The 115343-nt window shown below is 60.4% G+C and carries 92 protein-coding genes, 2 tRNA genes, 1 rRNA gene, 1 other RNA gene and 3 pseudogenes (1 of these 99 running past the window's edge); 38 read left to right on the top strand and 61 right to left on the bottom strand.

Features of this window, described 5'->3' with window-relative positions:
- The 11 genes from infB to rlmE all read right to left on the bottom strand — a co-directional run.
- A protein-coding gene (infB, locus tag BLL38_RS11835) for a translation initiation factor IF-2 (RefSeq protein ID WP_076962745.1) crosses the window boundary here: on the bottom strand, positions 1-1787 show its 5' portion. 739 nt of this gene lie to the left of the window's left edge; only the first 1787 of its 2526 coding nucleotides appear in the window; it begins with the start codon at positions 1785-1787; the stop codon falls past the left edge of the window.
- 27 nt (positions 1788-1814) lie between these two features.
- Complete coding sequence (nusA, locus tag BLL38_RS11830) at positions 1815-3296, bottom strand: transcription termination factor NusA (protein ID WP_038445977.1); 1482 nt, start codon at positions 3294-3296, stop codon at positions 1815-1817.
- A 59-nt stretch (positions 3297-3355) separates the two neighbouring features.
- A complete protein-coding gene (rimP, locus tag BLL38_RS11825) occupies positions 3356-3814 on the bottom strand; it encodes a ribosome maturation factor RimP (protein WP_159439769.1) in 459 nt (152 codons plus the stop codon).
- A gap of 140 nt (positions 3815-3954) precedes the next feature.
- Positions 3955-4031: transfer RNA gene (locus tag BLL38_RS11820), tRNA-Met, on the bottom strand.
- Between the two features lie 96 nt (positions 4032-4127).
- A tRNA-Leu gene (locus BLL38_RS11815) sits at positions 4128-4213 on the bottom strand.
- Positions 4214-4235: 22 nt separating this feature from the next.
- The gene (gene secG / locus BLL38_RS11810; protein ID WP_003194191.1) at positions 4236-4619 is read right to left on the bottom strand and encodes a preprotein translocase subunit SecG; all 384 of its coding nucleotides are present in this window, start codon (positions 4617-4619) and stop codon (positions 4236-4238) included.
- A gap of 4 nt (positions 4620-4623) precedes the next feature.
- Positions 4624-5379 (bottom strand): triose-phosphate isomerase, encoded by a 756-nt coding sequence (tpiA, locus tag BLL38_RS11805; protein WP_003194193.1) that lies wholly within the window; start codon positions 5377-5379, stop codon positions 4624-4626.
- A gap of 66 nt (positions 5380-5445) precedes the next feature.
- The gene (gene glmM / locus BLL38_RS11800; RefSeq protein WP_076962743.1) at positions 5446-6783 is read right to left on the bottom strand and encodes a phosphoglucosamine mutase; all 1338 of its coding nucleotides are present in this window, start codon (positions 6781-6783) and stop codon (positions 5446-5448) included.
- Positions 6784-6799: 16 nt separating this feature from the next.
- Positions 6800-7651 carry a dihydropteroate synthase gene (gene folP, locus BLL38_RS11795; protein WP_076962742.1) on the bottom strand — a complete coding sequence of 284 codons (852 nt, stop codon included), beginning with the start codon at positions 7649-7651 and terminating at the stop codon, positions 6800-6802.
- Positions 7652-7659: 8 nt separating this feature from the next.
- On the bottom strand, positions 7660-9570 hold the full coding sequence (ftsH, locus tag BLL38_RS11790; RefSeq protein WP_076962741.1) for an ATP-dependent zinc metalloprotease FtsH: 1911 nt from the start codon (positions 9568-9570) through the stop codon (positions 7660-7662).
- 200 nt (positions 9571-9770) lie between these two features.
- Positions 9771-10421 (bottom strand): 23S rRNA (uridine(2552)-2'-O)-methyltransferase RlmE, encoded by a 651-nt coding sequence (rlmE, locus tag BLL38_RS11785; RefSeq protein ID WP_032862906.1) that lies wholly within the window; start codon positions 10419-10421, stop codon positions 9771-9773.
- Positions 10422-10526: 105 nt separating this feature from the next.
- Between rlmE and BLL38_RS11780 the strand changes: the two genes are divergently transcribed.
- Positions 10527-10835, top strand: a complete 309-nt coding sequence (locus BLL38_RS11780; protein WP_029298992.1) for a YhbY family RNA-binding protein — start codon at positions 10527-10529, stop codon at positions 10833-10835.
- 8 nt (positions 10836-10843) lie between these two features.
- Here the strand turns inward: BLL38_RS11780 and BLL38_RS11775 are convergent, their stop codons facing one another.
- The 8 genes from BLL38_RS11775 to grpE all read right to left on the bottom strand — a co-directional run bounded on the left by BLL38_RS11775 (position 10844) and on the right by grpE (position 21320).
- The gene (locus BLL38_RS11775) at positions 10844-11248 is read right to left on the bottom strand and encodes an MFS transporter (protein WP_076962754.1); all 405 of its coding nucleotides are present in this window, start codon (positions 11246-11248) and stop codon (positions 10844-10846) included.
- A gap of 28 nt (positions 11249-11276) precedes the next feature.
- Positions 11277-11753 carry a transcription elongation factor GreA gene (gene greA / locus BLL38_RS11770; protein ID WP_032862903.1) on the bottom strand — a complete coding sequence of 159 codons (477 nt, stop codon included), beginning with the start codon at positions 11751-11753 and terminating at the stop codon, positions 11277-11279.
- Positions 11750-14971 carry a carbamoyl-phosphate synthase large subunit gene (gene carB / locus BLL38_RS11765; protein WP_076962740.1) on the bottom strand — a complete coding sequence of 1074 codons (3222 nt, stop codon included), beginning with the start codon at positions 14969-14971 and terminating at the stop codon, positions 11750-11752. The genes greA and carB overlap by 4 nt, the downstream gene beginning before the upstream one ends.
- Positions 14972-15076: 105 nt before the next feature.
- Complete coding sequence (gene carA, locus BLL38_RS11760; RefSeq protein WP_076962739.1) at positions 15077-16213, bottom strand: glutamine-hydrolyzing carbamoyl-phosphate synthase small subunit; 1137 nt, start codon at positions 16211-16213, stop codon at positions 15077-15079.
- A 259-nt stretch (positions 16214-16472) separates the two neighbouring features.
- Positions 16473-17279 carry a 4-hydroxy-tetrahydrodipicolinate reductase gene (dapB, locus tag BLL38_RS11755; protein WP_076962738.1) on the bottom strand — a complete coding sequence of 269 codons (807 nt, stop codon included), beginning with the start codon at positions 17277-17279 and terminating at the stop codon, positions 16473-16475.
- 10 nt (positions 17280-17289) lie between these two features.
- Positions 17290-18414, bottom strand: a complete 1125-nt coding sequence (dnaJ, locus tag BLL38_RS11750; RefSeq protein WP_076962737.1) for a molecular chaperone DnaJ — start codon at positions 18412-18414, stop codon at positions 17290-17292.
- A gap of 316 nt (positions 18415-18730) precedes the next feature.
- A complete protein-coding gene (gene dnaK / locus BLL38_RS11745; RefSeq protein WP_076962736.1) occupies positions 18731-20647 on the bottom strand; it encodes a molecular chaperone DnaK in 1917 nt (638 codons plus the stop codon).
- 103 nt (positions 20648-20750) lie between these two features.
- Positions 20751-21320: a nucleotide exchange factor GrpE gene (gene grpE / locus BLL38_RS11740; RefSeq protein WP_038445951.1), complete on the bottom strand. Its 570-nt coding sequence runs from the start codon at positions 21318-21320 to the stop codon at positions 20751-20753.
- 232 nt (positions 21321-21552) lie between these two features.
- Between grpE and recN the strand changes: the two genes are divergently transcribed.
- Entirely contained in the window at positions 21553-23226 is a 1674-nt protein-coding gene (recN, locus tag BLL38_RS11735) for a DNA repair protein RecN (RefSeq protein ID WP_076962735.1), read from the top strand.
- A gap of 95 nt (positions 23227-23321) precedes the next feature.
- Here recN and fur read toward each other — a convergent pair whose 3' ends face one another.
- A complete protein-coding gene (gene fur / locus BLL38_RS11730; protein WP_010562662.1) occupies positions 23322-23726 on the bottom strand; it encodes a ferric iron uptake transcriptional regulator in 405 nt (134 codons plus the stop codon).
- 98 nt (positions 23727-23824) lie between these two features.
- Here fur and BLL38_RS11725 point away from each other — a divergent pair, with 98 nt between their 5' ends.
- Entirely contained in the window at positions 23825-24352 is a 528-nt protein-coding gene (locus BLL38_RS11725; RefSeq protein ID WP_076962734.1) for an outer membrane protein assembly factor BamE, read from the top strand.
- A 61-nt stretch (positions 24353-24413) separates the two neighbouring features.
- Here BLL38_RS11725 and BLL38_RS11720 read toward each other — a convergent pair whose 3' ends face one another.
- Both BLL38_RS11720 and BLL38_RS11715 read right to left on the bottom strand, forming a co-directional pair.
- A complete protein-coding gene (locus BLL38_RS11720) occupies positions 24414-24728 on the bottom strand; it encodes an RnfH family protein (protein WP_169866376.1) in 315 nt (104 codons plus the stop codon).
- Complete coding sequence (locus BLL38_RS11715) at positions 24721-25155, bottom strand: type II toxin-antitoxin system RatA family toxin (protein WP_032862891.1); 435 nt, start codon at positions 25153-25155, stop codon at positions 24721-24723. The genes BLL38_RS11720 and BLL38_RS11715 overlap by 8 nt, the downstream gene beginning before the upstream one ends.
- 168 nt (positions 25156-25323) lie before the next feature.
- Here BLL38_RS11715 and smpB point away from each other — a divergent pair, with 168 nt between their 5' ends.
- Positions 25324-25806: an SsrA-binding protein SmpB gene (smpB, locus tag BLL38_RS11710; RefSeq protein ID WP_029299012.1), complete on the top strand. Its 483-nt coding sequence runs from the start codon at positions 25324-25326 to the stop codon at positions 25804-25806.
- A 66-nt stretch (positions 25807-25872) separates the two neighbouring features.
- Here the strand turns inward: smpB and BLL38_RS11705 are convergent, their stop codons facing one another.
- Entirely contained in the window at positions 25873-26640 is a 768-nt protein-coding gene (locus BLL38_RS11705; RefSeq protein WP_076962733.1) for an FCD domain-containing protein, read from the bottom strand.
- A gap of 260 nt (positions 26641-26900) precedes the next feature.
- Here BLL38_RS11705 and BLL38_RS11700 point away from each other — a divergent pair, with 260 nt between their 5' ends.
- From BLL38_RS11700 to BLL38_RS11665, 9 genes and pseudogenes are all read left to right on the top strand, one after another.
- Positions 26901-28595, top strand: coding sequence for a lactate permease LctP family transporter (locus BLL38_RS11700; protein ID WP_076962732.1), 1695 nt, complete (start codon positions 26901-26903; stop codon positions 28593-28595).
- A gap of 126 nt (positions 28596-28721) precedes the next feature.
- Positions 28722-31556 carry an FAD-binding and (Fe-S)-binding domain-containing protein gene (locus BLL38_RS11695; protein WP_076962731.1) on the top strand — a complete coding sequence of 945 codons (2835 nt, stop codon included), beginning with the start codon at positions 28722-28724 and terminating at the stop codon, positions 31554-31556.
- A gap of 101 nt (positions 31557-31657) precedes the next feature.
- Entirely contained in the window at positions 31658-31942 is a 285-nt protein-coding gene (locus BLL38_RS11690; RefSeq protein WP_076962730.1) for a hypothetical protein, read from the top strand.
- Between the two features lie 102 nt (positions 31943-32044).
- Positions 32045-32438, top strand: a transfer-messenger RNA (tmRNA) gene (gene ssrA, locus BLL38_RS11685).
- 161 nt (positions 32439-32599) lie between these two features.
- Positions 32600-32914, top strand: coding sequence for a hypothetical protein (locus BLL38_RS11680; RefSeq protein WP_076962729.1), 315 nt, complete (start codon positions 32600-32602; stop codon positions 32912-32914).
- A 10-nt stretch (positions 32915-32924) separates the two neighbouring features.
- Positions 32925-33500 (top strand): pyocin activator PrtN family protein, encoded by a 576-nt coding sequence (locus tag BLL38_RS31735; RefSeq protein ID WP_346243166.1) that lies wholly within the window; start codon positions 32925-32927, stop codon positions 33498-33500.
- Between the two features lie 44 nt (positions 33501-33544).
- A pseudogene (locus tag BLL38_RS31400) lies at positions 33545-33783 on the top strand (hypothetical protein).
- A 65-nt stretch (positions 33784-33848) separates the two neighbouring features.
- A complete protein-coding gene (locus BLL38_RS11670) occupies positions 33849-34097 on the top strand; it encodes a helix-turn-helix transcriptional regulator (protein WP_076962727.1) in 249 nt (82 codons plus the stop codon).
- Positions 34094-35599 carry a YfjI family protein gene (locus BLL38_RS11665; protein WP_076962726.1) on the top strand — a complete coding sequence of 502 codons (1506 nt, stop codon included), beginning with the start codon at positions 34094-34096 and terminating at the stop codon, positions 35597-35599. The genes BLL38_RS11670 and BLL38_RS11665 overlap by 4 nt, the downstream gene beginning before the upstream one ends.
- A 171-nt stretch (positions 35600-35770) precedes the next feature.
- On the opposite strand, the gene BLL38_RS11660 is transcribed toward BLL38_RS11665, so the two are convergent.
- Genes BLL38_RS11660 through BLL38_RS11645 form a run of 4 tightly spaced genes read right to left on the bottom strand, consistent with a single transcriptional unit; the run spans position 35771 to position 43262 of the window.
- Positions 35771-36682 carry a restriction endonuclease gene (locus BLL38_RS11660; protein ID WP_076962725.1) on the bottom strand — a complete coding sequence of 304 codons (912 nt, stop codon included), beginning with the start codon at positions 36680-36682 and terminating at the stop codon, positions 35771-35773.
- Positions 36683-36691: 9 nt separating this feature from the next.
- Entirely contained in the window at positions 36692-39901 is a 3210-nt protein-coding gene (locus tag BLL38_RS11655) for a type I restriction endonuclease subunit R (RefSeq protein WP_076962724.1), read from the bottom strand.
- Positions 39901-41289 carry a restriction endonuclease subunit S gene (locus tag BLL38_RS11650; RefSeq protein ID WP_076962723.1) on the bottom strand — a complete coding sequence of 463 codons (1389 nt, stop codon included), beginning with the start codon at positions 41287-41289 and terminating at the stop codon, positions 39901-39903. Before BLL38_RS11650 ends, BLL38_RS11655 begins: the two co-directional genes overlap by 1 nt.
- On the bottom strand, positions 41286-43262 hold the full coding sequence (locus BLL38_RS11645) for a type I restriction-modification system subunit M (protein WP_076962722.1): 1977 nt from the start codon (positions 43260-43262) through the stop codon (positions 41286-41288). Before BLL38_RS11645 ends, BLL38_RS11650 begins: the two co-directional genes overlap by 4 nt.
- A gap of 1223 nt (positions 43263-44485) precedes the next feature.
- Between BLL38_RS11645 and BLL38_RS11635 the strand changes: the two genes are divergently transcribed.
- Complete coding sequence (locus BLL38_RS11635) at positions 44486-44830, top strand: hypothetical protein (RefSeq protein ID WP_076962720.1); 345 nt, start codon at positions 44486-44488, stop codon at positions 44828-44830.
- Between the two features lie 109 nt (positions 44831-44939).
- On the opposite strand, the pseudogene BLL38_RS31890 reads toward BLL38_RS11635, so the two are convergent.
- The 4 genes and pseudogenes from BLL38_RS31890 to BLL38_RS11615 form a co-directional block, all read right to left on the bottom strand.
- Positions 44940-45053: pseudogene (locus BLL38_RS31890) on the bottom strand (recombinase family protein); the annotation flags it as partial.
- Positions 45054-45235: 182 nt separating this feature from the next.
- The gene (locus BLL38_RS11625) at positions 45236-46009 is read right to left on the bottom strand and encodes a DUF6861 domain-containing protein (RefSeq protein ID WP_076962718.1); all 774 of its coding nucleotides are present in this window, start codon (positions 46007-46009) and stop codon (positions 45236-45238) included.
- A gap of 25 nt (positions 46010-46034) precedes the next feature.
- Positions 46035-46652 carry a recombinase family protein gene (locus BLL38_RS11620; RefSeq protein ID WP_076962717.1) on the bottom strand — a complete coding sequence of 206 codons (618 nt, stop codon included), beginning with the start codon at positions 46650-46652 and terminating at the stop codon, positions 46035-46037.
- Positions 46653-46818: 166 nt separating this feature from the next.
- A complete protein-coding gene (locus BLL38_RS11615) occupies positions 46819-47655 on the bottom strand; it encodes a hypothetical protein (protein WP_076962716.1) in 837 nt (278 codons plus the stop codon).
- 141 nt (positions 47656-47796) lie between these two features.
- On the opposite strand from BLL38_RS11615, the gene BLL38_RS11610 reads away from it, so the two are divergent.
- The 8 genes from BLL38_RS11610 (at position 47797) to dsdC (ending at position 57974) form a co-directional block, all read left to right on the top strand.
- Positions 47797-48162, top strand: coding sequence for a hypothetical protein (locus BLL38_RS11610; protein WP_076962715.1), 366 nt, complete (start codon positions 47797-47799; stop codon positions 48160-48162).
- A 482-nt stretch (positions 48163-48644) separates the two neighbouring features.
- The gene (locus BLL38_RS11605) at positions 48645-49871 is read left to right on the top strand and encodes a site-specific integrase (RefSeq protein WP_063033239.1); all 1227 of its coding nucleotides are present in this window, start codon (positions 48645-48647) and stop codon (positions 49869-49871) included.
- Between the two features lie 233 nt (positions 49872-50104).
- On the top strand, positions 50105-50623 hold the full coding sequence (locus tag BLL38_RS11600; RefSeq protein WP_076962714.1) for an RNA polymerase sigma factor: 519 nt from the start codon (positions 50105-50107) through the stop codon (positions 50621-50623).
- Positions 50620-51591 (top strand): FecR family protein, encoded by a 972-nt coding sequence (locus tag BLL38_RS11595; protein WP_076962713.1) that lies wholly within the window; start codon positions 50620-50622, stop codon positions 51589-51591. The genes BLL38_RS11600 and BLL38_RS11595 overlap by 4 nt, the downstream gene beginning before the upstream one ends.
- Positions 51592-51695: 104 nt before the next feature.
- Positions 51696-54128 (top strand): TonB-dependent siderophore receptor, encoded by a 2433-nt coding sequence (locus BLL38_RS11590; RefSeq protein ID WP_076962712.1) that lies wholly within the window; start codon positions 51696-51698, stop codon positions 54126-54128.
- A gap of 136 nt (positions 54129-54264) precedes the next feature.
- Positions 54265-55608 (top strand): GntT/GntP/DsdX family permease, encoded by a 1344-nt coding sequence (locus BLL38_RS11585; RefSeq protein WP_076962711.1) that lies wholly within the window; start codon positions 54265-54267, stop codon positions 55606-55608.
- Between the two features lie 26 nt (positions 55609-55634).
- On the top strand, positions 55635-56990 hold the full coding sequence (dsdA, locus tag BLL38_RS11580; RefSeq protein WP_076962710.1) for a D-serine ammonia-lyase: 1356 nt from the start codon (positions 55635-55637) through the stop codon (positions 56988-56990).
- Positions 56991-57023: 33 nt separating this feature from the next.
- Positions 57024-57974: a DNA-binding transcriptional regulator DsdC gene (gene dsdC, locus BLL38_RS11575; protein WP_076962709.1), complete on the top strand. Its 951-nt coding sequence runs from the start codon at positions 57024-57026 to the stop codon at positions 57972-57974.
- A gap of 5 nt (positions 57975-57979) precedes the next feature.
- Here the strand turns inward: dsdC and BLL38_RS11570 are convergent, their stop codons facing one another.
- The 3 genes from BLL38_RS11570 to BLL38_RS11560 form a co-directional block, all read right to left on the bottom strand.
- The gene (locus BLL38_RS11570) at positions 57980-59179 is read right to left on the bottom strand and encodes a benzoate/H(+) symporter BenE family transporter (RefSeq protein WP_076962708.1); all 1200 of its coding nucleotides are present in this window, start codon (positions 59177-59179) and stop codon (positions 57980-57982) included.
- Between the two features lie 53 nt (positions 59180-59232).
- On the bottom strand, positions 59233-60735 hold the full coding sequence (pdxR, locus tag BLL38_RS11565) for a MocR-like pyridoxine biosynthesis transcription factor PdxR (RefSeq protein WP_076962707.1): 1503 nt from the start codon (positions 60733-60735) through the stop codon (positions 59233-59235).
- A 90-nt stretch (positions 60736-60825) separates the two neighbouring features.
- Positions 60826-61284, bottom strand: a complete 459-nt coding sequence (locus tag BLL38_RS11560) for a GNAT family N-acetyltransferase (RefSeq protein ID WP_076962706.1) — start codon at positions 61282-61284, stop codon at positions 60826-60828.
- A 192-nt stretch (positions 61285-61476) separates the two neighbouring features.
- Here BLL38_RS11560 and BLL38_RS11555 point away from each other — a divergent pair, with 192 nt between their 5' ends.
- Entirely contained in the window at positions 61477-62895 is a 1419-nt protein-coding gene (locus BLL38_RS11555) for an ArnT family glycosyltransferase (RefSeq protein ID WP_076962705.1), read from the top strand.
- A 3-nt stretch (positions 62896-62898) separates the two neighbouring features.
- Here BLL38_RS11555 and BLL38_RS11550 read toward each other — a convergent pair whose 3' ends face one another.
- The gene (locus BLL38_RS11550; RefSeq protein ID WP_076962704.1) at positions 62899-64122 is read right to left on the bottom strand and encodes an OprD family porin; all 1224 of its coding nucleotides are present in this window, start codon (positions 64120-64122) and stop codon (positions 62899-62901) included.
- Between the two features lie 172 nt (positions 64123-64294).
- Between BLL38_RS11550 and BLL38_RS11545 the strand changes: the two genes are divergently transcribed.
- The 5 genes and pseudogenes from BLL38_RS11545 (at position 64295) to BLL38_RS31880 (ending at position 70756) form a co-directional block, all read left to right on the top strand.
- Complete coding sequence (locus BLL38_RS11545; RefSeq protein WP_076962703.1) at positions 64295-65197, top strand: LysR family transcriptional regulator; 903 nt, start codon at positions 64295-64297, stop codon at positions 65195-65197.
- Between the two features lie 160 nt (positions 65198-65357).
- Positions 65358-66797, top strand: a complete 1440-nt coding sequence (locus tag BLL38_RS11540) for a YfcC family protein (protein WP_076962702.1) — start codon at positions 65358-65360, stop codon at positions 66795-66797.
- Positions 66798-66816: 19 nt separating this feature from the next.
- Positions 66817-68634, top strand: a complete 1818-nt coding sequence (locus BLL38_RS11535; protein ID WP_076962701.1) for a CocE/NonD family hydrolase — start codon at positions 66817-66819, stop codon at positions 68632-68634.
- Positions 68635-68836: 202 nt separating this feature from the next.
- A pseudogene (locus tag BLL38_RS31885) lies at positions 68837-69901 on the top strand (methyl-accepting chemotaxis protein); the annotation flags it as partial.
- Positions 69893-70756 (top strand): methyl-accepting chemotaxis protein, encoded by an 864-nt coding sequence (locus BLL38_RS31880; RefSeq protein ID WP_415640223.1) that lies wholly within the window; start codon positions 69893-69895, stop codon positions 70754-70756. The pseudogene BLL38_RS31885 and the gene BLL38_RS31880, both read left to right, overlap by 9 nt.
- Before the next feature lie 1295 nt (positions 70757-72051).
- Here the strand turns inward: BLL38_RS31880 and BLL38_RS11525 are convergent.
- From BLL38_RS11525 to BLL38_RS11505, 5 genes are all read right to left on the bottom strand, one after another.
- Entirely contained in the window at positions 72052-72420 is a 369-nt protein-coding gene (locus BLL38_RS11525; RefSeq protein WP_076962699.1) for a glyoxalase superfamily protein, read from the bottom strand.
- A 70-nt stretch (positions 72421-72490) separates the two neighbouring features.
- Complete coding sequence (locus tag BLL38_RS11520; protein ID WP_139201311.1) at positions 72491-75025, bottom strand: dermonecrotic toxin domain-containing protein; 2535 nt, start codon at positions 75023-75025, stop codon at positions 72491-72493.
- A gap of 43 nt (positions 75026-75068) precedes the next feature.
- Positions 75069-76532 carry an N-acyl-D-amino-acid deacylase family protein gene (locus BLL38_RS11515; protein WP_076962697.1) on the bottom strand — a complete coding sequence of 488 codons (1464 nt, stop codon included), beginning with the start codon at positions 76530-76532 and terminating at the stop codon, positions 75069-75071.
- A gap of 1 nt (position 76533) precedes the next feature.
- Complete coding sequence (locus BLL38_RS11510; protein WP_076962696.1) at positions 76534-77394, bottom strand: MurR/RpiR family transcriptional regulator; 861 nt, start codon at positions 77392-77394, stop codon at positions 76534-76536.
- A 12-nt stretch (positions 77395-77406) separates the two neighbouring features.
- Positions 77407-78810, bottom strand: a complete 1404-nt coding sequence (locus BLL38_RS11505) for a GntT/GntP/DsdX family permease (RefSeq protein WP_076962695.1) — start codon at positions 78808-78810, stop codon at positions 77407-77409.
- 195 nt (positions 78811-79005) lie between these two features.
- Between BLL38_RS11505 and BLL38_RS11500 the strand changes: the two genes are divergently transcribed.
- Entirely contained in the window at positions 79006-79389 is a 384-nt protein-coding gene (locus BLL38_RS11500) for a lysozyme inhibitor LprI family protein (protein WP_076962694.1), read from the top strand.
- 22 nt (positions 79390-79411) lie between these two features.
- Here the strand turns inward: BLL38_RS11500 and BLL38_RS11495 are convergent, their stop codons facing one another.
- The 4 genes from BLL38_RS11495 to BLL38_RS11480 all read right to left on the bottom strand — a co-directional run bounded on the left by BLL38_RS11495 (position 79412) and on the right by BLL38_RS11480 (position 83350).
- Positions 79412-80857 carry a SulP family inorganic anion transporter gene (locus tag BLL38_RS11495; protein WP_076962693.1) on the bottom strand — a complete coding sequence of 482 codons (1446 nt, stop codon included), beginning with the start codon at positions 80855-80857 and terminating at the stop codon, positions 79412-79414.
- A gap of 76 nt (positions 80858-80933) precedes the next feature.
- A complete protein-coding gene (locus BLL38_RS11490) occupies positions 80934-81830 on the bottom strand; it encodes a LysR family transcriptional regulator (RefSeq protein WP_076962692.1) in 897 nt (298 codons plus the stop codon).
- 41 nt (positions 81831-81871) lie between these two features.
- On the bottom strand, positions 81872-82462 hold the full coding sequence (gene mdaB, locus BLL38_RS11485) for an NADPH:quinone oxidoreductase MdaB (protein WP_076962691.1): 591 nt from the start codon (positions 82460-82462) through the stop codon (positions 81872-81874).
- 123 nt (positions 82463-82585) lie between these two features.
- The gene (locus tag BLL38_RS11480) at positions 82586-83350 is read right to left on the bottom strand and encodes a sulfite exporter TauE/SafE family protein (protein ID WP_076962690.1); all 765 of its coding nucleotides are present in this window, start codon (positions 83348-83350) and stop codon (positions 82586-82588) included.
- Between the two features lie 191 nt (positions 83351-83541).
- Between BLL38_RS11480 and BLL38_RS11475 the strand changes: the two genes are divergently transcribed.
- Complete coding sequence (locus tag BLL38_RS11475) at positions 83542-84438, top strand: LysR substrate-binding domain-containing protein (RefSeq protein WP_076962689.1); 897 nt, start codon at positions 83542-83544, stop codon at positions 84436-84438.
- Here the strand turns inward: BLL38_RS11475 and BLL38_RS11470 are convergent.
- The gene (locus BLL38_RS11470; protein WP_076962688.1) at positions 84384-85790 is read right to left on the bottom strand and encodes an amino acid permease; all 1407 of its coding nucleotides are present in this window, start codon (positions 85788-85790) and stop codon (positions 84384-84386) included. The genes BLL38_RS11475 and BLL38_RS11470 overlap by 55 nt on opposite strands.
- A gap of 150 nt (positions 85791-85940) precedes the next feature.
- Entirely contained in the window at positions 85941-87191 is a 1251-nt protein-coding gene (gene kynU / locus BLL38_RS11465) for a kynureninase (protein ID WP_076962687.1), read from the bottom strand.
- Positions 87192-87334: 143 nt separating this feature from the next.
- Here kynU and BLL38_RS11460 point away from each other — a divergent pair, with 143 nt between their 5' ends.
- Positions 87335-87808 (top strand): Lrp/AsnC family transcriptional regulator, encoded by a 474-nt coding sequence (locus BLL38_RS11460; RefSeq protein WP_076962686.1) that lies wholly within the window; start codon positions 87335-87337, stop codon positions 87806-87808.
- A 153-nt stretch (positions 87809-87961) separates the two neighbouring features.
- On the opposite strand, the gene catA is transcribed toward BLL38_RS11460, so the two are convergent.
- Genes catA through BLL38_RS11445 form a run of 3 tightly spaced genes read right to left on the bottom strand, consistent with a single transcriptional unit; the run spans position 87962 to position 90365 of the window.
- Entirely contained in the window at positions 87962-88891 is a 930-nt protein-coding gene (gene catA, locus BLL38_RS11455; RefSeq protein ID WP_076962685.1) for a catechol 1,2-dioxygenase, read from the bottom strand.
- A 42-nt stretch (positions 88892-88933) separates the two neighbouring features.
- Positions 88934-89224 carry a muconolactone Delta-isomerase gene (gene catC / locus BLL38_RS11450; protein WP_076962684.1) on the bottom strand — a complete coding sequence of 97 codons (291 nt, stop codon included), beginning with the start codon at positions 89222-89224 and terminating at the stop codon, positions 88934-88936.
- A gap of 13 nt (positions 89225-89237) precedes the next feature.
- Positions 89238-90365: a muconate cycloisomerase family protein gene (locus BLL38_RS11445; protein WP_076962683.1), complete on the bottom strand. Its 1128-nt coding sequence runs from the start codon at positions 90363-90365 to the stop codon at positions 89238-89240.
- 114 nt (positions 90366-90479) lie between these two features.
- Between BLL38_RS11445 and BLL38_RS11440 the strand changes: the two genes are divergently transcribed.
- Entirely contained in the window at positions 90480-91355 is an 876-nt protein-coding gene (locus BLL38_RS11440) for a LysR family transcriptional regulator (protein ID WP_076962682.1), read from the top strand.
- A 133-nt stretch (positions 91356-91488) separates the two neighbouring features.
- On the opposite strand, the gene BLL38_RS11435 is transcribed toward BLL38_RS11440, so the two are convergent.
- A complete protein-coding gene (locus BLL38_RS11435; RefSeq protein WP_076962681.1) occupies positions 91489-92490 on the bottom strand; it encodes an AraC family transcriptional regulator in 1002 nt (333 codons plus the stop codon).
- 309 nt (positions 92491-92799) lie between these two features.
- Between BLL38_RS11435 and antA the strand changes: the two genes are divergently transcribed.
- From antA to BLL38_RS11415, 4 genes are all read left to right on the top strand, one after another.
- Positions 92800-94191: an anthranilate 1,2-dioxygenase large subunit gene (gene antA, locus BLL38_RS11430; RefSeq protein WP_076962680.1), complete on the top strand. Its 1392-nt coding sequence runs from the start codon at positions 92800-92802 to the stop codon at positions 94189-94191.
- A complete protein-coding gene (gene antB, locus BLL38_RS11425; protein WP_076962679.1) occupies positions 94191-94682 on the top strand; it encodes an anthranilate 1,2-dioxygenase small subunit in 492 nt (163 codons plus the stop codon). The genes antA and antB overlap by 1 nt, the downstream gene beginning before the upstream one ends.
- A 48-nt stretch (positions 94683-94730) precedes the next feature.
- Positions 94731-95738 (top strand): anthranilate 1,2-dioxygenase electron transfer component AntC, encoded by a 1008-nt coding sequence (antC, locus tag BLL38_RS11420; RefSeq protein WP_076962678.1) that lies wholly within the window; start codon positions 94731-94733, stop codon positions 95736-95738.
- A gap of 71 nt (positions 95739-95809) precedes the next feature.
- Entirely contained in the window at positions 95810-97213 is a 1404-nt protein-coding gene (locus BLL38_RS11415) for an amino acid permease (protein ID WP_076962677.1), read from the top strand.
- A gap of 190 nt (positions 97214-97403) precedes the next feature.
- Here the strand turns inward: BLL38_RS11415 and kynA are convergent, their stop codons facing one another.
- Together kynA and kynB are read right to left on the bottom strand one after the other, a co-directional pair.
- The gene (gene kynA, locus BLL38_RS11410; RefSeq protein WP_076962676.1) at positions 97404-98261 is read right to left on the bottom strand and encodes a tryptophan 2,3-dioxygenase; all 858 of its coding nucleotides are present in this window, start codon (positions 98259-98261) and stop codon (positions 97404-97406) included.
- On the bottom strand, positions 98258-98908 hold the full coding sequence (gene kynB, locus BLL38_RS11405; protein WP_076962675.1) for an arylformamidase: 651 nt from the start codon (positions 98906-98908) through the stop codon (positions 98258-98260). Before kynB ends, kynA begins: the two co-directional genes overlap by 4 nt.
- Positions 98909-99284: 376 nt before the next feature.
- Between kynB and BLL38_RS11395 the strand changes: the two genes are divergently transcribed.
- On the top strand, positions 99285-99629 hold the full coding sequence (locus BLL38_RS11395; RefSeq protein WP_076962673.1) for a cupin domain-containing protein: 345 nt from the start codon (positions 99285-99287) through the stop codon (positions 99627-99629).
- A gap of 48 nt (positions 99630-99677) precedes the next feature.
- Here the strand turns inward: BLL38_RS11395 and mmsB are convergent, their stop codons facing one another.
- Together mmsB and BLL38_RS11385 are read right to left on the bottom strand one after the other, a co-directional pair.
- A complete protein-coding gene (gene mmsB / locus BLL38_RS11390; RefSeq protein ID WP_076962672.1) occupies positions 99678-100565 on the bottom strand; it encodes a 3-hydroxyisobutyrate dehydrogenase in 888 nt (295 codons plus the stop codon).
- Between the two features lie 14 nt (positions 100566-100579).
- Complete coding sequence (locus tag BLL38_RS11385) at positions 100580-102106, bottom strand: CoA-acylating methylmalonate-semialdehyde dehydrogenase (protein ID WP_076962671.1); 1527 nt, start codon at positions 102104-102106, stop codon at positions 100580-100582.
- Between the two features lie 131 nt (positions 102107-102237).
- Between BLL38_RS11385 and BLL38_RS11380 the strand changes: the two genes are divergently transcribed.
- The gene (locus BLL38_RS11380; protein ID WP_076962670.1) at positions 102238-103185 is read left to right on the top strand and encodes a LysR family transcriptional regulator; all 948 of its coding nucleotides are present in this window, start codon (positions 102238-102240) and stop codon (positions 103183-103185) included.
- A gap of 89 nt (positions 103186-103274) precedes the next feature.
- Here the strand turns inward: BLL38_RS11380 and yfiB are convergent, their stop codons facing one another.
- The 7 genes from yfiB to rrf all read right to left on the bottom strand — a co-directional run bounded on the left by yfiB (position 103275) and on the right by rrf (position 115189).
- Positions 103275-103790: an outer membrane lipoprotein YfiB gene (yfiB, locus tag BLL38_RS11375; protein WP_413469171.1), complete on the bottom strand. Its 516-nt coding sequence runs from the start codon at positions 103788-103790 to the stop codon at positions 103275-103277.
- Complete coding sequence (dgcN, locus tag BLL38_RS11370; protein ID WP_076962668.1) at positions 103771-105039, bottom strand: diguanylate cyclase DgcN/YfiN; 1269 nt, start codon at positions 105037-105039, stop codon at positions 103771-103773. Before dgcN ends, yfiB begins: the two co-directional genes overlap by 20 nt.
- Positions 105036-105608 carry a regulatory sequestration protein YfiR gene (yfiR, locus tag BLL38_RS11365; RefSeq protein ID WP_076962667.1) on the bottom strand — a complete coding sequence of 191 codons (573 nt, stop codon included), beginning with the start codon at positions 105606-105608 and terminating at the stop codon, positions 105036-105038. Before yfiR ends, dgcN begins: the two co-directional genes overlap by 4 nt.
- Positions 105609-105746: 138 nt before the next feature.
- Positions 105747-107795, bottom strand: a complete 2049-nt coding sequence (recD, locus tag BLL38_RS11360) for an exodeoxyribonuclease V subunit alpha (protein ID WP_076962666.1) — start codon at positions 107793-107795, stop codon at positions 105747-105749.
- The gene (gene recB, locus BLL38_RS11355) at positions 107792-111472 is read right to left on the bottom strand and encodes an exodeoxyribonuclease V subunit beta (protein ID WP_076962665.1); all 3681 of its coding nucleotides are present in this window, start codon (positions 111470-111472) and stop codon (positions 107792-107794) included. The genes recD and recB overlap by 4 nt, the downstream gene beginning before the upstream one ends.
- Positions 111469-114918: an exodeoxyribonuclease V subunit gamma gene (gene recC, locus BLL38_RS11350; protein ID WP_076962664.1), complete on the bottom strand. Its 3450-nt coding sequence runs from the start codon at positions 114916-114918 to the stop codon at positions 111469-111471. The genes recB and recC overlap by 4 nt, the downstream gene beginning before the upstream one ends.
- Positions 114919-115073: 155 nt before the next feature.
- A 5S ribosomal RNA gene (gene rrf / locus BLL38_RS11345) occupies positions 115074-115189 on the bottom strand.
- Positions 115190-115343: the final 154 nt, after the last annotated feature.

Raw genomic sequence — 115343 nt, 5'->3', positions numbered from 1 at the left:
ACCACGCTCATCTCGTCGCCAGCGTCCGGGGTACCGTCCAGGCCGAGAATCTCGACCGGGATAGCAGGACCTGCTTCCTTGATGGACTTGCCGTTCTCGTCGAGCATGGCACGTACACGGCCGTAGTTGGAACCGACCAGCACCATGTCGCCTTGGCGCAGGGTACCGTCTTGAACCAGCACGGTCGCAACCGGGCCACGGCCCTTGTCGAGGCGGGATTCAACGACCACACCACGGCCAGGAGCCGATGGCGTAGCGGTCAGTTCCAGGACTTCGGCTTGCAACAGGACGGCTTCAAGCAGTTCGTCAACGCCGGTACCCATCTTCGCCGAGACCGGTACGAATGGAGTGTCGCCACCCCACTCTTCGGAAGTCACACCGTGAACCGACAGTTCGCTACGGATGCGATCGAGATCGGCGCCCGGCTTGTCGATTTTGTTCACGGCAACCACCAGCGGCACGCCAGCAGCCTTGGCATGCTGAACGGCTTCGATGGTCTGCGGCATCACGCCGTCGTCCGCTGCAACCACCAGGATCACGATGTCAGTCGCCTTGGCACCACGGGCACGCATGGCGGTAAACGCGGCGTGACCAGGGGTATCGAGGAACGTCACCATGCCACGGTCGGTTTCAACGTGGTAGGCACCAATGTGCTGGGTAATACCGCCGGCTTCGCCCGCGGCAACCTTGGCACGACGGATATAGTCGAGCAGGGAGGTCTTGCCGTGGTCAACGTGGCCCATGACGGTCACGACTGGAGCACGGGAAACTGCTTCACCTTCAAACTTCAGGGACTCGGCCAGGGAATCTTCCAGGGCGGTGTCGCTGACCAGGGTCACTTTGTGGCCCAGCTCTTCAGCAACCAGTTGGGCAGTTTCCTGGTCCAGTACCTGGTTGATGGTGGCCGGGGTACCCAGCTTGAACATGAACTTGATGATTTCAGCAGCCTTGACCGACATCTGCTGGGCGAGATCGCCAACAGTGATGGTCTCGCCGATCTTCACTTCACGCACGACAGGGCCGGTTGGGCTCTGGAAACCGTGGGCGTTGCGTTTCTTCAGCTTGGCCTTGCCGCGACCACCACGACGGAAGCCATCGCTTTCTTCGTCGGTAGTACGTGGGGCAACGCGCGGAGCAGGCGCTTTCTCTTTGACCGAAGCACGATGTGGAGCGTTTTTACGCTCGCCATCGCCACCGCCGCTACGACGATTGTTATCGTCGGCACGTGGTTTGTCCGGACGACGAGGTTCGTCGCGCTTGCGAGCGTCAGCAGCAGGCGCTGGTGCAGCGGCAACCGGAGCGGCCTCACGCACAGCTTCTACAGGCGCGCTAGGCGCAGCGACTGCGTCAGTACCAGCAGGTTGCGCAGCAGCAGGCTGGCGACGCGCTTCTTCTTCGGCGCGACGCTTGGCTTCTTCTTCAGCCTTCTGACGTGCAGCATTTTCTACTGCGCGACGTTCGTCCATCTCGCGTTTGCGCTCGGCTTCGATTTCTTCCGGGCTGCGCTGTACGAAGACTTTCTTCTTACGCACTTCAACGCTGATGCTCTTGCTACCAGCCACCCGCAGGGTGCTGGTTGTTTTGCGCTGCAATGTAATCTTGCGCGGTTCTTCCACTTTCGCCTTGTGGCTGCTTTTCAAGTGAGTCAGCAACGATTGCTTCTCACTGTCGCTCACATGTTCCTCGGCGGCGGTGTGCGGCAGACCTGCCTCACGCATCTGCTGCAACAGGCGCTCTACCGGTGTTTTGACCTCATCGGCCAGTTGTTTCACCGTGACTTGCGTCATGCACTTCTCTCCTCAGGCCGCGCCTAATTACTCGAACCAATGGGCTCGGGCGGCCATGATCAACTTGCCGGCACGATCATCGTCAATGCCGTCGATGTCGAGCAGGTCGTCAATAGACTGCTCGGCCAGGTCTTCGCGGGTAATTACGCCGCGCACCGCCAGTTCCATCGCCAAATCCTTGTCCATACCCTCAAGCGAGAGCAGGTCTTCGGCCGGATGGGCGTCTGCCAGCTTTTCCTCAGTAGCGATGGCTTTAGTCAACAAGCGATCCTTGGCCCGAGCGCGAAGCTCGTTGACGGTGTCTTCGTCAAAGCCGTCGATGTTGAGCATTTCCTCCACCGGTACGTAGGCAATCTCTTCCAGGCTGGTAAAGCCTTCATCTACCAGCACCTGTGCCAGGTCTTCGTCGACTTCCAGCTCGTCGATGAAGTTGCGCAGGATGTCGCCGGTTTCTGCTTGCTGCTTAGCCTGGATGTCCGATTCGGTCATGACGTTCAGGGTCCAACCAGTCAACTGGCTGGCCAGACGCACGTTCTGACCACCGCGACCGATGGCCTGGGCCAGATTGTCTGCGCCAACGGCGATGTCCATTGCATGGGCATCTTCGTCAACAATAATTGCCGCGACTTCGGCCGGGGACATGGCGTTGATCACGAACTGCGCCGGGTTATCGTCCCACAGCACGATATCCACACGCTCACCGCCCAATTCGCCCGACACTGCCTGGACGCGCGAACCGCGCATGCCAATGCAAGCACCTTGCGGGTCGATGCGCTTGTCCTTGGAGCGGACCGCGATCTTGGCGCGCGAACCCGGGTCGCGGGACGCGGCCATGACTTCGATCAGGCCTTCGGCAATTTCCGGCACTTCAATACGGAACAGCTCGATCAACATTTCCGGCGCGGTACGCGACAGGATCAGTTGAGGGCCACGGTTCTCAGTGCGGATTTCCTTGAGCAGCGCACGCAAACGCACGCCAACACGGAAGGTTTCGCGGGAAATGATGTCTTCACGGGCCAGCAACGCTTCAGCGTTGTTACCCAGGTCGACGATCACGTTGTCGCGAGTCACTTTCTTCACGGTGCCGGAGATGATTTCCCCCAGGCGCTCGCGATAGGCGTCAACGACTTGAGCGCGCTCGGCTTCGCGGACCTTTTGCACGATGACTTGCTTGGCAGTCTGTGCAGCGATGCGGCCGAACTCGATGGACTCGATCTTTTCCTCGACGACGTCACCCACCTGGGCGCCCGGATGCGTTTGCGCAACCTTGCTTGGCCAGGTTTCGATGGCCGGATCATCAAGATCGGCTTCTTCGACGACCGTCCAGCGACGGAAAGTCTCATAGGCTCCGGTGTGGCGGTTGATTTCCACACGCAGATCAACTTCGTCTTCAAAACGCTTTTTGGTAGCAGTGGCCAGGGCCAGCTCCAGCGCTTCAAAAATCACGTTAGCCGGTACGCCCTTTTCATTGGATACCGACTCAACAACCAGCAGTACTTCTTTGCTCATCGTACGCCTCGCCTTTCGCAAGCCATTGGATCCGCGGGATCCGCAGTTTCTGGCACGTCTCAGTCAAAACTGGGAATAATGTTGGCCTTGTCGATCATATCGATCGGCAACAGGAACTCGTGGTCGTCTACCTGCACCACTACATCCTGTTCTTCTACACCGCGCAGAAGGCCCTGAAAGTTGCGTCGCCCTTCAAAGGGAGATCGCAGCTTGATCTTCACTTGTTCACCGACATATTTAGCAAACTGCTCAATAGTGAACAGTGGGCGTTCCATGCCTGGCGAGGAAACTTCGAGGGTGTATTCAACGGCAATTGGATCTTCAACATCCAGCACACCGCTGATCTGACGGCTGACGATGGCACAATCGTCCACCAGCACACCGCCCTCTTTATCGATATAAACGCGCAACATTGAGTGGCGACCTTGAGCCGAAAACTCAATACCCCAGCATTCATAGCCTAGGGCCACGACCACCGGGGCCAGCAAGGCCTGCAACTCTTCTAGCTTGCTCGACACCTGAACCCCCTCGTGCATGTATGTGCATGCTGTGCAAAATAAAAAAATGGGCGAAACGCCCATCCTTGAAACGCCGTCGAACAGCGGCGTTGAAAGTGTCCAGCTAACAAAAAGCCCCTTAAAAGGGGCTCCGCTAAAACTGGTTGCGGGGGCCGGATTTGAACCGACGACCTTCGGGTTATGAGCCCGACGAGCTACCAGACTGCTCCACCCCGCGACAAAGCTGGGGCGGAAGTATACGACCGATCCCTTACAGGGTCAATGTAACCTTCCACCTACAAGAAAGCCCGCAACAGCGGGCTCTCCTGATAATTGGTACCGAGAAGGGGACTCGAACCCCTACACCCTATGGGCACAACCACCTCAAGGTTGCGTGTCTACCAATTCCACCACCTCGGCAATACAGCGTTTACAACCCTTCTTACTTCTGCTCTTGAGCTGGAGGCACGTCAGTCGCTGGAGTAGCCGACTTTTGCTCTTGAAGCACCGGGACATCATCAGAAGCCGGTTTTGCTTTTGGCACTTCCAACACTGCTGGATTTGGGAGACCTACTTGAGTAAGCACATGAGCTTTCTCTTTAGCAAAGTAACCTAACCCCAAGCTGGTTATGAAGAAACCGGCGGCAAGTATAGCAGTAAACTTACTAAGAAAGGTAGAGGAACCTTGGCTTCCGAACACAGTATTTGAAGCACCTGCACCGAAAGACGCACCAGCATCCGCACCTTTACCCTGTTGCAGCAAAACCAGAGCGACGACGCTCAGAGCAGCCAACAGATGAAAAACGACTACGACTGTTTCCAGCATTTTTTCAGTTTCCCGCGGCGCGACAGATCGCACCGAACTCATCTGCATTCAGGGAAGCTCCACCAATGAGCCCCCCATCGATATCCGGCATGCCGAACAGTTCGACCGCATTGGCCGCCTTCACGCTGCCGCCGTATAGAAGACGCACACCTTGTGCGACTTCAGAATTCTCTGCCGCCAACTGCGCGCGGATGGCTGCGTGCACATCCTGCGCCTGTTGCGGTGTAGCAGTCAGCCCGGTGCCAATGGCCCAGACCGGCTCGTAAGCAATGACTGCCTTTGCAAACGCACCAACACCCAACTCTTCAATGATACTGCCTAGCTGACGCGAGACAACTTCAAGAGTCTTGCCCGATTCCCGCTGCTCCAGGGTCTCCCCTATGCACAACACCGGAATCAAGCCACAAGCCTGTGCCGCTGCGAACTTGCGATTGAGTGTCCCATCACGCTCGCCCATCATCTGACGGCGCTCGGAGTGCCCGACAAGCACATAGGAACAACCCGCATCGACCAACTGACTCGGCGAAATCTCACCGGTCAACGCACCTTGCATTGGCTCCACTGCGGAGTTCTGCGCGCCGACCTGAATCGACTTGCCTTTCAAGCCATCAACCACTTGGTTGATATGCAAGCAAGGCGGGAACACCGCAACATCAACACCGCTCGGCAAGGCCAAGTGACGAAGGCCATTGATCAGCTCAGCGACACTGGCGCGGGTACCGTGCATCTTCCAGTTACCAGCTACCATAGTGCGACGCATGCTGTACCTCGTCGGTCAAAGTGGGCGCAGATGTTACCCAACCACATCATCACTGGCAAGCCGAATTCAGGCGCAAACTTCAGTTACCAGTTTTGCCAGCTCTTCGGCATAGCCGCGAACCTGTGTTTCGTCGTCGCCTTCGACCATCACGCGCACCAAAGGCTCGGTTCCCGACTTGCGCAGCAAGACCCGGCCACGCCCCGCCATGGCGACGGTCACGCGCTCACAGGCTTCCTTGATCGCCGGGTGCTCGATAGGGTTTTCACCCCCCGAGAAACGTACATTGAGCAACACCTGCGGGCACTTGCGCAGTGCCTGACGTGCCTGGGCCAGGCTTTCTTCACGGCGGCGCAGGGCCAACAGCACCTGCAGCGCCGCGATGATCGCATCACCGGTAGTCGTATGCTGGAAGCACACGACATGCCCCGAATTCTCACCGCCTATCTGCCAGTTACGCTCCAGCAGCTCGGCAATCACGTAGCGGTCGCCCACATTGGCGCGCACGAACGGAATGCCCAGGTCGGCCAGGGCCAGCTCCAGCCCCAGGTTGCTCATCAGGGTGCCGACGACACCGCCTTGCAGTTTGTTGCGCTCATGCAGGTCGCGGGCAATGATGAACAACAGGTCGTCACCGTCGACGATGGCGCCGGTATGATCGACCATCAGCACCCGGTCACCGTCGCCATCGAAGGCAATACCCAGGTCCGCGTGCTCGGCCAATACCGCAGCCTGCAATTGCCCCATATGGGTCGAACCGCAGTTATCGTTGATGTTCAAGCCGTTGGGCTGGGCCGACAGCACGGTCACCTCGGCGCCCAGCTCCTTGAACACGCTGGGGGCAACCTTGTAGGTCGCGCCATGGGCACAGTCGATGACCACCTTGAGCCCGGCAAAATTGGTGCTGGTAGGCACGCTGCTTTTGCAAAACTCGATATAACGCCCCGAAGCGTCGTTGATCCGCGAAACCTTGCCCAGCTTGCTCGACTCGACGACCGTCATCGGCGCATCCAGCAGCTCTTCGATCATGTGTTCGATCGCGTCCGGCAGCTTGGTGCCCTGGCCCGAGAAGAACTTGATGCCATTGTCATCATGGGGATTGTGCGAAGCGCTGATCACAATACCGGCTTCAGCGTGAAAGGTACGCGTCAGGTAAGCGATCGCCGGCGTCGGCATCGGCCCCAGCAACATCACATCCGCCCCGGCAGCGGAAAGGCCCGCCTCCAGCGCAGACTCGAACATATAGCCTGAAATCCGCGTGTCCTTGCCGACCAGGATGCGGCATGCACCCATGCTGCGGAAGGCCATGCCGGCCGCCCAGCCCAGCTTGAGCATAAAATCCGGAGTGATCGGGAACTCGCCGACCCGACCACGAATACCGTCGGTGCCAAAATATTTTTTAGTCATAAGTGCTCCATCATTCTTATTCGGCTGATTCTACCGCTTCGATCATCCGTACGACGTCAACCGTCTCGGCCACATCATGCACCCGCAGAATGCGCGCGCCCTTGGCAACGGCCAGCGCCGCCAGGGCCAGGCCGCCATGCAGGCGCTCACCCACGGGACGATTCAGGGCCATGCCTATCATGCTCTTGCGCGACACCCCAACCAACAGGGGGCGACCAAGGGCATGCAGCGATTCCATATGTTTGAACAGGCTCAGGTTGTGCTGCAGGGTCTTGGCAAAACCAAACCCCGGATCCAGGATGATCCGCTCAGGCGCGATTCCCGCCGCGGCGCATTGGGCCATGCGCCCTGCAAGAAATTCCGTCACGTCTTCAACCAGGTTGTCGTAGTGCGGAGCGTCCTGCATCGTCCCCGGCTCGCCGAGCATATGCATCAGGCACACAGGCAACCCGGTGGCCGCGGCAGCATCCAGCGCACCGTCGCGCTGCAGTGAGCGCACGTCGTTGATCAACCCGGCCCCAAGCCGCGCTGTTTCGCGCATGACGGCCGGCGTCGAGGTGTCTACCGAAATGATGACATCCAGCTCACGGTGGATCCGCTCGACAATCGGTGCAACACGCTCCATCTCCTCCAACGGGGAAACAGCACGCGCGCCAGGCCGGGTCGATTCGCCACCGACATCGATGATGGTCGCACCCGCAGCCACCATCGCCTGGGCATGACGCATGGCCGCATCCAGCTGACTGAAGCGACCACCGTCAGAAAAGGAGTCAGGGGTGATATTAAGAATGCCCATAACGTGAGTACGGGCCAAATCAAGAACCCGGTTGCCGCAAGGCAACCGGGTAGAGGGCAACACAGAAGTCATTTCAAGCCTTAAAGGTCGGCAGCCGGGCCGCCGATTGGGGTTTCCGGGCGTTCGTTCTGTACCACAGGCGGCGTGCCTGAAGTACCCGAACCGCCTTCCCAATCACGAGGCTCGCGAGGCGTACGGCCAGCCATGATGTCGTCGATCTGCTCGGCATCGATGGTCTCGTACTTCATCAAGGCATCAGCCATGGCGTCGAGCTTGTCACGGTTATCGGTAAGGATCTGTTTGGCCGTGCCGTAGCACTGGTCAATGATGCTGCGCACTTCAGAGTCGATCAGCTTGGCCGTCTCGCCAGAGAAGCTGGCACCTTGACCGCCACCGCCACGCCCCAGGAACACTTCGCCTTCTTCCTCGGCATACATCAGCGGCCCGAGCTTTTCCGACAGGCCCCACTTGGTGACCATATTCCGGGCAATCTGGCTGGCGCGCATGATGTCGTTGGAAGCACCGGTGGTCACACCGTCAAAGCCCAGGGTCATCTCTTCAGCGATACGGCCGCCGTACAGCGAGCAGATCTGGCTGATCAGGGCGCGCTTGGAGAGGCTGTAGCGATCCTCTTCCGGCAGGAACATGGTGACACCCAGCGCCCGGCCACGCGGAATGATCGACACCTTGTAGACCGGGTCATGCTCAGGCACGACGCGACCGACAATGGCATGACCGGCTTCGTGATAAGCGGTGTTCTGCTTCTCTTTCTCGGACATAACCATGGATTTGCGCTCGGCGCCCATCATGATCTTGTCCTTGGCCAGCTCGAATTCCTTCATCTCGACAATACGCTTACCGGTACGGGCCGCGAACAGCGAGGCCTCGTTCACCAGGTTGGCCAGGTCGGCACCGGAGAACCCAGGGGTCCCACGGGCAATCACGCCTGGAGCCACGTCATCGCCCATTGGCACTTTGCGCATATGGACCTTGAGAATCTGCTCACGGCCACGAATATCTGGCAAGCCCACCACCACCTGGCGGTCGAAACGACCCGGACGCAGCAGTGCCGGGTCAAGTACGTCAGGACGGTTGGTGGCGGCAATCACGATGATGCCGTCGTTCATTTCAAAGCCGTCCATCTCCACCAGCAACTGGTTGAGGGTCTGCTCACGCTCGTCGTGACCACCGCCCATACCAGCACCACGATGGCGACCAACGGCGTCGATTTCGTCGATAAAGATGATGCACGGCGCGTGCTTCTTGGCCTGCTCGAACATGTCACGCACACGGCTGGCACCCACGCCGACGAACATCTCGACGAAGTCGGAACCGGAAATGGTGAAGAACGGCACCTTGGCTTCGCCGGCAATCGCCTTGGCCAGCAAGGTTTTACCAGTACCCGGAGGACCAACCATCAGTACACCGCGAGGAATACGACCACCCAGGCGCTGGAACTTGCCCGGATCACGCAGGAACTCGACCAACTCGCCGACTTCTTCCTTGGCTTCGTCGCAACCGGCAACGTCAGCCAGGGTGGTCTTGACCTGATCTTCGGAAAGCAGGCGTGCCTTGCTCTTGCCGAAGCTCATCGGCCCGCCCTTGCCCCCCGCACCGCCTTGCATCTGGCGCATGAAGAACATGAACACGGCAATAATCACCAGGATCGGGAAACTGGCCACCAGGAGCTGGGTCCAGATGCTCTGTTGCTCAGGCTGCTTGCCCTCGACGACCACCTTGTTGTCCACCAGGTCGCCGATCAGACCGTTGTCCTGGATCGCCGGACGAATGGTCTTGAAGCTGTCGCCATCAGTGCGCTTGCCGGTGATCACGTAGCCATCAACCGCCACGCGCTCGACCTTGCCATCCTTAACTTGCTGGATGAAGTCGGAATAGTTGAGGGTCTGCGGCTCGTTAGGGCTGGAGAAGTTGTTCATCACCGTCACCAGGACAGCCGCGATGATCAACCACAGGATCAGATTCTTTGCCATATCGTTCAATTAACTACCCTCTGAAGCAAGCTCCGCTACTGGCGCGCGCTTCGCATGATATTCACCGGCCTAACTTACTACATTACCTACAACTCTGGCAGGCGCCGTCTGTAACCCTTTGTGAAACTTTGACTACACAATATTCGTAAAGCTTCGTGACGAAAGCGATTTAAAAAAACCTATCGCCTACCTCGAATTTCTCAAAAACGCTCTTCGCTCGCAGCGCCCTCGACACCGCGGAAGCCGCGGCACAACAAATACTGCTCCCTGGATCTGTCCCGGGAAGAGTCAGGCTTGCGCGTCTGTACCTTGTCGAACAACTTGCGAATGTTCTTGTGGTACTCGTCAAAACCTTCGCCCTGGAAGACCTTCACAAGGAAATCCCCACCCGGACGTAAAACCCGACCCGCCAAATCCAGCGCCAATTCACAGAGGAACATCGCGCGCGGCATATCGACGGCCGGTAATCCACTCATATTGGGGGCCATGTCGGAAATCACAAGGTCTACCTGCGAATTTCCTACCGCCTCAAGGATCTGCGCAAGTACGGCGTCCTGGGTGAAGTCACCATGAACAAAGGTCACATCCGGGATACTGTCCATTTCCAGGATGTCGGACGCGATCAGACGCCCCTGCCCACCAATCAGACGACTGGTCACCTGGGACCAACCACCCGGGGCGGCACCCAGGTCAATAACGCTCATGCCCGGGCGGATCAACTTGTCCTTGTCCTGGATCTCCAGCAGCTTATAACTGGCCCGTGAACGATAGCCGTCCTTCTGCGCCTTTTTGACGTAAGGATCGTTGAAATGCTCTTGCAGCCACTTAAGGCTAGTTTTGGAACGGGCCACAGGCCACCTCGAAAATAAAACGGGTCGTGATTAACTGGGCGGTCCCGGACTCGCTCGGGTAAACTGGCCGCCGCTTTTTACAAGATCAGACGCAGGGGTCAGATTATGCCGCTCACTCAAGAGCAGAAGAAACAGTACAAATCCATTGGCCACCATCTGAAACCAGTTCTGATTGTGGCAGACAACGGTTTGACTGAAGGTGTGTTAGCCGAACTTGAACGCGCATTAGGCGATCACGAGCTGATCAAGATCAAGGTCAACATCCTTGATCGCGAAGCACGCCTGGCCGCCATTGCGGAACTGTGCAAGGTGGGCAAGGCGGACCTGGTTCAGGTCATCGGCAAGATGGCGCTGCTGTATCGCAAGAATTTCAGCGCCAACAAGCAACTGTCGAACGTTCATCGCTTCAAATGATTCAAGGGTCACGGGCGTGCTTCGCGCGCCCCGCCACTCCATCCCGGCGCCGGCTGTACCACCAGCACCAAGCCAGAAAACCCTAGCACAAGATAGCTGAACAGCTGCCAGCGCAACGCTTCCGGCAGCAGCATGCGCACCACGCAATACATTGCGCACGCATACAGCGCCATCAACAGCAGTTGCCCACGCATATCCCGCCACAAACTTCCCAAGCCTTCGGCCTTGACCAGCACCAATGCCTGGAGCGTCACGCACGCAGCCGCAAATCCCACCAGCAGCGCACTCAATAATCCGCCGATCTCATCGATCAGCAACGGGGCCAGGCCAATCATGCCCAGCACCGGCAATACACCCAGATGCAACAGCCACAGCCCGCCGACCCAGAGCATCTGGGCCAGCTGCCAAAGCACGGCGCCCACGCGAAGCGGGCGCCGCCGTTCAGATGTGACGAACTTCGACAATCTCGTACTCGATCACGCCACCCGGCGTCTTGACGGCCACCACATCCCCTTCTTCCTTGGCGATCAAGGCGCGGGCCAGCGGCGAACCGACGGAGATCTTGCCGAGCTTGAAGTCAGCCTCGTCCTCACCCACGATGTGGTAAGTCACGCTTTCATCCGTCTCGACGTTGGCGATTTCCACCGTCGTGCCGAAAATCACCTTGCCGGTCTTGGGGATGGTCGTGACATCGATGATCACCGCATTCTGCATGCGCCCCTCGATATCACGGATCCGCGCCTCGACCATACCCTGCTGCTCACGGGCAGCGTGGTATTCGGCGTTTTCCTTCAAGTCACCCAACTCACGGGCCGTACCGATGTCCTGGCTCAGCTTTGGACGTACGACCTTGGTCAGGTGAGCGTGCTCCTCTTCCAGGGCCTTGGCGCCCTGGACAGTCATAGGGTATTTGATCATGCCTTCAATCCTGCGTGTAGATCCTGCAAGCGACGCACGGTCTTTTCCGGACCGAACTTGAGCGCTTCACAGATGGCTTCGCCAGCAGCAATGGTGGTGGTGCAGTAGATCTTGTGCTGCAAAGCGTTACGACGAATGGAGTAGGAGTCCGCGATCGACTGACGACCTTCAGTGGTGTTGATGATCAGGGTGACTTCGTCATTCTTGATCATATCGACCACGTGTGGACGGCCTTCCGTTACCTTGTTCACGCGACGCACTTTCAGGCCAGCCGCTTCAATCAGCTTGGCGGTCCCGGCAGTGGCCACGACTTCAAAGCCCAAGTTGATCAGATCACGGGCCACACCTGCAACCAGCGGCTTGTCATCATCACGCACGCTGATAAACGCAGTACCGCCGGTCGGCAGCACTTCGCTGGCGCCCATCTGGGCCTTGGCGAATGCTTCGCCGAAGGTATCGCCCACACCCATCACTTCACCGGTGGACTTCATCTCCGGGCCCAGGATCGGGTCCACGCCAGGGAATTTGGCGAATGGGAACACCGCCTCTTTCACACTGTAGAAGTTCGGAATGATTTCCTTGGTGAAGCCGATTTCCTTCAAGGTCTTACCGGCCATCACACGGGCGGCAATCATCGCCAGGGACACGCCGATGCACTTGGAAACAAACGGTACGGTACGCGAAGCACGTGGGTTAACTTCGATGACGTAGATGTCTTCGCCTTGCAGCGCCAACTGTACGTTCATCAGGCCGACCACACCCAGTTCCAGGGCCATTTTCTTGACCTGCTCGCGCATCTCGTCCTGGATGTGCAGCGGCAGCGAGTACGGCGGCAGGGAGCACGCGGAGTCGCCGGAGTGAACACCCGCCTGCTCGATGTGCTGCATGATCGCGCCGATCACCACGTCGGTGCCGTCGCAGACCGCATCCACGTCCATCTCGATGGCGCAGTTGAGGAAGTGATCCAGCAGCACCGGGCTGTCGTTGGACACTTTCACCGCATCACGCAGGTAGCGCTTGAGTTCGTCTTCTTCGTAGACGATCTCCATCGCCCGGCCGCCCAGCACGTAGGACGGACGCACCACCAGCGGGTAGCCGATCTTGCTGGCGGCGCGGATGGCTTCATCTTCGCTGCGCACAGTAGCGTTTGGCGGCTGACGCAGGTTCAGGCGCTCGACCATTTGCTGGAAGCGCTCACGGTCTTCGGCACGGTCGATGGCGTCTGGGCTGGTACCGATGATCGGCACGCCGGCCGCTTCCAGGGCACGCGCCAGTTTCAGCGGGGTTTGCCCGCCGTACTGCACGATCACGCCTTTTGGCTTCTCGACGCGACAGATTTCCAGCACGTCTTCCAGGGTTACCGGCTCGAAGTACAGGCGGTCGGAAGTGTCGTAGTCAGTGGAAACAGTTTCCGGGTTGCAGTTGACCATGATGGTCTCGTACCCGTCTTCGCGCAGGGCGAGGGCGGCGTGTACGCAGCAGTAGTCGAACTCGATACCCTGGCCGATACGGTTTGGACCACCGCCGAGGATGATGATCTTGTCGCGGCCCGACGGCGCGGCTTCGCACTCTTGCTCGTAGGTGGAGTACAGGTACGCGGTGTCGGTGGCGAACTCTGCGGCACACGTGTCAACGCGCTTGTAGACCGGGAAGATATCCAGCTTGTGGCGGTGGGTGCGCAGGTTCTTCTCGGTCACGCCCAGCAGCTTGGCCAGACGCTGGTCGGAGAAGCCTTTGCGCTTGAGGCGGAACATCAGGTCGCGGTCGATCGAGGAAAGACCCAGGGTCTTGACCTTCTCTTCTTCCTTGATCAGATCTTCGATCTGCACCAGGAACCACGGGTCGATCATGTTCATGCCGAAGATGTCTTCGACGGTCATGCCCGCGCGGAAGGCATCAGCCACGTACCAGATACGCTCGGCGCCCGGCACCGTCAGCTCGCGCTTGAGGATGCTCATGCTTTCCGGGTTGCTCAGGTCGAGTTTCTCGTCCAGGCCGCAAACGCCCACTTCCAGGCCGCGCAGGGCTTTCTGCAGGGACTCCTGGAAGGTCCGGCCGATGGCCATGACTTCACCGACCGACTTCATCTGAGTGGTCAGGCGGGCGTCGGCTTTCGGGAACTTCTCGAAAGCGAAGCGTGGCAGCTTAGTGACGACGTAGTCGATCGACGGCTCGAAGGACGCCGGCGTAGCACCGCCAGTGATTTCGTTTTGCAGCTCGTCCAAGGTGTAACCGATCGCCAGCTTGGCAGCGATGCGTGCAATCGGGAAGCCGGTAGCTTTTGATGCCAGCGCCGAAGAACGCGATACACGCGGATTCATCTCGATCACGACCATGCGGCCGGTGTCCGGGCAGATACCGAACTGAACGTTGGAACCGCCGGTTTCAACGCCGATCTCACGCAGTACCGCCAACGAGGCGTTACGCATGATCTGGTATTCCTTGTCCGTCAGGGTTTGCGCAGGAGCCACGGTGATCGAGTCACCGGTGTGCACGCCCATCGGGTCGAAGTTTTCGATCGAGCAGACGATGATGCAGTTGTCCTTTTTATCGCGGACAACTTCCATCTCGTACTCTTTCCAGCCGATCAGGGATTCGTCGATCAGCAGCTCTTTGGTCGGCGACAGATCCAGACCGCGCGCGCAGATTTCCTCGAACTCTTCACGGTTGTAAGCGATACCACCGCCGGTGCCGCCCATGGTGAAGGACGGACGGATAATGCACGGGAAGCCCAGCTTTTCGAGAACCGCGCTGGCCTCTTCCATACTGTGGGCGATACCCGAGCGCGGGCAATCGAGGCCGATCGACTTCATGGCCTTGTCGAAACGCGAACGGTCTTCAGCCTTGTCGATGGTGTCGGCATTGGCGCCGATCATTTCTACGCCAAACTTTTCCAGGACGCCTTCGCGCTCCAGGTCCAGGGCGCAGTTCAATGCAGTCTGGCCACCCATGGTCGGCAGCAGTGCGTCTGGACGCTCTTTCTCGATGATCTTGGCAACGGTCTGCCATTTGATCGGTTCGATGTAGGTGGCGTCGGCCATGTCCGGGTCGGTCATGATGGTGGCCGGGTTGGAGTTCACCAGGATGACGCGGTAACCCTCTTCGCGCAGGGCCTTGCAGGCCTGGGCGCCGGAGTAGTCGAATTCGCAGGCCTGGCCGATAACGATCGGGCCAGCGCCGAGAATCAGGATGCTTTTTATGTCTGTACGTTTTGGCATGGGTTTGTCACTCAAATCCGCAGGTCAGTCGGCAAGCCGTCTTGAACAATCCTTGAAGAGCCTGCGGGGGCCACCGAGATTCGGGGCCGCCCGCAAGCCACTCAGTCAGCGTCGCTTGGCCATCTCATTGATGAAGCGGTCGAACAGCGGCGCTACGTCGTTCGGGCCCGGGCTCGCTTCAGGGTGGCCCTGGAAGCTGAACGCGCTCTTGTCGGTGCGCTCGATACCCTGCAGGGAACCGTCGAACAGCGATTTGTGAATGGCGCGCACGTTGGCCGGCAAGGTGGCTTCATCCACCGCAAAACCGTGGTTCTGGCTGGTGATCATCACCACGCCCGTGTCCAGGTCTTGTACCGGGTGGTTGGCACCGTGATGGCCATGACCCATTTTCAGGGTCTTGGCGCCGGAGGCCAGGGCCAGCAGTTGGTGACCGAGGCAGATACCGAACACCGGGATCTCGGTGTCCAGCACGTCCTTGATGGCTTTGATCGCGTAGTCGCATGGCTCAGGGTCACCCGGGCCGTTGGACAGGAACACACCATCCGGTTGCAGGGCAAGTACGTCGGCGGCCGGAGTTTGCGCCGGCACCACGGTCACGCGGCAACCGCGCTCGACCAGCATACGCAGGATGTTGTACTTCACGCCGTAGTCATAAGCGACCACATGGTAAGGCAGCTCACTGGCTTCAATAGTCGCGTGGCTGTCGGTCTTCAAGTCCCAGACAGTGGAGCGCCATTCGTACTGCTCTTTGGTGCTGACGACTTTAGCCAGGTCCATGCCTTTCAGGCCAGGGAAGCCCTGCGCTGCAGCAATCGCCGCGTCTTCGCTAATATTGTCACCCACCATGATGCAGCCGTTCTGCGAGCCTTTTTCCCGCAGGATGCGCGTGAGGCGGCGCGTATCGATACCGGCGATCGCCACCACATTGTTGGCTTTCAGGTAATCGGACAGCGACATCGTGTTACGCCAGTTGCTCGCAACCAGTGGCAGATCACGAATCACCAGACCGGCCGACCAGACACGATCAGACTCGACGTCTTCCGGCGTAGTACCGGTGTTGCCGATGTGCGGATAGGTCAGGGTAACGATCTGCTGGGCGTAGGAAGGATCGGTAAGGATTTCCTGATAGCCGGTCATGGCGGTGTTGAACACCACCTCTCCAACGGTCTGACCGTCGGCTCCAATGGCTTCGCCGCGAAAAATGCTGCCATCAGCAAGGGCGAGTATGGCTGGCTTAGTCAAGAAGACCTCCCGTAAATAAAGCCTGAAAGGGCGATCGCAGGTTGTAAAAAAGCGGAGTGACGTATGGACACGTCACCCCGCTTCTTCACTGAATTATTCTGCGCGCTTTTAGTGGACACACTAAAGCTGTAGCTTACAGAAAAAGGCTATTTTGGTCCACCGCTAAAGAGCCTAAAAGGCAGGAGAATGCGACAGGACGTCGCTTAGCGGGTAAAAACGGGGCCCTAGAGTAATACCCAGGGCCCGTTTTTGCTACTGATTAACGCAGATCCAGCACGTCTTGCATGTCATAGAGGCCCGCTTTGCGGCCCTCCAGCCACAATGCGGCGCGCACCGCGCCCTTGGCGAAGGTCATGCGGCTGGAGGCCTTGTGGGTAATCTCCAGGCGCTCACCTTCGGCAGCAAACAGCACCGTGTGGTCGCCCACCACGTCACCGCCGCGCACGGTGGCAAAGCCAATGGTTTCACGCTCGCGCGCGCCGGTATGACCTTCGCGGCCATACACCGCGACTTTCGACAGGTCGCGCCCCAAGGCATCGGCAATCACTTCCCCCATACGCATGGCCGTCCCCGATGGCGCATCGACCTTGTGCCGGTGATGGGCCTCGATGATCTCGATATCCGCCTCATCACCCAGCACCCGCGCCGCCATGTCGAGCAACTTCAGCGACAGGTTGACGCCCACACTGAAGTTGGCGGCAAACACGATAGGAATATCCTGGCCCGCCGCGACGAGCAATTGCTTCTGCTCGACACTCAGGCCGGTGGTGCCGATCACCATGGCCTTGCCCGCCTTGCGGCAGAACGCCAGGTTTTTCAGCATCACGTCTGGCAGGGTGAAGTCGATCAACACATCGAACTCTTCAACCACTTGCTCCAGGCTGCCGGACAACGCCACACCGATGCGCCCCAACGAGGCCAACTCACCCACATCGGCGCCGATCAGCGTACTGCCCGGGCGTACGATCGCCGCCGTCAGGCCCGACAGAGGCGAGCGCTGCTGCACCGCCTCCACCAGGTTCTTGCCCATGCGCCCGGCGGCGCCCATCACTGCTATACGTCGCATATCCAGGTCCTTACAGGTCGCCGAAGAAGCGCTTCACGCCTTCAAACCAACCAGCGGTCTTGGGTGAATGGGAGCCATCACCGTCCAGCGAACTGCGCAACTCTTCGAGCAACTCACGCTGGCGACGATCCAGGTTGACCGGGGTCTCGACGGCCACACGGCACATCAAGTCGCCCGCACCGCCGCCACGCACCGGTGCAACACCTTTGCCACGGATCCGGAACTGCTTGCCGGTCTGCGTCCCCTCAGGGATCTTCAGCTTGACCCGACCATCGAGAGTCGGAATCTCCAACTCGCCGCCCAGGGCCGCATCGACAAAGCTGATCGGCACTTCGCAGAACAGGTGCTTGCCGTCGCGCTGGAAGATCGAGTGCTCGCGCACATTGATCACCACGTACAGGTCGCCCGTCGGGCCACCCTGCGTACCCGCCTCGCCCTCGCCCGACAACCGGATGCGGTCGCCGGTATCGACACCCGCCGGCACTTTCACCGACAAGGTCTTGTACTCTTCGACACGCCCCTCGCCATGGCAGGAATCGCACGGATCGGAAATGATCTTGCCCTGGCCATGGCAACGCGGGCAGGTCTGCTGCACCGAGAAGAAGCCCTGCTGCATGCGCACCTGGCCGATACCGCCACAGGTCGGGCAAGTGATCGGCGAAGAGCCCTTCTTGGCACCCGAACCGTCGCAAGGCTTGCAGTTGACCAGCGTCGGCACGCGGATATTGACGCTGGTGCCGCGCACGGCTTCTTCCAGGTTCAGCTCCAGGGTGTAGCGCAAGTCGCTGCCACGCTGGGCACCGCCGCGCTGACCGCCGCGACCGCCACCAAAGAAGTCGCTGAATACATCGCCGAAGATATCGGAGAAATTCTGCCCGCCAAAGCCGGCACCGCCACCCCCCATGCTCGGATCGACACCGGCATGGCCATACTGGTCGTAGGCTGCACGCTTGTTCGGGTCACACAAGCATTCGTAGGCCTCATTGGCCTCTTTGAACATTTCCTCGGATTCTTTGTTATCCGGGTTACGGTCCGGGTGGTGCTTCATCGCCAGGCGACGGTAGGCCTTCTTCAGGTCCGCCTCGCTGGAGCCGCGCTCCACACCCAACACTTCGTAATAGTCACGCTTTGCCATAAGTCTTTGCACTCTTAAGGACGTCCGGCAAAACCCTCCTGAGCCTGCCAAACTCGTTGAGCCCCAATACAGGCCCGGACCCAACTCACGTCAAATTCAACGATCCTGGTCTTTACTGCTTTCAGCCGAGACCCAGCTAAAAACGCGGTGACTGTCGATCGCAAAGCAGGAGCATTCCCGATCACACCGCCAGCATCCGAACCTTGTCGCATGCTGTAAAAATTCCCGTACCCCAGACACGCCAACGCGGGAGCAAGCTCCCGCGCGGCGACATCCTACCAGTCACCGCTTGATAGCGGTCAACCGGGCGACCAACTTACTTCTTGTCTGTAACGTCTTCAAACTCGGCATCGACAACGTCGTCGTGCTTGGCTTCAGGTTCTGCCTGTTGCGCAGCACCGTCAGTTTGCTGGCCTTGCTCGGCGTACATTTTCTGAGCCACTGGCGCGGAGACTTTCGACAGTTCCTCAACCTTGGCTTCGATGGTGGCCTTGTCATCGCCTTTAACGGCGGCTTCCAGGGCAACCACGGCGGCTTCGATTGCGGCCTTCTCTTCAGCCGTCACTTTATCGCCAGCATCCGCGATCATTTTGCGTGTCGAGTGAACCAGTGCATCACCCTGGTTGCGGGCAGCGGCCAGTTCTTCAAACTTGCGATCTTCCTCGGCGTTCTTTTCAGCATCGTTGATCATCTGCTGAATTTCTTCCTCGGACAGGCCGGAGTTGGCCTTGATCACGATCGACTGGGTCTTGCCGGTGGCCTTGTCCTTGGCGCCTACGTGCAGAATGCCGTTGGCGTCGATGTCGAAGGTCACTTCAATCTGTGGCACGCCACGTGGTGCTGGTGGAATCTCGGCCAGGTCGAACTTGCCCAAAGACTTGTTCTGCGCAGCCTGCTTACGCTCACCCTGCAGCACGTGAATGGTCACTGCGCCCTGGTTGTCATCGGCAGTCGAGAACACTTGCGATTTCTTGGTAGGAATCGTGGTGTTTTTCTCGATCAGCGCAGTCATCACGCCGCCCATGGTTTCGATACCCAGGGTCAGCGGGCTGACGTCCAGCAGCAGCACGTCTTTCACGTCGCCGGCCAATACCGCACCCTGGATGGCAGCACCCATGGCAACCGCTTCGTCCGGGTTCACATCTTTACGCGCTTCTTTACCGAAGAACTCGGTGACCTTCTGCTGCACCAGCGGCATACGGGTCTGACCGCCCACCAGGATCACGTCGTTGATCGCGCTAACGTCGATACCCGAATCTTTCAGGGCAATGCGGCAAGGCTCGATAGTGCGTTGAACCAGGTCTTCAACCAGCGATTCCAGCTTGGCGCGCGAAATCTTCACGTTCAAGTGCTTGGGACCGGTAGCATCTGCGGTGATGTACGGCAGGTTCACGTCGGTCGAATTGCTCGAAGACAGTTCGATCTTGGCTTTTTCAGCGGCTTCTTTCAGGCGCTGCATCGCCAGCGGGTCACCCTTGAGGTTCATGCCGCTTTCTTTCTTGAATTCGTCAACGAGGTAGTCGATCAGACGAATGTCAAAGTCTTCACCGCCCAGGAACGTGTCGCCGTTGGTCGCCAACACTTCAAACTGGTGCTCGCCATCGACTTCAGCGATTTCGATCACAGAAACGTCGAAAGTACCGCCGCCCAGGTCATAAACGATCACGGTGTGGTCGCCCTTGGCCTTGTCCATGCCGTAGGCCAGAGCGGCCGCGGTAGGTTCGTTGATGATGCGTTTTACGTCCAGGCCCGCAATGCGGCCGGCGTCTTTGGTCGCCTGGCGCTGGCTGTCGTTGAAGTAGGCCGGAACGGTGATCACCGCTTCAGTCACAGCTTCACCGAGGTAGTCTTCGGCAGTCTTTTTCATCTTTTTCAAGATTTCAGCCGAGATTTGCGGCGGCGACATTTTCTGGCCATTCACTTCAACCCAGGCGTCACCGTTGTCGGCCTTGGCGATTTTGTACGGCACCATCTTGATGTCTTTCTGTACGACTTCTTCGTCGAACTTACGACCGATCAAACGCTTCACCGCGTACAGGGTGTTGTGCGGATTGGTCACAGCCTGACGCTTGGCGGACTGGCCTACCAGGATTTCGCCATCGTTGGCGTAAGCCACGATGGAAGGGGTAGTACGTGCGCCTTCGGCGTTCTCAATCACCTTGGAAACGCCGTTTTCCAGCACGGAGACGCAGGAGTTGGTAGTCCCCAGGTCGATACCGATAATTTTGCCCATGATTCACTCTCCCGAAACTTTGGATTTGGTTGCCGCAGCAGTGGTGGCTAACTGCGGTAGCACTTAAACGCTTGACTTATAAATGGGGTCGTTACGAACGATTTCAAGCCTGCTCGTCAATCGACGGCGAAACCGGTGCGGGAGCCTTGCTCACCACCACCATCGCCGGGCGCAACAGGCGACCGTTGAGCTGGTAGCCCTTCTGGAACACTTTCAACACGCTATTGGGCTCAAGGTCAGCATTTTCCTGCATGGCCATGGCCTGGTGATGCTCCGCGTTGAACGGCTCGCCGCCTTGTGGATCGATGGCTTCCAACTGATAACGCTTGAGGGTGTCCTGGAACATTTTCAGGGTCAGCTCGATCCCTTCGCGCATGGCACGGATGTTTTCGTCGTCCGGGCTGGACAGCTCCAGGCCGCGTTCCAGGCTGTCGATGATCGGCAACAGATCACCGGCAAACTTCTCCAGCGCAAACTTGTGGGCCTTTTCTACATCCTGCTCGGCGCGGCGGCGGACGTTCTGCAGATCGGCAGCAACACGCAAAGCCTGATCCTGAGCGCCTGCCAGTTGCTCTTCGAGCACCTGCACACGAGCCGCCAGGTCTTCACCCGCTGCCTGCGAGGCCTGGTTGGCGTCTGGGTTTTGCGTATCCAGCGTCTGTTCGTCAGCCATAATTTTCTCCTTTCGAAATCCTGCGCGAACTCAACTCGCGCTTCTGTTCCGGTATATGGGGCCACAATTTCCAGGTTCAAGGGCCGACATACCTCGACTCACACTTTCCCGCACATTCCCCATCGCACTAAAAAAAGCCGTTATCCAAGCAAATTGAGCTAAGTCACAGGATTGTCAGCGCCAAACAAAACACTGTATAAATAACCAGACCTAAAGCCTGGGAGCAGCCGTCATGCTGGTTCACCTGTCCGTACATAACTACGCCATTGTCGAGCACCTGGATCTTGAACTGGATCGCGGGATGAGCGTAATCACAGGCGAAACCGGCGCCGGCAAGTCGATCATGCTCGACGCCCTGGGCCTGACCCTGGGTGATCGCGCCGACAGCGGCGTGGTTCGCCCCGGTGCAGACAAGGCCGATATCCTGGCGACCTTTGACCTGGCAGATATCCCGGAAGCCAGCGCCTGGCTCGCCGAGCGCGACCTGGATAACGACGGCCCGTGCATCCTGCGCCGCGTAATCACTGCCGAAGGTCGCTCCCGGGGCTATATCAATGGCACGCCCTGCCCCCTCGGCGACCTGAAAGCCCTTGGCGAGCTGCTGATCGACATCCACAGCCAGCACGAACATCAATCCCTGCTGAAAACCGACACCCACCGTCGCCTCCTGGATGAATATGCCGGTGCCACCGACCTGGCGCGCCAGGTGCAATTGGCTGCACAGCGCTGGCGCCAGACCCGCCAGGAGCTGGAGCGCCTGTCCAATTCCGGCGACGAACAGCGCGCTCGCCACCAACTCCTCAGCTATCAGTTGGAAGAACTGGAAAGCCTGGGCCTGGGCGAAACCGAGCTGGAACAGCTGGAGCAGGAGCACAAGAACCTGACCAATGCCGAAACCCTGCTGGGCATCTGTCGCCAGGTGGTCGAGCAATGCAGCGAAAGTGACTCCGGCAATGTGCTGAATGCGCTGACGGCCAGCCTTAACCGCCTGTCGAGCGTGAACAGCGGCTCGGGGTCACTGAGTGAAGCCACCACCCTGCTGACCAGTGCGCAAATCCAGGTAGAAGAGGCCGTGGGCGAACTGAACCGCTTCCTTGACCACTTCGATGCCGACCCGGCACGCCTGCAAGAGATCGAAGAACGTCTCGACACTATTTATACCCTGGCGCGCAAACATCGGATCCAGCCAACCGAAGTGGCGGCCATGCAGCAAAAGCTGCTGGACGAGATCGAAACCCTGAATGCCAATGATGAATCCATCGAACGCCTGGGCGACGAACTCGCCTCTTTTGCCCGGCATTACCAGGAAAAGGCCCGGGAACTGAGCGACCTGCGGCACCAAGCTGCAACCGGGCTGGCTTGCGCCGTGGAGCAGGAAATCCAACGCCTGGGCATGCCGGGCGGGCGCTTCACCATCGAGTTGCACACCAATAGCGGCAATGAACTGCAGCCCAACGGCCTGGAGCAGGTCGAACTGCTAGTGAGCGCCAACCCCGGCCAACCTCTCAAGGCACTGGCCAAAGTGGCGTCTGGTGGCGAACTGTCACGGATCAGCCTGGCAATCCAGGTCATTACCGCCCAGACCTCCCGCGTACCGACCCTGGTATTCGACGAAGTGGATGTGGGGATCGGCGGGCCGACCGCAGAAATTGTCGGCCAATTGTTGCGCCGCCTGGGTGAGCGCGGGCAAGTACTGACCGTTACCCACTTGCCACAGGTGGCAGCCCAGGGGCATCAACATCTGTTTGTACATAAGGTACGGGGCAGCGACGCGACGCATACAGCCGTGTCCAAGCTGAACAAGACCGAGCGGGTGGAAGAAGTCGCACGCATGCTCGGCGGCATCGACCTGACCAAAGAGTCCCTGGCCCACGCGAAAAAAATGGTGGTGACGGCGAAGGCCTGAGCCCTTTCCACCCCGTTTTTTCCATCGGCAGAAAGCACGAAGGCGACCCTAGGGTCGCCTTCGATCGTTTCGCAGAACGAATCTGCGTAGCTTTCTTACTTTTTCTTACGTATGTACAGAACCAGATTGTGGTCCACCAAATCGAATCCATGCTCCTCAGCGATCTCATGCTGGAGCTTCTCGATTGCAGGACTGGTGAACTCGATAACCTCATTGGTATCCAGATCAACCATGTGGTCGTGATGACCACCGTCAGCCAGCTCGAAAACCGCATGACCGCCGTCGAAATTATGACGAACCACCAGCCCTGCGGCTTCAAACTGGGTCAGTACACGGTAAACCGTGGCCAGGCCGACGTCCTCGTTAGACTCCATCAGCGCCTTGTAGACATCCTCGGCACTCATGTGGCGCTGCTCGGCGGAATCGAGCATTTGTAGAATCTTGACTCGTGGCAGAGTCACTTTAAGACCGGCTTTGCGTAGTTCGCTATTTTCAACCATGGTTAGCTTTCTCGCGGATGCTGCTTCGCAGCTTCTCTTAATACGGGTATGATCGGCGTTTACGTTGTCCCAGCCAAGATAGTGGAAGTCGCCCACCGATGCAAAACACCAAGCTCTTGCTAACCAGTTTCACCCTTGTGGGACTGCTCGCACTCGCCGGTTGTTCATTCCCCGGGGTTTACAAAATCGACATCCAGCAGGGCAATGTCGTCACGCAGGACATGATAGACCAGTTACGCCCGGGAATGACCCGACGGCAAGTACGGTTTATCATGGGCAATCCCCTGCTGACCGACACATTCCATGCCGATCGCTGGGATTATCTCTATAGCCTGCAGCCTGGAGGCGGGGAACGCCAACAGGAGCGCGTCAGTGTCATCTTCAATGGCAACGACCAGCTCGTCAGCCTTTCCGGTGACTTCATGCCTGGCGTAAGCCGCGATGAAGCCCTGCTGGGCAAGGACAGCGGGACCAGCGTCACTGCGCCAGCGCAGAATGCTGAAAAGCCCAAGTCCGAGGTGCCGGCCAAGCCAGGTTCCTTGCTGGACACGATCCAGAAAGACATCGACAGTGTGGAAACCGTTCCGGTGCCGACGCCAGAACCCCTGGATACAAGCCCGCAATAATTTTCATCGTTCAACAAAAAGCCCGGCATGCCGGGCTTTTTGTTGCCTGCTATTTCACAGGCTAGGGGAGTTGCCGCCGAGCTTCGGCTGCTTTTGCCGCTCGCAGGCGCCTCACCTCTTTGGGATCCGCCAACAAGGGCCGATAAATTTCGATGCGATCGCCGACCTGCACGCTACGGGTTTCAGCATCCGCCACGACGCTGCCGAAAATCCCCAATGGGCAACGGGCGATATCCACATCGGGAAACTGCGCCGCAATGCCTGAAGCCAGCACCGCAGCCCTCAGGCTCGTACCCGGCGCAACCGCCAGGCTCAACAACCGTTGACGGTCTACCGCGGCGTAAACCACCTCAATCTCGATCAGTGACTCAGCCATGCAGTTGCTTGGCCCGCTGGCAAAACGCATCCACCAGGGTATTCGCGGCCTGATTGAACAGCGGCCCCAAGGTCGCCCGCACAATGGAACCTGCATAATCAAACGTCAGGTCCAGGCTGATCTTGCACGCCTTCTCCCCCAACGGCTTAAAGACCCAGACACCGTGCAGTTGAGTGAACGGCCCTTCTTCCAGATTCATCTCGATCGACCGCCCAGGGACCAGGACATTGCTCGTCACAAACTTCTGGCCAAGCCCCCCCTTGGACACCTCAAGACTCGCACGCATATGCTCATCGCTGCTCTCCAGCACCGTGGATGAAGAGCACCAGGGCAGGAAATCCGGGTAGCTCGCCACGTCGTTGACCAGGTCATAGAGCGCTTGCGCCGGGTAAGGCAGCAGGGCCGAGCGTTGAATATGCGTCGTCATGGGAGCGTTATTTCCGAAGCTGAGCGGCAAACATCGCGAAAAGACAGGCCGATTCGCGAGAGAAAAAAACCAGAAAACTGGCGGTATTGTCCGGGATTCATCCAACACGCTCAAGCACGCAGGTTGACCGTAGCCGACACGCTCGCAACTGCCTATAATGCCGCCCCTATGGCTAAACAAAAGAAACACCCAACAGGGACCATCGCGCAGAACAAAAAAGCGCGACACGATTACTTCATCGAACATCGGTTCGAGGCTGGTCTGGTCCTGGCCGGCTGGGAAGTAAAAAGTCTGCGTGCCAGCAAGTTGCAACTGGTCGACAGTTACGTGCTGCTCAAGGATGGCGAGGCCTGGCTGCTCGGCAGTCATATCACGCCGTTGATGACCGCCAGCACCCACGTGATTGCCGATCCGGTGCGTACGCGCAAGCTGCTGCTCAATGCCCGCGAACTGGAAAAGCTCGCCGCTGCCGTACAGCAGAAGGGCTACGCCTGCGTCTGCCTGTCGTGGTACTGGAGCAAGCACCTGGTCAAATGCGAGATCGCACTGGGCAAGGGCAAGAAGGAATACGACAAGCGTGATACCGAGCGCGAGCGCGACTCCAATCGGGAATTGCAGCGTGCCGTGCGCAACAAGGGCAAGGAAGACTGATCTTCCCCGCCCCTTGATGCGAGCCCGTGAGGCCAGGGAGCCTGCTCCCTGCGCCGCAATGCCCGGCTACATCCCCTTGCGGCGCTCCGCCCGGGCCATGCGCTGCACTTCCTGACGCACCTCTTCCAACACTTCCTGCACATACAGCAGGTGACGTGTTGAAACCTCGCGCGCCTGCTCTGCCCGCCCTTCGATAATCGCCAGGTACAGATCCCGATGCTGGCTGATCAGCATGTCCCGGGTTTCGGTACGCTGCTGGTACATGCCGCCGATATTGGTCACCACGTTACGCTTGAGCAAATCAAACAAGCCGCGAATGGTGTGCAGCAATACCGCGTTATGGCTGGCCTCGGCGATAGCCAAGTGAAACCGGGCATCGGCCGCACCTTCTTCAATACGGCTCACCTCATCATCACGCGTGTAGCAATCCTGCAGCGCATCAAAGGCAGCAGTCAGCCGTTCGCGGTCCACCTCCGTGGCGCGCAACGCAGCGTAATAAGCACAAGACGCTTCCAGCGTCTGGCGAAACTCCAGCAGATCACGCTGGGCTTCAGGGTTGTTTTCCAGCAGATGCAGCAACGGATCACTGAAGGTTGAACCCAGCGTCTCCACCACATAATTGCCGCCGCCCTGACGACTGACCAGCAAGCCCTTGGCCGCCAGTTTCTGGATCGCCTCACGCAAAGATGGGCGCGATACACCGAACTGTTCAGCCAGTGCGCGCTCGGCTGGCAATCGCTCGCCCGACTTCAACGTGCCCTCAAGGATCATCCCCTCAAGCTGCTCGACAATATCGTCGGACAAACGGCGCTGACGCACCTGATCAAACGCCATAACTGACTCTCCACGATCCCGGCCACTCGCCGGGCCCTCTATTCTGGCCTATTGGCGCGCCATCGGCACCTATCAGAACCCCTTTGATTACGCCGATCAGACCCCACACCCACCGATATGCGACCAAAGTTTCTCAGGCGGCAAATTGACACACCACCCCGAAGGCTCTTAACCTAGCCAACAGCGATTGTAAATTGGTCTTACCAATTATCCAAATCAGCTAACTATGCATGACCAACAACAATTAGGGGCCACCCCATATGCAAACCTGGCAACAGCTTTACAGCCCACTCGGCAGCCTTGGCCTGTCCGCACTGGCCGCCGTTATTCCCATCGTCTTTTTCTTCCTGGCCCTGGCGGTGTTTCGCCTTAAAGGTCATGTTGCCGGGAGCATCACCCTGGCGCTGTCGATCCTGGTGGCGATCTTTGCCTTCCAGATGCCGGTCGATATGGCATTCGCCGCTGCCGGCTACGGCTTTGCCTACGGCTTGTGGCCAATCGCCTGGATCATCGTCGCCGCGGTATTCCTATACAAACTGACAGTCAAGAGTGGCCAGTTTGAAGTGATCCGCAGCTCGGTGCTGTCGATTACCGATGACCAGCGCCTGCAAGTGCTGCTGATCGGCTTCTGCTTCGGCGCATTCCTGGAAGGTGCTGCCGGTTTCGGTGCACCCGTGGCGATTACTGCCGCGCTGCTGGTCGGCCTGGGCTTCAACCCACTGTACGCCGCCGGCCTGTGCCTGATTGCCAATACCGCGCCAGTGGCGTTCGGCGCCCTGGGGATCCCGATCATCGTGGCCGGCCAGGTCACCGGCATCGATGCATTCAAGATCGGCGCCATGACTGGCCGCCAGTTGCCGCTGCTGTCGCTGTTCGTGCCGTTCTGGCTGGTGTTCATGATGGACGGTATACGCGGCGTCAAGGAAACCTGGCCCGCCGCACTGGTGGCCGGTTTGAGCTTTGCCATCACCCAGTACTTCACCTCCAACTTTATTGGCCCGGAACTGCCAGACATCACCTCGGCCCTGGCCAGCCTGATCTCCCTGACCCTGTTCCTGAAAGTCTGGCAGCCCAAGCGCACTGCGGGCGCACAGATTGCTGGCGCCACCTCCAGCGTTTCGGTCACTGGCAGCGTCGGCGGTTTCGGCCAGCCGCGCACATCTGTGGCTTCGCCTTACAGCCTGATGGAAATTTTCAAAGCCTGGTCGCCGTTCCTGATCCTCACCGTACTGGTCACCATCTGGACCCTCAAGCCGTTCAAGGCGATGTTCGCCGCCGGCGGGTCGATGTACAGCTGGGTGTTCAACTTTGCGATTCCGCACCTGGACCAGATGGTGGTCAAAGTTGCCCCCATCGTCACCAACCCGACGGCCATTCCAGCCGTATTCAAGTTGGACCCGATTTCCGCCACCGGCACGGCGATTTTCTTCTCGGCACTGATCTCCATGTTGGTGCTGAAAATCAATTTCAAAACTGGTCTTACCACTTTGAAAGAGACTTTCTACGAGCTGCGCTGGCCGATCCTGTCCATCGGCATGGTGCTGGCATTCGCATTCGTGACCAACTACTCCGGCATGTCTTCGACCATGGCTCTGGTCTTGGCCGGCACCGGCGCGGCATTCCCGTTCTTCTCGCCGTTCCTTGGCTGGCTGGGCGTGTTCCTCACCGGTTCCGATACCTCGTCCAACGCCTTGTTCAGCTCCCTGCAAGCCACCACCGCACACCAGATCGGCGTCAGCGACACCTTGCTGGTAGCGGCGAACACCAGTGGCGGCGTAACCGGCAAGATGATCTCTCCACAATCGATCGCCGTGGCCTGCGCCGCGACCGGCCTGGTGGGCAAGGAATCCGACCTGTTCCGCTTTACCCTCAAGCACAGCCTGTTTTTCGCCACGATTGTCGGCCTGATCACCTACGCCCAGGCGTACTGGTTCACCGGCATGCTGGTGCACTAAGACCACAGGCAATACCGTAAGAACCGACGCCGCAGCCACCGTGCGGCGTCAGCTATTCACAACCCAGTCTGCTGGTCCCTGGCGCCAAGGCTCCCCAGACTGGGTGCTGCTGACCCTGGAGGCCCCATGAGTCTGCCCGTCGCGTTCCTTGATGCTGTCGCACGACTGATCCCGAAAGATCGGCGCTTTGACGACCCTCTTTCCACCCTGGCTTTCGGCACCGACGCCAGTTTTTACCGACTGATCCCACAACTGGTGGTCCGCGTCGAGTCGGAAGATGAAGTGGTCGAACTGCTGCAACTGGCACAACGCGACCGCGTGCCAGTGACCTTTCGTGCCGCCGGCACCAGCCTTTCCGGCCAGGCCATCAGCGATTCGGTACTGATCGTGCTCGGCGATAACTGGAACGGGCGCGAGATTCGTGGCCAAGGTACGCAAATCCGCCTGCAACCCGGGGTGATCGGGGCCCAGGCCAACGCCTGGCTTGCGCCGTTCGGGCGTAAGATCGGCCCGGATCCGGCGTCGATCAATGCCTGCAAGATCGGCGGAATCGTCGCCAACAATGCCAGCGGCATGTGCTGCGGCACCGCCCAGAACACCTACCACACCCTGGCCGGGATTCGCCTGGTGCTGGCCGACGGCAGCCGTCTCGACACCGAGGATGCCGCCAGCGTCGCCGCGTTCCGCGAGCAACATAGCCAGTTACTTGAGCGCTTGGCCACCCTGGGCCGCGAGACTCGGGCCAATTCTGAATTGGCTGCAAAAATTCGCCATAAATACCGTCTGAAAAACACCACCGGCCTGTCACTCAACGCCCTGGTGGACTTCGACGAGCCACTGGACATCCTCAGCCATTTGCTCGTGGGTTCCGAAGGCACCCTGGGCTTTATCAGCGCCGTGACCTACGACACGGTGATCGATCACCCGAACAAGGCATCGGCCCTGATCGTATTCCCCGATGTAGAAACCTGCTGCAACGCCGTGACCGTGCTGAAAACCCAGCCCGTGTCGGCGGTCGAGTTACTGGACCGGCGCAGCATGCGCTCGGTGCAAGACAAACCCGGGATGCCCGCGTTCGTACAACAGCTATCGGAAGGTGCCTGCGCACTCTTGATCGAATCCCGCGCAGCCTCGTCCACACTGCTGCATGAGCAACTGGCGCTGATCATGGCCTCGCTGGCCGAGTTCCCGGTCGAGAAGCAAGTCGACTTCACCGAAAACCCGCTGGAAAACGCGCGCCTGTGGGCCATCCGCAAGGACACCTTCCCTGCCGTCGGCGCCGTACGCAAGACGGGCACCACGGTGATCATCGAAGACGTGACCTTCCCGGTAGAGCAACTGGCCATTGGCGTGAATCGCTTGATCGAGTTGTTCGACAAGCATCACTACGATGAAGCCATCCTTTTCGGACACGCCCTGGAAGGCAATCTGCACTTTGTGTTCACCCAAGGCTTCAACAGTGCGGAAGAAGTCACACGCTACCAGGCGTTCATGGATGACGTGGCGCAACTGGTGGCCGTGGAGTTCGGCGGTTCGCTGAAAGCCGAGCACGGCACCGGGCGTAATATGGCGCCCTTCGTCGAACTGGAATGGGGCAGCGATGCCTATCAATTGATGTGGCAACTCAAGCGCCTGCTCGACCCCAACGGCATTCTCAACCCGGACGTGGTGCTCAGCGAAGACCCGCAAATCCACCTCAAAAACCTCAAGCCCCTGCCGGCCGCCGATGAGATTGTGGATAAGTGCATCGAGTGCGGTTTCTGCGAGCCGGTGTGCCCCTCCAAGGGCCTGACCCTGAGCCCGCGCCAGCGCATTGTGATCTGGCGCGATATCCAGGCACGCAAACGCGCCGGCGTCGACACCACCGAACTGGAAGCGGCGTATCACTATCAAGGCATCGACACCTGTGCCGCCACCGGCTTGTGCGCCCAGCGCTGCCCGGTAGGCATCAATACCGGCGACCTGGTGAAAAAACTGCGCAGCCGTGAAGCAGGCAGTACGAAAACCGCCGAGTGGCTGGCCAGCCATTTCTCCACTGCGCTGCAAGGTGCCCGTTTCACCCTGCATGTGGCCAACGGCGCACGCATGCTGCTCGGCGCACCCCGCCTGGCGAAACTCTCAGCCTCCGTGACCAAGCTGTCCAAGGGACAAATCCCGCAGTGGACCAGCGCTATGCCGCAGCCAGAAAAAGCCATCCGCTTCAGCCCTGCCGTCACCGATGAACGCCCACGCGTGGTCTACCTCGCGGCCTGTGTCTCGCGGGCAATGGGCCCGGCGGCCGGGGATAAAGAGCAAATGTCGCTGTACGAAAAAACCCGTGGCCTGCTGGAAAAAGCCGGCTATCAGGTGGTCATCCCGGACAACCCGGACAGCCTGTGCTGCGGCCAGCCCTTTGCCTCCAAAGGCTACGCCGAACAGGCCGAGCACAAACGCCAGGAACTGATCGGCGCCCTGCTCCACGCCAGCCGTGGCGGCCTCGACCCGATCTACTGCGACACCAGCCCCTGCACCCTGCGCCTGGTCCAGGACCTGAGGCAAACACGCCTGGACCTCTACGACCCGGTCCGTTTTATCCGCACCCACCTGATGGACCGCCTGGACTTCACACCCCAGGACGCGCCGATTGCCGTACACGTCACCTGCAGCACCCAGCACCTGGGCGAAAGCCAGGCCCTGATCGACTTGGCCCGGCGTTGCAGCAACAATGTGGTCATCCCCGAAGGCATCCACTGCTGCGGGTTTGCCGGCGACAAAGGCTTCACCACCCCGGAACTCAACGCCCATTCCCTGCGCTCCCTCAAGGACGCCGTGCAGTACTGCAGCGAAGGCATCTCCACCAGCCGCACCTGTGAGATCGGCCTGACCCAGCACGGAGGGATCGATTACCACGGCCTGGTCTACCTGGTCGACCGGGTGACCCAGGCCCGCGCAATAAAAACGAACCCCAACGCACTGGCGTAGTCACTTGCTTAAGCCCCGGGCAACCGGGGCCGATCAATGACCTCGCCGGCTGCCCGCACATACCGCGCAGCATCGAGACCTCTTTGCACAAGGAGATACCTATGAAGCGTTCCGTACTGGCGGGTGTATTCGTTACCGCTGCGATGCTGGCTTCCCCCGTGTTCGCTGCAGGCAATGAAGCAGACTTATGTCAGATCAATCTGAATAGGATCAACGACAACAAGGTGCTGCTCGCCACCGACACCAGTGGCAAACGCGGCGAAATCGACACTGCCGTCTCCCAAGCCAAGGCCGCCCACGCATCCGGCGATGAAAAGAAGTGTATCGAAATCACCACCAAGGCCCTGCAAGACCTGAAGAACCTGGACAAAGGCGGCAACCCATAACCCGCCAACCGCTCAAGCCCCACCTTTCGGGTTGGCCTTCTGTGACCGTTTGACGTACACTGCACAGGCTTGTCACTCACGATTACACCGAGTAACAAGCACGGGGCCGTTTAGGATTCGACGCCGGTTGCGAACCTTTAGGTGCATGCCGAGTTGGTAACAGAACTCGTAAATCCACTGTTGCAACTTTCTATAGTTGCCAATGACGAAACCTACGGGGAATACGCTCTCGCTGCGTAAGCAGCCTTAGCCCTTCCCTCCTGGTACCTTCGGGTCCAGCAATCATCAGGGGATGTCTGTAAACCCAAAGTGATTGTCATATAGAACAGAATCGCCGTGCAGTACGTTGTGGACGAAGCGGCTAAAACTTACACAACTCGCCCAAAGCACCCTGCCCTTCGGGTCGCTGAGGGTTAACTTAATAGAAACGGCTACGCATGTAGTACCGACAGCAGAGTACTGGCGGACGGGGGTTCAAATCCCCCCGGCTCCACCAAATAAGCTATACAAATCAGGCACTTAGCGTTTATCGCAAGTGCCTTTTTTGTGCCTGAATGTGTGGTTTTGGCTCGGTTATGCCAGCTTAATGACAGCATCTGCGATGATCATCTGCTGCATTCGCGCTAAGCTCAGGCGATAACCAGGAGCGGTGCAAAGATGAATGAAAACGCAGAAGGACCTGACAGCTGTCATTCGCGCGCGAAGGAAGACGAGGCTTTCGTGACTTCGACCAAAGGCCCAAGACCCGTAGCGAACGAAGTCAAAGACTGCGTACTGGCTTCTACGGCTGCTGGGCTAGCCGCGATGACCGCGCTGGCGATTGCAGGCGTATACGGTGAACGCTTCGAATATATAACTACCATCGTCGCAATGAGTGCCAGCGCTTTAAGGTTTTTCGTGAGTCGACTTGAGCAGAGAGAGTGGCAAAATGCTTGGACCCGAAAGATGGAACAAACCGCACCGGTAGATTAATACCGCCGTTATGCGAAGGAGTCGAGCGATGAACACTCTTTTTCTCTTAATGGCTCAATATCATGGCCAGACGATTGTGTCCTTGAGTCGGGTATGCGCCGACTATTTCACTCATCTGACACCAGCAAATCTACGAACAAAGGTCTCCTCAGGCGAGATTGACCTACCGATTGTCTCCATGGAGCTGAACGAAAAAACTGCACGAGGCGTTCATCTGTCGGATCTTGCTGATTACATTGATCGACAGCGAGATAGAGCCAAGCTTGAGCTTGATCGGACGAGAAAGCAGGCTACCAAATCCTTGAGCCAAGAGCCGCGCGAAGTCGAAAAACCTGAGGCTGATACATTTTCTCGACCTAGAGAGTCAAATGATCTTAGTCGACAACCGATCCTTTTCATTAGGCTGGCTGAAGTAAAGCGAATTACAGGTATGTCGACTAGTACGATCTACAAAATGGTAAGTCAGAGCACATTTCCACGACAAGTTAAACTAGGTGGTCGAGCTGTGGCCTGGGTTAGGGTAGAGGTAATCGAGTGGTGCGATCTTCGAATCAAAAAGTCTAGAATGCTAAAGAGTGAGAACTAGGGATGTAGCAGAACAGCCAAAAAATCGCATCTCTCATCTCAAAAATCGGACCTCCCACGCCCAACTCAGCCCTGCTCCCCACTTTGCTTTACAAGATCAACGAAAATCAGCTCGCGCTCGAGGCAGCCATTATGGATTGTCCAAATGGGTGGAGCAGCAAGGATCGTCAGAAGTCTCCGACAATGTGCGCGGCGCCCTGGACTGTCTAACCGCAAAGCCATCCGCGGCTGTCGCCTTTACTTCAACAATCGACAGAACGTTTTCCGGCGCTTTTTTGGTTTGAAATCGCCCCCCAACTGACCGGACAGGATATTTAATAGGAGTCGACTTACACACAGAGCCCCACACATGTCGACACATGCCCCCAAGAAATACCTGATCAGTCACACCTCTCTTCAGCACTGCTTTGACAAGAGCCGCTCCGGACTAGAAAAGCTACGCGAAACCGATGCCAGCTTCCCTCGCCCCATCAAATTTGGCCCGAGCAAACAGGCTGGGGTTTACTTCGTTGTCGCAGAGGTGGAAGCCTGGCTGGAGAGCAAGATCAGCGAGCGTGATGGTATCGCTCTGGATCTCGCCTGGCGAGAAGACCAATGACTACACACGAGCAGATACCGTCGTTCTTAGCAGAGATGCCCGCGCCGGCACTTGCCGCATACATGAACCCTAACATTGCGCCAAAGCCACTACCGAGCGGGTTGGCCAGGGTCGTGCCCTGGCTTGATGCACTATTGCCTACTGCTCTTCAGGAGTACGTGCGGGATGTTTCTGAGCGTACCCAGTGCCCACCTGATTTTGTTGGGGTCGCGCTTATCGTGGCAGTCAGCACCGTAGTCGGGCGCAAATTCACCGTCTATCCGAAACAACACGATGACTGGATGGTCATTCCCAACCAGTGGGGCGTCATCATCGGGCGACCGTCTGCGATGAAAACGCCGGCACTCAAACAGGCCCTGCTTCCATTGCGCGCATTAGATGCCAGAGAGCGAGAACGCTATAGCCAGGCTCAAGCCGAGCACGAGGCCGCTAGCGAGCTGTACGACATGAAGCGCAATGCAGCCAGGGTAAAAGCCAGAAAGCTATACAGTGGTGGTGACGAGAATGCAGCTCAGGCAGAACTGAAACGTCACTCAAGCGAGAACCCACCCCCAATCCAGCGGCGCTACATCGTCAACGACGCAACGGTGGAAAAACTCGGCGAGCTGCTCAACGAGAATCCAAACGGCCTAGTAGTTGAGCGTGACGAGCTGGGGGGCTGGCTGGCAACGATGCAGAGCGAAGACGGCTCGGTTGCGCGAGCATTTTATTTGGAATGTTTCGACGGCAACGGCTCATTCACCTATGACCGTATCGGCCGAGGAACCATTTATATCAAATCATGTTGTTTATCGTTGATCGGCGGGATTCAACCCTCACGAATTGCGTCCCTTGTAAACGCTGCCGTCAGCGGCGAACTGGATGACGGCCTGATTCAGCGCCTGCAGCTGGCGGTATATCCCGACGATGTTCGAGAGTGGCGCTATATCGACCGTTGGCCGAACAAAATCGCCGCTGAGCGCGTCTCGGAGGTTATCGAACAGCTCGACCAGATACCTGAGGAGCCTCGCTCTGCCCTCAGATTTACCCCTGAAGCCCAGGAGAAGTTTATCGCCTGGTATACCTCCCACATGCAAGCAAGCCGGAGCGATCATCTTCACCCCGCATTGCAATCCCATTACCTGAAAATGCCGAAAACCATTGCAGGCTTGGCCCTCCTATTTGAGCTGATTGAAGGCGGACGGGAAGCCGTGGGCGCTGAGTCCACTGACCGCGCCATAAACTGGGCGAACTACCTGATGAGCCACGCCCAGCGGCTGTACGGGGCGGCAATCAACGCACCACTAATCGCTGCGCGACTGATTCTGGAGCGCCAGCAGAAATTGCCCGAGCCATTTACTGCCCGAGAGGTGCGCCAGAAGGATTGGACAGGATTAGGCACGCAGGACGCGGTAAATAATGCGCTCACCGTTCTAGCTGAACATAACTTCATCGTTGGCTACGAGGTGGCCGGAGAAAAAGGTGGACGCCCATCGATTCGCTATGTGTGGCGAAAAACGTAGCTCAACCCAACCTGTTCACTAAAAAGACCGGTAGGACGACCTACAAAACCTACGAAACCTAGTTCTGTAGGTTTCGTAGGTAGCCCTTACCCCTGGCAGGGATAAAAACTGCCACAACAACAGTGATCTCCGAGTTCATACTTTGGGTGAGCCGGCTACCTGGGTTGTGACTCACGCCTCTGCGAAGTAGTCGCTGTCGAGCTGCTTCACCTCGTACACCTGCTTAACGCTCACCCCCAGGTTGTTCTCCACCATCAGACGCGCCAGCCCAACACCGTCGATCAGCACCACCTTGATATCCAGCCCCAGCGCTGCAGTACGGGCACCATCGGAAAAGTCCGAAGTGGTGATAAACACGCCCTTTCGCGCTCGTTGGCGGGTTAAGGCTCCGATGAACTTGTCGATCTCCGGGCGATGCACCGTGTTGGTCCAGCGCTTGGCTTGCAGGTAGATCACGTCAAGACCGAGCTTGTCTTCTTTGATGATGCCGTCGATACCGCCATCATTGGTCGCTTGAGTCGCCTTGCCGGCTTCCTTGCGCGAACCGCCGTAGCCCATGGCGATCATCAGATCGACCACCAGCTGTTCAAAGAAGCTAGGTGTCGCTGCCCGCACTTGCGCCAGCAGCTCGTCTGCCAGTGACTGCACTAATGCCTGATGCGCTTCGGCCAGTTGCTCATCCGGCGTGGTCTCGGAAATCTCAATGTCCAGCGCAGCAGGTAAATCAGCTACTTGAGGCTTGGTGGTATGGAAGTCCGCGAACTCGGGAAACTGCTTCAGCCAGCTCACAGTGATGCGCTCGGGGCCACTGACCAAAGCGTCCCGGCCACGCGCAGTGATCTGCACCATGCCCTTGGCGGGAATGCACAGCAGTCCGGCCTTGTTCAGGTAGGTACGCGCCCAGCCCACACGGTTGTTGATCACCGTCTGATGGCCGGAGGGCAGGCGCTCCTTGCGCTCATCCTCGGTCAGCTGGAACTGATCGGCCATCCGCTCGCGCAACTCATTGAGCGGCAGCGGCGCACCGTTCTGTACGGTGGCAAGCACCGGCCGCATCACACTTTGAAAATCCGGAATTGCCATCGTCACTCCCTAACCTTGTAGGCCGCCGCGCAAGCCATTCTCATCGAGCCCCGCAGCCGTCTTCAGCATCTTCAAAATCACCAGCGCAAACGCCCGGCTCTTGGTCTCGTTATCCAGCACTTCCAGCGACAGCTTCTCGTGGTCGGTCATAGCGTCCAACACGGTATCCAGCACGCGCTTGGGGAACAGGCCGTGCATTACTTGCTCCACCGAGTGGTTGTTCACCTGAGCCATCACATCTTCCTGACGGCTGATGCGCTGGGCGATACCGGTGAGGAACTGCAGTTGGTCGTCATCGCTCACCTCGGCACCGAAGATATCGTTCAGCGCGTCGATGATTTCAGACAGGCGCTTCTTCTCCGGGTCATGCGGCTTACCGCTGCCCACATCGCTACCCGGCTTTAGCTTGTATTCGCCTTCCCCCTCACTCAGCCGCAGCTGGTGCTCGGCTCGCTTGCTCAGGCGGTAGTGGCTCAGTTGCAGCTCGCCCACGTCCACGTCGTCTTGTTGCAGGCGATCCACGCGCAGCAGCGGGTGCAGGTGCTTGGCATACACGCACAGCTGCTCCAGCTCGCGGTCCTCATAAGGCACGATTTGAGAGAGGAACTCATACAGGCGCACAAAGCTCTGCAGGTTCTTGCGGAACAGGTCGAGCTGGTCCACCTGCTCGCCGGCCTCTTTCAGTGCGTGCTCGGCCTTTTTCAGGCCGGCGCTGTCGCCATTGGCCTCGGCAGTGCGTTTGAAGTCCAGCGCCTGCTGGCGCGACTCAACGGAGAAGGCATAACGCTTAGCAAAGCGCTCCTTGGCCGGCGTGCAGTAGTAGCTGAGCTTGCTGGCGGCCGCCTTGGGGTCGAAGAAGGCCATAGCGAACGTCTCGACCTCCTGCCAGTGATAGATGCCCTCGGCATCCAGCTTCTTCTGCAGGTCATAGATGATCTGCGGGTCGGTCACGTCGGTCAGCTCGGCCTTGGTGTAGTACGGCAAGAAGGCGTCGAGAATGTCCTGCGGCTCGTTGAAGAAGTCGAGGATAAAGGTTTCCTTGCTGTCACCGAAGGTGCGGTTCAGCCGCGACAGGGTCTGCACGCAGTCCACGCCTTGCAGCTTCTTGTCCACGTACATGGCGCACAGCTTGGGCTGATCGAAGCCGGTCTGGTATTTGTTGGCCGCGATCATTACGTTGAAGTCCTGGGTGTGGAACGCTTGCGCCAGGTCACGGCCATTCAGGCCGGCGTTGAGCAGGCTGCTGCTTTCCGTCACCTCCTCGGAGATCACCTCATCCGGCAACACGCTGCCGGAGAACGCCACCAGCGGGTGTACATCGCTGTAACCCATCTGCTGCACATACGCCTTCACCGCCAACTGGTAGCGCACCGCTTCCTGGCGGCTGCTGGTCACCACCATGGCCTTGGCCTGGCCATTCAGCAGGCCACGGATATTGGCGCGGAAGTGCTCGACGATTACCTCAACCTTCTGGCTGATGTTGTACGGATGCAAACGCACCCAGCGCGCCAGCTTGATGCGCGCCTTCTTGCTGTCCACCTCGTCGTCTTCGCCATCCGGGTGGGCGATCTTCCAGGCGGTGCTGTAGGTGGTGTAGTTGCGCAGCACATCGAGGATAAAACCCTCCTCGATGGCCTGGCGCATGGAGTACAGGTGAAACGGCTCCGGATTGTTGTCGGCACTGCGCGGTAACGTCGGATCAGGCTCACGGCCGAACAGCTCCAGGGTCTTGGCCTTGGGGGTGGCGGTAAAGGCGTAGTAGCTGATGCGCTCATTCGGTTGGCGAGCCTGCACGGCGGCGTCCAACAGCTCTTCGGCACTGACTTCTTCAGCATCCAGCGCGTCACTGCCAAGAATCTGTTTCAGCTTGCTGGCGGATGAGCCGGTTTGCGAGGAGTGCGCCTCGTCAGCGATCACCGCATAGCGCCCGCTGGCCAGCTTGGGGTACTTGTCCAGAGCATCGAACAGCGCCGGAAAGGTCTGGATGGTGACGATGATGATGCGCGTCTGCTCGGCTAGCGCCTCGGCCAGTTGCTCGGACTTGCTCTGGTTGCCAACATCACGGCTGATCGGCTTGACCACACCTTGGGCGTGCTCGAATTGGTAGATGGTGTTCTGCAGTTGGCTGTCCAGCACCGTACGGTCGGTGACCACGATCACCGAGTTGAACAACCGCTGACCGGCTTCGTCGTACAGCGAGGCCAGTTGATGGGCGGTCCAGGCGATGGAGTTGGACTTGCCTGAGCCTGCGCTGTGCTGGATCAAATAACGCTTACCCGGCCCTTCGGCGCGGGTGGTGTTGATCAGCGTGTTGACCACTTCCCACTGGTGGTAACGCGGGAAGATCATGGTTTCCTTGGTCACGGGCGTGCCGTCGAAGCCTTCACTGGTTTTCTTCTCCAGGTGCAGAAAGCGCCCCAGCACCTTGAGCCAGGCGTCCGGCGGCAGCAGGCGTTGCCATAGGTAGCTGGTGGCGTATTGGCTGTCATCCGCAGGCATCGGGTTGCCCGCGCCGCCTTCGGCGCTGCCGAGGTTGAACGGCAAAAAGAACGTGTCTTTACCCGCCAGCTTGGTGGTCATCGCCACCTCGGTCTGGCCCACGGCAAAGTGCACCAGCGCGCCGCGTTTGAAGGTCAGCAGCGGCTCGGGTTTGCGGGTGAGCGGGTCTTTTACCGGGCGGTCTTGGCGGTATTGGCGCTTCGCGTTTTCCACCGATTGCTTGAACTCGCTTTTCAGCTCCAGCGTGGCGGTGGGGATGCCGTTGACGAACAGCACCAGATCCAGCCGTGGGTTGTAGCTCTGCTCGCCGCTAGCGGCATCACGCGCATGCGGCGAGTAGGACACCTCCGGCACCACGCGCAGGCGGTTGCACTGGTAGCGTTTGAGGGTGTCCGGGTTCATCCCGTGGTCGGGCTGGAAGCTGCACAGCTCGACCTTTACCGCCGGCAGCTTAAAGCCGTGGCGCAGCACATCCAGGGTGCCGCTCTGCTCCAGCTCGCGCACCAGTTTTTGCACCAGCACACCGTCTGGATCATTCGGGTTGGCCTTGGCGAACTTGTCCCAACGCTCCGGCCAGGCGTCCTTGAAGTAGCCCAGCACATCTTCGGTGTACAACGCCGTGCGACGGTCATAGCCACTGGCCGTGCCGACTAGCCAGCCTTGGGCGGATAGGGCCTCGATAATGTCCTGCTGAAACTGAGCTTCCTTGCTGTCCGCCATTACACGGCCTCTTGTGCTAATTCAGGGGATGTTGCACTGGCTGGTAGCTGCCAGCTGCGTACGTCGATTTTGCCGGTGACGGCGGCGGAGATTAGGGCGGAGCGGCGTTCTTGGAGAAGAGCTATCGTGTTTTGCGCTTCACCAAGCAACGAGTCGAACATTTCGGTTTTTTGGATCAAATACTCGGCGATGATCTTCTGTTCGCCCTGCGGCGGCATGGGCACAGTAATGCCCCGAATATCTTCCACGTTTACTCGTTTGAAGGTCGAACCGATCATCAGGTTATCAAGCTGAACCATAACGACTGGTGAGCGTAAAACGGCCTGCAAGTAATCACTCGAAAGCCATTCATATTGTTTTTTCAGTACACACACATCTTGCCCCATGGCAAAAGGAGGATGCCAATTAGCGACTTGTGCTACCTCACCAACCGTTGCGTTACGACTGAATATTAAATCGCCTGCAACAAGCTCTCGACCTCCCTCAATTAGCTGCCGATAAAATACTTCCGTGGTCTGCTTTGCGTTATCGAGAGCGACATAACGACTCTGCACTTCGCGAATACTCGCGAGAGGGATGCCTTCGTCCACAAACTCAGCGGTGATGTGCTTGCAGTCTGTTACTGACCAAAACCATTTCAGGCCGGCCACCACCCAATGTGCTGGCACCTCGCCTAGCCACTCCACGCCGGAGTCTTTCAGCGGCGCCGTGGGGTCGAGGCCTTTTGTGACTGCATGGGAGATGACCGCCTGGCGCTTTTCCTTGAGCAGTTCGATCAGGCGCTGTTGCTCTTCGATCAACGCGTCGATGCGGGCGGTTTCGTGGTCGAGGAAACGGGCGATTTGAGATTGTTCGACTCGCGAAGGAAAGCAAAACCGCTCCTGCAAGTAGGACTCAGCATCAAGATTTTGGATACCAGTAACCTGCTTCACCGAAGGGTAGTTAACCCGGCCGTGGTAAAGATTTCCGAAGGCATAACAAAGAAACTGGCTATCGAACTCCGATAGCGGTCGCATTCTCGCCACGAAATTTGAAGTAATTGCGTCAAACTCATGCGTGAACAAAACAACACAGCCGACCAGCGTTTTTTCTCCGCCCCCAGATTTCTCGATCAGCAAATCACCTGATTTGATAAGTCGCGATTGTCTTTCTTTATGCGTGATACTTCTGTAGGTCAGCTTATCGAGCCCAACAGTCGAAAAAGATCGCTCGAAGTCGGCAACTCTGATGACTGCAATATCATTTTCGCCATCGGGCTCATCACCCCACAAGCCGTTTACGCACCCATCCACCGTGCGTTTAAGTGAGTGAACCGACCAATTCTGCGGCACCTCGCCCAGCCACTCTACGCCAGAATCCTTGTATGCCGGGTAACTAGGAAAGCTCATGCCGACAGCCCCTCAATCATCTGCTTGATACGGTCGGTGCAGGCTTTCAAATCTTTGTCAATTTCAGCCAGCGCACGCGGCGGATTGAAGACATAAAAGTGGCGGTTAAAGGGAATTTCGAAGCCGACGATACCGACCTCGCCGTCCTGCGCATCGGTCTTGCTCTCGTCGATCCAGGCATCCGGCACATGGGGGATGACTTCACGCTGGAAGTAGTAGTAAACCGACTCGCCCAGCGGCACGTTCTCGTTATCGCGCAGGCCGGCATCGACTTCCGGCTGGCCCTTGGTCATGCAGATATCCGCCTCGGAATCGCGCTCGCTCAGGGCGCTCATCAGGGCTTTTAGCTCCAGCGTGCTGAGGCTGACGCTATGAGCGGTGAGGGCTTTTTTCAGCAGCGTGCTGAACTGCTCGCGGTTGCGGTGCAGCACGCTGGCGTCCATCGTTTGCAGGGCGGCCAGCAGGTGCTGCTGGACGGCGCTGTCGAGTTTTTGCAGGGCTTTCTCTTCCAGCACCTTAGCGATGCGCTCGGCACTGGTGTGGAAGTTCAGGCGCAGCGGGCGCTCGACGGTGATACGGCGGTAGCCGAAGGCGTCGATGGGGAAGATCTTGCTCTGTGCGGTTTCCTCAAAGCTGCCATACAGGCGCACCAGCTCGCTGATCTGATCCTCGGTAATGTACTGCCGCTTGCTGCCCAGCGACTTGCGCATTTTGGCGTAGTGCTGGCTGCCGTCGATCAACTGCACCTTGCCCTGGCGCGCAGCGGCCTTGTGGTTGCTGAGTATCCACACATAGGTGGCGATGCCGGTGTTGTAGAACATGTCGGTGGGCAGCGCGACGATGGCTTCGACCAGATCGTTCTGCAGCAAGTAGCGGCGAATCTCCGACTCACCCGAACCCGCGCCGCCGGTAAACAGCGGCGAGCCGTTGAGGATGATGCCGATGCGCGAGCCACCGTCGCGCGGGTCACGCATCTTGCTGACCAGGTGCAGGAGGAACAGCAACGAACCGTCGGACACCCGTGGCAGGCCAGGGCCGAAGCGGCCGTCGAAGCCCTTCACCGTGTGCTCGTCGGTGATCTGCTTTTGCACCTTCTTCCATTCCACGCCGAAGGGCGGGTTGCTGAGCATAAAGTCGAAGCGCTTATCGGCAAGCTGGTCGTTGGATAGGGTGTTGCCGAGCTTGATGCTGGCCACGTCCTGGCCCTTGATCAGCATGTCCGCCTTGCAGATGGCGTAGGACTCGGGGTTGAGCTCCTGGCCGTGCAGCGACACGCTGACCTTCTCGCTGATGGACTGGATGTACTCATCACCCTCAGACAGAAAACCGCCGGTGCCGGCGGTTGGGTCATAGATGGTGACGATGCTGTTGGGCGCGAGCTTGTGGTCCTGATCGGTGATCACCAGCGAGGTGGTGAGGTGCACGATATCGCGCGGGGTGAAGTGCTCCCCGGCGGTTTCGTTGGAGCTTTCCGCGAACTTGCGGATCAGCTCTTCGAAGATGATACCCATGCCGAAGTTGCTGATGAACTCGGGGCTAAGATCCGTGGCGGCGAAGCGCTGCACCACCTGGTACAGCAGGTTGGCGGTTTCCAGTTGCTGGACGAAGTCTTCAAAGTGGAAGTGTTCGAAGATCTCGCGGGCGTCTTTGCTGAAGGCCTGCACGTAGCTCATCAGGTCGGCGGCGGTTTGGGTGTCTGACAGCGTGCCAAGGGTCAGCGGCGAACCGTTGAAGAACTGCTGGCCGGCAGCGCGCAGCAGAATCATCTCACGCACTTGGTCCGGACGGCCTTCCTGAGCGAAGGTTTGTTTGATCACCTCACCCTTGGTCGGTGCGAGCACGCACTCCATGCGCCGTAACAGGGTGAATGGCAGGATGATGCGACCGTATTGCGATTGTTTGAAGTCACCGCGCAGCAGATCGGCAATGGACCATAGAAACGCGGCCGTCTGGGAATGATTTTCCGTGTTCACGCAATAACTCCTTGGAGTACGGGCAAAACCGCAAGTTTACCCCTTAGAGCTGGCGCCCTGTCACAGAACCGACGGCCTATTTTCACTCCGCTCCGAATACTCAAAGGTGCTAAGGCCGCACTCGAACGTTAGCCAGCCACGATATGTCTGCTGCAATGTGTTCTCGAAACGGGGTTTTAGCAGTCTATGCAGTGGTCCCCCGGCAAAAAACCGATCAGCCAGCCTAACCATTTGAGTAGCGGGATTTCTAAAGCAACTCGTCGTCGTCATCTGTTGCACATTCATTGCTCGCGCCCTCTCGCTGGCCCGGAGAGTCGTCATTTGCCCACCATGTGTTGTCACTGTGCGCGCCTGGCGGATACCTTCTGATGCTCAGTTGTCATCTACTGTCGTTCTCCCGCTGCCGCCATGGACATTGCGAACTGTGGAGACCCTGTATTCATAGAGCGGCAGCGACGACACCTACTCACGACACCCCTTCACAACGCCAACTATCTTGTACAAAGCTCGTGAGAGACCTGAAATCCAGTATTCATGGGGGTTACAGAGACAACCCCCCTTCACGACACCCCTTCACAACGCCAATTATCTTGTACAACGCTCGTAAAAGACCTGAAACCCAGTATTCATGCGGGTTACAGAGACAACACCCCTTCACGACACCCCTTCACAACGCCAATTATCTTGTACAAAGCTCGTGAAAGACCTGAAACCCAGTATTCATGCGGGTTACAGAGACGACACCCCTTCACGACACCCCTTCGCTCAGATCGGCAGATCACTCTATGGGAGGTGAACCGTCAGACTCCCATAAGTAATAGATGGGAAGTGAGCATGTTTTTTTGAAACGTGTCGCGGAGCGGATATGAGCGGCGCTCTGGTCGCTTTGGAATTTAGTCACCCAAGAGCCGACGGAACGCATTTCAGGAGGATAAAGTCCTTGGGATTGGCACGGCAGATGAGAAGCTATATTCAGTGCAGATTTTCAGCCCAGAAGGAGCAAGACATGGACTCGATTGAGCTACTGGTTTATGCGGTCATCGGCGTGGTCGGCACGCTGGGAGTGGCTGCGGTGATTGGCTACAAGGTCGCAGATCATCTCGATAAGAAGCATCACACCGACTGATTTTGCAGCACATCGGCAGATGCGCATGGTGGTGGCTTGGGACTCCCCAGTGCTCGGGTAACGTTCAGGCATGTGCCAAGTCCAGCAGGTTCACGTCATGAGCAAAGTTAAGTGCCAGTGCTGCAAGAAGATGATGGTTCCAAAGGTGGTCACTAGCGCGCCGTTCTACATCAATGGAATACCCGTGGGCGGCCGTGACCCGGAGTCGTCCGTATGCCCCTTCTGTCTGTCGCAGAAGTGGATGCTCACCGAACATCAGGCTCTGGCTGCCGGTAGGGCCAATGCCGAGTTCTACGGCATCATGGTTCTCGCCATGGTGAACATCGTTGCGTTCGCCCGTTTCGGCGAACTGGCGGGCGGTATGACGCTTGCGGTGTCAGTCGCAAGCTTTCTCCTGCGCGCCAGAATTATCAGGGTATTGCTACGGCATCTGGGCCGTTAGACGAGCCAGCACATTCCAGGCGACCGGAATGCTATCAGGCGGCGAATACAGCCTGGTTAGAATTCGGAAAGGATGTCACTGCTGCTCGACAGTGCGCAAAACTGCGTCGCTACTTGGTCACTTCATCGGGTTTAAGCGCTGTGGTGGTACTGAACCCTGCATGGCGAGCGGTTGCCCGAATGCCCTGGCCAGCACCAAGCAGTTCACCAACGCGCTGATGTAACCCCGTTTCAGGCGGACCTTTTTAAACACCGGAAATTTTGCCCCTCCTAAGGGGAAGGTTGGCCGTTCGAACCGGCCCTGGGACACCATATTATTCAAGGCTTTCAGAGATTTTACGGTTTCAGTCTTTCGCTTCATGGGTGCACTATGGGTGCAACCGTGTGGAACTTATCTGACTAATCGTCATAAAAGTGAAGCTAGCTCTGAGAGTTCTGCCGCTGGAATATTCTTTAGCCCCAGCAGATCTACGAGCCGTTTGCCCGTACCGGATACAATCGCCTCAGACGGAAGTACGAGGTTGATTTCGTACACAAAGCCTCCCCGGCCGTGCTCCTTGCTGAAGCTGATAAGTAACTGTCGTTGATACAGGTACAGAGCTTGCTGAGCCGCGTCCATGGAGTCTGCGTTAACGGCCCCACCTTCCGCCCAGAGCGTATCTCTGACTTTAAATTTGTCCGTTTGGCTGATTAGGCTCATCAGGCAGAACTGCCTGTAAGTCAGTGCTTCAGCGATGCTCAGGAGATAGTTCGCCTCCGCGCGTTGCACGTAGGGAGCAAAAACGAGGTTCGTATAGAAGTTGGCAAGGTAAGGGAGTTTGAGCTCTTCATGCTCCTGCTTAGCGTTTAGTAGCACTCCTTCAAAGAGCTCTTCTGCTGGGGACGGTGACTCACCATCCCCTTCAAAAAAGTTGTCGTCTCTTTTTTGCTCCCAAAGTAGTCGTTCGCGAATTCCGTCAATGGCGAGGGCTGCCACACCGGCGACACGCTGTTCTTCTTTTGGTGAAAGGTACCTTTGGGCTAAGTCGTCTAGGACGACCACGCAAGCCTCCCCAAGCGCCGCGCCGACGGCCGCCCCTGCTACTGTTCCGGCCGGCCCAGCCAGTGATCCAGCGGCCGCACCAACTGCCGCCCCACCAATTTTGCTGCCGCGCTTCAAAAGCGTTAGATAATTTTTCACTGTGGCCCCTGATCGTTGATCTGATTCATGCAGAAATTTGGTCTCGGATGCGTAGGACTGTAGTTGTCGAACAGTTCGCGTGCCGTGCGGTTGCACGAATGCCTAGACCAGCACCGAGCAGTTCGGACACGCGCTTGTGCAGATCGGCGTCCACCGGGCGCCCCTGGTACTTGCCGGCGGCCTTGGCCTTCTCGATGCCCTGGGCCTGGCGGTCGCGGCGCTGCTCGTAATCCTTGCGCGCGATCGCCGCCATCATTTCCACCAGCATTGAGTTGATGGCCCCCAGCATCCGCCCGGTGAACTCGTCGCCCTTCGTGTCCTGCATTCCCTGGTGGCTGGTCGGCAGGTCGAGCGCGACGATGCGCAGCCCCTTGGAGTCGATAGCGGCCTTAAGCTTTTGCCAGTCGTCTACCGGGAGGCGGGAGAGGCGGTCTATCGACTCCACCAGCAGCACGTCACCCTTGCGGGCATCCTTCAGCAGGCGCAGCAGCTCAGGCCGGTCTGCGGTGGCGCCGCTGGCGTTCTCCAGATACACGCTTGCAATGACCTTGTTGTGATCGCTGGCGAATTGCTCAAGCGAGGCGCGGGCGCGGCCAGCGTCTTGTTCTTCGGTGGAAGCTCGGAGGTATGCGCGGATGAACATGATGGGTGCCTGTATCAGTTAGGGCGTTCTACTAATACTGTTGCACTTTGGGTGTTCCTTATCAAGCAGAAAGCCCGAAAAAGGCAAAATAAGCCTGTATCTGGATAGGCATACTCAAAAAAATCGTCGCAGACTTGCGAAAGCCAGCGACGAAAGACCAGCAGGATTATTTTCCTACGAAGTAAAGCGCTCGGCCTTGGTTGAAGATGGCAGTAGGGATTGAATCTTTCCTCAGTCGCTGACCAGGATGGTAGATATAGATCCATTCGGGTAGGTACTTCGATGCCTTTAACATGGCTTCCGAAGTCGTCATGTCGTTCTTGTAGGCATCAAGCGTGAACTGGTTGTGCCGGATAAATATCGGCCCGTAGCTGCGAGGCGACGCCAAGAAGCTTGGTGACGCAGCGGGTGTATCCGCGAATGGGATAGGACGTTCCGCAAAGATATCTGCTGGCGTTGCGTACGAGCGCGAATGACCATCAGGGTATTGGCCGGTCTGCATACCCAGCTTTGACAAACCACCTGAAAAAATCTTTCTGCGGACCTCCTCCACCTTCTGCAGAGCCAGGGCCGATGCATCCTCTGGTGAGCCGGCCTGATCGGAAGGCACCCAGGCAACAACCTGAGTTGCCCGAGCCGGATCACTTGATCCACCCAGTAGCATCAAACCCAAGCCAATACCTGCGGCTGCACCACCGCTCATGCCTGAAGGTGGTGACACATATCCAATCGCACTTAATCCAGCATCCCCCAGCCCTGCCCCTGAGCTGTTGGTGGGGCTCACTCTATCAACTCCCCCTACCATCTCGATTGGAACGTCACGCTGCCCGGAGATCCCCATGGCAGTCAGAACGTGCATCGCATCCGACCATTTTTCTTTCGGTACATCCTTTGGCTCAGGAAGCTGAACAGTCTTCGGCGATTGATTGGCAGAGCACCCAACCAGAAAAGCTACTGCCGCAGCCAGCACGCTGACTCGAATCACTGTTGATGTACTACCCATGGCGCTACTCCCTGTTGTGATCACCACAACTTACGGCGACTTGCAGAAAACCCAACGGCATACCCCCGCGACGGAGCCGGCTTGGGATTTCCAAGACATGGCATAGCGTGTCACGCAACGTCATGCACACGGAGCACCACCATGGAATTTCGTGACATTGGGAACGGGCGAACTTTCCCACCAGTAGCACCGAATGGCCGGATTTACGCCGTACCAGTCACCCAAGAAAACCAGGTAGAAATTTTCTGCCTGACACCTGAAGGAGTCATTGGAAGCGGAGTCAAGGCCAATTGGGCTGAGATCACAGGTTTCTACTACGACCACGAGTCCTGGGAAATCATCCTGCGCAACTACATCGGCAGGGGAATGCGTTTCCGGCGGGGTGTGCCCTGTGGAATAGTCGAAGACGGTTGCGAAACCCTCAAAACAAATATCCAAGGATTCGCAATTCCAGTTTGCGTAATGAACCGCATCGCATACGAACAGAAAAGGCTGCAGCAGACCTGAGCGTTTCACAGGACAACCTGCAACCTGACTCGCGTTAAGTCACTCCGCGCAGGCTCACGCACGTTTCCTGGCTGGGAAATCCTGATTTCAAATTCCGTCGCTTTTGTTGCCTGAAAGCGAAACACACTCCGGGCAGCCGCTCGTAGCCTATCCGGGTAGCTCAAAGGAACTCGGAAAATGAATCAGCACAGGGTTAACCGCTGCATTTACATGCAAGAAGTCAACGACAAGCCTGAAGACAACGCTGCTCCAGCGAAACGGAGTCAACTAACAGATACGTCATCCTGCGCGCAGCCGCTAACCCTGACGAGTCAGGATTAACGGCATATGCGCTACGTGACCGTCAGGAAATTCGCCAGCGAGTCTGGCTACTCCGAAGACGCTATCCGCTCGAAACTTCGCGACGGGATTTGGCGGCTAGGGGAAATATGGATCAAGGCCCCAGATGGCCGAGTTTTGATAGATGTTGAGGGATATGAGTCATGGGTAGAGATGGGAGGGGAGTCCGGGCAGTGTCCGAGTCGAGTATCGAAATCACGTTCATGTTCCGTGGCGTTCGGTGCCGCGAGCGCATCTCGCTCAAGCCCACCGCCACTAACCTGAAAAAAGCCGAGCAGCATAAGGCTGCGATCGAACACTCCATAGCTATCGGCACATTCGATTACGCAACCACCTTTCCAAGGTCCAAGCTGGCTGGAAAGTTTTCCAGTTCGGTCGGGCAGATGAAGCTCGAGCGATACCTCACGACTTGGCTGGAGAAAAAACAGCCACAACTAAAATCCAGTACTTTTGCCGGCTACAAAAAGATCATCCAGGGTCGACTCATCCCGCTTTTCGGTGAACGGACACTGGGCGAATTGTCACGCCGGATGATCCGCGAGCAGCTAGAGACACTCGAAACGGGCAACAAACGGTTGGCCAACATCCAGAGCTGTCTGCGCTCGGCTCTCAACGACGCCATTGACGACGAGCTGCTGGAAACTAACCCTCTTGCCGGCTGGACATTCAGCCGCAAGCGCGCTCTGAAAAGGGTCGACGACGTAGACCCATTCGATGCCGAAGAACAAGCTGCCATCCTCAGCATGCTCGATGGCCCGGCGCACAATATGTATAAGTTTGCTTTCTGGACAGGTCTGCGCCCCAGTGAGTGGATCGCGCTGGAGTGGGACGACATCGACTGGGTTAAACGCATAGTGCGCGTGGTACGGGCGCAGACCCAGGACGCTGATGAGCCAGAAATAACCAAGACCGACAGCTCCGAACGCCGGGTCAAGCTGCTTGGACCAGCGTTACAGGCCCTTATCGCGCAGAAGAGCTACACCTTCCATACTGGCAATCACATATTCCTCGACCCGCGCTACGAGACGCCTTTCAGCGGGGATCAAGCCATACGCAAGAGTTTCTGGATACCGGCACTGAAAAAAGCAGGCGTGCGGTATCGCCGCCCTTACCAGACTCGGCATACCTTCGCATCGATGATGCTGTCAGCAGGGGAGCATCCGATGTGGGTCGCCAAGCAAATGGGGCACGCCGACTGGATGATGATCGCGCGTACATATGGCCGGTGGATGCCATCGGCGGACGAAAATGCCGGGGCAAAGGCTGAGCTGGTGTTTGCCCGAGACACTCAACGGCAAGAATCAGATCAAACTCACAATGACAGCTTTATGCCAGCTTCTGCCTTGGAAGCCCCAGAATTAGAGGAATAAACGGGGGTTCAAATCCCCCCGGCGCCACGAACGTCTTTTTTTGTGCCTGAAATCCTATAACCCACAAGCTACGAAGGCTTTCGAGTTCCAGGCGATTTCGTGCCCCAATGAAACTCTCGCCTTTCCGCCCCCCGCTCCAGGCAGGTCATGCTACAGACCTTTTAAATGAGATGACTTCTCATTATAGTGTGCCACTATTCGCGCAATCGCTCAGCACCAAGGTAGCAGGGGCAATGGAGATGCAAGGCGATCAAAAGAAACTCAGCGCGCTTTTTATCGGCCAGCGCAGTGCGTTAATCCGTATGTTGTCGCGGGTGGTCGGCTGTGCAAGTCAGGCGGAGGATCTCGCCCAGGAGACCTACCTCAAGGTGGCAAAAGCGTTGTATAGCCGACCGATTGAACACCTGCATCCGTTCCTCTATCAGACCGCTCAGTATCTAGCCTTTGACCACCTGCGCAGCATGCGCAGTAAAAGGCGTTTCGAGTGTCAGCTGGCTCAAAGCGTGGTGGTCGAGGTGCCGACTTCGGCACCGGGCCCGGAGTGTCAAGCCCAGGGCCAGCAGCAACTGCAACAGTTTCAGCAGGTGCTGGGGACCTTGCCCACGCGCCAGCAACAAATCCTGGTTCTGCATAAACTGCACGGTTTGTCTCAGGGCGATATTGCACAACGGCTGCAGGTATCTTTGAGTACAGTGGAAAAAGACCTGCGCAATGCGCTCAATGCCTGTGCCAAAGCTATCGACTTACCATGACTGAACCGACTCAAAACGTTATCCCCAACGATGCTGCCAGAGAGCAGGCGACCCGTTGGTTTACCCAGCGTGATGAGATTGCGCGCAACCCCACCACGGGCCAACGCTTTGCCAGGTGGCGTGACGCCGACCCACAGCATGCGGCTGCGTATGCGCATTTAGAGACGTTGTGGGAGGCTCAGTCATTCCAGCAAGCCTTGCAAAACCTGGCCGTCGACCTGGAGTTGCCACCGGCCCCATCATCGGCCTCAACGTGGCGCAGCAAGACTCGACTCTTTGCCAGTGCCGCCGTGTTGCTGGTCGCCCTCGGCGCCGGCTGGATGGCCGATGTGCCCATGCGCCTGCAAGCCGATCACATGACCGATATCGCCCAGGTCAAACCCTTTGACCTGGAAGACGGCTCGCACATTGTGCTGGGCAGCCACAGTGCGATCAGCACCGAGTTCGACGCGGCTCAACGCCGCATCCGCCTCCTGCGCGGCGAGCTCTATGTCGATGCCGCTCACGATGCCAAGCGTCCGCTGAGTATCGAGACGACGGACGCCACCATTACCGTGGTTGGCACTCAGTTCAGTGTCAGCAAGCGCGGCAACGATGTTGTCGTCGCCGTGCGCCAGGGCCTGGTGCGCTTTGCCAATCGCGAGGGCAAACAGAGCCTGTTGCAAGTCGGTAACTGGCAGCAACTCCATGACGGTCATTTGCAACCCTTATCCCTGGAAGGCGCTGAACGGAAGATGGCCTGGATCAATGGCCGCCTATCCTTCCAGGACACCCCCCTGGCGCAAGTCCTTGACGAAGTGCAGCGCTACTACCCGGCGCCGATCTTTGTCCTGAACGCCGCCGCCGCGGGTGAGCGTGTCAGCGGCAACTACCAACTGGATGATCCGATGGCGATCGTGCAAGCACTGAGCAAAGTGACGGCCACCCAGCTTTATCGTCTGCCGGGCGGGTCGTTGGTCATCCGCTAAAAGCAGTGGCCGATCCTGCACGAAAAAAGTTTTACGGTTTTTGGGGCTTCAACCCGTCAAGGATTTTGCTTTTGCAAATAATTCTTATTCATGACGGAGCCCGCATGCCTTTCCCAGCACTCACTTCGACTCACGCCCGGAGCATACTTGCGCTCGCCATTTGCCTGGCCTGCAGTCACGCTGTTGCCGTCGAGCGCGCCGACACAGCGGCCAGCCGCGAGGTGCCAACCACCCATAGCTTCGCCATTGCACGGCAGTCGCTGGTCAACGCACTCGATCAGTTGAGTGTGCAGAGCGGGCTGCAAATTGCGTATTCCTCGGACATGGCCCAGGGCGTCGAATCCTCGGGCGTCAGTGGCCAAATGACCGCCCAACAGGCGTTGGCTCAACTGCTGAAGGGCACGCGGCTGGACTTTGAACAGAACGGCGCAAACGCAGTGCTGCTCAAACCTCGCCCCCAAGCGTCGGGCCCGCTGGAGCTTGGCACCACCAATGTGATCAGCAACCAACTGGGCACCGTTACCGAGGGCTCCGGCTCCTACACGCCGGGCACCATCGCCACCGCCACCAAATTGGTACTGACGCCACGGGAGACACCGCAGTCGATCTCCGTGGTGACCCGCCAGGCCATGGACGACTTCAGCCTCAAGTCAATCGACGACGTGATGCGCCATACCCCTGGCATCACCGTGGCCGCTTATGACAGTGAACGTACCTCGTATTACTCGCGCGGGTTTGCCATTCGCAACTTCCAGTACGACGGCATTCCGATCCTGCAAGATGCGCAATATTCTTCCGGCCACACCCTCACAGACACCGTGATCTACGACCGTGTCGAAGTCCTCAAGGGGGCCACCGGCCTACTCACCGGCGCCGGCGGCCCAGGCGGCACCATCAACATGGTGCGCAAGAAGCCAACCTCCGAATTCAAGGGCTACATCGACCTGGGCGCGGGTTCCTGGGACAACTATCGCTCCGAAGTGGATGTCAGCGGCCCGCTGACCGAGTCCGGCAACGTCCGTGGGCGGGCCGTGGCGGCCTATCAGGATAAACACTCATTCCTCGACCACTACCAGCGCCAGACCGCCGTGTACTACGGCATCCTGGAGTTCGACCTGGCACCCGACACCCTGCTGACGGTCGGCGCCGACTACCAGGACAGCGATCCCCAGGGCTCCAGCTGGTCGGGCTCGGCCTCGCTGTATGACTCGGCGGGCAATCGCATCAGCACACCGCGCGGCTTCAACAACGGGGCCAAGTACAGCAAGTGGGCACAGTACACGCGCACCGGCTTCGCGACGCTGGAACACACCTTCGACAATGGCTGGGTGGGCAAAGCCCAGTACAACCACCAGATCAACGGCTACGACGCACCGCTTTCTGCCCTGCTGAACCCGAACGCAACCACCGGCAAAGCCATGCTGCTGACCCGTGCCTACGACGGTGAAACCACCAGCGACACCGGCGACCTGTACGCCACCGGCCCGTTCAGCCTATTCGGCCGCGAACATGAGCTGGTGGTCGGTACGTCGGTATCGCGCTCGCGCTGGATCGGCCGCAACTACACCAGCGCCATCTACACCGATGGCAATAGCCACGACTACTTCAACTGGGACGGCGATGCCACTAAGCCAGGCCGGGGCCCGGAAACCAGCTACAACGACGAGACCACCCGCCAGAGCGCCGGCTACATGACCGCCCGCTTCAGCGTGACGGATGACCTGCACCTGATGCTCGGCACCCGGGTCAATAACTTTGAAGTGACCGGCACCAGCCAGGTCAAGGACACCGGCAAGGTCATGCCTTACGCCGGCATCACCTACGACCTCAACGAAAACTTCTCGGCATACGCCAGCTACACCGATATCTACCTGCCGCAGCGCGAATACCGCGATATCAATGACAAGCCGGTGGAGCCGGACGAAGGTAAAAACTACGAAATCGGGCTCAAGGGTGAGTTCTTTGATGGCCGCCTGAACTCCAGCCTCGCGTACTTTGAGGTTCACGAAGACAATCGCGCAGTCACCGACGACAGCTACGTAAACGGAAGCATCCCCGGGCTTGATGGTGCCTACAAGGGGGTTGAATCCAAGACCAAGGGCTACGAAGCGGAAATTTCCGGGGAGCTTGCACCCGGCTGGCAATTACAGGCGGGCTACACCCACAAGATCATGCGCGACAAGCAGGGGGCGAAGCTGTCCACCTGGGAACCGGAAGACCAGGTCAATATCTACACCACCTACAAGCTGACCGGCCCGCTGGACAAACTCACCGTGGGCAGCGGCGTGCGCTGGCAGGGTACGGGTTGGAAGCTACTGACGAACAACTACACGACGGGCACCCAGGATAACTTCTCCCAGTCTCCACTCTGGGTAGTCGACGCGATGGCCCGCTATCAAGTTACCGACAACGTCTCGGCCGCCCTCAACATCAACAACGTCTTCGACAAGAAGTACTACACCAACATTGGCTTCTACAACTCGGTTTACTACGGCGACCCGCGCAACGTCATGCTGTCGACGCGCTGGGACTTCTGAGAACGTACAGCGCCCCTGGCCATAAGTGAACAGGCTTCAACTAGCGCCTGACGAATCATCGTTTGTCCCCGCCATAGGCCTGAAATCTAATCCATCGCAAACAACTAACAATAACTGCGATGGAGCAGACTCACCCATGTCCCCGACCTTTTCTCTATTGATCCTTGGCGCGTCGATCCTGTTGATTGTCGTGCTGATCGGTAAATGCCGTGTCCATCCGTTCCTGGCCCTGATCGCCGCCAGCCTGCTGGTGGGGGTCGGTACGGGCATGACCCCCACCGCGATTGTCTCGGCATTTGAGAAGGGCATGGGCAGTACGCTCGGGTTCCTTGCCGGGATCATTGGCTTGGGCAGCATCCTCGGCAAGTTGCTGGAAGAGTCTGGCGGCGCCAAGCGCATTGCGACCACGCTGCTGCGCCTGCTGGGTGAGCAGAACGCCGCGTGGGCGATGATGCTGGTGGGCTTTATTGCCGGGATTCCGGTGTTCTTCGAGGTGGGATTTGTGCTGCTGATCCCGCTGATTTATGTGGTTGCCCGGCAGACCCGGATCAACCTGTTGTACCTGGGCGTGCCGCTGGCGACCTCGCTGATGGTGGTGCACTGCATCCTGCCGCCGCACCCCGCCGCCACGGCCATTACCGGCATGCTCAATGCCGATATCGGCAAGGTGATTCTGTACGGGCTGATCGTCGGGTTGCCCACGGCGGTGATTGCCGGGCCGATCTGGGTCAAGCTGACCTGCGCGCGGCAGGCCCCGGCCGGTCAGGCTCAGTTTCTGGCTGAGCGTGGCGAGGGGAGCATCGATGACAGCCAGGCCCCCAGTTTCGCCATGGCAATGATCACGGTGCTGCTGCCCTTGGCGTTGATGGTCGGCAAAACCCTGGCAACACCTTTACTGAGCAAAGGCTCGATGGCGTTTGAATGGGTGTCCTTCATGGGCAACCCGCTGATTGCCCTGGCGCTGTCGATTTGCTTTGCCTACTGGTCCCTGGGCCTGCGCCGTGGGCTGGGCATGGGCGATCTGCTTGAGCTGACCCACCGCTGCTTCCCGCCACTGGCCGGCATTCTGCTGGTGATCGGCGCCGGTGGCGCGTTCAACGACATGCTGGTCGGCAGCGGTATCGGCAAGGTCCTGGCGGATGTGCTGGGGCAGTCCAGCATCAACCCGATCCTCCTCGCGTGGTTGATCGCCGGGCTGATGCACTTCGCCGTCGGCTCGGCCACCGTGGCCATGATCAGCACCGCCGGCATGGTCCTGCCGATCCTCGGGCAGAACCCGCAATACAGCCCCGAGATCCTGGTGATCGCCATCGGTGCCGGTGCCATCGGCTGGACCCACGTGACGGACTCGGCGTTCTGGGTCGTAAAAGAGTACCTGGGGATTTCCCTCTCCGAAGCCCTCAAGAAATTCACCGGCGCCACCGTGCTCGCTTCGGTGGCGGCCCTGATCTTTACCCTCATCCTTTCCCGGTTTGTATGATGAACCCCACTTCAAAGGCAGTGCCCATGATTCAAGGTAAAACGCTCGACGCCTGGTACGAAAGCCACCCGGTCATCAAGGCGCTGGTCGCACTTGAGCAAGTCAGTTGGTTCAACCCCGCGATCGCCCCGACCGCTGTGGCCCTTGGGGATGTCGGCCTGAGCCTGGACGATGTAAAAGACGCCAGCGCGCGCCTGCTTCGCTTCGCGCCCTATCTCGCCAAGGTATTCCCGGAGACGGCGGCGGCGGGCGGTATCATCGAATCGGCGATCCAACCGCTGAAGGCCATGCAGCACGCGCTGTTGAGCGAAGCCGCCCTCCCCGACTGCGGCGCGCTGTGGCTGAAAAAAGACAACGACTTGCCCATCTCCGGCTCGATCAAGGCCCGTGGCGGTATCCATGAAGTGCTCAAGCACGCTGAAGACCTGGCCCTGCAGGCCGGCTTGATCAGCCTCGACGATAATTACGCGGCCTTGGCCGGCGAGCATGCACGGGCGTTCTTCAACCAGTACAAAATCGCCGTGGGCTCCACCGGCAACCTTGGCCTGTCCATCGGCATCATCAGCGCCACGCTGGGGTTCCAGGCGACGGTGCATATGTCATCGGATGCGCGCCAATGGAAGAAGGACAAACTGCGCGCCAACGGCGTGACGGTGGTGGAGTACGCATCCGACTACAGCGTTGCCGTGGAAAACGGCCGCCAGCAGGCGCAAAACGATCCGGCCTGCTATTTCATCGACGATGAAAACTCGCCCCACCTGTTCCTCGGCTATGCCGTGGCCGCCGAGCGCCTGGCCCGGCAGTTTGAAGTGGCCGGGGTGCGGGTGGACACCGAGCATCCGCTGTTCGTGTACCTGCCCTGCGGAGTTGGCGGCGGCCCTGGTGGCGTGGCGTTTGGCTTGAAGCTGGCGTTTGGCGATGCGGTGCACTGCGTGTTTGCCGAACCGACCCACTCCCCCTGCATGCTGCTCGGTGTGTATACCGGGCTGCATGACCAGGTGAGTGTGCAGGACTTCGGTATCGATAACCTCACTGCGGCTGACGGCCTGGCAGTGGGCCGTCCCTCTGGCTTCGTCGGCAAGGCGATGCAGCGCCTGATCGATGGCTACTACACCGTCACCGACGAAGAACTCTACCGCCTGATGTTCCTCGCCCATGAGCTTGAAGGGGTAAAACTCGAACCTTCGGCCCTGGCCGGCGCGCCAGGCATTGTGCGGGTACTCAAGGACGCGCAGTATTTGCAACGCATTGGCATCGGGGCCACGCAGTTGGCCAACGCCACGCACTTGATCTGGGGAACCGGCGGCAGCATGGTCCCCGCTGAAGAGTTCGCCACCTACCTGGATAAGGGGCGCGCTCTGCAAACGACCACCCATCGCTGATCGCCGGCGGTTGACGCGAAGAGGGATACCCACATGGCAGCACCTGGCCTGAGCAAAGCGCCCAAGCTCAACGGCGCCCACCTGTCCAACCTGCATACGTTCCTGGTCGCCGCCCGCCACCTCAGCTTCGCCCGCGCCGCTGACGAGCTGTGCCTGACCGCCAGTGCGGTCAGCCACCGCATAGCGCGCCTGGAAGAAGAACTGTCGCTCAAGCTGTTCCATCGCTTGCCGCGCAAGGTCGACCTGACCGATGACGGCGAGCGGATTTTCAAGGTCATGCAGCACACCATGGACACCCTGTCCGAGGCTGTGCAGGAGCGTTCCGATACGCAGATCGAAGGCCAGCTGTGCTTCTACGCCAGGCCTTCCGTCGCGCAATGCTGGCTGGTGCCCAGGCTGGCCGATTTCACCGCCCGCTACCCCGGGATTCAACTGGATGTGCGGGTCGGCAACGAACCGATCGACTATCGCACCCGCCGTATTGACCTGGTGCTGTGCTACTCCAATGGCGAGCATCCGGGCCTGGAAAGTATCCGCCTGATGCCCGAGCGGATGGCCCCGGTATGCAGCCCTCAATATGCCCAGGCCCATGGCTTGATCGGGCACCCGGAACGCCTGGCGCACTGCACGGTGCTGCACGATGTGGCGGCGTGGGACAACATTGCATTCGATGCAGAATGGCGTTTATGGCTGGATGCGGTGGGCGACCACAGCGAGCTGCCAAACCGCTTCATGACCTTTGACCGCTCCGACTTGAGCACCCTCGCGGCAATCAACCACGCGGGCGTAGCCATCGGCCGCGAGCAACTGGTGCGCAAGCGCGTGCAGGATGGCGAGTTGGTGCTGCCGTTCGGCGGGTTCAGCGAGGCGGTCAATTACGGTTACTACCTGGTCCACCCCGCCCACGAAACCCTGCCCAGACGGCTCAAGGCGCTGATCGACTGGCTGACCGAGCAAGCCCTTTCATCCCAACGACCCGCCTGATGAGCTCACGTCACACTGCCCACGGTCCTGCGCCCACCGTGAATCACCCCATGCACCAACAACCCCGCCACCAGCCCCCAGAACGCGCCGCCAATGCCCAGCAACGTGACATTGGCCGCCGTCGCCAAAAAGGTGATCAGCGCGGTTTCCCGGGTACGTGTATCGGCCATGGCATTGGCCAGGCTTGAACCAATGGCCCCAAGCAGCGCCAGGCCCGCCAGGGTGGTGATAAACGCGCGGGGCAGGACCATGAACAAGGTCGCCAGCGTCACGCCAAATACCCCGACCAGGATATACAACGCCCCACACACCAACCCGGCGATATAGCGTTTGGACGGATCCTGATGGGTATCGCGCCCGGTGCAGATCGCCGCTGTGATCGCCGCGATATTGAACGCATGGGCCCCGAACGGCGCCATTAGCAGAGAACCCAGGCCGGTGACGGTGATGATCGGGTTCGCGCTGGTCTTGAACCCGTCGTTGCGCAGCACCAGCATGCCGGGGATGTATTGCCCGGTCAGGGTGATCACGAACAGCGGCAAGGCCACGCCAAAAAACGCCGCGATGGAAAAATGCGGCATTTCAAACACAGGGGCGGCCAGTTGCAGCTGCAGGCTGTGCAGGTCCAGCCGCTGTTGGGCGAGCAGCAAGCCCAGGCCAATCAACAGAATCCCGACCATCGCATACCGTGAAGTGAAACGGCGCAGCACCGCGTAGGACACCACCAGGGCAATCACCAGCAGCGGGTCCGCGCTGGCCCCACCAAACGCCGCCACGCCAAATTGCAGGAGAATCCCCGCCAGCAAACCCGCCGCAATGCCACCGGGGATCAACCGCACCAAGCGCTCAAACGCACCGCTCAGGCCCAGCACGATAAAACCGATGGCGCACATCACATAGGCGCCGATCACCTCGGCATACGGTGTAAACGGCATGACCGTCGCCAGAAAGGCCACCCCCGGCGTCGACCACGCCGTGATGATCGGCTCGCGGTGGCGGTAGCTCAACCACGCGCCGGTCACGCCCACGCCGATACTCACCGACCAGACCCAGGACGCGGTTTGCGCCGCGCTCAGTTGCGCCAGGTGCGCGGCCTGGAACACCAGGACAAAGGTGCCGGCGTAATTGACGATGACGGAAATCAGCGCGCTGATGCTGGGGGACAGGTAGTCGGCGAGGCGCAGGCGTGAGGCGGGTCGGTTCATGGCGCATTCCTTTGGTTGAGGCCGCAAAGGCTAACAAGCACCGGACCGTCCTTTCAGTCCACTTCCCCACCTTGCACCAGACCACCCTTGAGGGCCTTGGCCAACTGTCGGCTGGCGCTGTCGATTTCACTGGGTGTCAGTGCCGAGAACCCCAGCAGCCAACCGCCCCTTGCCGGTGGTTGGGCATAGAGCCGCGTGAGACCTGGCAGTTGGATACCGACCCGCGCCGCCTGGCGAATCGTCTCCAGCTCCGACCATCCCTCATGCAGCACACAAGGCAACTGCAAGCCCCCGGGCGGCAAGCTGGCGGTGACCACATGGCTCAAGTGGCGCCCGACCGCCTCGGCCATGGCGTCACGTCGCTCGCCGTAGATTTTGCGCATGGCGCGTAGATGGCTGCCGAAATGCCCATCGCTCATAAAGCGCGCCAGGGTCAACTGGGTGATTTGCGGGGTGTGGCCGTCGAGGATGCTGCGGGCGTAAGTCATGGGCTTGACCAACTCCCGGGGCAGCACCATAAAGCCCATGCGCAAGCCGGGGTACAGGGACTTGCTGAAGGTGCCGAGGTACAACGTGCGCTGGTAGTTGTCCAGGCCCTGCACACAGGCGGTCGGCAGGCCTTCGTAGTGAAACTGGCTGTCGTAGTCGTCCTCGATGATCCAGCCTTGGCGCTGCGCGGCCCAGGCGATCAGGTCCAGGCGCCGCTCCAGCGCCAGGGTCGCGCCGCTGGGGTATTGATGGGACGGTGTGACATACACGGCGTTGGCGCCGCTGCGGTCGGCGCGCAAGGCGTCGATACACAGGCCCTTGGCGTCCACTGCCACCGGCACCACCTTGAGCTGGGCCATTTCAAACGCCTTGCGGGCGCCGAAGTAACCCGGGTCTTCCATCAGGATCGGCTGGCCTTCATCCACCAGCACCTGCGCGCACAAATACAGGGCCTGGCGCGTACTGGACAGCACCAGCACCTGATCCGGCGTGACCCGCGCACCGCGTTCCAGGTTCAGGTAATCGGCGATGGCCTGGCGCAGGGGTTCGGCGCCTTGCGGGTCGCCGTGCAACAGCAGGTTCGGGCGATAATCCTTCAAGGCCTGGCGGTGCAGGCGCTCCCAGATGCCCACGGGAAAAGTGCGCGTTTCCGGCAACCCCGTGGCAAATGCCTTGACCACCTGCTGGTCGGTAACGCCGCCGCTGGCGAGGATCTGCGCGCCCCTGGCACTCAGTGCCGCCGCCTGGTTCGCCATCACTGGCTGGCGCTTGCGCGCCCCCAGCAGGCTCGGCCCGATTTTCTCGGAGACGAAACTGCCCGAGCCTTCGCGCCGACACAGGTAACCGTCCAATTGCAGTTGGACGTAGGCCATTTCCACGGTATCCCGGGAGATGCCCAGTGACTTGCCCAGCGTGCGCGTGGCGGGCAAGCGGCTGCCGGGCGCGAGGATGCCCTCGAGGATCAACTGGCGCAGCACGCGCTGCACCCGGACCCGCAAATCCAGGGTGGCCAGCTTGGGGTCTGCCAGACGGATCTTCAGCGTGTCCAGTTCAAGGTTGTGGGTCATTGACTTGGCCAAGAGGGTAAAAACCATGCATCTTTGTGCGATGCCGCCGATATGTCCACGACCAATATCGGCGAGCGTTGTGGGCGGGCGCTACAGGGCCATGCGATATTCGATGCAGCCCGAGTCCTCGGCGATCCAGTTGTAGAGTTTCTGCGCGCGCTTATTGCTCTGCTGGGTATGCCAGTACAACCGTGCGCAGCCGTGGTATTGCGCATAGCGCTGGACCCATTCGATCAGCAGTTTGCCGGTGCCGCCGCCGCGCACCGTGGGGGCCACGTACAGGTCTTCGAGGTAGCAGAAGTCGGCGACCGCCCAGGTCGAACGATGCAACAGCGCATGCACCAGCCCCACCAACTCATCGCCCTGCACCGCCACGGCACAGGCCATGGCTTCATCGGCATCGAGCAAGCGGCTGAAGGCGGTGCGGGTGGTGGTCTCATCCAGGCTGACTTGATAAAAGTCCTGGTAGGCCAGCCACAGTTGCAGCCATTGCTCATAGTCTTCAGGTTGCACTGCCCTGACCACGATTGCCTGTGGATCGTTACTCATCGCGTTCTCCTATCGGGAAGCCCGTTCCGGGGTGGATCGGGACCCGGCAATGGTAGGTTTCCAAGGCGGCGGCGAACCGACCACTTCCAGACCACCTGGCAGGCCAATCCGCAACGGGAACTACGTTCACAATTCGTTAAGGATTGCCTTCGTATACTCCAACGCTGCCCCTAGCATCCGGTAACTCACCTTATGACACGCCCTGCCCCGCTGTTGCTGCTGCTTGCCGGTCTGCTGTTCTTCGTGGCCCTGGGCAATCACGCGTTACAAGGCTCCACCGAAGCCCGAGTGGCGGGGATTGCCATGGCCATGCACCTGGACAATGACTGGGTGGTGCCGCGCCTGTTCGGTGAGCCGTTCCTGGAAAAACCACCCCTGAGCCTGTGGCTGGATGCCGGGGCGATTCGCCTGTTTGGCACCAGCACCGGCGCGGTACGCCTGGCCTCGGCGTTTGCCGGGTTGTTCAGTGTGATGCTGCTGTACGCCATGCTGCGTCGGTTCGGGCGGCCCAAGCCCCTGGCGTTTTGTGCGGCGTTAATGCTGGCGACCATGGCCAGTTACTGGAGCAATGTGCGCGGCGTGGGCGAGGATGCGTTGCTCAGCCTCGGCGTGACCCTGGCGCTGCTGGCGTTCTACCAGGCCACCCGGCCCGAGGCGCAACACACCTCCAACATGGGCAGCTGGCTGTTGTTTAGCGCCGGGATGGCAATCGCCACCTTGAGCAAAGGCGTGCTGGGCCTGGCGATGCCGGGCATTGTGATTTTTGCCTACCTGGCCGGCACCAGCCTGTTGGACAAGCGTGTGCGGCCTGGCCAATGGCTGCGCCCGGGCATGTTCACTCTACTGGCGCTGGTGCCGCTATTTATCTGGCTGGGGTTTCTGTATCAACGGGGTGGGATGCAGGCGGTCGGTGAGGTGTTATGGACCAACAGCGTCGGACGCTTCAGCGGTTCCTTCGTCGAGGCCGGGCATTACGAGCCGATCTACTACTACCTGGCCAAATTGCCCGAAGCCTTCCTGCCGTGGAATATCCTGGTGTACCTGGGCCTGTGGCACTTTCGCAAACGCCTGGCGAGCAATCGTTACCTGCTGTTTTTCAGCCTGTGGCTGGTGGCGCAATTTACCCTGCTGACCTTCGCGTCGAGCAAGCGCACGGTCTACCTGATGTCGCTGACACCGGCGGCGGCCGTCCTGGCCACCGAGTATGGAGCCGTCCTGCTCGGGCGCCTGAGCGAACGCCTGCGCCGCCGCCTGATTGCCGGCGTGTTTACCCTGGTGATCGCCTGCTACCTGGGCGCCGCGATCTGGTATGCCCCCAAGGCCGACCGCCGTGAATCCTTCGTGCCCCTGACCAACCAGGTCCAGGCACTGCAAGCCCAAGGCCACACGGTGGTGCTCTACCAACCCAATGAGCGCGTGGCCGGCGCCACGGTGTTCTACACCATGCGCAACCTGCCGATCCTGCAATCGCCAGCGCAACTGCGCACCTATCTCGATGCCAAGCCGGGCAACGTGGCGCTGCTGGACCGCATCGAAGAACTGCCGACCCCGGTCACCCCCCTCCAGAAAATCACCGTGGGCAGCCGCCCCTACTACTTTGTCGAACAGTAAGGCCTACCAGAGCGCCAGGTCGTACGTCAGGTAGACCCGGTAGTTATCGCGGTCACTGGCATAGGTGGAACGGTAGGTGGCCTTGCGCAATTCCACGCCCAGGCCTTTGAGGGTACTGTCCTGGATCACGTAGCGCAGGTGGGTGTCGGACTCCCACTCGCGCGCTTCGCGGCCCTTGAAGTCGCCGTTCTGGCCCTTGTAGTAACGGGTCATGAAGCTCAGGCCCGGCAGCACGGCGGCGAAGTCATAGTCATAGCGCAGCATCCAGGTTTGCTCACCAGCCTGGATAAACTTGCCGACCCCAGCGTTGCTGAACGAGTACACCGTCGACACGCTGGCATAGGGCAGCGCGGTGTCGCCGCTGACTTTCTGGTAGCCCACGCCCAGTGCCTGCGGCCCCAGGCGATAGGTGAACAGGCCGCTGAACATGTCGCTGTCGACCTTGCCGTTGCGCGCCTCGCCGGCTTCATTGCTGATGAAGTAGCGCAAGTCACTGGTCAGGCTGCCCGGGCCCAACGGCTGTTTATGCACCAGGCCGAGGAATTGCTGGCGATAGAATTCGCGCATTTCCCCGTAGTACCAAGTGCCACTGAGCGTAGGCGTGAAGGCATAGGTGGCGCCGGCAAAATCAAAGTCGCTGCCCTTTCTGCCGCTGTAGCCCTGTGGATAAATATCCACACTGTCGGTGGAGTTGCGCTGCTTGAATTGATCCAGGTGCCCGCTGTGCAGGTACAGGTTGCGGATGCCGCTGTATTCGATCTGGGTGCCGCGAAATGTCTGGGGCAGCAGGCGCCCGTCGTTGTGCACCAGCACCGGGATCTTGGGCAACAGGGTGCCGGTTTTCACCACGGCCGCGCCGATGCGCATTTTTGCGGTCACGCCAAGGCTGGAAAACTCATTGGCGGCGCGCCCATCGTCGTGGACCGGCAACAGGCCGGTGCCCGCATGGGTGCGGCTGGAATCGAGCTTGATCCCCGACAGCCCCAGGGCATCCAGGCCAAAGCCTACGGTGCCTGCGGTGTAGCCTGACTGCAGGTTGAGCAGAAAGCCTTGCGCCCACTCCTTGCGGTCCTCGCCACCGTCGCGATAACCGTCGTTGAAATAGTAATTGCGCAGGGTCAGCTTGCCCTGGGAATCCTCCCAGAACCCCTGGGCCATCAGCGATGGCGACAGACTCGCCAGCAAGCCGGCGGTGACCGCGCCGCCCCTCGTGAAACGCTCACGCATACCTGTTTCCTCAATGCCGTATTGTCGATTTTTATGGGCAGTTGCGCCGTGTGCCAGGCTGGACGCCAGGTCACATTGGGGCGGACACTAACGGCTTGCCGAACGCCCCACAACGTTATGCGAGAAGCGCATGACGCTATGCGCAAAGCCGCCCTTCGACAGGAAACCCACGGTGAACCTCAAGCAACTCGAAGCCTTCAAGGCGATCATGTCCACCGGCTCGACCATCGGCGCGGCCACGCGCATGGGCCTGTCGCAGTCTGCGGTCAGCCGCCTGTTGAGCCAGTTGGAGGACGCCCTGGGATTTGCCCTGTTCCTGCGCAAAAAGGGTCGTTTGATGGCCACGCCAGAGGCCGAGGAATTGCTCACCGAAGTCGCCGGCCTGGTGGACGGCATGCAGCGTATCCAGCGCCTGGCGGATGAGATGCGCGTCGGCCGCTCGCGCAAGAGCCTGCTCAAGGTCGGCGTGCCCACCAGCATGACCCAGCAATTGTTGCCGCGTATTGTTGCGGACTTTCTCAAGGACCATGAAGACATCGTGGTCGAGTTGCTGACCGGCTCCTACGACATGATCGAGCGCGCCGTGCTGGACCGCGCAGCCGACCTGGGTTTTGTGCGCCTGCCCACCGAGATTCCCGACTTCGATATCGAGCCGGTGCTGCACACCGAAGGCGTGTGCGTGATGCCGGCCGACCACCCATTGAGCCGTCACGCGTTCATCGAGGTGCAGCATCTGCGCGATGTGCCCCTGGTGATGTTGGGCCGGCAACGGGCGGTGCGTACCGAGCTGAACCAGATGTTTCGCGCCGCCAACCTGACACCCCAGGTGCGGGTCGAAGTGCACTCGGTGGGCGCCGCCTGCAGCTTTGTCGCCGAAGGCCTGGGGGTGTCGATCGTCAATGGCTTGCTGGCCAGCCACTTCATGCACCTGCCGATTGTCAGCCGGCCGTTTCGCCCGGCGCTGCCCTATACATTTGGCCTGGCGTTTCGGGCCGATGAACCACGCTCGCAGTTGGTAACGGCCTTTGCCGAGCACCTCAAGCAGCGGCTGAATCTCATCGAAAAAACCCCATAACCCCACACCGACTGCGTAAAACGCATACCCCAACCCGCCCCACGCATAACGTTGTGGGCCTGCGCGCTTTGCCCTAGTGTCCGCCCAACCAAGCGTCACTACCCACAACAATAACAGCGCACACACCCCGCCCAGACGGGGTCGCGCCGGGGCCGCCAGCATGACCGAACCGCAGATCCTCCGTACCCCGCCGCCCACCGAGGCGGCCGCAGACAAACCCGTGCAACGCAAGCAAATCAACCCGGCGATTATTCTGCTGAGCATCGTCCTGCTCGCCGTGGCGTTCACCTATGCAGTGAACGCCGGCAAGTTCCAGCGCCACAATGGCCTGGTGGTGCCAGGCTCGTATCAGGTGCTGGAAAAACAGGACGCCCTCAGCCAGCTGTTCTCCCTGGAACCGCGCAAGGCCGGCGACACCGTGGCCCGCCCGGTATCGTTGGTGGAAGGCTTCATGGCCATTCCCCAGGGCATCGAAAAGCGTGCGGCGCTGATTTTCATGGTGCTGTTCATCGGCGGCATGTTCGGCGTGCTGAACAAGGCCGGGGTCATCGACGCCGGGCTGGAGCGCCTGCTGGGCCTGACGCGCGGCAATATCTACGTGCTGGTGCCGAGCCTGATGCTGGTGTTTTCCGCCGGCAGTACCTTTATGGGGTTGGCCAAGGAATTCATCCTGATCGTGCCGTTGATGGTGGCCATGGCCAATCGCCTGGGGCTGTCGAACCTGATTGGCCTGGCCATCGTCACCATCTCGGTGAAGATCGGCTACCTGGCGTCCATCTCCAACCCGGTGGCCTTGTCCGTGGCCCAACCGATGGTCGGCCTGCCAATCTTCAGCGGCTTGAGCATGCGCGTCGCGGCCTATTGCACCTTCCTGCTGGTGGGCATCGCGTTTGTGTTGTGGAGCATTCGCAGGCACGGCTTTGATGCCAGAGCGCAGATCGCCTTTGAAAGCAAGCCCCTGCCGATTCGCCACCTGCTGAACCTGCTGGTGCTGGGCGGCGGGATCGGTTTTTTGGTGTATGCCTCCAACCGCTGGGGCTGGAAATACCATGAGCTGTCGGCGTTCTACCTGCTGCTGACCGTGGCTTTCGCCGTGATCGCCGGGCTGGCCGCCAGCACCGCCGCCAGCGCGTTTGTCGATGGCATGAAAAAGGTCCTGATCGCCGGCGTCTTGATCGGCCTGGCGACCGCCGTGGAAATCATCCTCAGCACGGGCCAGGTTTTGGACACCATCGTCAACAGCCTGGCCAACCTGGTGGGCGACCACGGGCCGGTGGTCTCGGCCTATGGCATGTTCTTCGCGCAACTGGGGCTGGACGTGCTGATCCCGTCCACCTCCGGCCAGGCTGCGGTGACCATGCCGATCTTCGGGCCGCTGGGCCAGTTGTCCGGGGTCAGCCCGCAAACCACCGTGTTTGCCTTTTTGATGGGCAACGGCCTGACCAACATGATCACCCCGACCTCCAGCGGCCTGCTGGTGCTGCTGGCCACCGCCAACGTCGGCTGGGGCCAGTGGGCGCGCTATATCCTGCCGCTGTTCCTGATCTATGCGGTGCTGGCGATGGTGCTGTTGGCGATTGCCGTGCACACCGGATATTGAGTCGATGAGTGTTTTACCTATGCAAACCCTGCGCAACCAGATGATCGCCATGCGCGATGGCATCCACCTGGCCACCGATATCTACCTGCCGGACGGCGCAGGACCGTTTCCGGTGGTGATCGAACGGACGCCCTATGACAAGTGCAAACCGTCGCGCTCGGAAAAACAGCTCGACGGCCAGCACATCTCCCGCGAGCAAATGGCGGCGCGTTTTACCGCCCGGGGGTTTGTCGCGATTTTCCAGGATTGCCGCGGGCGCTACGCCTCCGAAGGGCTGTTCACCAAGTACACCGCCGAGGGTGAAGACGGTTTCGACACCCTGGCCTGGATCGTCCGCCAGCCGTGGTGCAATGGCAGGATCGGCAGCATGGGCCTGTCTTACGCGGCCCATACCCAACTGGCGATGGCCTGCCTGCATCCGCCGGGCCTGAGCAGCATGGTGCTCGACAGCGGCGGCTTCGCCAACGCCTACCAGTGCGGGATTCGCCAGGGCGGCGCGTTTGAACTCAAGCAGGCCACCTGGGCGTTTCGCCAGGCCAAGGAAAGCCCGGCCGCCCTGGCCGACCCGCAGGTGCGCCAGGCGCTGGAAGCGGAAGATCTGCACGCATGGTTCCGCCGTATGCCCTGGCAGGCGGGTCAGTCGCCATTGCGCCATGTGCCCGAGTACGAAGCCTATCTGCTGGAGCAGTGGGCCCAGGGCACCTTCGGCCCCTACTGGCAAAAACCCGGGATTTATGCCGAAGGGCATTACGGGCGCTTGCCGGATATTCCCGTGTTGTTCATGTCCAGTTGGTACGACGCTTATGTCAGTTCGACCCTGGCCAACTACGCGGCCTTTAACCAGGCCAGCCGCGCACCGCAACAGTTGATCATGGGGCCGTGGTTGCACGGTGACCGCAATATCAGCCATAGCGGCGATGTGGAGTTCGGCGCCCAGGCCGCGTTTGACGGCCAGGTGGCCGAGGATTGGTTGAGTTGCCGCCTGCACTGGTTCGAGCAATCCCTCAAGCCCGGGATGCCGCCACCGCAGGCCCAGGTGAAGGTGTTCCTGATGGGCGGCGGCAGCGGCTTGCCGGATGAAAAGGGGCGCCTGCAACATGGCGGGCGCTGGTTGCAGGCCGAGCACTGGCCACTGCCCGGCACCCAGGCGCTGACCTTGTACCTGGATAAGCAACGGCAATTGACCGAGGTTGCACCCAGCGCTGACGAGGCCGTCTTGGGTTACTACGCCGACCCGGCCAACCCGGTGCCGACCGTGGGCGGGGCCTTGACGTCCGGCGCGCCGATCTTTGTCGGCGGGGCCTTCGACCAGCGCGAACGCGCAGATTTTTTTGGCAGCCGTGGTGACAATCGGCCCTTGTGCGAGCGTGACGATGTGCTGAGTTTCCAGACCGCGCCCCTGGCGGCCGACCTGATTGTCGCCGGGGCGGTGCAGATCGAGTTGTGGATCGACAGCGACGCACCGGATACCGATTTCACCGCCAAGCTGGTGGACGTCTACCCACCGAGCGCCGCCTACCCGGAAGGCTTTGCGATGAACATCACCGATGGCATCCGCCGCTGCCGTTATCGCGACGCTTGGGAGCAGCCCACACCACTGACGCCCGGCCAGCGGGTGAAGGTGACTATTGAGCCCTTTGCCACCTGCAACCTGTTCAAGCAGGGCCATCGCCTGCGTCTGGACATATCCAGTAGCAACTTCCCACGCTTCGACGTCAACCCCAACAGCGGCGAAGCCGAGGGCCAGGCCAGGCACCCGCGCATGGCACACAATCGTCTGCACATGAGCCGGGAGGCGGCGTCGTGCCTGGTCCTGAGCATCCTGCCCACAAGCTGACCCCCACCGCCCAGTGGCGAGCGGGCTTGCACGCTCGCCACTGGGCGGCCAGCGGTTGAAAGCAACCACTCATCCACGAAGCCTGCCTTGATTAAAAAACCGTTTCAGCTCTCGCCCTGCCTGCCGATACCCCCTGACTCTCCATCGGCTGGGCGATCTTCCAGCAACTGATGTACACGCAATCTGTTCCTGGAGGAATTCGATGAATACATGGTTTGGCAACATCAGCGTCAACTTGAAACTGGGCCTGGGCTTCGGCCTGGTCCTGGTGCTCACCTCGATCCTTGCGCTCACTGGCTGGACCAGCCTCGGCGGCCTGATCGACCGCAGCAACTGGATGAGCGATATCACCCAGCTCAATGCTTCGCTGACCAAACTGCGGATCGTGCGCCTGCAATACATGCTCGCCAATGGCGACGAAACCGTGGCAGAGAATGTCCAGGCCACCCTCGACAGTTTTGCTGCGCAGCAGCAACAGTTGATCAACAGCTTCAAGAGCCCGGAAAACCTCAAGCTGCTCAACGAACAGAAAGCCATCATCACCGCTTACCAGCAGTCATTGAACAAAATGCGCGAGGCCTACCGTAACGGCAACGCGGCACGCCAGACCATGGGCGAGCGCGCCGACGCCGCCGGCCTGGTGATTGCGGCCCTGGACCACAGCGTGCGCCAGATGCCTGAAAGCAGTGAGCGCTTCGCCCAGTACGAAGCGGTCAACCATGCCAAGGAAGAGTTCCAGGTGGCCCGCTATGAAGTGCGCGGCTACACCGGCAACGTCAACCCGGACACCGAGGCCCGTGCGGCGGCGCAAATCGAATCGGCGATCAATGGCCTCAAAGGCTTGAAGAACGTGTTCGGCGAGTCCCAGCAAACCGAGCTGACCGCCCTGGAAAACGCCCTGGGCGCCTACCGCAATGCACTGCAGGTGTATAAAACGGCCAACGCCAATATCGTCCTCGCCCGCCAGGAAATGACCGTGCAGGGCGCCGATATCGTGTCACGCAGCGAAGCGCTGTATGACATCCAGCTGCAACGTCGCGACGCCGAAAGCGTCCGGGCCCGCAGCCTGCAACTGATCAGCACGGTGCTGGCGTTGTTGGTGGGCATTATCGCCGCGCTGGTCATCACCCGGCAGATCACCCGCCCCCTGCAGGAAACCCTGGCCGTGGTCGAGCGTATCGCCTCCGGCGACCTGAGCCACAACATCCAGGTGACCCGCCACGATGAACTGGGCGTGCTGCAACAAGGCATCCAGCGCATGGGCAGCACCTTGCGCGAGCTGATTACCGGTATCCGCGACGGCGTCACGCAGATCGCCAGCGCCGCCGAAGAGCTGTCGGCCGTGACCGAACAGACCAGCGCCGGGGTCAACAGCCAGAAGATCGAGACCGATCAAGTGGCCACCGCCATGCATGAGATGACGGCCACTGTGCAGGAAGTGGCGCGTAACGCCGAACAGGCCTCCCAGGCCGCATCGGCCGCCGATGGCCAGGCCCGCGAGGGCGACAAGGTGGTGGCCGAAGCCATCGCCCAGATCGAACGTCTGGCCGACGAAGTGGCGCGCTCTACCGACGCCATGGCGCACCTGCAACAAGAGAGCAACAAGATCGGCAGCGTGATGGACGTGATCAAGGCCGTGGCCGAACAAACCAACCTGCTGGCGCTCAACGCCGCCATCGAAGCCGCACGCGCCGGTGAAGCCGGGCGCGGGTTTGCCGTGGTCGCCGATGAGGTGCGTGGCCTGGCCCAGCGCACGCAGAAATCCACCGAGGAAATCGAAGGCCTGGTTGCCGGCTTGCAGGACGGTACCCAGCAGGTGGCCACTGTGATGAACAACAGCCGCAGCCTGACCGACAGCAGCGTCGAACTGACCCGCAAGGCCGGCGTCTCCCTGGAGAACATCACCCGCACAGTGTCGAACATCCAGTCGATGAACCAACAGATCGCCGCCGCTGCCGAACAGCAAAGCGCCGTGGCCGAAGAAATCAGCCGCAGCATCGTCAATGTGCGTGATGTCTCGGAGCAGACGGCCACAGCCAGCGACGAGACCGCCAAGTCCAGTGTCGAACTGGCGCGGCTGGGCAGCCAGTTGCAGCAGATGGTCAGCCATTTCCGGGTCTGAACAAAAGCCGCCCCGGCCGAAACCGGGGCGGCTCCGCTTCTCAGGCCTTAACGGTCATCGAAGCTGTCTCGCAGGAATTTCCAGACGTGATAGACACGCAGGCAATTCACGACGAGGTCCCACGTACGTCGTGCAAACTTGGACATACTCAGCCCTCCTAGAGTTGGGCCTTACCTCCAGCACACTTACCGGAACACGTGAGCCTTTGGACGCAGGTCGGTTACGTCTATTGAGGTGGCCGGGCTAATGGTCCTTGCGCATGAATCCGGCACGGATTACTAGCCCGTGGCGGCCGGTCCGGAATTCGCCCGCGTACCCGACTCACTCAAAAGCGACAAACGTAGAACGGGGAAGATCCTAACCAACATCTCGGCCAAAGGTGTGACCAACAGTGGTCAAACATCCAGTATTTGACGGTAGATTTATTGCAGCCTTTTGCAGCCAGATTTGACGCGAGAAAACCTTCAGAGACGATCATCGCTCAATCTTGCAGACCGATATGAACAGCGCTAATATCCCTGCGAGTCGATTGCTCCTTTTGAGATAGCAACCCTAGCTACTAACTGGGATTGCAATAAAAAACCGCCCACCAAGGCGGTTTTTTATTGCCTGCGATTTGTCGATCCAACCTCGCCTTCTTCGCAATTCCAAGCAAACAGCAAAAAGCCGCCCCGGCCGAAACCGGGGCGGCTCCGCTTCTCAGGCCTTAACGGTCATCGAAGCTGTCTCGCAGGAATTTCCAGACGTGATAGACACGCAGGCAATTCACGACGAGGTCCCACGTACGTCGTGCAAACTTGGACATACTCAGCCCTCCAAAAGTTGGGCCTTACCTCCAGCACACTTACCGGAACACGTGAGCCTTTGGACGCAGGTCGGTTACGTCTCTTGAGGTGGCCGGGCTAATGGTCCTTCCGCATGAATCCGGCACGGATTACTAGCCCGTGGCGGCCGGTCCGGAATTCGCGTGCGTGCCCGACGCCCCCAAAAACGACAAACGCAGAACGGGGAAGATCCTAACCAAAACTTCGGCCCAAGGTGTGACCAACAGTGGTCAAACATCCAGTATTTGATAGGTGATTTATTGCAGTTTTTTGCAGCCTGATTTGATGCGAAAAAAGCTTTAGAAACGATCGGGGCCAATCATCGTTGAACCTTGCAAACCGATATGACCAACGTTAGTATTTCCCGGCAGGTCGATTGCGTCTCTTGAGGCCGCAACCCCAGCCACTAACTGGGATTGCAATAAAAAACCGCCCTACCAAGGCGGTTTTTTATTGCCTGCGATTTGTCGATCAGCCTTCGCCCTCCTCGACAAACACCAGCCGATTACCAAACGGGTCCTTGATGCTCATCTCCCGTGAGCCCCAGGGTGTTTCCTCGACTCCAGGCTTGGCGAAGCGATAATTCTTGGCCTGCAATTGCTGCTGGAACGCATCCACCCCCGGCGCCTGAATCCGTACCGCCGCGCCTGGCGAGGCGTCGCCATGGTGCTCGGATAAATGCAGCACGCACTCGCCCAGGGACACTTGCAGGTACAACGGGAAATCCGCCTCGAACCGGTGCTGCCAATCGACCTTGAACCCCAGGAAATCGACGTAGAATTCCAGCGCCTTGGTCTCGTCGAAAATCCGCAGGATGGGCGTGACTGTTCCTAACTGCATAAGACTCTCCAACTCCAGAAAACGTCCTGTCAATGCACCACCCTACCCCAAGCGCTTGGCAGTTTTGCACTCAAGAATGGGGAATCTTGGTAATCCGCGCGTTCGACAGGTCATCATTGGACAGATGTACTTCATCGAATTTGTAGGAATTTGCCGCAAACTCATCCAGACGGCCCTCCTTGCGCAGACGCTCAAGGGTGCCTGGCGCCACGCACTGACGGGCTTCGACGAACTGGGGGTTGGCCTCGATATTTTCATTGAAGGACACAGCAGGAATGCCGCGGCTATCGATTTCGTACAGATTATAATCGCCGCCGAACTCCGTATCGCCAAAGTGCATGGCCGCCGCCTTGGAGCGGGAGGCCACCACCACATTGCCGTCCATCATTTTTTCGGGACCGGAAAAGAAATTGGAATCCCTGAAACCAATATTTTCCGGATTCCCCCGGCGCTCCACGCGCTCTGCCTTTTCGACGCGGTACAGCTTGGGCAGGTCAGTGCGCTCGATCATGCCCCGACTGTTGAAATAACCACCGGCAGGCAGGGTGACACGGTCCTTGAAGGGGTTGGTCTTGATGACATTATCCTCATAAGGCTCGTAATCCCCGGATGACGTGGCATCCGAAGCCACGGAAGGCGGCGACTGCTCATCCTCCGACAGTTCACCTTCCGACTCATCAAGCCTTGGCCTTTTGGGGTTGGGTGATTCCACGATCTCATAGCTGGGCTGCACCGGGGGCCGCTTGGCGCCCGGCTGCAAGTAAATCTCCATGGACGGATCCCATAGCGGATTCAGTTTCCCCCCCTGCGGCTCTGGCAAACGGGGGGGAGCGGTCGGGCTCATCACGACCCCGATTTTCCCGTTCACCCGTCGGTAATTGAAAAAGGGTTTATTGCCGGATGCGCTTGCGGCCTCACCCGCCGCTGGCTGCGGGGCCGTTTCAAAAGGTGCCTCGCCGGTAGATGCCCCTGACTTGCCCAGGGCATGGAAGAACGCCATGGTCGCCACGTCCATCGCGGCGGCGTGCAGGCCGTTCTTGCGCTCGGCCTGGGTATCGCCTTCGACCGCCTGGTCGATCTCCAACCCCACCTGCGCGCCATACGACGCCGCCCCAATCGCGATTCCAATCGGCCCGAGCAGGGCCATCGGAATCGAAAATACGGCGTTGCCCGCCTGCAACATACCCAAGGCATCGTCTTTATATACCTCGGCATTGGACTTCATTTCGGTGTCTGCATCGTTGTTGATGCGCTGGCGGGTCTGGCTGGCCATATAGGAAAACACGTCGCCACCGATAGGGTAATTCAGGGTGTTGATATGGCTGTCGTTGGCCGCCATGTTCCCGGTGCTTATTTTTTTCAGGGTGCTGTCCACCCCGTTGCTACTCAGGGCACCGAAGATGCCCTGCTGACGATCACGCAGGGAAAAATGCTCCTCCAGCGCCGTGGCCTTCGCCGGGTCCTTGCTCTGCTCAAGCACCCATTGATCCACCGCCGCGCGGTCCTTGAACGACAACAGGGAGGGGGTGTTCCCGGGGATATACAAGGTTTCACCGCCGTCCGAGGCCACAAACCGCAAAATATTGTTGGAGCTATAGCCATTGATATCAAAACACAGCACCTTGGTATCCTGGGCTGGCGTGGCTTCTGCCTGCAATTGCGCCTTCGACACCGGCCCTTCGAGCGGCACGTTGGGCGCCGCCGCTTGCATGACACTGGCATACGCCTGAGGGCTCAAGCCCTGGCTGGGATCCTTTTGGTTGAGGTCCCGGGCAGCGCGAGCCTCGATGACAAACTGTTTTTTCGCCAATGTGCGCCACTCGCTGCCGTTCTGGGTCCAGAAGTCGTCCAGCTTGGCGATCACCTTCTTCTGCAGGTCACCCTCGCGCACCACATCCAACAACTCGCTGGGTTTCAGGCGCAATTGATTGTCAGCGTTATAGCTGCCCTTTTGCGGGCCATCCAGATAGAGGCCGTAGACCGAATCCAGATCACGCCAGGCCTCCTTGGCATTGGGTACATCTTCATGAAACTTTGAATAGATGTAGCCAGGCCCGGTCCGATCAAGAATGAACAGGCCCAGGCGCTTGAAAAAGTCCGGGACACTTTCACTGTCAAGCAACGAGAACGGGCTTTTGTTCGAGGAAATGAAATGCGCGACCGCCTGGGCCTTTCCGGCGGTGCCATAGCGCTCTGCCGAAAAGAAATCGCTGGCGACGGCCTCGGTGAGGGTCATGGAGGATTCGGGCGGCCCGCTATGCTCCCAGCCCGTCACCGCGCTGGTGTTGTGCGTGCTGTTGGCGGATGAGAATTTATGCAGGTAAACCTTGTCTGGATCGATCCATTGATGGGTCAGGTTCCAGACTTTTTCCTGGATCCAGCCTTTGATCGTATCGCGGGGGAACGGAAAGGTTTCCAGCCCATTGTCGCCTGGCAAATCTGCCTCGTCCGTGCGTTTTCCGTCGGTCGCAGTGGCAGTGAAGATGGACGGGTTACCGAAACGACTGACGCTATCATATTGATTGTGCATACAGGATCTCCGTAAAAAGTCCTGCCTATCTTTAGATAGCCCCCCCACACCCACAACCCGTTTTTTGTAAGCCATCATTGACCACAATCTGACACATCTGGCGTCGTATAGCGCCAAATCACTGTAGGACAAAACCCGTCCGCAAATCACCACTACGCGCCAGGAAACGCCCTGCCCGCTGACCGTTCGCCCGAGCGTCGCAGTAGCTCAACACACCATTGACCCACACCCCTTCAATGCCCTCGGCGGCACGTTGCGGGTCCTTGAAGTCCGCCACATCCCTTACCCGCAACGGGTCGAACAGCACCAGGTCGGCCCAGTGCCCCTCGCGGATTTCGCCACGCCCGGCCAGGCCAAAGCGCGCGGCCGACAAGCCGGTCATTTTGTATACAGCTGTGTGCAGCGGGAAAAGTCCCAGGTCGCGGCTGAAATGTCCGAGTACCCGTGGGAAAGCGCCCCACAAGCGCGGATGGGGGAACGGGTCTTCCGGCAAGCCATCGGAGCCCACCATCGACAGCGGATGGGCGAGGATGCGTTGTACATCGGCCTCATCCATACCGTAGTACACCGCCCCCGCCGGTTGCAGGCGGCGGGCAGCGTCCATCAGGGACACGCCCCACTCGGCGGCGATGTCCTGCAAGTCCCGCCCACCCATTTGCGGGTGCGGCGTCGACCAGGTGATGGTGATGCGAAAGGCATCGGTGACTTGCTTGAGGTCCAGGGTCGAGGAACTGGCGGCATAGGGATAACAATCGCAGCCCACCGGATGGTTCTTCGCCGCCTGTTCCAGGGACGCCAGCAGTTGCGGGCTGCGTCCCCAGTTGCCCGCGCCGGCACATTTGAGGTGGGAGATGATCACCGGAGCCCTGGCATGGCGGCCGATCAGGAACGCCTCGTCCATGGCCTCCAGCACCGGCTCGAATTCACTGCGCAGATGGGTGGTGTACAGCGCGCCGAACGCCGTCAGTTCTTCACTCAGTTGCAGCACTTCGTCGGTGTCGGCGTTGAACGCGCTGGCGTAGGCCAGGCCTGTGGATAAGCCGAGGGCGCCCGCTTCAAGGCTTTCCTGCAATTGCTCGCGCATCGCCGCGATTTCGGTGGCGGTGGCGGTGCGGTGCAGGTCGTCCATATGGTTGCTGCGTAAAGCGGTATGGCCAATCAATGCTGCAACATTGAGGGCCGGCTGAGCGTTTTCCACCGCCGCGCGGTAATCGAGAAAACGCGGATAGGCAAACGCCTCGGCCTTGCCCAGCAGGTTCATCGGGTCCGGCGGATCGCCGCGCAGGCTGACCGGCGCGGCGCTGATGCCGCAGTTGCCAACGATCACCGTGGTCACGCCCTGGCTGAGCTTGGGCAACATCTGCGGCTGGCGGATCACCACCGTGTCGTCGTGGGTGTGCACGTCGATAAAACCCGGCGCCAGTACCCGGCCACTGGCCTCGATTTCATGCTCGCCCTGGGCGGCCGACAAGTCGCCGATCGTCTCGATCCGCCCGTCGCGCAGCCCCACGTCGGCGATATACCCCGGTGTGTTACTGCCATCAATGATCAGCGCCTGGCGAATCAGCGTGTGGTACTTCATCTCAATCTCCAAGCGGCAGGCTGTCAGGGCCGCCGCGATAGTCGTCCAGGGCCAGCTTGATCCGGCGCAGGCGTTCCTGGTTGTCGTCCGGCATGGCCAAGGCCAGTTCGGTGGCGAGTACATCGATGGCCAGCAGCATGCCGTAGCGCGCCGCCGTGGGTTTGTAGATAAAACTGGTTTCGGCCGGTTGCAGCGGCAGCAACACGTCGGCCAACTGCGCCAGCGGCGAGTCGGCCAGGGTGATGGCAATAATCGGTGCGCCATAGTTGCGGGCCAGTTCCACCACGCCCAGCAGCTCGGGGGTCAGACCGGTGAGGGAGCAGACAAGCAGTGCGTGTTCGGCGCTCAATGTGGCGGCGGTGACCCGCATCATCACCGGGTCATGGCAGGCGGCAATCGGGTAGCCCAGGCGTACCAGGCGCACCTGCAACTCTGCGCTGCACAGGCTCGATGGGCCGCCCATGCCAAAGGCGTGGATCATCCGTGCCTTGCCCAGCAGGTTCACCGCATCGACAAAAGCGGCCTGGTTGAAGCCCGACAGGTGCTGGCGCAAGGTTGCTTCGATATCGCCGAGGATCTGCCGATGAAACGCCGACTGCTCGGGCAACCCCGCAGGATCCAGGAAACGACTGCCCACGCCGCTGGCCTGGGCCAATTGCAGGCGCAGGTCGCGCAAGTCGCGGCAACCGACGCTGCGAGCGAACCGCGACAAGGTGGCGGTGCTGACCTCGGCGCGCAGGGACAGCTCTTCCAGGCTGGCGGATGCGGCAAAGCCCACATCCTCAAGCATCAGCCGGGCGATACGTCCTTCACCAGCGCTGAAGGAATCCTGGCGGGCGCGGATCTGGTAGAGGATGTCCATGGAGTCTCCGGGTTACAGGATGCAAGACAGACCATAAGTAAGACCGAATGCGACCAGGGAAATCAGGGTTTCCAGCACGGTCCAGGTCTTGAAGGTCTGGATCACCGTCATATTGAAGTATTCCTTGATCAGCCAGAAGCCGCCGTCGTTGACGTGGGAAAAGATCACCGAGCCGGCACCGGTTGCCAGCACCAGCAATTCCGGGTGTGGATAACCCAGGCCCAGGGCCACCGGCGCGACAACGCCCGACGCGGTGGTCATGGCCACGGTGGCCGAGCCGGTGGCCACGCGCATCAGCGCGGCAAACAGCCAGCCCATCACCAGCGGCGACAGGTTGAAGGCATTGGCCATGCCGAGGATTTCATGGGTCACGCCGGCATCCACCAGGATCCGGTTCAAGCCGCCGCCCGCCCCCACCAGCAGGGTGATGCTGGCAGTCGGCGCCAGGCACTCGTTGGTGAACTTGAGGATCGACTCGCGGTTGAAGCCCTGGGCCAGGCCCAGGGTCCAGAAACTCATCAGGGTCGCCACCAGCAAGGCGATCACCGAGTTACCGATAAACAACAGGAACTGGTTGAAGCCGCTGCCGGGCGTGGAAATCAGGTTGGCCCAACCGCCGATCATCATCAGCACCACCGGCAACAGGATGGTGCCCATGGTCAGGCTGAAGCTCGGCAGGCGGGTGCGTGGCTCGCGCTCGATGAACTGGCGTTCCAGCGGGTTTTCGGCGGGCAGATGGATGCGCGGCACGATGAACTTGGCGTACACCGGGCCGGCGATAATCGCGGTGGGGATGCCGATCAAAATCGCATACAACACGGTTTGCCCGACCGAGGCGTTATACGCCAGCACGGCCATCATCGCCGCCGGGTGCGGCGGCACCAGGGCATGCACCACCGACAGGCCGGCGACCATCGGCAGGCCGACCATCAGGATCGACACGCCCACGCGCCGGGCCACGGTAAAGGCAATGGGCACCAGCAACACAAACCCGACCTCGAAAAACAGCGGCAGCCCCACCAGGAAGGCAATGCACACCATGGCCCAGTGGGCATTGCGCTCGCCAAAGCGGTTGATCAAGGTGCGCGCCACCTGCTCGGCGCCGCCGGACTCGGCCATCATCTTGCCGAGCATGGTGCCCAGGGCCACCACCAGCGCGATATGCCCCAGGGTCTTGCCGACCCCCGCCTCGTAGGAACCCATGATCGTATCCGCCGGCATCCCGGCCAGCAGCGCCAGGCCGATGGACACCAGGGTGATGACGATAAACGGGTTGATCCGATAACGTGCAATCAGCACGATCAATGCAATGATGGCAATGGCAGCGTATGCCAACAGCCAGACGCCCGGTGATGCGGCCATGCGGTACTCCTCGGAAAGGGTCACGTCGAATTGGTTGTGAAACTCATAAATCATTACCGAGGAATATTTTCAAACTTTATGAAAGTAATTTTCGCCCACGGATAAGCGCTGTCGCTTTGGGACATGCCCGCAGACCCGGGATGTAAATCGGGGGATCGTTCTTACATGCAAGCAGGGCTAAGTGCGAGAAACTCGACTGCCACTGTCCGGTCTCAGATTGCACACCGCATCATCTTCAGGAAGCCCGTCATGAATCGTAGAATCGTTGCCCTCAGCGCGTTATTGCTGGCCTTGTCCGGCACCGCAACGGCCGCTGGCAGCAGCCCGGCCCTGCAACAGTGCCTGGATGCCGCCAACACCACCGCCGCGATGCTCGGCTGCAATGCCCAGGAAACCAAGGTGCAGGACAAGCGCCTGAACACGGCCTATAAGACCGCACTGCAAGCCCAGCAAGGCCCGCGCAGGCAGCAACTGCAGGATGTACAGCGCCTGTGGATCAAATACCGCGATGCCAATTGCGCGTTTGCCGGCTCCGCGACCGGCGGCAGTATTGATCAGGTCAACGGCTCCGGCTGTGTGCTGGACATGACCCAGACCCGCGCCGAGGAACTGGAAAACCTCGTCGGCCCATAACCCCCTCCCAATCCCTGGAAGATCAGTCGTGCTGCACCCGCGCGCGCTTGAGCAGCTTCTTGCAGCGCTCCGACAGGTGCAGCACCCGCAGGTGCTTGCCGGCCTTGCTGTAGCGTTCGCGCAGGGTCATCAACGCGGCAATCGCTGAATAGTCGACAAAACTCAGGTGACGGCAATCGAGCGTGACCTGGGCCGGGTCGTTGGCCGGGTCGAACTGGTTCAAGAACGGCGTGGTCGAGGCAAAGAACAAGGTGCCGTGCAGGCGATAGAGCTTGCTGCCATCGGCTTCCAGATGTTCATCGGCGTACAGCTCCCGCGCCTGCTGCCAGGCAAAATTGAGCGCGGCAATCACAATCCCGCACAGCACCGCCGTGGCCAGGTCGGTAAATACCGTAATCACCGTCACCGCCATGATCACCAGCACATCATTGAGCGGCACCTTGTTGATCACCCGCAGCGACGCCCAGGCAAAGGTCTGCTGGGATACCACAAACATCACCCCCACCAGCGCCGCCAGGGGAATGCGCTCGATCAGCGGCGACAGGAACAAAATAAACAGCAGGATCATGACCCCGGCCAACACCCCGGAAAAACGCCCGCGCCCGCCCGAACTGAGGTTGATCACCGTCTGCCCGATCATCGCGCAGCCGCCCATGCCGCCAAACACCCCGCTGACCATATTCGCCGCGCCCAGGGCCACGCTTTCACGGTCGGGGTAGCCGCGGGTCTCGGTGATTTCATCGGTGAGGTTCAAGGTCAGCAGGGTTTCCAGCAGCCCCACCATGGCCATCAGGAAAGCGTAAGGCGCGATGATACCCAGGGTTTGCAGGGTCCAGGGGATTTGCGGCAAGGCAAACGTCGGCAGGCCGCCGGCGATATGGGCCATGTCGCCCAGCGTGCGCGTGGGCAAGCCCAGCAGGTACACCGCCAGCCCCACGCCAAGAATCGCCACCAGCGCCGGCGGCACCGCGCGGGTCAGGCGCGGCAGCAGGTAGACGATGGCCATGGTCGCCGCCACCAAGGTGCCCATCACATACAACGGTGGGCCGCTGAGCCAGGCTTCACCGTTCTTGAAATGCTCCAGTTGCGCCAGGGCAATGATGATCGCCAGGCCGTTGACGAAACCGAGCATCACCGGGTGCGGCACCATGCGCACCAGCTTGCCCAGGCGCAGCAGGCCGAAGGCAATCATGATCAGGCCACCGAGCAAGACCGTCGCCAGCAGGTACTCCACCCCGTGTTGCACCACCAGCGCGACGATCACCACCGCCATCGACCCGGCCGCCCCCGAGACCATCCCCGGCCGGCCGCCGAACAAGGCGGTCAAGGTGCAGATGATAAAGGCGCCGTAGAGGCCCATCAGTGGGTTGAGGTGAGCCACCAGGGCAAAGGCGATGCATTCGGGCAACAAGGCAAAAGACGTGGTGAGTCCGGCCAGGGCGTCGGCGCGCAGACGAGAGAGCTTCATGGGTTTACCGGGGGCGTGGCGGGAAATGAGGGGGCGATGGTACGGAAAACCACCACACCGGACCAGTAGGCGCCGGTCAACAGGCGTAGCGCGCCAGCTTCTCCTGGATAAAGTCCAAAAAGCACTGGATACGCAGGGCCAGTTGCGAGTTGCGGTAGTACACCGCGTGGATCGGCTGGCGATAGCCACTGTTGAACGGCGCCAGGATCGACTGCAAGCGGCCGGCGTTGATGTCGTCGCTGGTCATGAAATGCGACAGGCAGGCGATCCCCTGCCCCTCCAACGCCAGCTGGCGCAGGGTTTCACCGCTGGACGCGGCAATGCCCGGCTCGATCTGCCAGCGGTCGCCCTGCACATGGCGCAGCGGCCAGTGGTTGAGGGTTTCGGTCTGGGTAAAGCCGAGCAAAGTGTGGTTGGCCAGCTCCGCCACTGTGCCTGGCGTGCCGTGTTGCTCAAGGTACGCCGGGCTGGCGAGGATATGCAGCGGGCTGCTGCCCAGGGAGCGGGCGTGCAGGGTCGAATCCGCCAGGGCGCCGATGCGGATGGCAATGTCGGTGCTCTGCTCCAGCAGGTCGATAATCAGGTCGTTGCTGTTGAGCTCCAACTGGATATCCGGGTACAGGCGGCGGAACTCGGCGACGTACGGCACGATGGCATGCAGCATGAACGGCGAGGCGGCGTTGATCCGCAAGCGCCCGGACGGGGTTTTCTGCCGCGACGACAGGCGCTCTTCCAGCTCGTCCATCTGCTCCAGGATGCGCTTGGCCTGCTCGAAGAAGTACTTGCCCTCTTCAGTCAGGTCCATGCGCCGCGTGGTGCGGTTGATCAGGGTGGTGTCGAGCTTGGCTTCGAGCCGCGACAAGGTGCGGCTGATCGCCGAAGGCGTCTGCCCGACTTGCTCGGCGGCGGCGGAAATCGAACCGCACTCAATGACGCAGACGAAGATCTGTAGCTCATCGGATCGGGCTTTCAACGTGCATCCTCGTGAATACGACTGCGTGGATACTAGCCGTATTACAGCGCCAGGTTAAACACCTGGGCCAGATGCTGTTCATAGCGCAACACATCGGCCTCGATGGCGGGGCGCTTCATCACGTCCACACAGAGGAACGTCGGCAGGCCGCTCATGCCGAGGAACTGGTTGGCCTTGTGGAACGGGAAGTACACCGCGTCCACGCCCTTGGCCTCGAAGAAGTCGCTCGGGTCGTCGAATGCCGCCTGCGGCGCGTTCCAGGTCAGCGACAACATGTACTGCTTGCCCTGGATCAGGCCGCCGCTGCCGTATTTTTGCGACGCATCGGAACGGGTGCGGCCATCGCTGGCGTACAGGCTGCCGTGGCCTTGGGTGAAGACCTCGTCGATGTACTTCTTGACGATCCACGGGGCGCCCATCCACCAGCCGGGCATCTGGTAGATGATTACATCGGCCCAGAGGAACTTGGCGACCTCTTCGGCCACGTCGTAGCCAGCGTCGATATGGGTGACTTTCACGTCGAGACCACCCCGGTCCAGCACGGCCAGGGCCGCATCATGCAGGGTGTTGTTGTAGCGGCCATCGGAGTGGGCGAATTGCTTGCCGCCATTGAGCAACAGAACTTTTTTCATAAGGGTTTACCTGAAGGTTGAAAATGCATGAGCCCAGGCTACGGGCAACCCCTCGGGTGAGTAAGCCTCGGATCGGCAAAACACTTTTGACCTTCAAGCACGAGTAATCATTTGATTGTTGCGCTAGCCGCCTATCAACAGGTGCCCGCCCAGGGCCGCCATGCCCATAAAGAACACGCGTTTGAACACCGTGGCACTGATGCGCTGGCGCAGCTGTTGCCCCAACCACATGCCCAGCAGCGCCGGCACCAACGCCAGCAACGAGGCATTCAGCTCGCCAGCGCCGAGGTTGCCGCGCCAGAACAGCCCGCCTGCCAGGGCCAGGGTCGACACGCTGAAGGACAGGCCCAGCGCCTGCACCAGTTGGTCACGGTGCAAGCCCAGTGCTTGCAGGTAAGGCACGGCCGGGATCACAAAGACGCCGGTGGCCGAGGTGATGATCCCCGTCAGCAGGCCACACAGTGGGCCCAGCCAGCGCTCGGTGCGAGCGGGCACACGGAGCGTCGGCAGCAACAGCCCGCACAGCGCATACACCAACAGCGCCCCGCCCAAGGCCCGCACCACCCAGGGGCCGCCGTCCAAGCCCAGCCACAGCGAGCCGAACCCGGTGCCCAGAAAAATCAGCAGCAACATGGGCCACAGGCGCCGGCTCAATGCGCCCAAGTGCCCACCGAAGGTCAGTTGCCAGAGGTTGGTAATCGTCGAAGGGATGATCAACAAGGCCGCAGCCTGCGCCGGCAACATAGCCAGGCCGAGCAGGCCCATGGCGACGGTGGGCAGGCCCAGGCCAATTACGCCCTTGACGGTGCCGGCCAGCAGGAAGGTGCCGATCACCAGCAGGGTCAGGGCTGGGCCGAGGTGTTGGTAGAACGCGAGGAAGGTAGTCATGGGGGGGAGTTTGCGGGTTTGGCGTGGGGTTGGAAATTCGCCATATACTGAGGCTGCCTCTTGTTTTGTGTGAGGCTTAGACCGCTATCGCAGGCAAGCCAGCTCCCACATTCTGAATGTGTTCACCCTTCCAAATGTGGGAGCTGGCTTGCCTGCGATAAGGCCCGTCCAGGCACCCGAGAACCCCAGCCATGCACTTTGACCTGATCGACCTGCGCCTCTACCTGCATATCCTCGACGCCGGCAATATCACCGCCGGCGCCGCCCGCAGCCACTTGTCCCTGGCCGCCGCCAGTGCGCGCATCCGCGCCATGGAGGCTTCATTGGGCGTCGAATTCCTGCAGCGCGGCCGCCGTGGCGTGACCCCGACCGCCGCCGGTAACGCCCTGGCCCGGCACGCACGCCTGCTGTTGCAACAAGCCGAACGCCTGCAACAAGAGCTGGCGGAATACGCCAACGGCGTCAAAGGCCAGGTGCGCCTGCTGTGCAACACCACCGCCCTTAGCGAATACCTGCCGGAGTTGCTGGCGGATTTTCTCTGCGCCCACCCCAACCTCGATATCGACCTGCAAGAGCTGCCCAGCCTGCGCATCACCCATGCCCTGCGCCAGGGCGCGGCGGACCTGGGGATTATTTCCGATGCGGTGGACACCCATGGCTTGCAGACCCGCCCCTTTCGCGACGACCCGTTGATGCTGATCCTGCCGACAGGGCATCCGCTGACGGCCGGCGCAGTGAGTTTTATCGACAGCCTGCCTTACGACTATGTAGGCCTGGCCGCCGACAGCGCGTTGGCGGTGTACCTGGAGGAGCAGGCGCTGCACGCGGGCTTTCGCTTGCAGACCCGGGTGCGGGCCGATGGCTTTGCTGGGGTGATGCGCATGGTCGCCCGTGGCGCCGGGCTGGGGATTGTGCCGCTGGCGGCGTTGCAGCGCTGGCCCCACGCGCAGCCCTTCCAGGCCCAGCCCCTGACGGAGGACTGGGCCTGTCGCAAACTGCTGGTGTGCGCGCGTTCGTTCGAGCAGTTGCCGGGTTATGCCAGGGCCTTGCTCGATGCCTTGTCCGTGCCTTTGCGGAAAAACACGTAATACACCGCCGAGAGAATCAGCAGGAACGGCACGCCAAACACCAGGGTCATCTTGAACGCCTCGGTGAAGAACGTGGTGATCATCACCGCGCCCATCAGCACCAGCCCCAGCAGCGTGCTGTAGGGAAACAGCCGCAGTTGGAACGACAACTTCGGCCCGCCATGGCGCTTGCGGTAGCGGCGGAAGAACAGGTGCGTGAGGAAGATCATGAACCAGGTGAAGATCGCGCCAAACATCGAGATGGCCATCATCAAGGTGAAGGAGCTTTCCGGGTACACCACGTTGAGCAGGGTCGCCAGGGCGATGCCCGAGCTGGACAGCAACAGGGCATTGAGCGGGATCCCGCTCTTGCTCAGGGCGCCCATGGATTTTGGCGCAAAGCCGGCGCGGGACAGGCTGAACATCATGCGCGTGGTGATGTACAGCTGGCTGTTCATGGCCGACAGCGCGGCAATCAGGATCACGAAGTTCATCACCCCGGTGGCGCCGGGAATGCCGATGGTCTGCATCACCGTGACAAACGGGCTCTGGCTCTGGCCGGCCTGGTTCCACGGCACGATGGCCAGCATCAGCGCCAGGGTCAGCAGGTAGAACACCACCAGCCGCACAATCGTCGCGCGGAAAGCTTTTTTCACCGCCTGCTCCGGGTCGGCCGCTTCACCCGCCGCCACCGCGATCATCTCCACGCTCAGGTAGCTGAAGATCGACACGATCACCGCGATCCACATGCCACTCAGGCCATTGGGGAAAAACCCGCCATGGGCCGTGTAGTTCTGCACCCCGTAAGCCGGGTTGCCGGAGCCGAACACCACATACACCGCGAGGATGATAAAGCCGACGATGGCGCTGATCTTGATCGTGGAGAACCAGTACTCGAAGTTGCCGAAGGTCTTGACGCTGATGGCGTTAAGCACGATCAGCACACTGGAGAACGAGACGATCCACACCCATTCCGGCACGTTGGCGAACCAGTACTTCATGTACATCGCCACCGCCGTGACCTCGGCGCCCACCGCCAGCACAATCGCCGCCCAGTACGCATAACGCACCAAAAACCCGGCCAGGGGGCTGATATAGAACTCGGCGTAGGCGCCAAAGGAGCCGGAGGTGGAATGGGCCACCGTCATCTCCGCCAGGCAGCCCATCAACAACAAGGTGATCAACGCGCCAATGGCGTAGCTGACCAGCACGCTGGGCCCGGCATAGCCGATGGCATAGGCGCTGCCCATAAACAACCCGGTGCCGATGGCGCCACCGATGGCGATCATGCTCATCTGCCCGGAAGTGAGCTGGCGCCGCAGGCCCAGTTCGCGGTTGGTGATTGCTGCAAAGCCGTTGTCTGGCGTGGTCACGTGGCGTGCCCCTTTATTATTGTGATGGTTACTGCTGGCCAAGCACCTGTGGGAGCTGGCTTGCCTGCGATGCAGGCACCTCGGTATGTCAGTGAGACCGAGGCGATTTGATCGCAGGCAAGCCAGCTCCTACATGGGTTTTGTGGTTTTTCAGGTGACGCTGTGGCGCACTTTGAATTGCGGCTGGTCCCAGGTTTTCTCATCGAGGATTTCGCCAAGGATTTCTACCGCATCCCACACCTCGGTAAAGCTGGTGTACAGCGGGGTAAAACCAAAGCGCATGATCTTCGGCTCACGGTAATCACCAATCACGCCACGGGCAATCAGGGCCTGGACGATGGCGTAGCCTTGCGGGTGTTCAAAGCTCACATGACTGCCGCGCTTGGCATGGTCGAGCGGAGTGATCAGTGTCAGGTCATGGGCGGCGCAGCGGCTTTGCACCCGTTCGATAAACAGGTCGGTGAGCGCCAGGGATTTGCGGCGCAGGCTGGCCATGTCGGTCTGGGCGAAGATATCCAGGCCGCACTCGACCATCGCCAGCGAGGTGATCGGTTGGGTGCCACACAGGTAGCGGGTGATGCCCTTGCCCGCCACGTAGTTGGACTCCATGGCGAACTGGCGGCTATGGCCGAACCAGCCCGACAAGGGCTGCGCCACCAACTCCACCAGCGCCGGGTTGACCCAGACAAACGCCTGGGAACCCGGGCCGCCGTTGAGGTATTTGTAGGTGCAGCCAATAGCGTAGTCGGCGCCGGCCTGGTGCAGGTCAATCGGCACTGCGCCCGCCGAGTGCGCCAGGTCCCAGATCGCCAGTGCGCCGCACTCATGGCTCAGGGCGGTCAGCGCCTGCATGTCGTGCATGTAGCCGGTCTTGTAGTTGACGTGGGTGATCATCACCACGGCAGTGTCCTGGTCGATGGCCGCCGGCAGTTCGTCCGGGCTGTTCACCAGGCGCAGGCTGTAGCCCTGTTGCAGCAGCGCGGCCAGGCCTTCGGCGATGTACAGGTCGGTGGGAAAGTTGCTCGCCTCGCTGACAATCACCTTACGCTGCGGCTGGCGTTGGCGCTGCACGCTCAAGGCGGCGCTGAGCACCTTGAACAGGTTGATCGAGGTGGTATCGGTAATCACCACTTCAGCCTCGCCCGCGCCGATCAGCGGCGCCAGGCGGTTGCCCAGGCGCTGGGACAGATCGGCCCAGCCGGCGCTGTTCCAGCTGCGGATCAAACCATTGCCCCACTCCTCGGCAATCACCGCTTGCGCCCGCGCAAGCGCCGCCACCGGGCGTGCGCCGAGGGAGTTGCCGTCGAGGTAGATCACCCCTTCCGGCAGGGCGAACTGATAGCGCAGGGGCGCCAGCGGGTCCTGGGCATCGAGGGTCTGGCAGTGATTGCGGCTGGTCATGGAAAGTCCTGTTTTTATAGGTGACGATGGACCAAATAATGAACGAAGATTTGCAGAATTTTCGTGCAAAGTGCGCGACAACTGGCTTAATAAGCTGTAGGAAATTCTAATTTAACCTCCAAATACGCGGATTAATTCTAAGCATGATTCTCGACGCCACCGACCTGCGCCTCCTGTATTTCTTGCAACAGGATGGCCGTATCAGCAACCAGGAACTGGCGGAAAAAGTCGCCCTGTCGCCGTCCGCCTGCCTGCGTCGCTTGCGCCTACTGGAGAGTGAGGGGGTGATCAGCGGTTATCGCGCGGTGCTCAATGCCGAGCAGTTGGGGATCGAGCTGGAAGCCATCGTCCACCTGTCGTTGCGCCAGGATATGGAGGACTGGCACGAGACCTTTATCAAGAAGGTCCAGGGCTGGCCGGAAGTGGCCAGTGCCTATGTGATCACCGGCGCCAGCAACTACGTGCTGCGGGTGCAGGCGCGCAACCTCAAGCACTTTTCCGACTTTATCGTGAACCACCTCAACCGCACGGCGGGGGTGATGGATATCCGTTCGGAGATTGTGTTGCAGAAGATCAAGGATCGGGATGAGGTGCTGGACCTGGTCGTGCGCAAATAGCCAAAACACCGCCGATCACCTGTGGGAGCTGGCTTTTGTGGGAGCCGGGCTTGCCCGCGATACAGACACCTCGGTTTATCTGCAATACCGAGGAGATACTATCGCAGGCAAGCCAGCTCCCACAAAAGCCAGCTGCCACAGGTTTGACTGCGTTTAGTCTTCGAGGGCGCGTACGCGTTGCATGCGCTTTTGCTCGACCGGGGCCACCGCCGGCTGCAACTCGAAGTCGAAATCGATCTGCGCAAACTTGCCCTCCACGCCAAACTCCCGCGCCAGTTGCGGGTCTTCGCTAAAGCGAATCTCGGCAATCAGCTCATCCCGCGTCGCGTAGGCAAAGTCATCATGCAGATACGGATCATCCGACAGGTTGATCTGCGTGGTCAGGTGCCGATGCCCCGGTGCCGAGATAAAGAAGTGGATATGCGCCGGTCGCTGGCCGTGGCGCCCCAGTTGATCGAGCAACTGCTGGGTCGGCCCGGTCGGTGGGCAGCCGTAGCCAGACGGCACGATGCTACGGAAACGATAATTGCCCTGGGCATCGGTCTCGATCCGGCGGCGCAGGTTGAACTCCGATTGCGATGGGTCGAACCAGGAGTAAGTCCCGCCGGTGTTGGCCTGCCACACATCCACAATCGCCCCGGCCAACGGCTTGCCGTCGACATCGCGCACTTGCCCGCGCATAAACAGCGGCACAGCCGTATCCAGGCCATCGTCCAGGCGTGCTTCGTATTTAGACAGCGGCGCACCCGCCACGTACAGCGGCCCTTCGATGGTGCGCGGGGTGCCGCCGGACTTGCCAGCTTGCTCGTCGGCGGCGTCCATCAACAGGTCCAGGTAATGCTCCAGGCCCAGGCCTGCGGCAAGCAGCCCGGCTTCCTGGTTCTTGCCCAGTTCATTGAGGTAGTTGACCGCCTTCCAGAACTCTTCCGGGGTCACTTCCAGGTCTTCGATGATATTCACCGTATCGCGCAGGATCCGGTAGATCAGCGCCTTGGCCCGTGGGTTGCCGGCGTCATTGAGGTTGCCACTGGCTTCTTCGAGAAAGCGCTGGGCATGGGCAGTCTGGGACAGTCGAATGGACATGGTGCAATCCTCATCTTGTAATTATTAAGTGGCTAGACAGACTCAGCGATCATCCTCATGGATCGACGACGGATGCCGGCACAGGGCATTCACTTCGATGGCCATGTAGGGATAGAGCGGTAGTTGCATCAACAGGTCATGCAGTTCCTGCACGCTGTCGACATCGAACACGCTGTAGTTGGCGTACAGCCCGGCGATGCGCCACAGGTGGCGCCATTTGCCCTGCGCCTGCAGGCCTTGGGCCAGGGCTTTTTCGTCGGCCTTGAGGGCCGCCGCGCGCTCGGGGTTCATGTCCACGGGCAGGTTGACGGTCATTTTTACGTGAAACAACATCGCAGGCGTCCTCTTAATGTTTGTCACGACGGAAGAACGCCAGGCGTTCCTCATCGATGGCCAGGCCCAGGCCCGGGGCGGTCGAGACATGCAGGTGGAAATCGCGATACACCAGCGGCTCGGTAAGAATATCTTCGGTGAGCAGCAGCGGCCCGAACAGCTCGGTGTCCCACGCCAGTTTGTTCAGGGTGAGAAATGCATGGGCCGACGCCAGGGTGCCGATCCCGCCTTCGAGCATGGTGCCGCCATACAGGCCGATCCCCGCCGCTTCGGCAATCGCCGCCGTGCGCAACACCGCGCGCGGGCCGCCGTTTTTCGCGATCTTCAGGGCAAACACCGAGGCCGCGCCTTCGCGGGCCAGGTTAAAGGCATCTTCGACACATTCGATGGATTCGTCGGCCATGATCGGCGCCGGGCTCGACAGGTTGAGGCGGGCCATGCCGCCACGGTTATTGCGCGAGATCGGCTGTTCGATCAGGTCGATCCCGTTATCGCCCAGCACCTTGCAGGCGCGCAGGGCCACGGCTTCGTCCCAGGCCTGGTTGACGTCCACCCGCACGCTGGCGCGCTCGCCCAGGGCTTGTTTGATCGCGATCACATGGGCCAGGTCCTGGCTGACTTCACCGGCGCCGATCTTCAGCTTGAAGATGCGGTGGCGGCGTAGGTCGAGCATCTTCTCGGCCTCTTCGATGTCTTTTGCGGTGTTGCCGCTGGCCAGGGTCCACGCCACTGGCAAGGCATCGCGCACGCGGCCGCCGAGCAGTTCGCTGACCGGTAAAGCCAGGCGCTTGCCGAGGGCATCGAGCAAGGCGCTTTCAATGCCGGACTTGGCAAAGGTATTGCCACGGATGCTGCGCTCCAGGCGCAACATCGCCGCGTTGATATTGCTGGCATCCTGACCGATCAGCAGCGGCGCAAAATGTTGGTCGATATTGATCTTGATACTGTCGGGGCTTTCATTGCCGTAGCTCAGGCCACCGATGGTGGTGGACTCGCCAATGCCTTCGGTGCCGTCGGCGCAACGCACGCGGATGATCACCAGGGTCTGGTTTTGCATGGTGTGCATCGCCAGCTTGTGCGGGCGGATGGTGGGGAGATCGACGATGATGGTCTCGATCGACTCGATGGCGCAAATCGGCATGGCAATACCCGTTGGGTTCTTTATAGGTCTTGCTTGATTCTGTCGCCCATTGTTGTTGGCTTCCAATATAGAATTGGTCTCGAACAATACCCTCAAGGTATGAGAGGAACCCGTATGGAACTGCGCCACTTGCGTTACTTCCAGGTGCTGGGGGAAACCCTGAACTTCACCCGCGCCGCCGAACGCCTGCATATCGCCCAGCCGCCGTTGAGCCGGCAGATCCAGCAATTGGAAGACGAGTTGGGCGTGGTCCTGCTGGAGCGTGGCCGGCCGTTGCGGCTGACCGAAGCCGGGCGCTACTTCTATGAACACGCCAATGTGCTGCTGGAGCAATTGACCAAGACCTGCGACAACACCCGGCGCATCGGCCTGGGGCAGAAGACCTGGCTGGGGATCGGCTTTGCCCCCTCGACCCTGTATGGCGTGCTGCCAGAGCTGATCCGCCGCCTGCGCAGCCATGACGCGCTGGAGCTGGAATTGGGCCTGGCGGAGATGACCACCCTGCAACAGGTCGAGGCGCTCAAGGCCGGGCGCATCGATGTGGGGTTCGGGCGGATTCGCATTGATGACCCGGCCATTGTCCAACGCGTGCTGGTGGAGGATCGGCTGGTGGCGGTGTTGCCGGCCGGGCACCCGCTGCTGGGCGCACCGGTGACCCTCGCGCAACTGGCCGCCGAGCCACTGGTGCTGTACCCCGGCAACCCGCGCCCCAGCTATGCCGACCATGTGATCGCACTGTTCGACACCCATGGCCTGGCGATCAAGGTGGCGCAATGGACCAATGAGTTGCAGACCGCCATTGGCCTGGTCGGGGCCGGCATGGGGGTGACGCTGGTGCCGGCCTCGGTGCAGATGCTGCACCGGGCGGATATCGGCTATACGCCGATTGTCGAGGCCACCGCGACGTCGCCGATCATTCTCAGCCGGCGGGTTAATGATCAGTCGCCGGGGCTGGGTCATTGCTTGCAACTGGTGGAAGAGCTGATCTGAAACAGCCCAGCCACCACTAATACCCTGTGGGAGCTGGCTTGCCTGCGATAGCGGTGGATCAGTCACCAGATTCTTTGACTGCCCCACCGCTATCGCAGGCAAGCCAGCTCCTACATTTTGATCTGCAGTGTGTTCAGGCACCGCGCATGCGCCGCGCACCGTTACGTTGCAGCGTCTGGCTGGGGGATTCGTCGAACAGTTTGCGGTACTCCGCCGAAAACCTTCCCAGGTGGGTAAAACCCCAGCCCAGGGCGATTTCGGAGATGGTGCGGGTTGCCCCATGCTCCAGAATCTCCTGGCGCACCGCGCCCAGGCGGTACTTTTTCAAGTAGGCCATGGGGGACAGGGCGAAGTATTTGCGAAACGCATCGAACAGCTTGAACCGCGACACCCCGGTGGCCGCCTCCAGGTCTTCCAGGTGCAGCGCTTCGCGGGCGTTATCGTGGATATATTGGCGGGCGCGGATCAGGTAGTGGGGCAACTTCACGCCCAGCACGTCGCGCAGTTCTTCGGAGTAGTTGTTCGGCTGGGCCAGGATCAGGCCCTTGATCAGCGAGCTTTCCAGGTCCCGGGTAAACGCGGCCTGGTCATACAGCTCGCTGCTGTGTTCCAGCTCCGCGATAACGTGCCGCGCCATGCGCCACCACGCCGCCGGTGCACCCTGCACCGCATCCATCACCGCTTCAAAGCGCAACGGCGCATCAATCGGCCGCTGTAACAGGCCCTCCAGGATTTCGCTCATCGCCGCGCGGGTGATCACCACCTGCAACTTGCGGCAGTCGCCGGAGATCGCCAGCACCTGGTGTTCATTGGGCGAGATGATCACGCCCTGGTCGCGGTTGGAACTCAAGCGCTGGCCGCCCTTGCTCAACTCCTGCTCGCCCACCAGCGGCAGGCTCAGGCTGTAGCTGCGAAAGTGTTCGGCGTCTTCGATATCGATGGTCACGTCGGTGCCATATTCGATCACCCCCAGCGTGGTGGCGCGGGACTTGAACACATTGGCACTGTGGTGGAAGCGCAGGCGCGCAGGCGCGGTGGTTTCCAGGCGATGGGGCCCGCAGATGCCGGACATCCAGCTGCGGGCACCTTCAAGGTCGAAACGTTCAATACGGATATCGCGTGTATGGCTACTCATCAGGGTGCACTCACGGCGGTTGTGGCCAGCGCGCTCTGACGGCGCGTCCGGTGGATCAAGGCAAGTTCTGCGCCACCTCGCGCACTTGCCCACTGAGTGGATAACGAGCGTCGACTATGTGGATAAGAAACCGGCTTTTACGACCATTGCCTGGCCAGACAGTAGCGCATTCCCCGGCGGCGTTGCACCCAAGTGGGTACTTGCTCCCCAACTATGCGGCCCATCTTCCCCCACTAAGCGGATAGCTGGCCGCCCCCCTGCCCGCCTCTAATGAACCACCGATTAGCTACCCAATAAAAGGTGCCTCCCATGAGTGGTGCAAGAAGCGTCGAGCAGTGGAAAACGTTTATCGAAAGCTGCCTGGATTTCCGTCCGGCCGAGGGTGTGTTCCGCATCGCCCGTGACATGTTCACCGAGCCCGAGCTGTTCGACCTGGAGATGGAACTGATCTTCGAGAAGAACTGGATCTACGCCTGCCACGAAAGCGAACTGGCCAACAACCATGACTTCGTGACGATGCGCGCCGGGCGCCAGCCGATGATCATCACCCGCGACGGCGAAGGCCAGCTCAATGCCCTGATCAACGCCTGCCAACATCGCGGCACCACCCTGACCCGCGTCGGCAAGGGCAACCAGTCCACCTTTACCTGCCCGTTCCACGCCTGGTGCTACAAGAGCGACGGGCGCCTGGTGAAGGTCAAGGCGCCGGGGGAATACCCGGAAGGTTTCGACAAGGCCACCCGCGGCCTGAAGAAGGCGCGCATCGAAAGCTACAAGGGCTTTGTGTTTATCAGCCTCGACGTGCACGGCACCGACAGCCTGCAAGACTTCCTCGGCGACGCCAAAGTGTTCTTCGACATGATGGTCGCGCAATCCGCCACCGGTGAGCTGGAGGTGCTGCCCGGCAAGTCGGCCTACACCTACGACGGCAACTGGAAGCTGCAAAACGAAAACGGCCTGGACGGCTACCACGTCAGCACCGTGCACTATAACTACGTGGCCACGGTGCAGCATCGCCAGCAGGTCAACATGGAGAACGGCAGCGCCTCCGGCAGCACCCTGGACTACAGCAAACTCGGCGCCGGCGATGCCAACACCGATGACGGCTGGTTTGCCTTCAACAACGGCCATAGCGTGTTGTTCAGCGACATGCCCAACCCCAGCGTGCGCTCCGGCTACGCCACCATCATGCCGCGCCTGGTGGCAGAGCACGGCCAGCAAAAGGCCGAGTGGATGATGCACCGCCTGCGCAACCTCAACGTGTACCCGAGCCTGTTCTTCCTCGACCAGATCAGCTCGCAACTGCGCATCATCCGCCCGGTGGCGTGGAACAAGACCGAGATCATCAGCCAGTGCCTGGGGGTCAAGCACGAATCCGACGCTGACCGCGAAAACCGTATCCGCCAGTTTGAAGACTTCTTCAACGTGTCCGGCATGGGCACCCCGGATGACCTGGTGGAATTTCGCGAAGCCCAGCGCGGCTTCCAGGGCCGCCTGGAACGCTGGAGCGATATCTCCCGGGGCAGCCATCGCTGGGCAACCGGGCCGACGCCCAACAGCGAGGCCATCGGCATCCAACCGGCCATGACCGGCACCGAATTCACCCACGAAGGGCTGTACGTCAACCAGCACCGCAACTGGCAGACCTTCCTGCTGGACGGTCTGGACGCACAATCCTTGAAACTGCACGAGGTGAAATGATGAACGCGCCATTGCAGTATCAGATCGAGCAGTTTTTCTACCGCAAATCCGAGCTGTGCGACGCCCAGGACTGGGACGCCTATGTGCAGTTGTTCGACCCGCAGAGTGAGTTCCACCTGCCGCAATGGGATTCGGAGCACGTCTACACCCGCGACCCCAAGCGCGAGATGTCGCTGATCTACTACGCCAACCGTTCGGGCCTGGAAGACCGGGTGTTCCGCCTGCGCACCGGCAAGGCGGCGTCCGCCACCCCCATGCCGCGCACCTTGCACCTGATCAATAACGTACGGATTGCCGAGCAGGCTGATGGCTGCCTGGAGGTGCGGCTGAACTGGCACACGCTGTTTTATCGGTTGGCGATGTCGGAGCAGTTCTATGGCCACGCCACCTATAGCCTCAAGCCCCATGGCGACAGTTGGCTGATCACGCGCAAGCACGCATTGCTGCTCAACGACACCATCAACTCGGTGCTGGATTTCTACCACCTCTGACGTTGCCCTCCCACGGCGAATACGCAAAATATCCATGGAGAACGGTGGATGAATCACAAAGTGGCCTTCAGTTTTGCCGACGGCAAGACCTTGTTCTTCCCGGTGAGCGCCAACGAGATCCTGCTGGATGCGGCGCTACGCAACGGCATCAAGATCCCCCTCGATTGCCGCGAAGGCGTGTGCGGCACCTGCCAGGGGCGCTGCGAGTCCGGCGACTACAGCCAGGATTATGTGGACGACGAGGCCCTGTCCAGCCTCGACCTGCAACAGCGCAAGATGCTCAGTTGCCAGACCCGAGTCCAATCGGATGCGGCGTTTTACTTCGATTTCGATTCGAGCCTGTGCAATGCGCCAGGGCCGGTGCAGGTCAGCGCCAGGGTGTGCGAGGTGCAACAGGTGTCGGCCAGCACGGCGATTTTGTCGGTGCAACTGGAGCAGGCCCTGGATTTTCTGCCAGGCCAGTACGCCCGGCTGTCGATTCCCGGCACCGATAGTCAGCGCTCGTACTCTTTTGCCAACCGCCCGGGCAACCGTTTGCAGTTTCTGATCCGCCTGCTGCCGGACGGGGTGATGAGCAATTACATCCGCGAACGCTGCCAGGTCGGCGATGAACTGCGACTGGAGGCACCGCTGGGTGCGTTTTATCTGCGGCACGTCACCCAGCCACTGGTGCTGGTGGCCGGCGGCACCGGATTGTCGGCACTCTTGGGGATGCTCGATGAATTAGCCGAGCGCGGCTGCGAGCAACCGGTGCACCTGTATTACGGGGTGCGCGGGGCCGAGGATTTGTGCGAGGCCGAGCGTATCAAGGCGTATGCCCGATCCATCCCGGGGTTTCGCTACACCGAAGTGCTCAGCGACCCAGCGCCGCAGTGGCCCGGCAAGCGCGGCTATTTGACCGAGCATTTCGACCTGGCCGAATTGCGGGATAAATCGGCCGATATGTACGTGTGCGGCCCCCCGCCAATGGTCGAATCGATCAAGAACTGGCTGCAAGAACAGGCACTTGATGGCGTTCAGCTGTATTACGAAAAGTTTACCGAGAGTAATATCTGACCCCTCAGCAGTGAGGGGCGGGTCTGGCGTGCAGGATCAACCCTGAAAAAAACAAGTAAAAGGGAATGTTAATGGCGGATGACATGGTTAACCCGGTGGGCCTCAAGCGTGGCCTGAAAAACCGGCATATTCAGCTGATTGCCCTGGGCGGGGCGATTGGTACGGGTTTGTTCCTCGGTTCGGCCGGGGTGCTGAAATCGGCGGGGCCTTCGATGATCCTGGGCTATGCGATAGCCGGGTTTATCGCGTTCCTGATCATGCGCCAGCTGGGCGAGATGATTGTCGAGGAACCGGTCGCCGGCTCCTTCAGCCACTTCGCCCACAAGTACTGGGGCGGCTATGCAGGCTTCCTCGCCGGCTGGAACTACTGGGTGCTGTATGTGCTGGTGGGCATGGCCGAATTGACGGCGGTGGGCAAGTACATCCAGTTCTGGTGGCCGGAGGTGCCGACCTGGGTCAGCGCGGTGGTGTTCTTTATCGCGGTGAACCTGATCAACACCCTGAACGTGAAGTTCTTCGGTGAGACCGAATTCTGGTTCGCGATCATCAAGGTAGTGGCGATCATCGGCATGATCGTGCTCGGCTGCTACCTGCTGTTCAGCGGCACCGGCGGCCCGCAAGCCTCGATCAGCAACCTGTGGGACCACGGCGGCTTCTTCCCCAACGGCGGCATGGGCCTGTTGATGGCGATGGCGTTCATCATGTTCTCGTTCGGCGGCCTGGAGCTGGTGGGTATTACCGCAGCCGAAGCCAGCGAGCCGCGCAAGGTGATCCCCAAGGCGATCAACCAGGTGGTGTACCGGATCCTGATTTTCTACGTCGGCGCCCTGACCGTGCTGCTGTCGCTGTACCCCTGGGATCAACTGCTGCAAACCCTCGGCGCTTCCGGCGATGCCTACAGTGCCAGCCCGTTCGTGCAGATCTTCTCGTTGATCGGTAACGACACCGCCGCGCACATCCTCAACTTCGTGGTGCTGACCGCCGCCCTGTCGGTGTACAACAGCGGCGTGTACTGCAACAGCCGCATGCTGTTCGGCCTGGCCGAGCAAGGCGACGCGCCCAAGGCGCTGATGAAGCTCAACAAGCAAGGCGTACCGTTGCGCGCCCTGGGCATTTCGGCCCTGGTGACGTTGCTGTGCGTGGTGATCAACTACGTGGCACCCAAGGATGCACTGGTGCTGTTGTTTGCCCTGGTGGTTGCTTCGCTGATGATCAACTGGGCGCTGATCAGCCTGACCCACATCAAGTTCCGCAAGGCCATGGGCGAGCAAGGCGTGGTGCCGTCGTTCAAGACCTTCTGGTTCCCGTTCAGCAACTACCTGTGCCTGGCGTTCATGCTGGTGATCGTTGGCGTGATGCTGGCCATCCCGGACATGCGCCCATCGGTGTATGCGATGCCGGTGTGGGTGGGGATTCTCTTTGCGGCGTACTGGCTGCGCTCGAAGAAGGCCAAGGCCGTCGCCGTCGCACAATAACCTGTGTAGGAGCTGGCTTATGTGGGAGCTGGCTTGCCTGCGATGGCATCGACTCGGTCTAACTGAATGACCGCGCCGCCTGCATCGCGGGCAAGCCCGGCTCCCACATGAACGGGGTCACAATAGGTATGCATTGCCAACAAAAAGCCCCGGTACTCAATGAGTGCCGGGGCTTTTTGCTGGGTTTCAATCAGAGCGTCGAACGCACCCGCCACAGCTCGGGAAACAGCACCGTGTCGAGCATCTTGCGCAGGTAACCCACGCCCTCAGTACCACCGGTGCCCGGCTGGAAGCCGATGATCCGCTCCACCGTGGTCACATGGCGGAAGCGCCATTGGCGGAACGAGTCCTCCAGGTCGATAAACTTCTCGGCCAACTGATACAGGTCCCAGTAACGGTTCGGATCGCGGTACACCTCGCGCCACGCCGCCTCTACCGATTCGTCATGCACCGTCGGCGCCGTCGGGTCGCGTTGCGCGCGCTGCGGGTCAATCGCCAGGCCCGCCTTGATCATCAGGTTGATCGCCTCGTCATACAGCGACGGCGTGGCAATCGCCACTTGCAGCTCCTTGAGCAATTCCGGGCGATGGGCGTGGGGCCGCAACAATGCCGCGCTTTTATTGCCGAGGATGAACTCGATTTCCCGGTACTGGAACGACTGGAAGCCCGACGACTGCCCCAGGTACGGGCGGATCGCCTTGTACTCCGACGGCGTCATGGTCGCCAGCACCGCCCAGGCGTGCACCAGTTGGTCGAAAATCCGCGACACCCGCGCCAGCATCTTGAACGCCGGCGCCAGCTCACCCAGGCGCACATGTTCACGGGCGGCCTTGAGTTCGTGGAGCATGAGTTTCATCCACAGCTCGGAGGTCTGGTGCTGGATGATAAACAGCATCTCGTTGTGGTCCGGCGACAGCGGGTGCTGGGCCGTGAGCACTTTGCCCAGGTCCAGGTAGTCGCCGTAGCTCATGGACTCGGAAAAATTCAGCTCGGCGTTATGCCATTCTTCCGGCGGCTGGTATTCAGGGGAGAAAGGACATTGGCTCATCGCGTGGGCTCCTTGAGCGGGCGCAGGATTGCTCGTACCGGGCTGGCATCGAGGTTGGCAAAACGCAGCGGCAGCGCGATCAACTCGTAATCGCCCTGCGGCACGTCGTCGAGCACGATGCCTTCGAGAATCGCCATGCCATGCCGGGCGACGGCGTTGTGGGCATCCATGGTCTTGGACTGTTGCGGGTCCAGGGATGGCGTGTCGATGCCGATCAGGCGCACGCCGAGGCTGGCCAGCAGCTCGACCGTTTCTTTGGCAACGGCGGTGAAGTCCGCATCCCAGGTAGTCAGCGGCGCCTGTTGATAAGTGCGCAGCAGCACCCGCTCCGGCAGGTTATCCAGGCGCCCCTGCAACTGCTCGGGCTGCACCAGCGCGCCGCTGTCCAGGCAATACAGCACCCGGCACGGGCCCAGGTACACATCCAGCGAGACTTCGCCGATGGGCGCGCCGTCGGCACTGTAGTGCAACGGCGCATCGACATGGGCACCGGTGTGGGGCGACAGGGTAATGCGCCCGACGTTCACCGGGCATTCGGGGCCGAACTGCCAGACGCGTTCTTCCTGGAAGGGGGTGTCGCCCGGCCAGGTCGGGGTGGCGGTGCTCAAGGGTGGGCTGATATCCCACCACGTTTTTATTGGATTCATACGAGGCTCTCGGCTGTTTCTAAAGTGAATGATACGAGGGCCAGCGGTAAATATTCTTGCGAATTCCAGCGCGAAGGCTGATTTCTTTCGTACTTACTGCGAAGAAACGTCTGATTATTGAACAGATCCATCAGCCATCGCCGATCAAATGTGTGCGAGCTTATGTGGGAGCTGGCTTGCCTGCGATAGCATCACTGCGGTGTGACTGACACACCTCGGTGCTTGTATCGCAGGCAAGCCAGCTCCCACAGGGTTCGGTATAGGTTTGGGAAGCGTATGGCAATGCGCTTCTGGGCATCCCAGTGTCGAGTTCAGACCACAGCCATTCGGGCAAGCGCTATAGGGTTGGCCTTCACGTCCCAACCTTGGAGCCATCATGTCCCAGCCGATCACTGTACTGCGCGATACCCATCCCCTGCCGGTCCTGGATGCCTGCAAATGGCAGAAACTCGAAGGCGACCCACACACCGTCAACCTCAACGCCTACACCAGCGAAGACGGCAGCAAGATCATGGGCACCTGGATCTGCACCCCGGGCAAGTGGTACGTGGAATACGTGAAGTGGGAATACTGCCATTTCCAGGAAGGCTACTGCGTGATCACCCCGGATGGCCTGGAGCCGATCCATTTGCGCGCTGGGGATATCTTTGTGGTGGAGCCCGGCATGAAGGGCACGTGGGAAGTGGTCGAGACAGTGCGTAAGTATTTCGTGTTTGCCTGATCGAGAAAAACCCGGGAACCCGCCCGACGCGGGCTCCCGGAAAAGCCCTTACTGGGGTTTGCGATAGCTGTTGATGATCGCCGAGAAGTCCTTGCCCCCGTCCCCGCGCTGGCTCATCGCTTGATACAACTGCTGCGCCACCGCCCCCAGGATCACCGGCTGGTGCGCCTGGCGGGCCGCTTCGGTCGCCAGGCCCAGGTCCTTGAGCATCAAGTCGGCGCCAAACCCACCGGTATAGCCCCTGGATGACGGCGCGGTCTCGCTCACCCCCGGCCATGGGTTGTAGGTGTCGGAACTCCAGCAACGCCCGGTGGAGCTGTTGATGATGCCGGCCAGCACCTGGGTGTCGATGCCCAGTGCATCGCCCAGGGCCATGGCCTCGCTGACGCCGACCATGCTGATCCCCAGCAGCAGGTTGTTGCAGATCTTGGCGATCTGCCCGGTGCCGACTTCACCGCAATGCACGATGTTGCGGCCCATCTGCGCCAGCACCGGTTGCAGGGTGGCGAACAGTTCCGGGGTGGCGCCGACCATAAAGGTCAGCGTCCCGGCCTGCGCCCCGCCCGTGCCGCCAGAGACGGGGGCATCGGCCATCGCCACGCCGTGCCTGGCTGCCGCAGCCGCCACATCGCGAGCGGTCTGTGGGTCGATGGTGCTGCAATCCACCGCAGGTACGCCTTTGCCGATACCGGCGAGCACGCCGTCTTCATTCAGCCAGACGCTGCGCACATGGGCGGCAGCAGGCAGCATGGTCAACACCAGTTCGGCGCCTTCTGCTGCTGCGCGCGGTGAGGCGCTGATGGTGCCGCCCAATTCGGCCAATTCCTTGAGCACGGTCTGGTTCAGGTCGAACAGGTTCAGCGCGTGGCCAGCCTTGATCAGGTTGCGGGCCATGGGGGCGCCCATGTTGCCCAGGCCGATAAATGCAATCTTCATGCTCGTCTCCTTGATCAACGCAGGTTGATGGTGGTGTTGACGCCATCATTGACGCTGTCGTCGTCGAACCAGCGGCTGGTGACGGTTTTGGTCTGGGTGTAGAACTGCACCACTTGCTTGCCGTACGGGCCCAGGTCGCCGAGTTTCGAGCCACGGGAACCGGTGAAGCTGAAGATTGGCACTGGCACCGGGATCGGGATGTTGATGCCCACCTGGCCGACGTCGATTTCGCTCTGGAACTTGCGCGCCGCCGCACCGCTCTGGGTGAACAGGCCGGTGCCGTTGCCGAACGGGTTGGCGTTGACCAGGGCGATGGCTTCGTCGAGGGTATCGACTTCCAGCACCACCAGCACCGGGCCGAAGATTTCCTGGGTGTAGATCTGCATATCGGTGGTCACGCCCGAGAACAGGGTCGGGCCGACGAAATTGCCTTGCTCGAAGCCCGGCACCTGGATGTCGCGGCCATCCAGTTCCAGCTTGGCACCTTCTTTCACGCCGCTGGCGATCAGGTCGAGGATACGTGCCTTGGCGCGCTTGGAAATCACCGGGCCCACGTCGGTGCCGGCTTCGCTGCCGGCGTTGACTTTGAGTTTCAGCGCCAGGGCCTTGAGGTCCGGCAGCCACTGCCTGGCCGCGCCGACCAGCACCACCACCGAGGTGGCCATGCAGCGCTGACCGGCCGCACCGAAACCGGCGCCGACCAGGGCATTGAGGGTTTGTTCACGGTTGGCATCCGGCAGCACCACCGCATGGTTCTTCGCGCCCATCATCGATTGCACACGCTTACCGTGCTTGCCCGCCAGGTCGTAGACATGGGTGCCGACAGCAGTCGAGCCAACGAAGGACACGGCCTTGATATCTTTGTGGGTGCACAGGGCATCCACCACCGCCTTGCCACCGTGGACCACGTTCAACACACCGGCTGGCACACCAGCTTCCAGCGCCAGCTCCACCAGCATCAGGGTCGACAGTGGATCCTGTTCCGACGGCTTGAGCACAAAGGTGTTACCGCAGGCGATGGCCATGGGGAACATCCACAACGGGATCATCGCCGGGAAGTTGAACGGGGTGATGCCGGCGCACACGCCGATGGGTTGGCGCAGGGTGTAGGTATCGACGCCACCGGCGACGTTCTCGGCAAACTCGCCCATTTGCAGGGTGCCGATGGAGCAAGCGTGCTCGACCACTTCCAGGCCACGGAAAATATCGCCCTCGGCATCGGCAATGGTCTTGCCTTGCTCGGCACTGAGGACGACGGCAATGCGCTTGGAGTGTTCACGGATCAGCGCTTGCAGCTTGAGCATGATGCGCATGCGCGCGCCGATCGGCGTCAGCTTCCAGGTCTGGAAGGCGCGATGGGCGGCGTCGATGGCCGCGTTGACTTCATCGGCCGTGGCGAAGGGCACACGGGCCAGGACTTGTTGGGTCGCCGGGTTGACGATGTCTTGCCACTCGGTGGTCTTGGACTCGACCCATTCACCGTTGATCAACAGTTTGGCCTGTTTCACGGTGGTATCGGCAGACGTAAGCGATGCGTTCATGGGGGTCTCCAGATCTTGTAGTTATGCAGAGAGCCAAGGCGTGAAGCGCCTTGAGGATGAGGCGTTCGGACGATTTTTGGAGTATAGATGTGCAAACTTCCAATAAGAACCCACATAAAAGCCGGTCCAACATGCAAAAAAACATCACCTCTTTAGGCTCGCTGAACTGGGACGACCTGAAGTTTTTCCTCGAAGTGGCCCGCACCCGCAAGGCCAGCGTCGCCGCCAAGCGCCTGGCGGTGGACTACACCACCGTGTCACGGCGCATCAGTTCGCTGGAAGGCTCCCTGGGCACCCTGCTGTTCGAGAAATCCCGGACCAGCGGCTTTGTGCTGACCAACGAAGGCCAGCGCTTGCTGGGTTATGCCGAGTCCATCGAAAGCACCTTGCACATGGCCTGCGAACAAGTCTCCGGCTCCGGCGTGGCACTGTCCGGGCATGTGCGCATGGGCTGCACCGAGGGGTTCGGCAGCTTTTTCGTCACCCCGCAACTGAGCCACTTCGTCGACACCTACCCGGCGATCTCGGTCGACATCCTGCCCCTGCCCCACTTCATCAGCCTGTCCAAGCGCGAAGCCGACATTGTCATCGCCCTGGAGCGCCCGGAACACGGGCCCTACGTATGCTGCAAACTGTGCGACTACAAGCTGCAGCTGTACGCGACCCAGGACTACCTCGACCAGCACCCGCCCATCCGCCGCCCGGCCGACCTGGCCGACCATCCGTTTATCAGCTACGTGGATGACCTGGCGTTCAGCTCAGAGCTGCTGTACCTGGCCAATGTCGTCCCGGGCGCCAGCGCCAGCCTGCGCAGCACCAGCGTGATCGCGCAGTACGTGGCGGCGCAGCAGGGGCGTTCGCTGGCGATCCTGCCGTGCTTCCTGGCTGCGCAGGATCCACGGTTGCTACCGGTGCTGGGGGAGGAGGTCACTGTGACGCGGCAGTTCTGGATGTATTGCCGGGAGGATTTGCGCAAGTTGAAACGGATTACGTTGTTGTGGGATTACATCCGTGAGGTGACGGAGCAGAACCAGGGGTTGTTGATGGGGCAGACGCGGGAGATGGTGTTTGCCCAATAGCCGCCAGAACACTGGAGCAACTGTGGGAGCGACCCGACAAGCTCGCTTCCACAGTTGGGCGTATTTCAAATTTAGACCGGCCTGTCGGCTCAGTCGGCGATCACTACAATCGACACCCGACGGTTTTCGGTACGGCCCGCGGAGGTGCTGTTGGACGCCACCGGCTCGCTGCTGCCCAGGCCGCGCAGTTGCACATTTTCTTCCTTCATACCCACCGCCACCAAGACCTTGCCCACGCTTTTCGCCCGGCGCAGGGACAGTTGCTGGTTGTAGGTTTCCTTGCCCGAGGCGTCAGTGTGGCCGTCTACACGCACACGTTCGATGCCCACGCCGGTGAGGGCCTTGCCAATGCGTTCGACGATATCGGTGCTGGGCTTGTTGAGTTTTTCGACGTCGCTGCCAAACAGCACTTTGCCCGACAGGCCGAAGGCCCAGCCTTCGTCGGTCAGCTCGAAGCCTTGTTGCTTGAGCACCGCCACTTGTGCCGGGGTCAGGCCCTTGGGTGGGGCGGTTTGGCAGCCACTCAGGGCCAGCAGTGCGATAAACAAGGTGATAAAGAGAACGCGGGTGTTAGCAAACAAGGGATCAACTCCTGTGTTGAACATTGGCAGCGGGGTGCTCCGACTCCGCCGTGTGCTGGCCGCCCTGGGAAAGGCGTTTGGCCTGGTACATCGCCGCATCGGCAGCATTGAGCAAGGCGCCGGGAGTGGTGCCATGATCGGGATAAACCGCAATACCGATACTGAGTGAGGTCAACACTTGGGTGTTGCCCGGCAGCGGAATGGGTTGGTCCATGCTGGCGATGATTTTTTCGGCGATGCGCTGGGCATCTTCGAGCTTGTGCAGGGGCGAAAGCAGGATGGCGAACTCATCGCCGCCCAGGCGCGCCACCAGGTCGCTCTCGCGCAGTTGCGCCCGTATGCGCGCGGCGACGGCCACCAATACCGCGTCACCGGCGGCGTGCCCGAAGTTGTCGTTGATGTCTTTGAAGCGGTCGCTGTCAAGAAACAGCACCGCCACCCGCTCGTTGAGCTTGGCCGCGCTGCGCAAGGCACGGATCAGGCGGCCCTCGAAGAAGGCGCGGTTGGGCAGCCCGGTCAGGCTGTCATGGCTGGCCTGGTGAGCGAGGGTTTCGTTTTCGCTTTGCAGGTGGGTTTGCCAGGCTTCTAACTCATCGAGCAAGGCATTGAAGTCATTGCCCAGGTTATCGAGTTCGGCAATCTGTGCCGGCGGCACGCGGCGGTCGAAGGCCCGCTCGCTGCGCGCGGCGTGGGCAACATCGGCCAGGCGGTGCAACGGGCCGGTGATACCGCGCAACATGCGCCGCGCCAGGTAAATCGCCACCCAGCCACTGATGGCCGTACACACAACGATCCCCGCCAGGCCGCTGAGCAAAAAGCGCAACAGGCTACCGCCGTGGCCACTCAGCTCGACGGTGCCAATCTTCTTGCCTTGATGCAGGATCGCTTGGCTGATGGGTTCCTCCAGCAGCGTGTGGGCCAGTTCCAGCTCCACCTGGGACAGCATCCCGGTTTCCGGGCGCACCCAGTGGGCCAGGGTGTTGCCATTGAGGTCCAGCACCCGGGCTTCGGCCACTTCTTCGGTGGTGGCGATCAGCGCCAGGGCTTCGGTGGCCGCCACGCGGTCGTTGAATACCACCGCGGCTTCCACGGTGTAGTTGATCGAGCGGGCGATCAGGTGCAGGTTGTGGTCGGCATAGACCCGCAGGGCCAACACCCCCAGCAGGGTCAGGGACACACTGGCCATGGCAACCGCCACCAGCGCCACACTCAGGTGCCCGCGACCGAGGACTGAACGTAATGTGGGGCGGCTTGTGGCGTTACGCAGCTTCATGACTCCGGCGCCCGACGACGGGATAGCTGCAGGACGCTGGGATGAATGCGCACACCGCTGCGGGCCACGGAATCGAGGTTGACCTCGAACGACACCTGCTCATCGCTGACCCGCAGGCAGAACAGACTGCCCACGGTGCATTGGTCACCGCCTTCGCTGATGCTCAACACCGGATGGCCGATCAACGAGGTAAACAAGTGGCTGCGTTCTTCAGGGCTGAGCTTGCCGATATACAGCGCGTCGCAGGCGTTGACGATATTGGGGTTGTCCGCCAGCAGGCGCTGGACCACCACCGGTCGGCCCGTGGCCTGTGTGGTGCCTTTGACCAGGTCGTCGGTGTATTGGGTCGGGCCAACGATGCACAAACGCAGTTGGGCGGGTTCCACCGGCCAACGGGCGTAGCTGAGAATCCCCAGCACCACTTGGGTCACTGCCTGGGCCCGTTGGTCAGCCGCACTGGCAACGGACGCCTGGGCAAAAGCCAAAGGCGTGACGAGGCACAGAACGGCCAACAGCAGCATTCGTCTCCAGCTCCAACTACGCTCTGCGGGCGAGACAGCCACGTTCATGCAGCAATTCTCTTTGATCTTCTCGGGATGATGCCGCAACGATAGCATATTGGCGGAAAACCCAGCGACACGGGGCCTAGGTAGATTGCGCCATTTACCAATAAAATCCGACAGTTCGGTCAGGTTTTGGCTACACCCTTATGCCCCTAGCGCCAACATCAGCCCGCTCAATCGTTTCACCTTGCGCCGCACCGCTTCCTCGAAAACCCCACCACGGGTTTCGATCAAACTGAAGCGATCCTTGGCCCGGGTGATGCCGGTGTAAATCAGCTCCTTGGTCAGTACCGGGTTCAGCGCATCCGGCAGGATCAGGGCCGTGTGGGCGAACTCCGAGCCTTGGGATTTGTGCACGGTCATGGCGTAGACGGTTTCCACATCATTGAGGCGGCTGGGCAACACAAAGCGCACGCCGCCCTGGCCATCGTTGCGCGGGAAGGCAACGCGCAACACCTGCGGCCCACCGTCACTTTCGGGCAGCTTCAAGGCAATTCCGATGTCGCCGTTCATCAAGCCCAGGCCGTAGTCGTTGCGGGTCATCAGTACCGGACGGCCTTCGTACCATTGCTGGTCGCTGTCGATCAGCCGCGCCTTGAGCAACGCCGCCGTGATGCGCTGGTTGAGGCCCTCCACACCCCAGGGCCCCTTGCGCACCGCGCACAGCAACTGGAAGGCATCGAAGGCTTGCAACAACTGACGCGCCCAGTCAGTCCAGCGCGGGTCGTCGCGTGGTGTCTCGGCCGTCGGGCGCGAGGTGCGCAGCAGGTTCAGGTAGTAGCGATAGCCCTGGGCGTCGCCGCCCTGCCCGTCCAACACCAGGCGCTCCAGGGCGCGGTCATGCTCGCCCTTGAGGCGCAGGCAAAACAGGTCGTGGCTGCCGGCGTCCAGCCGTTGGCGGGCCTGCTCGGGGTTTTGCTGGTTGACCCAGCGCGCCAGTTGGCCGATGCCACTGCCTTCGCCGAAGCGCCGGGAGTAACGCAGCATGACCACTTGTTGCGCCAGCGGATGACTGGCGTCGAGGTCTTCCTGCAGGCCGCTGCCCGCCAGGGTCTCGCCGCTGACACGTTCCAGCCATTGGCGCGTGTCGGGGCTGTACCAGCCAGCCTCGGCATCGCGACACAAATCGCCGAGCACCGCGCCGGCTTCCACCGAGGCCAATTGGTCCTTGTCCCCCAGCAGTACCAGGCGTGCATGGGGCGGCAAGGCATCCAGCAGGTTGGCCATCATTTCCAGGTCGATCATCGAGGCTTCATCCACCACCAGCACATCCAGCGGCAACAGGTTGCCCGCGTGATGGCGAAAATGCCGAGTACCGGGACGGCTGCCCAACAGACGGTGCACGGTGGTGACCTCGGTGGGGATTTTTTCGCGCAAGGCCTCGGGCACTTGCAGCGAGCGCACTTGCTGGCTGATGGACTCGGTCAAGCGCGCCGCCGCCTTGCCGGTGGGCGCCGCCAGGCGGATGCGCAACGCCGTGCCCTGCTCCACCGCAGGTGCTTGCAGCAATGCCAGCAGGCGTACCACGGTGGTGGTCTTGCCGGTGCCGGGGCCGCCGGTGACGATGCTGAACGCCCCCCGCGTGGCCAGGGCACAGGCGAGTTTCTGCCAGTCGACCACGCCATCGGGTGGCGGCTGCTGGAACAGGCCATTCAAACGCTGGGGCAGGTCTGCCGAGACCGCTTCCTGCACGGCAAGACGCTGACGCAAGGCGCTGTCGATGCGCCGCTCATAGGTCCAGTAGCGGCGCAGATACAAGCGCTTGCCCGACAACACCAGCGGCCGGCTGTGTGCCGTCTCACTGCCATCGCCAGCCAGCGCCACCAGCGTGCTCGCCGCCAGGGCGTGGCACCAGTGCGCACCGTCCAGGCCATCGAGCAGTTGCGAAGGCAGCAGCATCGCGCCACTGGAAAGATCCCCTTCAGGGGGCAACGACAGGGCAAAATCCGGGGCGTTCAGGGTCTCGAACACGTCCAGGCACACGTGGCCGTGGCCCAGTTGGTGGCTGGTCAGGGCGGCGGCCAGCAGCACCAGGGGATCGGCCTGTGGGTCGAGCTCATGCAGAAAGCCCACGAATGCCTTGTCCAGCGCCCGCAGCCAGCCGCGCTCGACCCAGCGTGCCAGCAGGTGCATCAGGTCGTCAGCGCGTGCCAGCGGTGCCAGTGCCTCCAGCGGCAGCGTCGAGAGGCTCATAGCAGGACTCCTTGTTCCCAGGCCGGTTCGACCTTGGGCGGTTGCGGCTTGCCCTGGAACAACAGGTCCAGGCGTTCGATCAGTTCCCGTGGCGGCCGGGTGAAATACGCGCCCTGGCTCACGGCTTGGCTACCGCGCAGGAACAGGTAGAGGGCGCCGCCCACATGCCGGTCGTACTCGTAATCGGGCAGGCGCGCCTTGAGCTGGCGATGCAGGGCCAGCAGGTAGAGGACGTATTGCAGGTCATAGCGATGGTCGAGAATCGACTGTTCCATGGCCTCGCGGGTGTAGGCCGCGTCGTCGGCGCCGAGCCAGTTGGATTTGTAGTCGGCCACGTAGTAGCGGCCGTCATGTTCAAACGTCAGGTCGATAAAGCCCTTGAACATGCCGTTGAGCAACACCGGCTCGGCGGCGACCCGCGACACGCCGGCGTGGGTGTATTGGCAGACCAGTTGGTCGAGGACGAGCACATCGACGGAGTGGCTGGCGAACCAGAACTCCATTTCGATCTGATACTGCTGCAGCTCGCTCAGGGTCACCGCTGCCTGCCCATGGCCCAGGCCCAGTGGCACTTGCAGCAGGTACCCGAGCCAGTCGCCGAGGGTGCCGATCCAGCCTTCCCAGCCGCGTCGGTTGCAACGCCGCGCGACGGCATCTTCGATGGCTTCGGGGCTCACGTTGAAGCCTTCGTTGCCGGCCCACTCCAGCAGGCCGTGGAGAAAGGTCCCGGGGTTGGGCCCCCGTGGGAAACGGTGGATATCGCCGCCAGACGCGGCGACTTCGCGCGGTGCATCCGGGTCCAGGCGTTCGTCGTCGAACAGTTTCTGTGCTTGTGGGCTTTCCGGGGCTTCCAGGTTGGCGGCGCTCATGCTTTCGCCGATGCGCAGGGCGCTGTAGGAGGCAATCCACCAGTTTTCTGCAGCCTTGCGCTTGGGCAACAGCGGCGCGAGCAAGGTCGCGTCATTGCGCGGTGGCTGGTAGATATTGCTGTCGGCGTCTGGCATGTGCCCGTAGGCAATCGCCGCGCAGCCGTCCTGCACATCCATCAGCCAACGGGCCAGGGCTGCAGACTCACCCAACGCCGCGCCCCCTCCCAGCAGATAGCCCAGGGCCGACAGGTGCAACACCGAACTGTTGTTATTGCCACGCTTGAGGTCGGCCACGCCGAGCCAACAGGCATGTTTGGCCCTGGTCAGGGCCACGTAGAACAGGCGCAGGTCTTCGGCCAGGCGCTCGTCGTCGGCCTGGGCGATCAGTTCGGCGGTGGGTTTGAGGCTGACCTGGGACTTGCCGTTGGCATCGTGATAATGCAGCGGCAGGCGACTGCCGTCCACAGGCTTGGCCGAGCAGATAAACGGCAGGAACACCAGGTCGTATTCCAGGCCCTTGGATTTGTGGATGGTCACCACCTTGACCAGTTGCTCATCGCTTTCCAGGCGCAAAATCTGCTCTTCGCCAGCCTGGCCCGACAGCGCCAGGTGTTCTGCCAAATGACGGACCAGCGCTTGTTCGCCGTCCAATTCAGCGGCGGCCTGTTGCAGCAATTCGCACAGGTGCAACAGGTTGGTCAGCACCCGTTCGCCATCGCTGCGGGCGATCAGGGTTTGCGGCAACTTGAAGTCATGCAGCAGGCGCCGCAGCATCGGCAGCACGCCCTGGGTGCGCCAGATCACGCGGTAGTCGCGAAACTGCATGACTCGCTGCTCCCAGGCCAGTTCGTCCTGGTTCAGTTGCTCCAGTTCCGCCAACGACAGGTTGAGGGTGACGCAGGCCAGGGCCGCGCGCAGCGGGCGCTCGACATCCGGTTCGGCACAGGCCTTGAGCCAGGCGAGCAGGTCGTGGGCTTCCTGGGAGGCGAACACCGAATCCTTATCGGACAGGTACACACTGCGCACACCGCGCGCGGCCAGTTCGCCGCGTACGGCCTGGGCTTCCTTGCCGTCACGCACGAGGATGGCGATGTTCGACGGTTGCACGGGAGTAAAGTCCGTCCCCTTGATAAACCCCGCCGTGCCCTGCTGGCCACCATTGAGCAACGCGACAATCTGGCTGGCGCACGCGCCGGCCAGTTGCTGGCGATACAGCACATTGGAGATCGGCTGGTCGGTGGGCAAGTGCCAGAGATTCAGGGCCGGCAATGGGTGGCCATCGACCTGCAACTGCTCCTTGCGGCCCTGGGAAGAGACCGGCAGGAACGGCACCGGGTTCTCGCCGTCGGGCTCACGAAACAGAAATGCCCCACGCCCGGTTTCCGCACGCTCGAACACGTGGTTGACCGCCTCGACCATGGCATGGCTGGAGCGAAAGTTGGTGCCCAGGGTGTGCAAGCGCCCGGCGGTGGCCTGGCGGGCGCGCAGGTAGGTGTAGATATCGGCGCCGCGAAAGGCGTAGATCGCCTGCTTGGGGTCGCCGATCAGGAACAGGCCGCTGTGCGGGCTGTTGTCTTCGATGCGGTAGATGCTTTCAAAGATCCGGTACTGCACCGGGTCGGTGTCCTGGAATTCGTCGATCAGGGCCACCGGGAACTGCTCGCGGATCACACTGGCCAGGCGTTCGCCCCCCTCGGCTTGCAGGGCGGCGTCCAGGCGAATGAGCATATCGTCAAACCCCATCTCGGCGCGCCGGCGCTTCTCTTCTTCAAACCGTTTGCCGACCCAGGCGGCCGCATGTTGCAACACTGCGGCATCAGGCGTGGGCAAGGCGTCGAGGCTGGCCTTGAGGCCCGCCATGGCATCCAGGCCCGGATGATGGGGCGCATCGCCCTTCCAGGCCTCGGCCATGCCATCGGGGGTCAGGCGCGTGAAGCCAGTGCCGATATCCAGTTGTTCCAGGGTTTCGTCGGCGGCCCAGGCGCTGAGTTTCTCAAACCAGGGCTCGAAATAACGGGCCTGCATCTTGCGACCATCCACCGCCTTGGCGGCGACGGCTTGCAGGCAGATTTCGCGCAACTCGCCCGCCCATTGCAGCCAAGGGGCCTTGAGCGCCACCAGGGCCTCACGGCGCTCGTGCAGGCAGGTCTCGATCAGTTCGGCAGGCTCACGGGGGTCGTCACTGGGGCGCTCGCTGCCGAACAACGCGCGCACCCGGGGCATCAGCGCCGCAGGGCCGCCCCAGTTGGCGCGGACCCAGTTCAGGGCATCGCCGTGCATCGGGTAGCAGAACAGCCGCCAGTAGTCGCGCAGCACTTCGCCGAGCAGGTCGCTGTGGTCGGTTTCCAGGGTCTGGGTAAACAGGCTGCCACTGTCGAAGGCGTGTTCGCGCAGCATGCGCTGGCACCAACTGTGGATGGTCGAGACGGCGGCCTCGTCCATCCATTGCGCGGCGATGTCGAGACGGTTGGCGCAGCCTGGCCATTGCTCGGCGCTGTAGTGATCGCGCAGCTCGGCAATCAAGGCGTCGGGCTGTTCGATCTCGTCACGAAAGAAGCGCGCCGCCTGTGCCAGGCGGGTGCGGATGCGTTCGCGCAGCTCTTTGGTGGCGGCATCGGTGAAGGTCACCACGAGGATTTGTGGCGGCAGTAACTCGCGGCCAAAACCCGCCTCATCGCCACCGTGCCCCAGGACCAGGCGCAGGTACAACGCGGAGATGGTGAAAGTCTTGCCGGTGCCAGCACTGGCTTCGATCAGTTGGCTGCCACGCAGGGGGAAGGCCAGGGCCAGGGGTTTGATGGCACTCATGGGCGGGCCTCCTCGCTGGTCAGTGATCGCCAGGGGGCGCTGATCAAGGGTCGATACAGGGTTTCGCACCAGCCTTCAAACTCTTCGCTGGCGACCAGGGCCGCATAGTCGGGGAACTGTCGGGTGAGGGCCGGGCTTTCGCGGCGCTCGCCATCGCTGGTGATGCCATCGCCTTCGTAGGCTTTAAGCGCGGCGGCCTGGGCTTTGTCCGGGTCAGTCTGGCCGAGCCAGGCGAAGGCGGTCTTGACCGCGATCGGTAGCGGTTCGCTCATACCTGTTTTCCAGGCCAGGAGCAGATTGCCGAGTACATCCTGGGCAAGGTTTTGCGCCAGTGGCGCCAGCAGGAGTGTGTCATCGCTGGCCACCAGGCCGGTGCTCAGGGGCAGGCCACAGGCACAGGCCACCAGGTGATTGACCCATGGGCGGATCAGGCGATGCCACTTGCGGGTCTTGATCGAGCCGATGCTGTTGGGGATGGTGGTCACACTGAGCAAGCCGCCATCACTGCGCCGGTGCAAGCCGCTGACCCAGCCATCGAGCTCAATGCCCTGGTGCGCGAAACTGACGGGTTCCGCCGTGTTGTGTGGCGTAGGCCAAAGCGCCAGGAGTTGCTGGTAGCGTTGCAGCAAGTCGGGCAAGGGTTCGATCAGTTCATTGCGCAGGCATTCGCCGAAGCCGACCATGGGCAGCAGGCCACTCCCTTGCAGCCGTTGCGCCTGGGCCTCCAGGGCTTGCTCCAGATGATCCGGGTCGGTCAACGCGGCGGCGAGCAGGCTATCGCTCAAGGTGTAGCGCTGCAAGGCGTCGAGGACGAAGGGTTCCTCATCGGCCAGGGGCACTTCGGCAGCCTCGAAAAACACTTTGAGGCGCTGACTGAAGAAATGCCTGACGGGGTTGCGCAAAAAATCCTGCAATTGGCCCAGACTCAGGGGGTCTTCCTGGATGTAGGCTGCCAGGCCGGTTGTTTCGCGGACCTCGTCCTGGGCTGCGTGCAATAGCTGCCATTCGCGGGCATAGCTGAACAGTGGATCGCCCGCGTGGAAGTAGCGTGCACTGAAGGGTTGCAGCGGGTGCTCCTGGGTCATCGCCTCCAGCAGCGGTTGCTCCTGGGCATGCTGCCAGCCACTGGCAAGGTGGTCGCGCAACTGGCCGATCAGCACCGACGCCGGGCGCTCGCTGTTATCGCGGATGCTGCGGCCAACCCAACTGATGTAGAGCTGGTCGCGTGCAGACAGCAGGGCCTCCAGCAGCAGGTATCGGTCGTCTTCACGTCGGGAGCGGTCGCCGGGACGGTAGTCGCTGCCCATCAAGTCGAAATCCAGCGGCGGTTGCGCGCGCGGATAGTCGCCGTCGTTCATGCCCAGCAGGCATACCAGCTTGAAGGGAATGGCGCGCATCGGCATCAGGGTGCAGAAGTTCACGGCACCGGCCAGGAAACGCTGGGACAGGCGGCCCTGGTCGAGGCCGGCAAGCCAGGCCTCACGGACGACGGTCAGCGGTAATTCGTCGTACAGGCCAACAGACTCGCAGGTTTCCAGCCAGTCTTCCCGCAGTTGCTCCAACTGGCCCAGCAGATAGTCATCGTGTTCATTGCTGGGCAGGAAGAAGCGCTGCATCAGGTCTTGCAGGCGTGCGCCCCAGGCTTGTGGGGTTGCGGGTTGTGACAGGGCTTGATGTGCAGCGTGCAGTGCGTCAAGCAAGGCGACCAGTGGGCCAATCAGCGCGGCGTCGAGGCCGCCGATTTCGTCATAGGGTTCAATGCCGTCGCAGGCTGCGCCACTGCCGACGGCATAGCCCAGCAACATGCGGCGCAGGCCGAATCGCCAGCTGTTCTGTTCCAGCGCGCTGGGCAGGCCCAGGCCGGCGCGCTGCTCGGCATTGAGCCCCCAACGGATGCCCGCACCTTCTATCCAGCGGTGCAGGGTGGGCAGGTCGCGCTCCTGGATGGCGAAGCGTTCGCGCAGGGCGGGAACGTCCAGCAAGTCGAGGATTTCGCTGACCGGGAAACGGCTGTCCGGGAGTTTCAGCAGATGCTCGACGGCGATCAACAGTGGGTCGCGGCCCCGTTGGCCCTGGTCCGTCAGGGTGAAGGGGATGAAGCGTGGGTCTTTTTTATCCAACTGGCCGAAAACTGCGCGGATATGCGGTGCATAGCTGTCAACGTCGGGGACCATGACGATAACGTCGCGAGGGCGCAACGTGGGGTCCGCGCTGAAGCGCTGGAGCAGTTGGTCGTGGAGGATTTCCACTTCGCGCTGGGCGCTGTGGGCGATGTGGAAGCGGATCGAGGTGTCGTACTGCAGATCGACGGCAGGCCAGCGTTCACGGGTTTCCGGGAGCGGGCGCAGTTCGAGGATGTCGTCCTGTAACTGGTTGAGGATGGTGGTCGGTTCGCTGTCGCTGAACAGGTCGATGCGCCCGTCGCGGAAGGCCGAACGGTAGCTGTTGGGGTCGTCGTAGCTGTCCAGCAGGTTGATGTAGTCGCGGCCTTGCTTGCCCCAGGCGGCCAGCAAGGGGTGGGCGTGCTGGTGCAGGGTTTGCGGGTCGATGGTGACGGGCATTCCGGTTTTGCGCGCCTGGCGTTTGTATTCGTTTCGCAGGAGGTCTTTGTCGGCAACGATGTCAGACCAATGGTGACGGCAAGGGTTGTGTACACAGAGCAACACCTGGCTGAAACGGGCCAGGCCGGCCAGCGCTTCCAGGGCTTGGGCGGGCAAGGAAGAAATGCCAAACACAATGACTCGGGACGGCAGGCCTTGCGGGGCGGTGTCCAGGTTATTGATACGCTCGATAAAACGCTGGTGGACCCCGGCACGGCTCTGCGCCATGCCTTGCTCGCCAACGTCCAGCAGCAACGCCCGCCATAACTCGGCCTGCCAGCAGTTGGCCGGGCTCAGGGGCTTGGCTTCGCCTCGGCCATTGCGCAGTTGGTGGCGACCAGCGGCCCAGTCTTCCAGCCAGTCCGCACGGTAGACCTGATATTGGTCGAACAGGTCGGCCAGGCGTTCCGCCAGTTGGTAGCGTTTACGCAGGTCAGTGTCGTGGGTGAGGAAGCGTTGCAGGGGCTCGAAGTGCGGCTGGTCGATCAACTCGGGCAGCAGGCGCATTAATCGCCAGGTCAGCGGGGCCTTGTCCAGCAGGGACTTGACCGGGATTTCGTCGCGGCCCAAGACCATGCGATAGAGCTGCCACATAAAGCTGCCGGGCAGTTGCACGTCGATTGCTGCGGCGATGCCGCAGCCCCCCATGTCGTCCTCTTCCGGGTCTTCGGCAAGGGCCAGCTTGAGCCATTGCGCGATGCCGTTGCTTTGCACCAGGGCGATTTCGTTTTCCAGGGGAGCCAGCGGATAACGACGCATCCAACTGACAACCAGGCTGCGCAGTTCATCCAGGCGATTGCCGTGGACGACCATGAATCCAGCGCTGAGGGACGTTGCATCCGGCATAACGGCTTCCTTGGGAAAAGCAAAATCGAGGGAGGGACTTTAGCATTGAAGGGCGTTATGGGCAGAGTTGGACTATGTGCCAAATCACCTCAGTACTTTTCAACCGCCCAAAACAAAACCCCAACTGCTTTCGCAATTGGGGTTTCGGAATTTAATCTTGACGATGACCTACTCTCACATGGGGAAACCCCACACTACCATCGGCGATGCATCGTTTCACTACTGAGTTCGGGATGGGATCAGGTGGTTCCAATGCTCTATGGTCGTCAAGAAATTCGGGTACTGAGTCGCGGCAGAGGCCTCGCTTCAGCAAATTGGGTATGTGACAGCTTTCGGTGTTTTGTGAGTATCGAACTTTCGGTTCATTTCGTCTTCACACACCGCAATCTGATGCTCTTTCGAGTAGTCAAATTGCTTGGGTGTTA

Source organism: Pseudomonas gessardii (assembly GCF_001983165.1).
GTDB lineage: Bacteria > Pseudomonadota > Gammaproteobacteria > Pseudomonadales > Pseudomonadaceae > Aquipseudomonas > Aquipseudomonas gessardii.
Note: the sequence above shows the minus strand (reverse complement) of the source record. Positions and strands in the feature narration are given on the sequence as shown.

Bases quoted from the DNA above. Each gene is read 5' to 3' on its own strand.
- BLL38_RS11780 (WP_029298992.1), top strand. From the start codon at position 10,527: ATGCCGCTCACTCAAGAGCAGAAGAAACAGTACAAATCCATTGGCCAC.
- nusA (WP_038445977.1), bottom strand. From the start codon at position 3,296: ATGAGCAAAGAAGTACTGCTGGTTGTTGAGTCGGTATCCAATGAAAAG.
- BLL38_RS11715 (WP_032862891.1), bottom strand. From the start codon at position 25,155: ATGACGACGCATATTCAACGCTCGGCCCTGCTGCCTTACCCGGCGCAA.
- BLL38_RS11590 (WP_076962712.1), top strand. From the start codon at position 51,696: ATGCCTTTCCCAGCACTCACTTCGACTCACGCCCGGAGCATACTTGCG.
- BLL38_RS11385 (WP_076962671.1), bottom strand. From the start codon at position 102,106: ATGAACGCATCGCTTACGTCTGCCGATACCACCGTGAAACAGGCCAAA.
- grpE (WP_038445951.1), bottom strand. From the start codon at position 21,320: ATGGCTGACGAACAGACGCTGGATACGCAAAACCCAGACGCCAACCAG.
- BLL38_RS11570 (WP_076962708.1), bottom strand. From the start codon at position 59,179: ATGAACCGACCCGCCTCACGCCTGCGCCTCGCCGACTACCTGTCCCCC.
- BLL38_RS11585 (WP_076962711.1), top strand. From the start codon at position 54,265: ATGTCCCCGACCTTTTCTCTATTGATCCTTGGCGCGTCGATCCTGTTG.
- BLL38_RS31735 (WP_346243166.1), top strand. From the start codon at position 32,925: ATGCGAAGGAGTCGAGCGATGAACACTCTTTTTCTCTTAATGGCTCAA.
- mdaB (WP_076962691.1), bottom strand. From the start codon at position 82,462: ATGAAAAAAGTTCTGTTGCTCAATGGCGGCAAGCAATTCGCCCACTCC.
- kynU (WP_076962687.1), bottom strand. From the start codon at position 87,191: ATGACCAGCCGCAATCACTGCCAGACCCTCGATGCCCAGGACCCGCTG.
- BLL38_RS11660 (WP_076962725.1), bottom strand. From the start codon at position 36,682: ATGGCAATTCCGGATTTTCAAAGTGTGATGCGGCCGGTGCTTGCCACC.
- tpiA (WP_003194193.1), bottom strand. From the start codon at position 5,379: ATGCGTCGCACTATGGTAGCTGGTAACTGGAAGATGCACGGTACCCGC.
- BLL38_RS11665 (WP_076962726.1), top strand. From the start codon at position 34,094: ATGACTACACACGAGCAGATACCGTCGTTCTTAGCAGAGATGCCCGCG.
- recD (WP_076962666.1), bottom strand. From the start codon at position 107,795: ATGAGCCTCTCGACGCTGCCGCTGGAGGCACTGGCACCGCTGGCACGC.
- recC (WP_076962664.1), bottom strand. From the start codon at position 114,918: ATGCCGGATGCAACGTCCCTCAGCGCTGGATTCATGGTCGTCCACGGC.
- BLL38_RS11610 (WP_076962715.1), top strand. From the start codon at position 47,797: ATGGAATTTCGTGACATTGGGAACGGGCGAACTTTCCCACCAGTAGCA.
- BLL38_RS11725 (WP_076962734.1), top strand. From the start codon at position 23,825: ATGCAAAACACCAAGCTCTTGCTAACCAGTTTCACCCTTGTGGGACTG.
- BLL38_RS11695 (WP_076962731.1), top strand. From the start codon at position 28,722: ATGAGTCTGCCCGTCGCGTTCCTTGATGCTGTCGCACGACTGATCCCG.
- glmM (WP_076962743.1), bottom strand. From the start codon at position 6,783: ATGACTAAAAAATATTTTGGCACCGACGGTATTCGTGGTCGGGTCGGC.
- yfiR (WP_076962667.1), bottom strand. From the start codon at position 105,608: ATGAACGTGGCTGTCTCGCCCGCAGAGCGTAGTTGGAGCTGGAGACGA.
- BLL38_RS11440 (WP_076962682.1), top strand. From the start codon at position 90,480: ATGGAACTGCGCCACTTGCGTTACTTCCAGGTGCTGGGGGAAACCCTG.
- BLL38_RS11515 (WP_076962697.1), bottom strand. From the start codon at position 76,532: ATGAAGTACCACACGCTGATTCGCCAGGCGCTGATCATTGATGGCAGT.
- BLL38_RS11520 (WP_139201311.1), bottom strand. From the start codon at position 75,025: ATGGCTTACAAAAAACGGGTTGTGGGTGTGGGGGGGCTATCTAAAGAT.
- BLL38_RS11720 (WP_169866376.1), bottom strand. From the start codon at position 24,728: ATGGCTGAGTCACTGATCGAGATTGAGGTGGTTTACGCCGCGGTAGAC.
- smpB (WP_029299012.1), top strand. From the start codon at position 25,324: ATGGCTAAACAAAAGAAACACCCAACAGGGACCATCGCGCAGAACAAA.
- BLL38_RS11380 (WP_076962670.1), top strand. From the start codon at position 102,238: ATGCAAAAAAACATCACCTCTTTAGGCTCGCTGAACTGGGACGACCTG.
- antC (WP_076962678.1), top strand. From the start codon at position 94,731: ATGAATCACAAAGTGGCCTTCAGTTTTGCCGACGGCAAGACCTTGTTC.
- BLL38_RS11505 (WP_076962695.1), bottom strand. From the start codon at position 78,810: ATGATTTATGAGTTTCACAACCAATTCGACGTGACCCTTTCCGAGGAG.
- BLL38_RS11600 (WP_076962714.1), top strand. From the start codon at position 50,105: ATGGAGATGCAAGGCGATCAAAAGAAACTCAGCGCGCTTTTTATCGGC.
- catC (WP_076962684.1), bottom strand. From the start codon at position 89,224: ATGTTGTTTCACGTAAAAATGACCGTCAACCTGCCCGTGGACATGAAC.
- recN (WP_076962735.1), top strand. From the start codon at position 21,553: ATGCTGGTTCACCTGTCCGTACATAACTACGCCATTGTCGAGCACCTG.
- BLL38_RS11395 (WP_076962673.1), top strand. From the start codon at position 99,285: ATGTCCCAGCCGATCACTGTACTGCGCGATACCCATCCCCTGCCGGTC.
- BLL38_RS11670 (WP_076962727.1), top strand. From the start codon at position 33,849: ATGTCGACACATGCCCCCAAGAAATACCTGATCAGTCACACCTCTCTT.
- pdxR (WP_076962707.1), bottom strand. From the start codon at position 60,735: ATGACCCACAACCTTGAACTGGACACGCTGAAGATCCGTCTGGCAGAC.
- dsdA (WP_076962710.1), top strand. From the start codon at position 55,635: ATGATTCAAGGTAAAACGCTCGACGCCTGGTACGAAAGCCACCCGGTC.
- antA (WP_076962680.1), top strand. From the start codon at position 92,800: ATGAGTGGTGCAAGAAGCGTCGAGCAGTGGAAAACGTTTATCGAAAGC.
- BLL38_RS11605 (WP_063033239.1), top strand. From the start codon at position 48,645: ATGGGTAGAGATGGGAGGGGAGTCCGGGCAGTGTCCGAGTCGAGTATC.
- folP (WP_076962742.1), bottom strand. From the start codon at position 7,651: ATGACTTCTGTGTTGCCCTCTACCCGGTTGCCTTGCGGCAACCGGGTT.
- BLL38_RS11620 (WP_076962717.1), bottom strand. From the start codon at position 46,652: ATGTTCATCCGCGCATACCTCCGAGCTTCCACCGAAGAACAAGACGCT.
- BLL38_RS11650 (WP_076962723.1), bottom strand. From the start codon at position 41,289: ATGAGCTTTCCTAGTTACCCGGCATACAAGGATTCTGGCGTAGAGTGG.
- yfiB (WP_413469171.1), bottom strand. From the start codon at position 103,790: ATGTTCAACACAGGAGTTGATCCCTTGTTTGCTAACACCCGCGTTCTC.
- BLL38_RS11495 (WP_076962693.1), bottom strand. From the start codon at position 80,857: ATGAAGCTCTCTCGTCTGCGCGCCGACGCCCTGGCCGGACTCACCACG.
- BLL38_RS11435 (WP_076962681.1), bottom strand. From the start codon at position 92,490: ATGAGTAGCCATACACGCGATATCCGTATTGAACGTTTCGACCTTGAA.
- dsdC (WP_076962709.1), top strand. From the start codon at position 57,024: ATGGCAGCACCTGGCCTGAGCAAAGCGCCCAAGCTCAACGGCGCCCAC.
- BLL38_RS11475 (WP_076962689.1), top strand. From the start codon at position 83,542: ATGCACTTTGACCTGATCGACCTGCGCCTCTACCTGCATATCCTCGAC.
- BLL38_RS11525 (WP_076962699.1), bottom strand. From the start codon at position 72,420: ATGCAGTTAGGAACAGTCACGCCCATCCTGCGGATTTTCGACGAGACC.
- BLL38_RS11690 (WP_076962730.1), top strand. From the start codon at position 31,658: ATGAAGCGTTCCGTACTGGCGGGTGTATTCGTTACCGCTGCGATGCTG.
- greA (WP_032862903.1), bottom strand. From the start codon at position 11,753: ATGATCAAATACCCTATGACTGTCCAGGGCGCCAAGGCCCTGGAAGAG.
- BLL38_RS11445 (WP_076962683.1), bottom strand. From the start codon at position 90,365: ATGCCGATTTGCGCCATCGAGTCGATCGAGACCATCATCGTCGATCTC.
- ftsH (WP_076962741.1), bottom strand. From the start codon at position 9,570: ATGGCAAAGAATCTGATCCTGTGGTTGATCATCGCGGCTGTCCTGGTG.
- BLL38_RS11500 (WP_076962694.1), top strand. From the start codon at position 79,006: ATGAATCGTAGAATCGTTGCCCTCAGCGCGTTATTGCTGGCCTTGTCC.
- BLL38_RS11535 (WP_076962701.1), top strand. From the start codon at position 66,817: ATGCAAACCCTGCGCAACCAGATGATCGCCATGCGCGATGGCATCCAC.
- BLL38_RS11655 (WP_076962724.1), bottom strand. From the start codon at position 39,901: ATGGCGGACAGCAAGGAAGCTCAGTTTCAGCAGGACATTATCGAGGCC.
- fur (WP_010562662.1), bottom strand. From the start codon at position 23,726: ATGGTTGAAAATAGCGAACTACGCAAAGCCGGTCTTAAAGTGACTCTG.
- BLL38_RS11540 (WP_076962702.1), top strand. From the start codon at position 65,358: ATGACCGAACCGCAGATCCTCCGTACCCCGCCGCCCACCGAGGCGGCC.
- BLL38_RS31880 (WP_415640223.1), top strand. From the start codon at position 69,893: ATGGGCAGCACCTTGCGCGAGCTGATTACCGGTATCCGCGACGGCGTC.
- carB (WP_076962740.1), bottom strand. From the start codon at position 14,971: ATGCCAAAACGTACAGACATAAAAAGCATCCTGATTCTCGGCGCTGGC.
- catA (WP_076962685.1), bottom strand. From the start codon at position 88,891: ATGTCCATTCGACTGTCCCAGACTGCCCATGCCCAGCGCTTTCTCGAA.
- BLL38_RS11560 (WP_076962706.1), bottom strand. From the start codon at position 61,284: ATGAGTAACGATCCACAGGCAATCGTGGTCAGGGCAGTGCAACCTGAA.
- mmsB (WP_076962672.1), bottom strand. From the start codon at position 100,565: ATGAAGATTGCATTTATCGGCCTGGGCAACATGGGCGCCCCCATGGCC.
- BLL38_RS11615 (WP_076962716.1), bottom strand. From the start codon at position 47,655: ATGGGTAGTACATCAACAGTGATTCGAGTCAGCGTGCTGGCTGCGGCA.
- BLL38_RS11680 (WP_076962729.1), top strand. From the start codon at position 32,600: ATGAATGAAAACGCAGAAGGACCTGACAGCTGTCATTCGCGCGCGAAG.
- BLL38_RS11635 (WP_076962720.1), top strand. From the start codon at position 44,486: ATGAGCAAAGTTAAGTGCCAGTGCTGCAAGAAGATGATGGTTCCAAAG.
- dgcN (WP_076962668.1), bottom strand. From the start codon at position 105,039: ATGAAGCTGCGTAACGCCACAAGCCGCCCCACATTACGTTCAGTCCTC.
- BLL38_RS11510 (WP_076962696.1), bottom strand. From the start codon at position 77,394: ATGGACATCCTCTACCAGATCCGCGCCCGCCAGGATTCCTTCAGCGCT.
- BLL38_RS11555 (WP_076962705.1), top strand. From the start codon at position 61,477: ATGACACGCCCTGCCCCGCTGTTGCTGCTGCTTGCCGGTCTGCTGTTC.
- BLL38_RS11415 (WP_076962677.1), top strand. From the start codon at position 95,810: ATGGCGGATGACATGGTTAACCCGGTGGGCCTCAAGCGTGGCCTGAAA.
- kynB (WP_076962675.1), bottom strand. From the start codon at position 98,908: ATGAATCCAATAAAAACGTGGTGGGATATCAGCCCACCCTTGAGCACC.
- BLL38_RS11705 (WP_076962733.1), bottom strand. From the start codon at position 26,640: ATGGCGTTTGATCAGGTGCGTCAGCGCCGTTTGTCCGACGATATTGTC.
- antB (WP_076962679.1), top strand. From the start codon at position 94,191: ATGAACGCGCCATTGCAGTATCAGATCGAGCAGTTTTTCTACCGCAAA.
- secG (WP_003194191.1), bottom strand. From the start codon at position 4,619: ATGCTGGAAACAGTCGTAGTCGTTTTTCATCTGTTGGCTGCTCTGAGC.
- BLL38_RS11595 (WP_076962713.1), top strand. From the start codon at position 50,620: ATGACTGAACCGACTCAAAACGTTATCCCCAACGATGCTGCCAGAGAG.
- BLL38_RS11480 (WP_076962690.1), bottom strand. From the start codon at position 83,350: ATGACTACCTTCCTCGCGTTCTACCAACACCTCGGCCCAGCCCTGACC.
- BLL38_RS11460 (WP_076962686.1), top strand. From the start codon at position 87,335: ATGATTCTCGACGCCACCGACCTGCGCCTCCTGTATTTCTTGCAACAG.
- kynA (WP_076962676.1), bottom strand. From the start codon at position 98,261: ATGAGCCAATGTCCTTTCTCCCCTGAATACCAGCCGCCGGAAGAATGG.
- dnaJ (WP_076962737.1), bottom strand. From the start codon at position 18,414: ATGGCAAAGCGTGACTATTACGAAGTGTTGGGTGTGGAGCGCGGCTCC.
- BLL38_RS11550 (WP_076962704.1), bottom strand. From the start codon at position 64,122: ATGCGTGAGCGTTTCACGAGGGGCGGCGCGGTCACCGCCGGCTTGCTG.
- dnaK (WP_076962736.1), bottom strand. From the start codon at position 20,647: ATGGGCAAAATTATCGGTATCGACCTGGGGACTACCAACTCCTGCGTC.
- dapB (WP_076962738.1), bottom strand. From the start codon at position 17,279: ATGCGACGTATAGCAGTGATGGGCGCCGCCGGGCGCATGGGCAAGAAC.
- recB (WP_076962665.1), bottom strand. From the start codon at position 111,472: ATGAGTGCCATCAAACCCCTGGCCCTGGCCTTCCCCCTGCGTGGCAGC.
- BLL38_RS11700 (WP_076962732.1), top strand. From the start codon at position 26,901: ATGCAAACCTGGCAACAGCTTTACAGCCCACTCGGCAGCCTTGGCCTG.